This is a genomic window from Bradyrhizobium tropiciagri, from assembly GCF_018130505.1.
Classification (GTDB): domain Bacteria; phylum Pseudomonadota; class Alphaproteobacteria; order Rhizobiales; family Xanthobacteraceae; genus Bradyrhizobium; species Bradyrhizobium tropiciagri_B.
In genome coordinates this window covers 1-115343 of the sequence record NZ_JAFCKH010000015.1, presented here as the reverse complement: position 1 = coordinate 115343, position 115343 = coordinate 1, and the positions used below count along the sequence as shown (strand labels likewise).

At 64.3% G+C, this 115343-nt stretch carries 100 protein-coding genes and 1 pseudogene (1 of these 101 running past the window's edge); 52 read left to right on the top strand and 49 right to left on the bottom strand.

Annotated features, from left to right (window positions below; translation table 11 throughout):
• Positions 1-1685, top strand: partial view of an AAA family ATPase gene (locus JQ633_RS31705; RefSeq protein WP_211989622.1) — the 3' portion only. 1507 nt of this gene lie to the left of the window's left edge; 1685 of the gene's 3192 nt are visible here — the last part of the coding sequence; its start codon lies off the left edge, out of view; its stop codon occupies positions 1683-1685.
• Between the two features lie 101 nt (positions 1686-1786).
• On the opposite strand, the gene JQ633_RS31700 is transcribed toward JQ633_RS31705, so the two are convergent.
• Genes JQ633_RS31700 through JQ633_RS31690 form a run of 3 tightly spaced genes read right to left on the bottom strand, consistent with a single transcriptional unit; the run spans position 1787 to position 6326 of the window.
• Positions 1787-2719, bottom strand: a complete 933-nt coding sequence (locus tag JQ633_RS31700; protein WP_211989620.1) for a polyprenyl synthetase family protein — start codon at positions 2717-2719, stop codon at positions 1787-1789.
• 58 nt (positions 2720-2777) lie between these two features.
• On the bottom strand, positions 2778-4817 hold the full coding sequence (locus JQ633_RS31695; protein ID WP_211989618.1) for an FAD-dependent oxidoreductase: 2040 nt from the start codon (positions 4815-4817) through the stop codon (positions 2778-2780).
• A 27-nt stretch (positions 4818-4844) separates the two neighbouring features.
• Positions 4845-6326, bottom strand: a complete 1482-nt coding sequence (locus JQ633_RS31690; protein ID WP_211989616.1) for an NAD(P)/FAD-dependent oxidoreductase — start codon at positions 6324-6326, stop codon at positions 4845-4847.
• Between the two features lie 353 nt (positions 6327-6679).
• On the opposite strand from JQ633_RS31690, the gene JQ633_RS31685 reads away from it, so the two are divergent.
• Positions 6680-6859, top strand: a complete 180-nt coding sequence (locus JQ633_RS31685; protein WP_211989611.1) for a hypothetical protein — start codon at positions 6680-6682, stop codon at positions 6857-6859.
• Positions 6860-6906: 47 nt separating this feature from the next.
• Positions 6907-7170, top strand: a complete 264-nt coding sequence (locus tag JQ633_RS31680; RefSeq protein ID WP_249159802.1) for a hypothetical protein — start codon at positions 6907-6909, stop codon at positions 7168-7170.
• Between the two features lie 10 nt (positions 7171-7180).
• Here JQ633_RS31680 and JQ633_RS31675 read toward each other — a convergent pair whose 3' ends face one another.
• A complete protein-coding gene (locus tag JQ633_RS31675; RefSeq protein ID WP_211989604.1) occupies positions 7181-7636 on the bottom strand; it encodes a hypothetical protein in 456 nt (151 codons plus the stop codon).
• Positions 7637-7828: 192 nt separating this feature from the next.
• On the opposite strand from JQ633_RS31675, the gene JQ633_RS31670 reads away from it, so the two are divergent.
• Both JQ633_RS31670 and JQ633_RS31665 read left to right on the top strand, forming a co-directional pair.
• On the top strand, positions 7829-8905 hold the full coding sequence (locus tag JQ633_RS31670; RefSeq protein WP_211989602.1) for an AI-2E family transporter: 1077 nt from the start codon (positions 7829-7831) through the stop codon (positions 8903-8905).
• Between the two features lie 3 nt (positions 8906-8908).
• Positions 8909-9346, top strand: coding sequence for a potassium channel family protein (locus tag JQ633_RS31665; protein ID WP_211989600.1), 438 nt, complete (start codon positions 8909-8911; stop codon positions 9344-9346).
• Positions 9347-9361: 15 nt separating this feature from the next.
• On the opposite strand, the gene JQ633_RS31660 is transcribed toward JQ633_RS31665, so the two are convergent.
• The gene (locus JQ633_RS31660; protein WP_211989598.1) at positions 9362-10024 is read right to left on the bottom strand and encodes a helix-turn-helix domain-containing protein; all 663 of its coding nucleotides are present in this window, start codon (positions 10022-10024) and stop codon (positions 9362-9364) included.
• Between the two features lie 266 nt (positions 10025-10290).
• On the opposite strand from JQ633_RS31660, the gene JQ633_RS31655 reads away from it, so the two are divergent.
• The 3 genes from JQ633_RS31655 to JQ633_RS31645 all read left to right on the top strand — a co-directional run bounded on the left by JQ633_RS31655 (position 10291) and on the right by JQ633_RS31645 (position 13506).
• The gene (locus tag JQ633_RS31655; protein WP_211989596.1) at positions 10291-12177 is read left to right on the top strand and encodes a sensor histidine kinase; all 1887 of its coding nucleotides are present in this window, start codon (positions 10291-10293) and stop codon (positions 12175-12177) included.
• Between the two features lie 145 nt (positions 12178-12322).
• A complete protein-coding gene (locus tag JQ633_RS31650) occupies positions 12323-12955 on the top strand; it encodes a response regulator transcription factor (RefSeq protein WP_211989790.1) in 633 nt (210 codons plus the stop codon).
• A 200-nt stretch (positions 12956-13155) separates the two neighbouring features.
• Positions 13156-13506: a response regulator transcription factor gene (locus JQ633_RS31645; RefSeq protein ID WP_349631641.1), complete on the top strand. Its 351-nt coding sequence runs from the start codon at positions 13156-13158 to the stop codon at positions 13504-13506.
• A 16-nt stretch (positions 13507-13522) separates the two neighbouring features.
• Here JQ633_RS31645 and JQ633_RS31640 read toward each other — a convergent pair whose 3' ends face one another.
• Both JQ633_RS31640 and JQ633_RS31635 read right to left on the bottom strand, forming a co-directional pair.
• On the bottom strand, positions 13523-14143 hold the full coding sequence (locus JQ633_RS31640) for an invasion associated locus B family protein (protein WP_211989593.1): 621 nt from the start codon (positions 14141-14143) through the stop codon (positions 13523-13525).
• A gap of 30 nt (positions 14144-14173) precedes the next feature.
• A complete protein-coding gene (locus JQ633_RS31635; RefSeq protein ID WP_211989591.1) occupies positions 14174-15061 on the bottom strand; it encodes an alpha/beta hydrolase family protein in 888 nt (295 codons plus the stop codon).
• Between the two features lie 182 nt (positions 15062-15243).
• Here JQ633_RS31635 and JQ633_RS31630 point away from each other — a divergent pair, with 182 nt between their 5' ends.
• From JQ633_RS31630 to JQ633_RS31615, 4 genes are all read left to right on the top strand, one after another.
• Positions 15244-15873, top strand: coding sequence for a YoaK family protein (locus tag JQ633_RS31630; RefSeq protein WP_349631640.1), 630 nt, complete (start codon positions 15244-15246; stop codon positions 15871-15873).
• A gap of 167 nt (positions 15874-16040) precedes the next feature.
• Complete coding sequence (locus JQ633_RS31625) at positions 16041-18788, top strand: decarboxylase (RefSeq protein WP_211989587.1); 2748 nt, start codon at positions 16041-16043, stop codon at positions 18786-18788.
• Between the two features lie 21 nt (positions 18789-18809).
• The gene (locus JQ633_RS31620; RefSeq protein ID WP_211989585.1) at positions 18810-20510 is read left to right on the top strand and encodes an aspartate:alanine exchanger family transporter; all 1701 of its coding nucleotides are present in this window, start codon (positions 18810-18812) and stop codon (positions 20508-20510) included.
• A gap of 35 nt (positions 20511-20545) precedes the next feature.
• Positions 20546-20977 carry a hypothetical protein gene (locus JQ633_RS31615; protein WP_211989583.1) on the top strand — a complete coding sequence of 144 codons (432 nt, stop codon included), beginning with the start codon at positions 20546-20548 and terminating at the stop codon, positions 20975-20977.
• A gap of 42 nt (positions 20978-21019) precedes the next feature.
• On the opposite strand, the gene ppk2 is transcribed toward JQ633_RS31615, so the two are convergent.
• Both ppk2 and JQ633_RS31605 read right to left on the bottom strand, forming a co-directional pair.
• Positions 21020-21820 (bottom strand): polyphosphate kinase 2, encoded by an 801-nt coding sequence (ppk2, locus tag JQ633_RS31610; protein ID WP_211989581.1) that lies wholly within the window; start codon positions 21818-21820, stop codon positions 21020-21022.
• A gap of 25 nt (positions 21821-21845) precedes the next feature.
• Positions 21846-22301, bottom strand: coding sequence for a hypothetical protein (locus JQ633_RS31605; RefSeq protein ID WP_211989578.1), 456 nt, complete (start codon positions 22299-22301; stop codon positions 21846-21848).
• 158 nt (positions 22302-22459) lie between these two features.
• On the opposite strand from JQ633_RS31605, the gene JQ633_RS31600 reads away from it, so the two are divergent.
• The 8 genes from JQ633_RS31600 to JQ633_RS31565 all read left to right on the top strand — a co-directional run bounded on the left by JQ633_RS31600 (position 22460) and on the right by JQ633_RS31565 (position 30032).
• On the top strand, positions 22460-22903 hold the full coding sequence (locus JQ633_RS31600) for a hypothetical protein (RefSeq protein ID WP_249159792.1): 444 nt from the start codon (positions 22460-22462) through the stop codon (positions 22901-22903).
• Positions 22896-24128 (top strand): HlyD family secretion protein, encoded by a 1233-nt coding sequence (locus tag JQ633_RS31595; protein WP_211989577.1) that lies wholly within the window; start codon positions 22896-22898, stop codon positions 24126-24128. The genes JQ633_RS31600 and JQ633_RS31595 overlap by 8 nt, the downstream gene beginning before the upstream one ends.
• A gap of 24 nt (positions 24129-24152) precedes the next feature.
• On the top strand, positions 24153-24566 hold the full coding sequence (locus JQ633_RS31590; protein ID WP_249159791.1) for a hypothetical protein: 414 nt from the start codon (positions 24153-24155) through the stop codon (positions 24564-24566).
• Positions 24567-24590: 24 nt separating this feature from the next.
• A complete protein-coding gene (locus JQ633_RS31585; protein WP_211989576.1) occupies positions 24591-25916 on the top strand; it encodes a TAXI family TRAP transporter solute-binding subunit in 1326 nt (441 codons plus the stop codon).
• An 85-nt stretch (positions 25917-26001) separates the two neighbouring features.
• On the top strand, positions 26002-27768 hold the full coding sequence (locus JQ633_RS31580; RefSeq protein ID WP_211989575.1) for a DUF3300 domain-containing protein: 1767 nt from the start codon (positions 26002-26004) through the stop codon (positions 27766-27768).
• The gene (locus JQ633_RS31575) at positions 27765-28700 is read left to right on the top strand and encodes a DUF2950 domain-containing protein (RefSeq protein ID WP_211989573.1); all 936 of its coding nucleotides are present in this window, start codon (positions 27765-27767) and stop codon (positions 28698-28700) included. The genes JQ633_RS31580 and JQ633_RS31575 overlap by 4 nt, the downstream gene beginning before the upstream one ends.
• A gap of 18 nt (positions 28701-28718) precedes the next feature.
• Positions 28719-29150 carry a hypothetical protein gene (locus tag JQ633_RS31570; RefSeq protein WP_249159790.1) on the top strand — a complete coding sequence of 144 codons (432 nt, stop codon included), beginning with the start codon at positions 28719-28721 and terminating at the stop codon, positions 29148-29150.
• 153 nt (positions 29151-29303) lie between these two features.
• Positions 29304-30032, top strand: a complete 729-nt coding sequence (locus JQ633_RS31565) for a class II aldolase/adducin family protein (RefSeq protein ID WP_211989572.1) — start codon at positions 29304-29306, stop codon at positions 30030-30032.
• A gap of 96 nt (positions 30033-30128) precedes the next feature.
• On the opposite strand, the gene JQ633_RS31560 is transcribed toward JQ633_RS31565, so the two are convergent.
• A complete protein-coding gene (locus JQ633_RS31560; protein WP_211989571.1) occupies positions 30129-31886 on the bottom strand; it encodes a tachylectin-related carbohydrate-binding protein in 1758 nt (585 codons plus the stop codon).
• A gap of 482 nt (positions 31887-32368) precedes the next feature.
• Positions 32369-33250 carry an IclR family transcriptional regulator gene (locus JQ633_RS31555; protein WP_211989570.1) on the bottom strand — a complete coding sequence of 294 codons (882 nt, stop codon included), beginning with the start codon at positions 33248-33250 and terminating at the stop codon, positions 32369-32371.
• A gap of 100 nt (positions 33251-33350) precedes the next feature.
• Here JQ633_RS31555 and JQ633_RS31550 point away from each other — a divergent pair, with 100 nt between their 5' ends.
• The 6 genes from JQ633_RS31550 (at position 33351) to JQ633_RS31525 (ending at position 40167) form a co-directional block, all read left to right on the top strand.
• Positions 33351-34505 (top strand): acyl-CoA dehydrogenase family protein, encoded by a 1155-nt coding sequence (locus tag JQ633_RS31550; RefSeq protein WP_211989569.1) that lies wholly within the window; start codon positions 33351-33353, stop codon positions 34503-34505.
• Complete coding sequence (locus JQ633_RS31545) at positions 34502-36004, top strand: class I adenylate-forming enzyme family protein (RefSeq protein ID WP_211989568.1); 1503 nt, start codon at positions 34502-34504, stop codon at positions 36002-36004. Before JQ633_RS31550 ends, JQ633_RS31545 begins: the two co-directional genes overlap by 4 nt.
• Positions 36005-36022: 18 nt before the next feature.
• Positions 36023-37237, top strand: coding sequence for an ABC transporter substrate-binding protein (locus JQ633_RS31540; RefSeq protein ID WP_211989567.1), 1215 nt, complete (start codon positions 36023-36025; stop codon positions 37235-37237).
• Entirely contained in the window at positions 37210-38124 is a 915-nt protein-coding gene (locus JQ633_RS31535; RefSeq protein WP_211989566.1) for an NAD(P)-binding domain-containing protein, read from the top strand. The genes JQ633_RS31540 and JQ633_RS31535 overlap by 28 nt, the downstream gene beginning before the upstream one ends.
• A gap of 13 nt (positions 38125-38137) precedes the next feature.
• On the top strand, positions 38138-39268 hold the full coding sequence (locus tag JQ633_RS31530; protein ID WP_211989564.1) for an Ldh family oxidoreductase: 1131 nt from the start codon (positions 38138-38140) through the stop codon (positions 39266-39268).
• Between the two features lie 107 nt (positions 39269-39375).
• Positions 39376-40167, top strand: coding sequence for an amidohydrolase family protein (locus JQ633_RS31525; protein WP_211989561.1), 792 nt, complete (start codon positions 39376-39378; stop codon positions 40165-40167).
• On the opposite strand, the gene JQ633_RS31520 is transcribed toward JQ633_RS31525, so the two are convergent.
• Genes JQ633_RS31520 through JQ633_RS31480 form a run of 9 tightly spaced genes read right to left on the bottom strand, consistent with a single transcriptional unit; the run spans position 40143 to position 49204 of the window.
• Positions 40143-42497, bottom strand: a complete 2355-nt coding sequence (locus JQ633_RS31520) for a xanthine dehydrogenase family protein molybdopterin-binding subunit (RefSeq protein WP_211989560.1) — start codon at positions 42495-42497, stop codon at positions 40143-40145. The two genes, JQ633_RS31525 and JQ633_RS31520, sit on opposite strands and share 25 nt — an antisense overlap.
• Complete coding sequence (locus JQ633_RS31515; protein WP_211989559.1) at positions 42494-42973, bottom strand: (2Fe-2S)-binding protein; 480 nt, start codon at positions 42971-42973, stop codon at positions 42494-42496. The genes JQ633_RS31520 and JQ633_RS31515 overlap by 4 nt, the downstream gene beginning before the upstream one ends.
• Positions 42970-43839 carry an FAD binding domain-containing protein gene (locus JQ633_RS31510; protein WP_211989557.1) on the bottom strand — a complete coding sequence of 290 codons (870 nt, stop codon included), beginning with the start codon at positions 43837-43839 and terminating at the stop codon, positions 42970-42972. The genes JQ633_RS31515 and JQ633_RS31510 overlap by 4 nt, the downstream gene beginning before the upstream one ends.
• A gap of 2 nt (positions 43840-43841) precedes the next feature.
• Positions 43842-44624: an alpha/beta fold hydrolase gene (locus JQ633_RS31505; RefSeq protein ID WP_211989555.1), complete on the bottom strand. Its 783-nt coding sequence runs from the start codon at positions 44622-44624 to the stop codon at positions 43842-43844.
• 11 nt (positions 44625-44635) lie between these two features.
• Positions 44636-45355, bottom strand: a complete 720-nt coding sequence (locus JQ633_RS31500) for an ABC transporter ATP-binding protein (protein ID WP_249159788.1) — start codon at positions 45353-45355, stop codon at positions 44636-44638.
• Complete coding sequence (locus JQ633_RS31495; RefSeq protein WP_211989553.1) at positions 45345-46088, bottom strand: ABC transporter ATP-binding protein; 744 nt, start codon at positions 46086-46088, stop codon at positions 45345-45347. The genes JQ633_RS31500 and JQ633_RS31495 overlap by 11 nt, the downstream gene beginning before the upstream one ends.
• Positions 46085-47086: a branched-chain amino acid ABC transporter permease gene (locus JQ633_RS31490; protein WP_249159787.1), complete on the bottom strand. Its 1002-nt coding sequence runs from the start codon at positions 47084-47086 to the stop codon at positions 46085-46087. Before JQ633_RS31490 ends, JQ633_RS31495 begins: the two co-directional genes overlap by 4 nt.
• The gene (locus tag JQ633_RS31485; RefSeq protein WP_211989551.1) at positions 47083-47943 is read right to left on the bottom strand and encodes a branched-chain amino acid ABC transporter permease; all 861 of its coding nucleotides are present in this window, start codon (positions 47941-47943) and stop codon (positions 47083-47085) included. Before JQ633_RS31485 ends, JQ633_RS31490 begins: the two co-directional genes overlap by 4 nt.
• A gap of 40 nt (positions 47944-47983) precedes the next feature.
• On the bottom strand, positions 47984-49204 hold the full coding sequence (locus JQ633_RS31480; protein ID WP_211989549.1) for an ABC transporter substrate-binding protein: 1221 nt from the start codon (positions 49202-49204) through the stop codon (positions 47984-47986).
• Between the two features lie 230 nt (positions 49205-49434).
• On the opposite strand from JQ633_RS31480, the gene JQ633_RS31475 reads away from it, so the two are divergent.
• Both JQ633_RS31475 and JQ633_RS31470 read left to right on the top strand, forming a co-directional pair.
• Positions 49435-50070 carry a GntR family transcriptional regulator gene (locus tag JQ633_RS31475; RefSeq protein WP_211989547.1) on the top strand — a complete coding sequence of 212 codons (636 nt, stop codon included), beginning with the start codon at positions 49435-49437 and terminating at the stop codon, positions 50068-50070.
• Between the two features lie 32 nt (positions 50071-50102).
• Entirely contained in the window at positions 50103-51176 is a 1074-nt protein-coding gene (locus JQ633_RS31470; RefSeq protein ID WP_211989545.1) for an amidohydrolase family protein, read from the top strand.
• 128 nt (positions 51177-51304) lie between these two features.
• Here the strand turns inward: JQ633_RS31470 and JQ633_RS31465 are convergent, their stop codons facing one another.
• The 6 genes from JQ633_RS31465 to JQ633_RS31440 form a co-directional block, all read right to left on the bottom strand.
• Positions 51305-51826 (bottom strand): ParB N-terminal domain-containing protein, encoded by a 522-nt coding sequence (locus JQ633_RS31465; protein WP_211989543.1) that lies wholly within the window; start codon positions 51824-51826, stop codon positions 51305-51307.
• A gap of 289 nt (positions 51827-52115) precedes the next feature.
• Positions 52116-53483 (bottom strand): NAD(P)H-dependent oxidoreductase, encoded by a 1368-nt coding sequence (locus JQ633_RS31460; protein ID WP_211989542.1) that lies wholly within the window; start codon positions 53481-53483, stop codon positions 52116-52118.
• 49 nt (positions 53484-53532) lie between these two features.
• Entirely contained in the window at positions 53533-54108 is a 576-nt protein-coding gene (gene rfbC, locus JQ633_RS31455) for a dTDP-4-dehydrorhamnose 3,5-epimerase (RefSeq protein ID WP_211989540.1), read from the bottom strand.
• Positions 54109-54121: 13 nt separating this feature from the next.
• The gene (locus JQ633_RS31450; protein WP_211989538.1) at positions 54122-55198 is read right to left on the bottom strand and encodes an NAD-dependent epimerase/dehydratase family protein; all 1077 of its coding nucleotides are present in this window, start codon (positions 55196-55198) and stop codon (positions 54122-54124) included.
• A gap of 15 nt (positions 55199-55213) precedes the next feature.
• Positions 55214-55867, bottom strand: coding sequence for a PIG-L deacetylase family protein (locus JQ633_RS31445; RefSeq protein WP_211989536.1), 654 nt, complete (start codon positions 55865-55867; stop codon positions 55214-55216).
• Positions 55864-56679 carry a sugar phosphate nucleotidyltransferase gene (locus tag JQ633_RS31440; RefSeq protein WP_211989534.1) on the bottom strand — a complete coding sequence of 272 codons (816 nt, stop codon included), beginning with the start codon at positions 56677-56679 and terminating at the stop codon, positions 55864-55866. The genes JQ633_RS31445 and JQ633_RS31440 overlap by 4 nt, the downstream gene beginning before the upstream one ends.
• A gap of 198 nt (positions 56680-56877) precedes the next feature.
• On the opposite strand from JQ633_RS31440, the gene JQ633_RS31435 reads away from it, so the two are divergent.
• Positions 56878-57969 (top strand): Wzz/FepE/Etk N-terminal domain-containing protein, encoded by a 1092-nt coding sequence (locus tag JQ633_RS31435; RefSeq protein WP_211989532.1) that lies wholly within the window; start codon positions 56878-56880, stop codon positions 57967-57969.
• 46 nt (positions 57970-58015) lie between these two features.
• Here the strand turns inward: JQ633_RS31435 and JQ633_RS31430 are convergent, their stop codons facing one another.
• Positions 58016-60106, bottom strand: a complete 2091-nt coding sequence (locus JQ633_RS31430; protein WP_211989531.1) for a right-handed parallel beta-helix repeat-containing protein — start codon at positions 60104-60106, stop codon at positions 58016-58018.
• Positions 60107-60128: 22 nt separating this feature from the next.
• The gene (locus tag JQ633_RS31425) at positions 60129-61322 is read right to left on the bottom strand and encodes an O-antigen ligase family protein (RefSeq protein WP_211989530.1); all 1194 of its coding nucleotides are present in this window, start codon (positions 61320-61322) and stop codon (positions 60129-60131) included.
• A 288-nt stretch (positions 61323-61610) separates the two neighbouring features.
• On the opposite strand from JQ633_RS31425, the gene JQ633_RS31420 reads away from it, so the two are divergent.
• The 4 genes from JQ633_RS31420 to JQ633_RS31405 all read left to right on the top strand — a co-directional run bounded on the left by JQ633_RS31420 (position 61611) and on the right by JQ633_RS31405 (position 66234).
• Entirely contained in the window at positions 61611-62999 is a 1389-nt protein-coding gene (locus tag JQ633_RS31420) for a lipopolysaccharide biosynthesis protein (RefSeq protein ID WP_211989529.1), read from the top strand.
• A complete protein-coding gene (locus JQ633_RS31415; RefSeq protein ID WP_211989528.1) occupies positions 62996-63808 on the top strand; it encodes a glycosyltransferase in 813 nt (270 codons plus the stop codon). The genes JQ633_RS31420 and JQ633_RS31415 overlap by 4 nt, the downstream gene beginning before the upstream one ends.
• Positions 63700-64986, top strand: coding sequence for a glycosyltransferase family 4 protein (locus JQ633_RS31410; RefSeq protein WP_349631638.1), 1287 nt, complete (start codon positions 63700-63702; stop codon positions 64984-64986). The genes JQ633_RS31415 and JQ633_RS31410 overlap by 109 nt, the downstream gene beginning before the upstream one ends.
• A 147-nt stretch (positions 64987-65133) precedes the next feature.
• Positions 65134-66234 (top strand): hypothetical protein, encoded by a 1101-nt coding sequence (locus JQ633_RS31405; RefSeq protein ID WP_211989525.1) that lies wholly within the window; start codon positions 65134-65136, stop codon positions 66232-66234.
• A 9-nt stretch (positions 66235-66243) separates the two neighbouring features.
• Here the strand turns inward: JQ633_RS31405 and JQ633_RS31400 are convergent, their stop codons facing one another.
• Both JQ633_RS31400 and JQ633_RS35280 read right to left on the bottom strand, forming a co-directional pair.
• Entirely contained in the window at positions 66244-67050 is an 807-nt protein-coding gene (locus tag JQ633_RS31400; RefSeq protein WP_349631637.1) for a WecB/TagA/CpsF family glycosyltransferase, read from the bottom strand.
• Positions 67051-67102: 52 nt separating this feature from the next.
• Entirely contained in the window at positions 67103-67927 is an 825-nt protein-coding gene (locus JQ633_RS35280; protein WP_249159786.1) for a response regulator transcription factor, read from the bottom strand.
• Between the two features lie 364 nt (positions 67928-68291).
• Between JQ633_RS35280 and JQ633_RS31390 the strand changes: the two genes are divergently transcribed.
• From JQ633_RS31390 to JQ633_RS31375, 4 genes are all read left to right on the top strand, one after another.
• Positions 68292-69653 (top strand): polysaccharide biosynthesis/export family protein, encoded by a 1362-nt coding sequence (locus JQ633_RS31390; RefSeq protein ID WP_211989523.1) that lies wholly within the window; start codon positions 68292-68294, stop codon positions 69651-69653.
• Positions 69654-70247: 594 nt separating this feature from the next.
• A complete protein-coding gene (locus JQ633_RS31385; RefSeq protein ID WP_211989521.1) occupies positions 70248-71261 on the top strand; it encodes an NAD-dependent epimerase/dehydratase family protein in 1014 nt (337 codons plus the stop codon).
• 177 nt (positions 71262-71438) lie between these two features.
• Positions 71439-72797 (top strand): sugar transferase, encoded by a 1359-nt coding sequence (locus JQ633_RS31380; RefSeq protein ID WP_211989519.1) that lies wholly within the window; start codon positions 71439-71441, stop codon positions 72795-72797.
• A gap of 131 nt (positions 72798-72928) precedes the next feature.
• On the top strand, positions 72929-74038 hold the full coding sequence (locus JQ633_RS31375; RefSeq protein ID WP_211989518.1) for a UDP-glucuronic acid decarboxylase family protein: 1110 nt from the start codon (positions 72929-72931) through the stop codon (positions 74036-74038).
• A 14-nt stretch (positions 74039-74052) separates the two neighbouring features.
• On the opposite strand, the gene JQ633_RS31370 is transcribed toward JQ633_RS31375, so the two are convergent.
• The gene (locus JQ633_RS31370; protein WP_211989517.1) at positions 74053-74925 is read right to left on the bottom strand and encodes a LuxR C-terminal-related transcriptional regulator; all 873 of its coding nucleotides are present in this window, start codon (positions 74923-74925) and stop codon (positions 74053-74055) included.
• Between the two features lie 438 nt (positions 74926-75363).
• On the opposite strand from JQ633_RS31370, the gene JQ633_RS31365 reads away from it, so the two are divergent.
• The gene (locus JQ633_RS31365; protein WP_349631636.1) at positions 75364-76017 is read left to right on the top strand and encodes a response regulator transcription factor; all 654 of its coding nucleotides are present in this window, start codon (positions 75364-75366) and stop codon (positions 76015-76017) included.
• Between the two features lie 80 nt (positions 76018-76097).
• Here JQ633_RS31365 and JQ633_RS31360 read toward each other — a convergent pair whose 3' ends face one another.
• From JQ633_RS31360 to JQ633_RS31345, 4 genes are all read right to left on the bottom strand, one after another.
• Positions 76098-81959: a LamG-like jellyroll fold domain-containing protein gene (locus JQ633_RS31360; RefSeq protein WP_211989514.1), complete on the bottom strand. Its 5862-nt coding sequence runs from the start codon at positions 81957-81959 to the stop codon at positions 76098-76100.
• A 74-nt stretch (positions 81960-82033) separates the two neighbouring features.
• Positions 82034-84055: a preprotein translocase subunit SecA gene (locus JQ633_RS31355; RefSeq protein ID WP_211989512.1), complete on the bottom strand. Its 2022-nt coding sequence runs from the start codon at positions 84053-84055 to the stop codon at positions 82034-82036.
• Between the two features lie 10 nt (positions 84056-84065).
• On the bottom strand, positions 84066-86216 hold the full coding sequence (locus JQ633_RS31350) for a PqqD family peptide modification chaperone (protein ID WP_211989510.1): 2151 nt from the start codon (positions 86214-86216) through the stop codon (positions 84066-84068).
• 10 nt (positions 86217-86226) lie between these two features.
• A complete protein-coding gene (locus JQ633_RS31345) occupies positions 86227-87978 on the bottom strand; it encodes an efflux RND transporter periplasmic adaptor subunit (protein WP_211989505.1) in 1752 nt (583 codons plus the stop codon).
• A 453-nt stretch (positions 87979-88431) separates the two neighbouring features.
• Between JQ633_RS31345 and JQ633_RS31340 the strand changes: the two genes are divergently transcribed.
• A complete protein-coding gene (locus JQ633_RS31340; RefSeq protein ID WP_211989504.1) occupies positions 88432-89319 on the top strand; it encodes an efflux RND transporter periplasmic adaptor subunit in 888 nt (295 codons plus the stop codon).
• 116 nt (positions 89320-89435) lie between these two features.
• On the top strand, positions 89436-90422 hold the full coding sequence (gene dusA, locus JQ633_RS31335) for a tRNA dihydrouridine(20/20a) synthase DusA (protein WP_211989500.1): 987 nt from the start codon (positions 89436-89438) through the stop codon (positions 90420-90422).
• Positions 90423-90442: 20 nt separating this feature from the next.
• Here dusA and JQ633_RS31330 read toward each other — a convergent pair whose 3' ends face one another.
• The 5 genes from JQ633_RS31330 to JQ633_RS31310 form a co-directional block, all read right to left on the bottom strand.
• A complete protein-coding gene (locus JQ633_RS31330; protein WP_211989775.1) occupies positions 90443-91351 on the bottom strand; it encodes a LysR family transcriptional regulator in 909 nt (302 codons plus the stop codon).
• A 154-nt stretch (positions 91352-91505) separates the two neighbouring features.
• The gene (locus JQ633_RS31325) at positions 91506-92717 is read right to left on the bottom strand and encodes a muconate/chloromuconate family cycloisomerase (RefSeq protein WP_249159785.1); all 1212 of its coding nucleotides are present in this window, start codon (positions 92715-92717) and stop codon (positions 91506-91508) included.
• A gap of 65 nt (positions 92718-92782) precedes the next feature.
• Positions 92783-93652, bottom strand: coding sequence for an intradiol ring-cleavage dioxygenase (locus JQ633_RS31320; protein ID WP_211989497.1), 870 nt, complete (start codon positions 93650-93652; stop codon positions 92783-92785).
• Positions 93653-93740: 88 nt separating this feature from the next.
• Positions 93741-94265, bottom strand: a complete 525-nt coding sequence (locus JQ633_RS31315; RefSeq protein ID WP_211989495.1) for a flavin reductase family protein — start codon at positions 94263-94265, stop codon at positions 93741-93743.
• Positions 94262-94876: an FAD synthetase gene (locus JQ633_RS31310; protein WP_211989493.1), complete on the bottom strand. Its 615-nt coding sequence runs from the start codon at positions 94874-94876 to the stop codon at positions 94262-94264. The genes JQ633_RS31315 and JQ633_RS31310 overlap by 4 nt, the downstream gene beginning before the upstream one ends.
• A gap of 258 nt (positions 94877-95134) precedes the next feature.
• On the opposite strand from JQ633_RS31310, the gene JQ633_RS31305 reads away from it, so the two are divergent.
• Both JQ633_RS31305 and catC read left to right on the top strand, forming a co-directional pair.
• Positions 95135-96712 (top strand): 4-hydroxyphenylacetate 3-hydroxylase N-terminal domain-containing protein, encoded by a 1578-nt coding sequence (locus tag JQ633_RS31305; protein ID WP_211989492.1) that lies wholly within the window; start codon positions 95135-95137, stop codon positions 96710-96712.
• A gap of 99 nt (positions 96713-96811) precedes the next feature.
• A complete protein-coding gene (gene catC / locus JQ633_RS31300; RefSeq protein ID WP_211989491.1) occupies positions 96812-97102 on the top strand; it encodes a muconolactone Delta-isomerase in 291 nt (96 codons plus the stop codon).
• Between the two features lie 241 nt (positions 97103-97343).
• Here the strand turns inward: catC and JQ633_RS31295 are convergent, their stop codons facing one another.
• The 4 genes and pseudogenes from JQ633_RS31295 to JQ633_RS31280 all read right to left on the bottom strand — a co-directional run.
• Positions 97344-97949, bottom strand: coding sequence for a TIGR02281 family clan AA aspartic protease (locus JQ633_RS31295; RefSeq protein ID WP_211989489.1), 606 nt, complete (start codon positions 97947-97949; stop codon positions 97344-97346).
• A gap of 25 nt (positions 97950-97974) precedes the next feature.
• Positions 97975-98178 (bottom strand): DUF1289 domain-containing protein, encoded by a 204-nt coding sequence (locus tag JQ633_RS31290; RefSeq protein WP_211989487.1) that lies wholly within the window; start codon positions 98176-98178, stop codon positions 97975-97977.
• Between the two features lie 63 nt (positions 98179-98241).
• Positions 98242-99846 (bottom strand): sensor histidine kinase, encoded by a 1605-nt coding sequence (locus JQ633_RS31285; RefSeq protein ID WP_211989486.1) that lies wholly within the window; start codon positions 99844-99846, stop codon positions 98242-98244.
• Between the two features lie 290 nt (positions 99847-100136).
• A pseudogene (locus tag JQ633_RS31280) lies at positions 100137-101033 on the bottom strand (NAD(P)-dependent oxidoreductase); the annotation flags it as partial.
• A gap of 185 nt (positions 101034-101218) precedes the next feature.
• On the opposite strand from JQ633_RS31280, the gene JQ633_RS31275 reads away from it, so the two are divergent.
• The 7 genes from JQ633_RS31275 to JQ633_RS31245 all read left to right on the top strand — a co-directional run bounded on the left by JQ633_RS31275 (position 101219) and on the right by JQ633_RS31245 (position 108394).
• The gene (locus JQ633_RS31275) at positions 101219-101656 is read left to right on the top strand and encodes a VOC family protein (protein ID WP_211989483.1); all 438 of its coding nucleotides are present in this window, start codon (positions 101219-101221) and stop codon (positions 101654-101656) included.
• 57 nt (positions 101657-101713) lie between these two features.
• Entirely contained in the window at positions 101714-102853 is a 1140-nt protein-coding gene (locus JQ633_RS31270) for an Mrp/NBP35 family ATP-binding protein (protein WP_211989482.1), read from the top strand.
• A gap of 219 nt (positions 102854-103072) precedes the next feature.
• The gene (locus JQ633_RS31265) at positions 103073-103309 is read left to right on the top strand and encodes a hypothetical protein (protein ID WP_211989481.1); all 237 of its coding nucleotides are present in this window, start codon (positions 103073-103075) and stop codon (positions 103307-103309) included.
• A gap of 340 nt (positions 103310-103649) precedes the next feature.
• Positions 103650-104738, top strand: a complete 1089-nt coding sequence (locus JQ633_RS31260) for a TRAP transporter substrate-binding protein (RefSeq protein WP_211989480.1) — start codon at positions 103650-103652, stop codon at positions 104736-104738.
• Between the two features lie 266 nt (positions 104739-105004).
• Complete coding sequence (locus JQ633_RS31255; protein ID WP_211989479.1) at positions 105005-106093, top strand: TRAP transporter substrate-binding protein; 1089 nt, start codon at positions 105005-105007, stop codon at positions 106091-106093.
• 302 nt (positions 106094-106395) lie between these two features.
• A complete protein-coding gene (locus JQ633_RS31250; RefSeq protein WP_211989478.1) occupies positions 106396-107070 on the top strand; it encodes a response regulator in 675 nt (224 codons plus the stop codon).
• 1 nt (position 107071) lies between these two features.
• Positions 107072-108394, top strand: a complete 1323-nt coding sequence (locus tag JQ633_RS31245; protein WP_211989468.1) for a sensor histidine kinase — start codon at positions 107072-107074, stop codon at positions 108392-108394.
• Positions 108395-108400: 6 nt separating this feature from the next.
• Here the strand turns inward: JQ633_RS31245 and JQ633_RS31240 are convergent, their stop codons facing one another.
• The 5 genes from JQ633_RS31240 to JQ633_RS31220 form a co-directional block, all read right to left on the bottom strand.
• Positions 108401-110002 (bottom strand): TRAP transporter large permease, encoded by a 1602-nt coding sequence (locus tag JQ633_RS31240; RefSeq protein WP_211989460.1) that lies wholly within the window; start codon positions 110000-110002, stop codon positions 108401-108403.
• Entirely contained in the window at positions 109999-110538 is a 540-nt protein-coding gene (locus JQ633_RS31235; RefSeq protein WP_211989773.1) for a TRAP transporter small permease subunit, read from the bottom strand. The genes JQ633_RS31240 and JQ633_RS31235 overlap by 4 nt, the downstream gene beginning before the upstream one ends.
• 320 nt (positions 110539-110858) lie before the next feature.
• Positions 110859-111893 carry a GTP 3',8-cyclase MoaA gene (gene moaA / locus JQ633_RS31230; protein ID WP_211989458.1) on the bottom strand — a complete coding sequence of 345 codons (1035 nt, stop codon included), beginning with the start codon at positions 111891-111893 and terminating at the stop codon, positions 110859-110861.
• 257 nt (positions 111894-112150) lie between these two features.
• Positions 112151-112651, bottom strand: coding sequence for a hypothetical protein (locus JQ633_RS31225; protein WP_211989456.1), 501 nt, complete (start codon positions 112649-112651; stop codon positions 112151-112153).
• Positions 112652-112815: 164 nt separating this feature from the next.
• Positions 112816-113496, bottom strand: coding sequence for an HAD-IA family hydrolase (locus tag JQ633_RS31220; RefSeq protein ID WP_211989454.1), 681 nt, complete (start codon positions 113494-113496; stop codon positions 112816-112818).
• A 239-nt stretch (positions 113497-113735) separates the two neighbouring features.
• Here JQ633_RS31220 and rpiA point away from each other — a divergent pair, with 239 nt between their 5' ends.
• From rpiA to JQ633_RS31205, 3 genes are all read left to right on the top strand, one after another.
• Positions 113736-114434 (top strand): ribose-5-phosphate isomerase RpiA, encoded by a 699-nt coding sequence (rpiA, locus tag JQ633_RS31215; protein WP_211989452.1) that lies wholly within the window; start codon positions 113736-113738, stop codon positions 114432-114434.
• A 23-nt stretch (positions 114435-114457) separates the two neighbouring features.
• Positions 114458-114994, top strand: a complete 537-nt coding sequence (locus JQ633_RS31210) for a DUF2059 domain-containing protein (RefSeq protein WP_211989450.1) — start codon at positions 114458-114460, stop codon at positions 114992-114994.
• Positions 114995-115194: 200 nt separating this feature from the next.
• On the top strand, positions 115195-115343 hold a 149-nt coding region (locus tag JQ633_RS31205), incomplete at its 3' end, for an FAD-dependent oxidoreductase (RefSeq protein WP_211989772.1).

Below are 115343 nucleotides of genomic sequence, written 5' to 3'. Positions count from 1 at the left end.
ATCCGCGGGCCAATGACATTCCCGCGACCTTGCTGGATTCACTGACGGCACGTCTGGACCGTCTCGGAGCGGTGCGCCGGGTGGCGCAGGTTGCGGCCGTCCTCGGCCGTACGTTCGACTACTCGCTGCTCAGGGCGGTCGTCTCGGGTTCGGATCACTATGTCCAGTCGGCGCTCGACTCCCTGATCGACGCCGAATTGATCTACATGCAAGGCAAGCCGCCCAAGGCGACGTACCAGTTCAAGCACGCCCTGATCCGTGACGCCGCCTATGAGGGCCTGCTCAAGACCGAACGCCGAGAACTCCATGCCCGCGTTGCGCGCACCTTGAGCGAACAATTTTCCGCATTGGCTGCCGTGCAACCGGCACTGCTGGCGCGTCATTGGACCGAAGCAGGCGAAACCGAGCCCGCCATCGCGGCCTGGAAGAAGGCGGGTCAGGCGGCGCTCGAGCGGTGCGCGTTCATGGAGGCGGAGGGGAGCTATCGCAAGGCGAATGCTCTGCTGAGCAAGCTGCCGCTGTCGCAGTCGCGCGATCGGGTTGAGCTGGACCTTTGCAGCGGGCTGGTGCGCGTGTTGCAAGTGACCAAGGGCTATTCGGCGCCGGAGACGATGGAGCTCGGCGGACGCGCGAGGGTGCTCGCCGAACGGCTCGGTGACCTTCCGCAACTCATTCGTCAGGGCGCCCAGACCTGGGCTTCGATCTTCTTCACCGGTGATTACGAGACCGCGGCGACCCTCGCAGAACAGATCCACGAAATCGCCTTGACGGAGGGCAGTCCAAGTCACCTGTTTTTCGCCCACTATGCGCAGGTGCAGGCACGATTCTACGCGGGCGACGTTGCCGGGGTCGAGGATCACTTTGCAAGGCTCTCCCCGATGCTCGACACCAAGTCGATCGCGGCGGCGTCCTATCTCATGATTCCGATCGGCGTTGCCAGCCACACGGCATGGCAGCAAGGCCATGTCGACGTCGCGCGTGAGCGGATCAGCCGCGCGATGGACTTGGCCAACAAGAGTGGCGACCCCTATGCGCTGGCGATGGCGCTGCATTTCAAGGGCAATCTGAACCTGTGCCTCAATGCGCCGGGGGAGGCCGAGGATGATGCCAATCAGCTGTTGCTGCTGTCGGAGAAGAATGGGCTGAGCTATGCATCCGACCTGGCGCGCGTGATGCTTGGCCGCGCCAGAGCAGAGCTCGGTCATGCCGTTGAAGGTGTCGAACTGATCAACCAGGCGCTGGCCGGCTTTGCCAATGCCGGGGCAAAGGTTGGCATTACCTATTTTCTCACGCTGTTGGCGCAGGCGCAGGCGCTGGCCGGCGATACCGAATTGGCATTGCGCACAGTGGAGAACGCACTGGCGGCAAATCCTCGTGAGTTGATCTGGCGCGCGTACACGCTGACCTGGCGAGGCGAGCTCAGGCTCAAGGCAGGGCAGGCGGCGGGAGCCGAGGATGACTTCCGGAGCGCAATCGAGATGGCGCGATCACTCGGGCACAAGGCCTGGCAAATGCGGGCGGCGACCAACCTTGCACGGTTGCTGCTCAGCCGCGGCGATTATAACGCCGCACGGGAAAGCCTGCTGCCGGTTTGTTCCGGCGTCGGCCATGGTTCTCAGGCGGCCGAGCAACGCGACGCCGACTCGCTGCTGGCGGAGATTTCTCATCTTCTGCCTGCGGGCTGAGCTAGAGCATGATCCGGAAAAGTGTGAAGCGGTTTTCCGATAAGAACCTGCTCAAACAAAGAGCAGAGCGCGATGACGATTCGACCAAAACTCATCGCGCTCTAGCGACGCGACAGCTCCCTGGTATGGTCGACCAGCGCGTAGAGGATCGCCGGGTTGGCGGCGTGAAGATGCGCCTCCCACTTGGCTTCCGCCGCCAGTTGATCGAGCCGCTCCTCGGCGGCCGGCACCGCGGCCTTGACGGCCTGGGCGATCCGCGCCAGCTCGTCCGTCGATCGCGTTTCCTTGCAGAACAGTTCGGCGATCACCGGATCCTTGATCGCAATCGAGGCCGGAAGCGTGAGGATGCCGTCCCTCAGATCCTCCTCGCCGCCGCCGCCGAGGGATTCGAGTCCCTTGACATCGCCCACGTCGTCACAGCCGTGGTACACGGTGCCGAGAAGTCCGCCGAACTTGCGGAGCAGATCGTCTCTCGTGGCGATACATGCGCAGGTCTCGAACATCGATCCGGTGTCTTCGCCGGCGATCCTCAGCCAGTCCTCGACGCCGAGCGGTTGGCGTCGCAGATTCCACTGCAGGCATTCGGCCGCACCAAGACGCTTGATCAGGTCGGCGATCAGCCTTGTATCGATCCGATCTCCGGCCGTCATCCGAAAGCTGTCAGCCACGATATAGCCGGACGCCATCAGGGCCTGCAAAAACCCGAACTGGGTGTGCAGTGTTGGTCTACCGCGGCGACTGTCTGACTCGTCGACGATGTCGTCGATGATCAGCGTCATGTTGTGCACCATCTCGACCACGGCCGCGGAATAGATCAGCCGATTGGGAATCGGCTCGTCCGTCGTGGCGCGATAGACGCTAAATACGGTGAGCGGCCTGAAATATTTTGAGGAGGTGATGAACTGCCACTCGAGAAGCGGCCTGATCTGCTCGTCGACACCGCGAATCCAGCTCTCAATGATCTCCCGAAGCTGCTGGATCTCCTCAGTGAAGCCAAGCTGCGAGATAATGCTTTCCGTTTTTGCCTTTGACACCGTGACGTCCTCAAAATTGCTCAACTATCTGCCTGACACCCGCGCGTACGTCTTCAAGTCAATGCTTCGCGCGATGCCTGCGAACATAGTTGGACCTGGGACGGTAGCGGCCGGAGCCGCGCATCAGCCCGCCGTTGTCTGCGGCCGCGGATGACGGAGCTTGGTCGGCTGCGCGAGCGCGAGCCGTGGAAGCGTCGCTTACGCCTGCAGTCACAGCCTTGAGCAAGGCTGTCAGCAGGGAGCCGACCTCGCGAAGCTTGTCGGATTTCCCGGGAGCAAGATGCGCGCCTGCCGCCAGCATTCCCCGGGCTGCCCGCAGCCCTTCCTGAGCGGCAGCGCCCAGATCGGTTGGTTTGCCGCTGGAGGAACACAAGGCAATTGCCAGGTTTTCGAGGCTCTTCACCCAATCAGCGGCAAATCTCAGGGGTAACACGGCGAGTGTCGTTGCCGGCGTCAGGATTTCCTCCGGCGTGTCGACCCGTCCGTCCGCCAGATCGCGCATTGCAGCGTTCGCGGCCGACCAGGCCATCGCGCCATAGGCAAGGGGAAGCAGCACCAGCTTTGCGGCCGAGAATTGAGCCAGGCTCGGCATGACGCTTTGCTCGATCGCAATGTCGGTCTTATTCTCGACCCTCAGCTGGACGCCGCGGGCAGCGTGGAGACCGCTCAAGACGGCGGCTTCGACCGTCGCCATCTTCACTTCGTTGCGACAGAAGTCGCCGGCGAAGAACACGCTCGGAAGCTCGGGGTAGCTTGGTTCGACCACCAAATGCTCCGAGTTCATGTCGTTCAGGAAAAGGGTGTGGTTAAGGTTGTTCTGCGGAAACGATCTTGCATAATCGATGTTGCTCTGGGCATCTCCCCATCGGCTGCCGGGCCTCACCGCAGGCATGTAGCGCGCCAATTCCTCCAGCATCAGATGCGCCCAATCCTGGTCGTTGCCGGTCGGGTACTGATTGGCATCGGAGGCGGCCAGGATCAGCACGGTGGGCTTGTCCTTGCCGCTCAAACCGGTCCACAGCTGCGAAATGTCGACGTACGTCACGTATCCCCGTGACCCGGACAGTCCGACATTTTCGGGTGGTATGTCCTTGAGCCTTTCCTTGAAGACGACGGTCACGACGAGAATATTGGCGGTTCGCAGCCGTTGTACTTCGGAGACTTGCGGGAGCCGATCGGCAACGCATTGCCTGGCACTCCCCGGCGCGGTGCTGTCAACGGTGACGAGCTTTGCCAGCGCGGGGGCAGGCACGGCCAACACGACATTGTCGTGCGTTGCTGTCCCGTTGTTGTCCAGGGTGAGGTGTATCTTTTCATCACTGCCGATCTCCAGGGCGGTCACGTTGACGCCTGACTTGATGTGGCAGTTGGGACCCAGGCGTTCCCGCCAGGGGGCGATGAGCATCTCCTCGAGACTTCCCCGCAACAGCCAGGCGAAAGGAGGGGCCTTCGAGCCGAGCGAGTGCCTGACGAAGTCCTTGTAGGCCGCGGCAGACGTGTCGTTGCTCGAGATCGACCAGATCTCATTCAGGATCGTGTTGTGCAGATCGGCGCAGTCCTGGGTGGCGTAGGGGCGCGAATACAGAAATCCGTTCACCGTCTGCTGTTCAAGGGTGACCGACCGGTGAAACGGCTGGGAGGCGAGATCCAGCATGGTGAACCCGACGAGGAACATGTCGGGCGGGGGGAGTGTGCCGGACTTGAGATTTTCCAGGATGTTCTGCAGCGAGGTGGGGTTCTTGAGGTCGAAATATTTCGGAGCGTTGCCGCCGTTGACTGGATCAACAAGCTTGACGCCCAGCCGGGGCTCGAAGGCCTTGTCGCGGCTGATCTTGAGATCGTTCTCGACGATGTTCCAGAAATTCACGTACCAGTCGCAGAACAGGTGGGTGTAGACGTCGTGATACAGCTCCTTGTGGAGGACGGAGGAGAGATTGCCTCCCAGCATCTTGTCCTTCTCGTACAGCGTTACCTGGTATCCTCGCTGCGACAGACGCAGCGCGCATGTCAGTCCCGCAATGCCCGCGCCGATGATCGCGATATCGCTCTTGTGCGAGGCTGCTCCGGATTTTTCCGGTTGAGATGCGGTAGACGTCACGCGCGTGCTCCTTGAAGAATCTGCCGCTCAGATCGACAGTCCACGTATCCTGGGGTTTTCCAGCGACAACAATTGTGGGCCGAGTTGCACGGCCCTCCTGAGCAGATCGGACAGCCAGGCCGCGTGCCAGGCCGGGTCGGCGCTCGCGGAGCTTTTCCAGCCGCTCTGCCACACGAGAAAATCACCGAGCATCGCTTCCCGGCCGCTGGAACCCTCGCTTACGAGGTGCCGCAGGGTGCTGATCGTGCCTTCACTGAGGTAGCGCAGGATGCTTGTCCCCAGATGCTGCAGGGCCCCGAGAGGATGTACGTTCACGCCGCCGAACGTCGCCCCCGCGACCCGCGCGAACTCTCCATCGGCCATCGCACGCTCGCAGCCGCGTAGCGAGGACCTCATCCAGAACTCGCGGAAATGCCAGTTGCGCATCACCGCGGCGCAGAAGCCGAGCAGCAGCATGCTGGGGTCGAAATAGCTGCGAAAATCCCGTTCGAAGCTTGCCAGGAAAGCGGCGTCGAACCGTCCTTGCTCCAGCGCCCTCAGCAGGGTCGCAGAGGCGATCAGGGCCGACTCCATGCCTTGGGTAATTCCCTCGCCGGTCATTGGATCGGCGAACGCGCCGGCATCGCCGATCAGGACGCCGCCATCGAAATGGTTCGAACCGGCGCCACCATACATCTTGACGACGCCGCCGATCGGCTTGCTGACCAGCGTGGCCCGCGCGCAGCCGGGATGCCGGATCTTGAGCCGCTCGATCGTCGCCGCGAATGCGGTCGGGACCGAATGGCCCTGCCGGTGGCAGGCTTCACTCAGGATGCCAACGCCGACATTGGCCCTGCCGCCGGACATCGGAAACATCCAGCCATATCCGGGGGCAATGTCCTCGTCGAACCAGACCGCCGACTCGCCGTCCGGGGCTTCGATCCCCTCGACATAGGCGCGTTGCGCAATCGAGATGTGCGCGCGGTCGGCCATTTCGAGGTTGAACGACCGCGCGACGACGGATTCCGCGCCATCCGCACCCACGATCAGTCGGGATTTGAGTGTGAAGTTGGCTTCCGCGCTGTGCACATCGACGTGATTCAAGCCGCCTTCGCGCGCGATCGCGCGCACAGCGCAGCCCGCATAGACTTTGGCGGAGGCACGCTCGGCCTGCTCCAGGAGACGGTGGTCGAGAACATGGCGCGGGATGATGGCGCCATGAGCCGGCAGTCCATGCTCCGGCTTGTAGTAGGGAATCTTGCCGCGGAAGCCGAGACGGGGCCCAAGATAGATCCGCGTGGCCGTGATTGGAGAGGACGTCGAGGCCTCCAGCGCCTCGCCGATTCCCATGGCCTGCAGAATTCGCAAGCCGGCAGGCTCGACGAAATCGCCGCAGACCTTCTCGCGAGGGAAATTGGCGCGCTCGACAACCGCGACACGCACGCCGCGCCTGGCCAGCGACCAGGCCATCGTGGAGCCCGCCGGGCCGCCTCCGACGACAATCACGTCATAAAGCTGTGAATCCGACACTCAAAATACCTTGGTAACATGCGACGAGGATTTCAGAGCGGGCGAGGGTGGTCAAGGCAACCTTCGGGCACGCAAGGACGCGCCATGAGATGGCTTGACCAACCGGTTTGGGCTGGCATAGGACGGTTTAGTCGACGCGAGAGTACAACCTGCCAACGCCCTGCGGAAGAGGCCTGTCCCGCGGCGATGACGAATTCTCCCCGGCCACTGCCGGAAAGTGAGACTAAAGAGGGCCCCAATACCCCCGAGAGATCAGTGACGACGGCCACCGCTGAAAACCGCAGCACGCGTTTCGCCAATCTGCGGCACAAACTGCACTGGCCAAGCCGGTCCGCTGGAGCGGATAATGTTGCATGGCACTCGAAGACGAAAAATCGGCTGCAGGACCGGTGGTAAAGCAGCCGTCCGCCAGGCGTGGCCCGTTGCGCCGCGCCATGGAGGCATCGGGCCGCGACCTTATATTCACGGTCGGCGTCGTGCTCGCCGGCTTGCTTTCGATGGTTGCGCTGGCTCTTAGTATTCTAGAGTTATAAGCCTATCTCACATCACCTCCGGCGCTGAAGAGGGCCGCTTGTTCAGGCTGCACATTCCGGCGTTCGCGGCCCTGGTCCTGCAATGCTGCCTCGTCCATGGCGCGGCCGCGCTGCCGCTCACGCCGTTTCGCTACGAGGCGCAGGCTCAGCGCCATTGTCCCGGCGATACGGTGGTCTGGCTCAATTTCAAAAGCGGGCGCTACTATCTCAAGGGACAGCAGCGCTACGCGATGGGCCTGGATGGCAACTTCGTATGCAGGAGCGAGGCGCGCGACAGCGGCTATCGCCGGTCACTGCTCGGACGCCGCTAACAGCACCTGCCTACCAGCCGTAATAGGCCCGGGAATAGCCGCCGTATGGCGGGCAGTAGGCGTAACCGCCGCCGCCGTAGCCACCATAATAAGGGTATCCGGCATATCCACCGTATCCACCGTAATAGGGGTACCCGCCGCCATAATATGCGGAGCTGGCGATGGCCCCGCCGACGATCGCACCGGCCGCGCCCCAGCCCAAACCGCGATAACCCCAGCCCCCGCGGTAACCGTAGCCGCCGCGGTAACCCCAGCCACCGCGATAACCCCAGCCACCGCGATAACCGTAGCCGCCACGGTAGCCCCAGCCGCCGCCGCGATAGCCCCAACGCACCTGCATGACGTCGTTGCCGGCGATCGCCTTCATCGCGGCGACATTGGTCGGCAACGGAGCCGCTTTGACTGGGCTCAGCCCGAAGCAGGTTGCGAGCACGGCGATGGTCAGACACGTCCTTCCGATACGCATGACGTCCTCCGGTTTCGACGACGGCAACGCTCGATCGTGTGATGAGCCAATGAGCTCGATCGGACTGTGCACATCGCAGCAGCCGAAGCTGTCACCGCGCACCGGTCGGCTCTTGATCTGGATCAAGCCGCCTCGCATGGTGTAGCGGCTAGGCTGCGTAATGCCTGCTGACGTCCAACTGAAGGCGCGCACTTGAGAACCCTTCGCCAGCTCGTGACCGGAGACGAGTTCATCCAGCTCGCAATCCGGCTCACGTTGCTGGCGCTGCTGCTCTACTGGACGTTCGTTCTCGTCGAACCCTTCGTGCCGATCCTGGCCTGGAGCGTGGTGCTCGCGGTCGCGCTTTATCCTGTGTTCACGTGGCTCGCACGCGCGCTCGGCGGCCGGCCCAGAATAGCCTCGGCGCTTCTGACCATCGTTTGTCTTGGTATCGTCATCGGACCGGCGGCGTGGCTCGGCGTCGGCGCCGTGGACGGCGTGAAGGACATCGCCGCGCAGCTCAGCGACGGTACCCTCGCCGTTCCGTCGCCTCCGGCCTGGGTCAAGGATTGGCCGCTGATCGGCGCGCCGCTCTACGAGTTCTGGGACCAGGCCTCGACCAATCTCCGCGCCGTGCTGCGTGACGTCGTGCCGCATTTGAAGCCGCTGGCCGGCACGCTGTTCAGCTTCGCAGGCAATGCCGGCATCGGCACGCTGAAGTTTCTGGCGGCCGTGGCGCTGGCGGGCTTCCTGTTTCCCCACGGGGCGCAGCTGGCGGCGGCCTTCCGGGGCTTCCTGTCCCGGGTGGTACCGCAACAGAGTGAGCATTTCCTGGATCTGGCGGGCGCCACCATCCGCGCGGTCTCCCAGGGCGTGATCGGAATCGCCGTGCTGCAGTCGCTGCTGGCGGGGATCGGCTTCAAGCTGGCAGGGATTCCCAGCGCCGGCCTGCTGGCATTCGTCGTCATGTTGCTCGCCATCATCCAGATCGGAGCTACGGTCGTGATGCTTCCTGTCATCATCTGGCTCTGGTCGACCAAGGATTTTGCGACGGCACTGATCCTGACGCTGTTCTTCCTGGTCGTCGGCCTCCTCGACAACGCGCTCAAGCCGCTGGTGATGGGACGAGGCCTGACCACGCCGACGCCGGTGATCTTCGTCGGCGTGATCGGTGGAACGCTGGCGCACGGCATTCTCGGCCTGTTCATCGGCCCGATCATTCTCGCTGTCGCCTGGGAGCTGGCGACGGCATGGATACGCGACGACAGCGCCCGCCTGGCGGGGACGTAAGCGATGCTGTTTCAGATTCTGATGGGATCGGCGGTGAGCGCGATCAACATCGCGATTCATTCGCTGATCACCGTCGCGGTGATGGGGCTATTGCGAAACGCCGCCCTGAGCGCTGCCGCGCGGCCCGGATTACAGCTCGCCGGCGTGATGATCGTGGCGGCGCTGGTGCTGATGCTGGGCCATACGCTGGAGATCGTTCTCTGGGCGCTGGCCTATTGGCTGCTCCGCGCGGCACCCCCCGGCAGTGACCTGCTGTACTTTGCGTTCGTGAACTACACGACGCTCGGCTATGGCGACGTCATACCGGTCAAGGCCTGGCTGCTGCTTGGGCCGATGGCGGCCATGAACGGCATCCTGATGTTCGGCTGGTCGACCGCCGTGCTGTTCGAGGTGCTGCAGAAGACGGTCGACCGACAGGCGTCGCTGGTAAAGCCCAAATGAAGGGCGAGCCCGGCGTCAGGTATCGAGCATGGCCAGCTGAGCGCGGTCAACCAGCACGATCTCACGCTGGTTGGAGCCGAGAAAATCGAGCGCCCCGCAGGCGTGCAGCTTGGACAGGGCGCGCGACACGGTCTCCAGCGTCAAGCCGAGATAGTCGGCGATGTCGCGCCGGCACATCGGGAGGGCGACGACGCCGACCCCGGTCCGGCGATCCATTTCCAGCAGGAAGGCCGCGACCCGCTCCAGTGCGGTCTTGCGTCCCAGCAGCAGCATGTGATCCTCGGCATGCTGCAAATTGCTTGTTGTCATGACCAGGAGGTGGCGGGCCAGGGCGGGGTCGGTATGCGCGACCCGCTCGAGGCTGAGCCGTCTGATCAGCCGTACCGTGGTGTCCACGACAGCTTCGGCGGTGAAGCGATGAATATCGTTGTTCTCCAGCCCGAAAATATCGCCGACGAGGTGGAAGGCGCCGATCTGGCGGCGCCCGTCGGAGAGCAGCTTGTAGCTGCGGACCGCCCCGGACATGACCTGGTAGACGTACTCTGCCGGCTCCTTCTCGCCGTAGATCTCGGTGCCCTTCCGGTAGTTGAATTCGCTGCTTGAGAATGACGCGTGGCTGGCTGTCAGCCCGAGGATACTGGGAGGACAGGCCGGGCTGGGGCTGATGTGAGCAAACATGGACCTATTCCCCCGGTAAACTGACCGAATGCCGTATGCCGATTTGAGTACGCCGCTGCGGCTCGAATTGCGTGTCCGTGCGGCATGATCTACGATATGCGCGGCTGCCGTCGCTATTGACCTTGAGGTCATTGTCCCAAAGGACAGGACACGGGGACTGCGACAATATCCCGTAATTTTCCGTGGTTACGGCGGCGCATTCGTGGTCCATTCTCCGGATCGCAATGCTAGTATTTCGCGCGACTTTGTCTCCGGCTCCGTGTGCTATGGACAAGGCATTCCGGCTCTGCGGACTGATCATCGTGCTGGCGGCGCTGCTTTGGCCGGCCTCATTGCTGGCGCAACAGGCGCGTCCGCACTCCATCCTGGTGCTGGACCAATCAGATCGGCGCGGCCCCTTCTACTACCAGGTGTTTACAGGGTTGCGGGCGGCGGTGAGCGCGCATTCCCACGCGCCGACCACCGTCTATACCGAGAGCCTTGATCTCAATCGTTTTGGCGGCGCGGCATATCAGGAAGGCCTGCGCCAGTTTCTGGAAGCAAAGTACCGCGACCGCCCGATTGGCGTGGTGGTGGCCATTGGGGCCGCCGCGCTGGAGCTCGTGTTGCGCTGGCACTCGCAACTGTGGCCGGACGCCCCGGTCGTCTTCGCCCTGGTCGAAGAGAGGGACTTTATCCGGTTGCGCCCTCCCGCCGCTTATGTCACCGGCGGCATCGTGCAGCAGAAACTCGACGATGCGATCAAGGCGGCACGCGCCGTCGTGCCCAACCTTTCGACCGTGGCGATTGTGGGTGCGGAATGGGAGCGCCAGGTGCTTTTCCGGAACTGGAAGGAGCAGATTGCTGCCGGGGTCGATGGTATGCACGTCGTCGAGCTTATCGGGCGGCCGATGTCGGAGGTCCTCGAGCGCGTCGCCGCACTGCCGCGTGACAGTGCGATCATCTATTCCGGCATGTATAGCGACGGCAGCGGCAACTATTATCCGCCTTCCGACGCGCTCGCTTTTATCGCGGAAAAGGCGAACCGGCCGATCGTGGTCCCCGCGGAGACATTCCTCGAGCCCGGCGGGATCGGCGGCTACGTTCTGGTCCCGAGCCTGATCGGGGCGGATGCAGCCCGCAGAGCACTTCGAATCCTCGACGGCGAACAGCTGGACGCCGTTCCGGTATCGATCGTGGACGTCGTCAAGCCGGTCTTCAACTGGCGGCAGATGCGGCGCTGGAACGTCAGTGAATCCAGTCTGCCCGCCGGCAGCGAGATCCGCTTTCGCGAACCGACGTTCTTCGAGCGCTATCGTTGGCGGGCGGCGGCCCTTGGCGCGGCGCTGTTGATCCAGGCCGCGCTGATCGCGTTTCTGCTGCACGAGCGGCACATGCGGCGCCACGCGGAGGTCGAGTCGCGCGATCGCATGTCCGAACTCGCACATATCAACCGGCAGGCGACCGCCGGCGAGCTCTCCTCGTCGATCGCCCATGAACTCAATCAGCCGCTCGGCTCGATCCTCACCAATGCGGAATCCGCCGAGCTGATCCTGGCCTCGAAGAACCCCGATCTGGACGAGGTGAAGGAGATCATCTCCGACATCAAGCGCGACGACCTGCGGGCCAGCGAGGTGATCCGCCGGATGCGCAGCCTGCTGAAACGCGCTCCATTTGAGACAAAGGAGATCGATCTCAACCAGATCATGCGCGACGCCTTCGATTTCCTGTCGCTGCAGGCCAGTGCACGCAACGTTGCATTCTACCTGCAGACCTCCCCGGAGGTGCTCCGCGTCAAGGGCGATCCCGTGCAGTTGCAACAGGTCATTCTCAACCTCGTGGTCAACAGCATGGATGCGATGGCCAGGATGCCCTACGGCCGCACGGTGATCGGCCGCACGGAGGTCAATGGCAGCGCGTCGGCCGTGATCTCGATCTCCGATTCAGGTCCGGGAATTCCGCAGGACAAGTTGAACGAAATCTTCGACCCGTTCTTCACCACGAAGGAGCAGGGCATGGGAATCGGATTGTCCATCGCACGGACAATCGTTCTGGCGCACAATGGGCAAATCTGGGCGGAAAACCAGCCGGGCGGCGGGGCGGCCTTCCATCTATCGCTTCCGCTGGTGGCGCAATCAACGCAAAGGTACTTCCATCGCGTCGAGGGCAGTTGATCGGCCGGATGTTCGTCAGGACGAATCATAGCCTCAATGGACTACGACGAACGCAGTATTTCTAGTGGTTGCTCCCATGGTCACAGTTCCAAAGGTTCGATCAACCAATCTCCTAACCTTGCTCTCGAAGACGGAGGAGAGAAAGCTGTCCGGCTGCGTTCATGTGGTTGATGACGATCTGTCGTTTCGAACGGCCATTGAGCGCCGGCTCAAGCTCGCGGGCTACGACGTTGTGACCTATGCATCGGCTCAGGAGCTGCTGGATCGGCTTCCAGGCAATCAGGGGGTGGGCTGTATCCTGCTCGACGTACGGATACCGGGTCTGAGCGGACCGGAGCTGCAGAATCGCCTGATCGAGCTCGGTTCGACGCTGCCGATCGTCTTCCTCACCGGTTTCGCCGACACCGCGACGACGGTGAGGGCGATCAAGGCGGGCGCCGAGGATTTCCTGACCAAGCCGGTCTCGTCGGAGCAATTGATCGATGCCATCGAGCGCGCCATGTCGCGCCAGAAGCTGGTGCTCAGCCAGCGCGGCAAGCTCGACACGTTGCGTGCGCTGGTCTCGACGCTGACGCCGCGCGAGCGCCAGGTGTTCGACCTGATCGTGCGCGGCAAGATCAACAAGCAGATCGCGCATGAGCTGGGGACAGCCGAGCGCACGGTGAAGGCGCATCGCCACCAGGTCATGGAGAAGATGCAGGTTCAGTCGCTTGCCGAACTGGTCTCGATTGCCGAGCGCCTCGGCATGCTCGATCCGGCCAACGACCAGCGCCCTTGAGCTGCCTTGTCCGAAGGGACAATATGAAAGGCTTGTGACGAGACTAATCTCAAAGGTAGCAGTAGGCGACGGGGACCGTCGGCTGGCATTGGAATTCGCCGTGAGCCGCGATCCAGGATCGGCCTCACGGCGGCAGATCAGCGCGTGACCGTAGAACATAGCCGAGGCCGACTGCCTTGCCGACGCGGAATGTCGTTTTCGTGGTGGACGATAATCCCTCGATGCTCAAGAGCATCAAGCGATTGCTGAGGGAGCATGGCCTCGCCTGCGAAATATTCGAGAGAGGGGCGGCTTTGCTCAGGCACGGCGATTTCGACAGCGCCGGTTGCCTCATCATCGACATCAATCTCAGCGACGGGTCCGGCATCGAGCTGCACCATCGCCTGGCGGATATCGGCGTCGATCTTCCCGTCATCTACATCACCGGCAACGACAACCACGCGACCCGCATGGCTGCGATCGCGTCGGGATGCGCGGCTTACCTGACCAAGCCGTTTACGGCACGGTCGCTGATCGAGCCGATCAAGCGCGCCATGGCAATGGCATCATAGCGGGGATGAGGCGCCGCTATTCGTCGATCTTCTGATCGATCGACAGCGCCGCAGGGCCGTGCCGCGCCGGGCCGAAGCGCGCGAGCGGAATCGATGTCGTCACCGACAGGATGTTGGAATCGACCACCTCCAGCGCAAGCACCTGTCCCGACTCCATTTCGGTAACGAGCTTGGAATCCGCGGGCTGCGCCGCGATGCAGCCGTTGGTCACGCACCAGGTATAGGGAATCCGGTACGCTTCATTCTTGTCGACGGAGAGCTTGATGCCGGCTTGCAGATACATCCCGACCGGCACGAACAGCTGCAGCCGCGCATCGCCGTCCTCGCGTTCGATCAGATCGACGCGGACCGCGGTCTGGCCGGTCTCGAAGGTGCCGGTGACCGTGGTGCGGCACAGCGTTTTCGCGCCGCCCGCCTTGAAGCAGAACTTTTGCCAGTCGCCATATTTGATCGGGCGTGGCGGACGTTGCCCGCGCGTCGGGACTTCGGCCGGATCGGCGCCGGCGGTAGTGCCCGGCGGCGGCGCCTGTTGGCTGCGTGCGAGATTGCTATCGGCCGCCAACAGCAGCAGGCCGGCGAGGGCCGCCGCGGCGGCCTGCAAGGCGAGTGACCCTCGCGAGCGATAAAGCGAGCTCATGGTAATGCTCCTCGAGGCTTTGCCGGGCCACTATCGAAGCTTGTCCAGGAACTGTTCGACCAGCGGTGACCAGATCGGAATCGATTCGGCGGAGCCGATGAAGAAGTGTCCATCGCTGCCGAATGGCGGCAGCAAGTGGTATTCCGCCTGGCCGCCGGCCGCGGTGAAGGCTTCGTACATGCGTTTCGACAGCGCCGGGCCGAAGAAGGTGTCGTTCTCGATATAGATCCACAGCATCGGCACGCGCGAGGTGGCGCCGAACAGGGCGGTCGCTTCGACCAGCTTGTCGGGAGCGCAGTTGTTGTTGGGCTTGCCGTCGACGCGGCCGCCGCGGCCCGCCGCGAAGGTGATGATGGCCTTGACTGGCGGCGGATTGAGGCTGGACAGCGCGATCGAGGCCCAGCCGCCCGCGGATTGCCCGACCACGATGACATCCTTCGGGAGCACCCGCTTCTCGGCGATCATGTAGTCGATGATCCAGAGGTCGGCCTGCGCGACCGCGAGCCCGGGATCGAGGAAGTTCGGATTGGTGCATTTGCCGACCTTGGAGAAGAACGGCCCGTAGAGTCCGCGCTCCGGGATGTCGATGGCCGCTGCGCCATATCCGGTGCCGACCGGCGCCACGACGAGGTGGCCGCGCCGCGCGAACCACATCGCGGCATCGCGGAATTCGACCAGCGGGAAGAAGCTGCGATCCCTCGGATTGAGCGACACGCCGTGATTCATGATGACCAGCGGAAACGGCCCGTCGCCAATCGGGCGCACCAGATAGGCGAACATCGGTAGCGGCAGGGGCAGGGCCCAGATTTCCTCCTGGATGCGCTGCACGGGCGCCTGGTCGTCCGCACGTGAGAGCGTCAGCTGGCTCGTCAGAAGCAGGACGATCAGCGCGAGAGACCGCAGACAACTCTGGTGCATGGAGTGGTTGCCTCCATTCCCTTGCGTCCGGTCAGCATCTGCCGGATGGCACGCCGCGGCTTGATCCAGATCAATCCGGATCGAAGTCGACGTGTCCTGTAGATCGCCTGTCCACAATCACAGTACCGGGCGCCATTCCCTTGGATGCTGTCGCCAGCCAGTCGTTTCGTTCGGAGGAAACGGTGCAGGTCGCGCTGCTGCTGGCCTTCGCAGGCGGCTATCTCGACGCCTACACCTGGATCATTCATGGCGTGATGGCGAATGCGCAGACGGCGAACCTCGTCTTGCTCTGGGTGCACGGCACGACGGGCGATTGGCAGCAGGCGCTGCATTTCGTCCCGCCGATGCTCGCATTCGCGGCCGGCATCGTCGCGGTCGCGTGGCTGCGACTGGTCGCCGGAGACCGCGCGAGCGCGATCTGCATCCTGGTCGAGATCGCGCTGCTGGTGACGGTCGCCGTCCTGCACAATCGGCTGCCGGACTTGGCGGGCACGATCGGTATCTCGTTCGTCGCCGCCATGCAGACCGCGATCTTCACGAAAGTTGAGGGCGCCACTTACAGCTCGGTGATGATCACGGGCAATCTGCGGCAAGCGATCGAGGGACTGTTCGCGGCGGCCTCCGCGGTGGGGCAGGCTGGAATGCTGCGCCGCCCGGGCATCTTTGCCAGCGTCTGTGTCGCGTTCGGCACGGGAGCCGCGATCGGGGCGTTTGCCACCAAGGCGATCCCCGACATCGCGCTCGGTGTTCCCGTGACCGCCCTGTTGATCGTTCTGCTGCGGTGCGAAGCGGGGCGGCGAGGTTCGACCTGAAGCAATCCGCGTCGATCGGGCGGGGTCGCGGTTTCGTCACCGCGTTGCGCCGCATGCGCTCGCTGAGCGCACACGCCAAGGGCGTGGCGGCTTGACTTGGATCAAGGCGTGATGCGGCAGGCCGATCGATGATCCTGCCAAACCACCGCCAGATCGGGAGTCCCTCCATGACCAACGCAACGCCGGCACAGCAGCGCATTGATCAATTCTTCTCCGGACCCGGCGGTCGCGCCGACGGCTGGCGCGACCTGGTCGACGCTGCGAAGGCATGGAGCAGGGGCGGAGATCGCGCGAAATACGATGCTGAGTTGTCGACACTTGCCGTGACCGAGGAGTTTCACGGATACCCGGGCCCCCAATTGATGGCGGCGCTGAAGGAAGCCGCGGCGGCCGGCGATGCCGCCGGCTCGTTCGCGCTTGCGACACGGATCGCGCAGGCGCTGATGACCAAGTCGTTCCGCCAGCATGCCGGCGACTGGAGCACGCAGGATGATGGCAATGGCGAGATTCCCGATCTCTTGCCGCCGACGCTCGGACAGGCTGCGGCGCGCCGGCCCTATTTCGAAACCCTGATCGTGACCGGGGTGTCCGCCAGCAACTGGCAAGGGCTTACCGCGGAATGGCGCAAGCTGCGTCGGCCCGCCGACGCCTTCATCTATGAGCCGGTCGTCGTCGGCAGCCTGGAGGACGCGTTCTGTGCGGTCATGCTCAACCCGAACATCGCGGCGGTGGTGATCAACGACGGCTTCGGTCTGCGCTCGCGCCATGACGCGCCGGTGCTGCGGTCGATGACGTCAGCCATGGGGCTCAGCGACGAAGCCGATGCATCCGCGCTTCGGCTCGCCCACATCATCAAGCGGGTCCGTCCCGAGCTCGATCTCTATTTGATGTCCAATCGCGACGTCGAGGAGCTGGCCGGCAACCCCGAAGCCGATGTGGCTCGCCGCGTCTTCTACTCGGTCGAGGATATCCTCGAGCTGCATCTGTCCATCCTGGAAGGCGTGCAGGACCGCTTCGACACGCCGTTCTTCGACAATCTGAAGAAATACGCCCAGCGGCCGATCGGCACCTTCCACGCGCTGCCGATCGCGCGCGGCAAGTCCGTATTCAAATCGGACTGGATCCGCGACATGGGCGAGTTCTATGGGTTGAACCTGTTCCTGGCCGAGAGCAGCGCGACCACCGGCGGCCTCGACAGCATGCTGGAGCCGACCGGCAACATCAAGAAGGCGCAGGAGAAGGCGGCGCGGGCGCTCGGCGCCGACCGCGTCTTCTTCGTCACCAACGGCACCTCGACGTCGAACAAGATGACGGTGCAGGCGCTGCTCGGCCCCGGCGACATCGCGATCGTCGACCGCAATTGCCACAAGTCGCACCATTACGGGATGGTGCTGGCCGGTGCGCAGCCGCTCTATGTCGAAGCGTTCCCGATGACCGAATACTCGATGTATGGCGCAGTGCCGCTGAAGACGATCAAGCAGGCGCTGCTGAACGCCAAGGCCGACGGCCGGCTCGACCGCGTCAAGATGATCGACCTGACCAACTGCACCTTCGACGGTCACATCTACAACACGCGGCGGGTGATGGAGGAATGCCTCGCGATCAAGCCCGACCTGATCTTCCTCTGGGACGAGGCCTGGTTCGGCTTTGCGCGGTTCTCGCCGTTCCTGCGGCGGCGCACCGCGATGGGCGCGGCCAACGAGATCGAGGCGTGGATGCACGATCCGAAATCGGTCGCGGCCCATGAGAAGCAGCGGGCCGAGCTCGGCAAGAACCCGTCCGACGAGCTGCTGCTCAAGACCCGGCTGATCCCCGATCCGCGGCAGATCCGGCTCCGCGTCTACCAGACCAATTCGACGCACAAGTCGATGTCGGCGATTCGGCAAGGCTCGATGCTCTCGGTCAAGGACGTCGAATTCCACACCGTCGAGGCGCAATTCAAGGAAGCCGTGTTCACCCATGCCTCGACCAGTCCGAACCAGCAGCTGATCGCCAGCCTCGATGTCTCGCGGCGGCAGATGGAGCTCGAAGGTTATGGCCTGGTGGCCAACGCGATGGAGATCGCCTTCGCGATCCGCAATGCGGTCAACACCAATCCGCTGATCTCGCGGTATTTCCGCGTCCTCGGCGCCGACGCCATGGTGCCCAAGGAGTATCGCCAGAGCGGGTTCACCGACTATCTGGCGGCCGGCACCAACTGGGCGAGCGCGCTGAAGAGCCTCAACGACGACGAGTTCTGCCTCGACCCGACGCGGATGACGCTGGTCTGCGGCACGGCCGGATATGACGGCACGCAGTTCAAGGGGCTACTCGCCAGCCGCTACAACATCCAGGTCAACAAGACCTCGCGCAACTCGGTGCTGATCCAGTCCAACATCAATAATACGCGGAGCGACGTCGCGCACCTCGTCCGTGTGCTGGCGGAGATCGCAGGCGAGATCGACCGCGGCCTGGCCAAGGGCGGCGCCAACGCCAAGGTCGACTTCGACGCACGGGTCAACAGCCTGATGAAGGACGTGCCCGACCTGCCGAACTTCTCGCACTTCCATCCGAGCTACCGCGGCGATGCCGGGAGCAAGACCAACGAAGGCGACATCCGCAGCGGCTTCTACGCGGCCTATGACGCGGCTGGATGCGAATACATCCGCCTGCGCGATCCCGAGATCGATCGCCGGCTGAAGAGCGGCCCGGATCTCGTCTCGGCGAACTTCGTGATCCCATATCCGCCGGGCTTCCCGATCATGGTGCCGGGACAGGTCATCACCCAGGAGACCATCGACTTCATGCGCAAGCTCGATGTCAAGGAGATCCACGGATACGACGCGACCGAAGGCCTGAAGCTCGTCAAGACCGAGGCGCTCGCCAGGATGGGCAAGCCGAAGGCTGCCGCGGCGAAGCTCAAGGCGGCGTCGTAAGTCGGAAGGGAGGGGACGGTCATGCAGGGCTTTTTCACGTTCCTTCAGCAGAATCCCTATCTGCTGTTGTTCTTCGTCGTCGGCCTCGCGGTGTGGATCGGGCGGGCCAGCATCAAGGGCTACGGGCTCGGCATGGTGGCGGGCGCCATCGTGGTCGGCGCGGGCCTATCGGTTCTGGCCTCGACCTATGGCGTGAAGCTCGAACTCAACAACTTCGCCAAGAGCCTGTTCTACTACCTCTTCATGTACGGGGTCGGCCTGCGGGTCGGGCCGTCCTTCATCAACAGCCTGAGGGGCGATGGGCTGAAGTTCTGCATCCTCGCGGTGGTTTCGAGCGTGATCGGGCTGACCCTTGTCGTGCTCGGGGCGAAGATGTTCGATCTGCCGGTCGGCGCGGCCGGCGGCATGCTGGCAGGCTCGCAGACCATGTCGGCGGCGATCGGCTCGGCCGAGCAGGCAGTCACCTCGGGCGTCGTGAAGCTGCCCGACGGCATGACCGCTGAGCAGGCGTCGGGCATGATCGCGCTGTCCTACGGCATCACCTACATCTGGGGCACGGTCGGCATCATCCTGATCTGCAAATATCTGCCCAGGTGGTGGGGCGTCGACGCCAAGGCGGCGGCGAAGAAGTATGAGGAAGAGTTCGGCGTCAAGGATCTGGAAGGCGGCGGGCTCACCGGCTATCGCCAGTTTGGCCTGCGGGCTTACCGGCTGGAAAATCCGGACTCCGTCGGAAAGAGCATTGCCAACTTCCGCAAGATGAATCCGGAATACCGGATCGTCAACGTCGTGCGCGGCGGCCAGCAGATGGGGGCCGATCCCGATCTCGTGCTGCAGGCGGGTGATGTCATCGCGCTCGGTGGTTCGACCGAGCACCTGACCGCAAAGATGGGCCTGATCGGCCCTGAAGTGGCCGATCAGAAGGCGCTCAACATTCCGCTCGATCAGGCCGATATCCTGGTCACCCAGAAGGATGTCGTCGGACGGACGTTTGAGTCGTTCCGCGGCGAGGCGATGGCTGGCCAGCTGCAGATCACCAAGGTCGAACGCGGCGGCGTTGCGATCCCCGCAGGTCTCAAGACCGAGCTGCAGCGGATGGACATCATCTCGGTGGTCGGCTTGAAGTCCGCCGTCAGCGACCTCGGACAATTGTGGGGACGCATCGCGCGCACCAACACTTCGACCGACCTGCTCACGCTGGCGGTGGGCATGATCATCGGCTTCCTGATCGGCCGGATCGAATTCCCGGCATTCGGCGCCAAGATCGGCCTCGGCAACGCCGGCGGCCTGCTGCTGTCGGGCGTGATCGTGTCCTCGATCGTTTCTCGTCTGCGCTTCTTCGGTAATACGCCGAACGCGGCGCGCAACGTGCTGGAGGATCTCGGTCTCGTCGTGTTCGTCGCCATCGTCGGCGTCAACGCGGGTGCGGGACTGCTGTCGCAGCTGACCGGCGCGATCGCACTCAAGATCTTCATCGTCGGCTTCATCGCCTGCACGATCCCGCCGTTCATCGTCTGGGCGATCGGCTACCACGTCTTCAAGATCAATCCCGCGGTGCTGATGGGCGGCGTCGCCGGCGCGCGGTCGCATTCCGGCCCGTGCCGCGAGGCCGCGGTCGAGATCCAGAGCTCGGTGCCCTGGATCGGATTCCCGGTCGGCTACGCCGTCTCGGGCATCCTGCTCACCATCTTCGGCTATTTCGCGATGCTGCTCGCGCAATAGACGTTGGCGTACTGTTCTCTCTCGAAGGAGGTATCATGAAGAACCGTTTGCTCGTTGCTCTGGTTGCGTTGGTGGTGGGATCGGCGGGCTTCAGCACGCCGTCGCAGGCCGAAACCGGCCGGGTCGCCGTGATCTTCACCAAGGGCGGCTTCGTCGTCGGCGTCGGCGGCGGCGAGGGCGTGCTGACGCTGCGCGGCAAGCATTATCCGTTCACGGTCTCGGGCATGAGCATCGGCTTCACGATCGGCGCCTCGACCACCAAGCTGGTCGGACGGGCCATCAATCTGAAGGGGCCGGCCTCGATCGAGGGCTCCTACACCGTGGCCGGTGCGGGCGGCGCGATCGCCGCCGGCGCGGGCGGCGTGCAGTTGCAGAACGCCAATGGCGTGATCCTGCAGCTCAGCGGCCCCAAGGTCGGCGCCGAAGTGTCGGCGGCCGTGGGCGGCGTCTCGATACGCCTGAAATAGTGGTGCAACGGGCGGGTCGCGGAAAACGCGGCCCGTCCGGATTCAGTATCGCTGGGCGACCGATTTCATTCCGCGCAGGCCGGCCTGGTCGTTGTAGCGGCCTTTGCTCGACCGTTTGGGGAGCTTGATCTTCTCGCGCTTGACGCGTCCGTGCGGTATGGTCTTCAGGATGTGCGAGATGCAGTTGAGGCGCGCCCGCCGCTTGTCGTCGGAGCGGATGATGTACCACGGCGCATGCTTCGAGTTGGTCGCCTTGAACATCAGGTCGCGCGCCCGGGAATAGTCGTACCAGCGGCGGTAGGACTCCGTATCCATCGGGCTCAGCTTCCACTGCCGCAGCGGATCATCGATCCGCGCGTTGAAACGGCGTTCCTGCTCCTCCATGCCGACCTCGAGCCAGAGCTTGATCAGGATGATGCCGCCCTCGATGATATACTGCTCCATCTGCGGGCAGAGCGAGAGGAAGCGCTTGTGCTCCTCCTTGGTGCAGAAACCCATCACGTATTCGACGCCGGCGCGGTTGTACCAGCTACGGTCGAAGATCACGATTTCGCCCGCCGCCGGAAATTGCTGCATGTAGCGCTGGATGAAGAGCTGCGACTTCTCGCGATCGGAGGGAGCGGGTAGGGCGACCACGCGGAACACGCGGGGGCTGACCTTCTCGGTGAGCGCCTTGATGGTGCCGCCCTTGCCGGCGGCATCGCGGCCCTCGAACAGGATGATCACCCGCTGTCCGTTTGCCTTCACCCATTCCTGCAGGTGACAGAGCTGGACCTGCAGCTTTTGCATCTCCTTCTCGTAGTCCTTGCGCTTCATCTTCTCCGCAGGATCGTCCTTGGCCATTTGCGAGGCTCCATCTCTACGAACGCTAGTCGCCCCAGCTGATTGCGATGCCGATGTCGCCGGGCACACCGCCGGGGAAATCGATGATCTGATAGCGGATGCGATAGCCGCGGGGCTGCAGGTAGTCGGCCCAGAGCTGGTAGATCTCCTTGGGGATGCCGGTCAGGGTCCTTTCCCAGCCTGCTTCCATCTGGTTGATGGCGCGCCCCCTGTCGGTGCAGAGCGTGTTGGGGAAGCGGTAGACCTGAACCTCGGTCAGCCCGTTGCGCACGGCACGCTGGATCACGGTCGAGGCGAGCTTGACCTTTTCGTCCTCGGTCAGCCCCGACGGCTTGCTCAGCCGTTCGATCAACGCAGCTTTTTCGGCCTCGGCTGCGGCGGCGCGCTTGGCGTATTCGTCGGCCTTCTCAGCTTCCTTCAGCGCAGCCTGCTTCTGAATATCACTTGCTTTCGGAATCAAATCGTCGATCTTGTCTGGCATGGCCTGCGCCTCCTCGGACGGATTCATCGCCTTGCCCGTCGAGGCTAGGACCGGAGGGCCGCGTTCCGTTGATCCAAATCAAGCGAGCCGTGCGGCAGGACGGCACGGTGCGAGGCACGGCTGCGAAGTGCCCGGGGCACCTGGACGGGAGATGAGATTTGAGCGAACAGATGCATTCGGCAGCCCCCCATCATTTGCCGTTCTTCGTTCCCGGCGCCGACGGGTCCGACCCCCTGATGGTGGTCATGGGCATTTTTCTGGTCGGCACGGTCCTGTGGGTCGGCACCCTCTACTGGAGACTGCACAGCCTGCCGGAGCGCATGGCGCACAAGTCGCAGAAGCTGCAGTTCGAGATCGTCGCTGTTCTCGGCCTGATCTCGCTCTTCACGCACATGCATATCTTCTGGGTCGCCGGCCTGCTGCTGGCGATGATCGATCTGCCGGATTTTGGCACACCGATGCGCAGCATTGCCGATTCCGTCGAGCGCATTGCCGATGCCACGCCCGGCGCCCCCGCCGCCGAACCCGAAGTTGAAGCCGCACCCGGCGGCAAATCCGGCGTCCAGGCACCGGCGAAGGAAGGGGTGCACAACCATGCTTGAGCTCATGCTCTGCTCGCTGGTCACGATTTTGCCGGACTACCTCTACCGCCGCTATCGGCAGGGTAAGCGGCTCGGCAAGGAGATCACGTTCTTCTCCGTCTGGTACGAACTGAGGTGGGGCATCACCGGCTGCCTGATGCTGACGATTTCGCTGATCACGATGATCTTCTACTATCATCCCTCGACCACTTCCGCGGCGATCTACTTCAGGACCGTGCCGATCCTGCCCGAAGGCTCCGGCCGCGTCGTCGAGGTCAATGTCGGATTCACTGAAGCTGTGAAGAAGGGCGACGTTCTGTTCCGGCTCGACAGCTCGCGGCAGGACGCCGCGCTGGAGACCGCGAAGCGGAAGATCGCCGAGGTGGACGCCTCGATGGTCTCGGCGCGGGCCGATGTCGTCAAGGCGGACGCCCAGATCGGGGAGGCCAAGGCTTCCCTGCAGCAGGCCGTGGACGAACTCAACGTGAAGAGCGATTTGCAACGCCGCAATCCGGGCATCGTACCGCAGCGCGATATCGACAAGCTGCAGGTCTTGGTCGATCAGCGGCAGTCGGGCGTCGATGCCGCCAACGCGGTCAAGGAATCGGCGACGTTGCGCGTCTCCACGCTGCTGCCGGCCGAGAAGGCGAGCGCCGAGGCCGCGGTGGCTCAGGCGCAGGTGGATGTCGACAAGACCATCGTCCGCGCCGGCGTCGATGGCCGCGTCGAGCAATTCCTCGTCCGCCCCGGCGACCTCGTCGCGCAGATCATGCGGCCGGCCGGAATCCTGATCCCCGACGAAGCCGGCCGGAACAGGTTGCAGGCCGGGTTCGGTCAGATCGAGGCTCAGGTGATGAAACCCGGCATGGTCGCTGAAGCCACCTGCATCTCGAAGCCGTGGGTGATCATTCCGCTGGTCGTCACCACCGTGCAGGATTTCATCGCCGCCGGCCAGTTCCGGGCCAGCGAGGTATTGATCGACCCGCAGAACCTGCAAAAGCCAGGCTCGATTCTGGTGTACCTGGAGCCGCTCTACAAGAACGGCCTTGATGGCGTGACGCCGGGCAGCACTTGCATCGTCAATGCCTACACCAGCAACCACGATGTGATTGACGATCCGAAAACCGGCACGATGAAGGGAATTGCCCTGCACGTCGTCGACGCGACAGGTCTCGTGCATGCGCTGCTGCTGCGGATCCAGGCCCTGCTGCTGCCGATCAAGACACTGGTGCTGGCCGGTCACTGATCGGGCGAACCAAGGAGAGACCGGATGAAACCGCATCGCAGGCTCGGCACGGTCGTCGTGGCGAGCATGATCCTTGCCTTGCCCGATTGCGCGCACGCCTTCGAACTCACCGGCGCCTGGGCTAGCGACGCCGCCCAATGCGGCAAGGTGTTCGCCCGAAAGGGCCGGGCGAACCAGGTCGCCTTCACCAATTTCTCCGGGGTCTACGGCAAAGGCTTCATCGTGGAGCCTGACCGGCTAAGGGGCAAATTCGAGAATTGCCTGATCAAGTCGCGCAAGGACGCCGATCAGATCATCAATATCGTCGTCAGTTGCGCTTCGGGAATCATGCTGTCCAATGTACAGTTCTTCCTCAAGACCGTCGACGACGACACCGTCGTCCGGCAATTTCCGGGCGTCGAGGGAATGGACGTCACCTATCACCGCTGCAAGATCTAGACGGACGCGAACTGCAGTCCCGCCATGGATACGATCAAATTGCCGGCTTGGTTGCGGATCACCCTGGTCGCCGGGGCGGTCCTCCTCATCGGCGGCGCCAGCCTCTTCGCGTATCGGTGGTACACCAAGCCGACCACGTTGACGGTCGCCGTCGGCTCGTTCGACGGCGAGGCGATCAAGCTGGTGTCGGCGATCGCCGGCAAGCTTACCCAGTCGGGCGCGCCGGTGCGGCTCAGCATGGTCCAGACCGCCGGTCCGGTGGAGTCCGCGGAGCAGTTTGCCTCCGGAAAGGTCGACCTCGCGGTGGTGCGCGGCGACGTCGGCGATCTCTCGCAGGCCCAGGCCGTCATGGTACTGGCACATGCCGTTGCGCTCCTGGTGGCGCCGCCGGGCACATCGGTGACGGATCTGATCGAGCTGAAGCGGGCTGCGATCGGCGTCATCGGCGGCGAAACCAACCGCAAGCTCATCAAGGTTTTGACCGACGAATACGATCTGGCGCGGGCCGGCGTGACGTTCAAGGACCTCGTCCCGGCCGACGCGCGGCGTGCGCTCGAGGCCAAGGAGGTCCGGGCGATCCTGGTCGTGATGCCGCTCACGGAAAAATATCTTTCGCTGCTGCGTGGCCTGTTTCCGCAGAATCCGCGATCCGGCCCCGTGATGATCGCCATCGAGTCCGCGGGCGCCATCGCTGAGAAAGAGCGCGCCTATGAAAGCTTCGACGTGCCGAAGGGGACGGTGCGGGGCGCACCGCCAATTCCGCCCGACGATCTGACCACGGTACGCAGCTCGTACTACCTCGTGGCCCAGAAGAAGCTCGACGCCGATCTGATCGGCGATCTGACGGAATCGGTGATGAAGGCCCGCAGGGATCTGCTGGCGGAGTTGCCGATACTGGCGCAGGTCACGGCGCCCGACAGCGAAGCCGACGCCTATCTGCCCAGGCATCCGGGAGCGGCCGCGTTCTACGACGGCACGCGGGAGAGTTTCCTCGACAAATGGGGCAACGCCATCTTCCTCGCGCCGATGATCGCCGGTGCGCTGGTCTCGGTGCTCGCGGCGACCTGGAAATTCCTTCGGCCGGTCGAGCTCAAGACCAGGCAGGAGGCGCTCGATGCGCTCTACGCATTGGGGCCGCGGATCCGGGAAGCTCTGCAGGGATCGGAGCTCGATGAGATCGAGCACGAAATCGATCGGGTGCTACGCAGCCAGCGAAGCAATGCCGTTGAGGGCGACAACGGCGAGCGCGATGCGACGGCCGTGAACGTCGCCGCCCATCGGCTGGAAAACCTGATCCACGATCGCCGCATCTTTCTTGCGTCGCACCAAGCCGGCAGTTTCGGCGCCTGAGCCAGCCGCCTTTCCTTGATCTCGATCAATGGACTGTGACGGCTGTATCCGATGCTGGCCGCCATCGAATTCGATGGAGATTGCAATGTTCCGTTCGGGCAGGATTCTGCTTGCGCTCGCGCTGTTGTCGGCGATGCCTGTCGCGGCGGTGGCGCAAACCGCCGACAAGCCGTCGGCCGAGACGGTACAGCCGCAACCGAGCCAGACCCAACCGAACCCGCCGCAAGCGAGCCCGCCGCCGGCGAGCCAACAGCAAGCGAGCCAAGCGCAGCCGACCGATCAACTGTTGAAGCCCGAGCAACTCGAGGCGTTGGTGGCGCCGATCGCGCTCTATCCCGACGCGCTGCTGGCGAACGTGCTGGCGGCCTCGACCTATCCGCTCGAAGTGGTGCAGGCCGACCGCTGGCTGAGCACGCGCAAGAACCTGAAGGGTGACGCGCTCAAGACCGAGGTCGAGAAGCAATCCTGGGACGACAGCGTGAAGGCGCTGGCGAGCACCGGCGCGGTGCTTTCGATGATGAGCGACAAGATCGACTGGACCAAGAACCTCGGCGACGCCGTGCTGGCGCAGCAGGCAGACGTGATGGATGCGATCCAGCGGTTGCGCGCCAAGGCGCAGGCCAACAACAAGCTGGTGACGACCAAGCAGCAGAAAGTCAGCACCCAGACCCAGGAGAACAAGCAGGTCATCGTGATCGAGCAGACTGATCCCAACACGATGTACGTGCCGTATTACGAACCGGCGGCCGTGTATGGCGCGTGGCCTTACGCGGACTATCCGCCGTACTACTTCGGCTATCCGTCCTATATCGGCGCCGGCGTGGTCGCGGCGGGCCTCGCCTTCGGTACCGCCTGGGCGATCGGGCGATGGGGCAATTACTGGGGTGGCGGCTGCAACTGGGGCAACCGCAACGTCTACGTCAATCACCGGACCACCAACATCGCAAATGGCTGGCAGCACAATTCGGTGCACCGCCAGGGGGTCCGCTACAACAACGTCAATGTGCAGCAGCGCTTCGGCAACACCAACATCAAGGCCGGCGCCGCGAACCGGATGGATTTCCGCGGCCGCGACGGACAGCAGGTGCTGCGCCCCGACCAGGGTCGACCCGGCGGCGATCGCGCCGGCGCGGGCGATCGGGCGGGAGACCGGGCTGGCGATCGTGCAGGTGATCGTGCAGGTGACCGGGCGGGTGATCGCGGTGGAGATCGTGCCGGCTCTCGCGACCGGCCCGGCGGCGGCGATCGTGCCGGCGCTGGTGACCGTGCCAAGGGCGGCGACCGCGCCAAGGCCGCCAACCGTGGCGGCGCCGGAACGGCCAACCGCAGCGCTGGCAAGGGCGGCGGCGGAGGCAATCGCGGCGGCGCCATGAACGTGTCGTCCGGCCGGGCGGCCTCCGCGGCATCGGCGCGCGGCAGGTCGAGCATGGCCAGCATGCCGCGTGGCGGCGGTGGCGTTCCGGGTGGCGGCGCCGGGTTCGCGGGCCGCGGCGGCGGTGGATTCCAAGGCGGCGGAGGCGGCTTCCGTGGCGGAGGCGGCGGTGGTGGCGGTTTCCGCGGTGGTGGTGGCGGCGGCCGGCGTTCGGACATCGCGCTGAAGCACGACATCGAGCTGCTCGGCTACCTCGCCAACGGTCTCGGCTATTATCGCTTCAGCTATCTCGGCAGCAGCAAGGCCTATGTCGGCGTGATGGCGCAGGACGTTGCCCTGGTGATGCCGCAGGCGGTGACGCGCGGCAGTGATGGCTATCTGCGGGTCTATTACGAGAAGCTCGGCCTCAAGCTGCAGACCTATCGCGATTGGTTCGCTGCGGGCGCGCATATCCCGGCTGGATCGGAGGTGCCGCGATGACCGGTTTTCCAGTGCTTCGATCGCGCCGTATCGTATCCGCCGGCCTCGCTGCCGTGGCATCCCTGGCGTTACTCATCTCCTCTGTGAAAGCGCAGCAGGCCTATCCAAATCCGGAAGAGGCCGCAGCCGCGCTGGCCGCCGCGGTGAAGGATGGCGGGCGGCGTGCGATTCTGAAGGTGCTCGGGCCGAGCGCCGACGACATCATCGCGTCCGGCGACGACGTCGCCGATGCCGAGATGCGCCGGACGTTCCTCTCGGCCTACGACGCGAGGCATTCCATCAAGGCGGACGGCAACAAGAAGGCGACGCTGATCCTGGGCACGGATGATTTCGCGTTCCCGATCCCGCTGGTCAACTACAGGGACGGCTGGGAGTTCGATACTGCCGCGGGCCGCCGCGAGATCCTCTACCGCCGCATCGGCCGCAACGAGCTCGCCGCGATCCAGACCTGCCTTGCCTACGTCGATGCGCAGAACGAATATGCCGACAAGGACCGCACCGGCGAGGGAGCAGGCGTCTACGCACAGCGCATCGTCTCCAGCCCCGGCAAGAAGGACGGCCTGTTCTGGCGCGACGATCGCGATCCGAGCCCGCTCGGTGAACGCGCGGCGCAGGCGGCGCAGGAAGGCTACAAGGTCGGTGCGGAGAACATGCCGTACCACGGCTACTACTATCGAATCCTGCGCGCACAGGGATCGGATGCGCCCGGCGGCGCGCTGAACTATGTCGTGAAGGGAAAGATGATCGGCGGCTTCGCACTGGTTGCCTACCCTGCGGAGTACGGCAATTCGGGCGTGATGACCTTTTTGGTCAACCACGCCGGCACCGTCTACCAGAAGGATCTCGGCTCGCGCACCGACTTCGTCGGCAAGCGCATGATCGTGTTCGATCCCGATCACACCTGGAAGAAGGTCGATCCGGGCAATCCCTGACAGGAAAGAGCAGCCACAATGTTCATGTCCGCGCTACGCCTTCTGATGCTTCCGCTCGTCGTCTCGGCGCTGTCCTCCCCGGCGTTTGCGCAGGCGACCGGACACGTCCAGGTCAAGTTCGTGAAGGCGGCGCTGGTCGTCGGCGGCGGCGGCGGTCGCGGCGTGCTCTCCTTCAGGGGGCGCAACTATCGCTTCGTCGCGTCCGGCGTCAGCCTCGGCGTATCCGCGGGCGCATCGGCGAACTGGCTGGAAGGTACCGCTTCGGGCATCAAGGACGTCAACGACTTCGCCGGCAATTACGCCGTCGTCGGCGCCGGTGGCGCGTGGGCCGCGGGTGCCGGCGGGGTGACCCTGCGTAATGAAAATGGCGTCGTGCTCCAGCTCAAGGGCCCACGGGCCGGGCTGGAATTTGCCGCCAATCTCGGCAAGCTCACCATTGCGCTGAGGTGAAACGCGAAGCCGCGACGCCGAACCGTTCCCGCACGCTTGGGGGTTGACGCCTCCTTCAGCCTCTGCCTGTTATCTGCTCGGCACCCATCTCGGCGCCGGGCGCCTCCGGCTGGCAGCGCACATCGCCGGCGCTGAACAGGAGAGATATTCCGTATGACCCGTGAGGAACGTCAATTGCGCGAGGCGATCATTGCCAAGTGCCGGTGGATGAACGCGTCGGGCCTCAACCAGGGGACATCGGGCAATATTTCCGCGCGCTACAAGGACCGCATGCTGATCACGCCGTCGGCGACGCCCTACGATGCGATGAAGCCGGAGATGATCGCCTCGATGCCGCTGGAAGGCGGCTATGGCACGTGGGAAGGGCCGCTGCAGCCGTCCACCGAATGGCGCTTCCATCTCGACATCACGCGCGCCCGGCCGGATGTCGGCGCCATCGTCCATACCCATTCGACCTATGCGACCGTGCTCGCAATCGCGCGCAAGCCGATTCCCGCCTGCCACTACATGATCGCGGCGTTCGGCGGCACCGATATCCGCTGCGCCGGCTATGCGTGCTACGGCACCAAGGAGCTTTCGGATCATGCGATCGTCGCGCTCGAAGGCCGCAATGGCTGCCTGCTCGCCAATCACGGCATGATCGCGCTCGGCGCCAATCTCGACAAGGCGATGTGGCTTGCGGTCGAACTCGAGACCATCGCGCGGCAGTACTATCTCTCGCTCGCGCTCGACACCCGCGTCATCCTGACCGACGACGAGATCGCGGACGCCGCGAAGGGGTTTTCCAGCTATGGCCTGCAGGAGCCGAAGCCGGCCAAGGCCCGCGCGACGGCAAAGGAGGCGCCGCGCCGCGCCGCGAAACGGCGCAGCAGCAAGCGGTGATGGGCACCGCGCCGGTTGCCGGCGGGGGTTACGCGCCGACCGCGAACGCGAAGCATCGTATCTCCGCGAGAAGGAACGAGCCGGCAGGACGGCTCGCTATTCCTGGATGCAGTTCCAGCCGCCGCTCGTGCCCTCGATGAACATGCATTCCCACTTCTGCAGTTTCGCCCACTGGCCGACGCGGCCGATGACGTCCTGCTGCGAGATGCCGATGACGGGCAGCCGCGAGCAAATGCCCGGATTGACGCCGTAGGGTGCGTTCTCGAGCGGAATGTTCGCCAGCCCGACGCCGTCGCCCCCGCATGGACCGAACGCCTTGTACTGGGTCGCGTACAGAACGCACATGTCCTTGAGGGCGTAGGCGATGTACATCGCGGCTTCGTACTCATAGCCCATCTGCTGGTACGAGACGCCAGCCGGCGTTGCGATCGCGTTCTGCAGAATCTGATTGGCTTTCTGCACCTTGCCCCAGTCGGACTGCAATCCGCTGTAGAGCGCGGAGACCTGGTCGAGCAGCCCGGTGACCGTGTTGCCCAGGTTCATCTCGCTGAATTTGCCGCTCATCACGGTGTCGCCGGACGCCTGGATCAGCGCCGCGATCAGCCCCGCCATTTGGCAGAAGAACCCGCTCTCCGGGACTTCCGGAATCGCCAGATACGACAGCACGCTCAGCACATCCATCGTGAGGTCCGCTTTGCCGTCGATGCAGCCGGCCGCGATCTGATAGCTGCTCAGATAGGTGATCGCGAGCGCGGACGCATTGGTGCGCGCATCGGTCTGATAGGCATAGATCGCATTCAGCTGCGCCGTTTCGGCTTCGAGCTGCGATTGCACCGCGGTCCAGTCGGAAGCCGTTTCCCCCTGCGACGGCTTGGCGGCCGTCACCAGCGCCAGCAGTCCGCTGGGCGGATACGCATCCGGGTTTGCGTAGGCCGACCGGAGGTCGAAGTTGGTTGCGCTGTAGGCTTTTCCGACCTGCGCGTTGACGTCCTGGTAGCAGGTCAGTTGATCGCCCGTGAACACGGGGTAGGCGATGTTGGAGCCGGTTTTTTCGTTGCAGAGGTTCACGATGCCGCATCCCACATTGGTGGGAGTGACGGGGGAAACGGCGCTCACCGCGGCCGCCGTCCACTGCGGCCCCGGCGTGGTCGCCACCGAGGGGATGCCGTCGACGCTGATCGCGAGTTGCTGCGATTGCAGCGTTTGCCCCGAGAGCGAGTAGATGGTCCCGTTCTCGCCGGCCCACACCGGCAGCATGCCGCTCGCGAGCGGCGTGACCGTGAGGCCGGAGGCGATGACGAGGCCCGAGTTCGGATCGTGCGAGACCGTGCCGTTGTTCGCGGCGTCGCGGAACCAGTGCAGATTGCCGGCGCTGTCGAGCACGTAGAGCACGCCGTCGCCGCCCGGGATCAGGCTTCGGTAGGAGGACTGCCAGAAGCCGGGCCAGATGTTGCTCGCCGATTTCGCGGCGCTCCAGGCCGGCGTCGTGCCGTTGTCGGTCCAGTTCTTGAACCAGAAGAGGTTGTTGCTCTTGTCGATGGCGTACATGACGCCGTCGCCACCCAGCACCACTTGGGCGTATTGCGGCAGTTCGACTGTCCCGATCACGTTGCCCGAATTCGGGTCCCAGCCCGAGGTGCCGTTGTTCGCGACGTCGCGGTACCACAGGATCTGCCCCGACGGCGTGAGCACATAGAGCACGCCGTCCGATCCCGCGAACAACTGTCCTGAGGGCACTCCCTTGAGGATCACCGCGCCCGAGTTCGGTGCCCAGGCCGCACCGTTCATCTGCCACCAGGACAAATTCCCGGCGTCATCCAGCGTGTACACAACACCTTGAAATGGATCCGTCACGTTCGTTCTCCCCAACGATTTCGCGATGATTCTGCGGGTGGGCGGCGTCTGTAGGCGTCGATTCATCCGCGGCTGATCAGGACTGCACGGCTTCTCTTCGTCCTCTCGCCGGAGTGCGTTCGGGCGGAGAAAGCAGGCGCGGGGTCCAATCCGGAGATGTCGATCAACAGGAGAGCCGAGTCATCCGGACGTTGCAAGTGGTCCAGATCACTACACGGATGATTTTGAGCTCAGAGCTCGCAACTCTGCGACCCGCCCCCTGAGAGCGTGTGAATCTGTTGGCGGCGGCGGGACTAACAGCGGGGAGTGCGACAGTCACCCACAGCGTCGTCCCGGCGAAGGCCGGGACCCATAACCACCGGAGGTCATTGTTGTGCAGCGCTGGGGCCAAAGCTTGCTTCAACGACCTGACCCTGTGGTTATGGGTCCCGGCCTTCGCCGGGACGACGCGTGGTGGCGTCTCGTTTAGGAGCGGTTCACCGCTACTTCCGTACGCGCCGGGTCTTGTCCCGCTCCGATGCCCGCGTCGCCTCGCTGGGCAATTTCAGCGCGATGCCCAACTCGCCGGCCGCGCTGCGCACGATCGACAGGATCTGCTGGGCGTCGCGCGAGATCAGTTCGGACAGACCGCCGATGCCAAGTCCGATGGGCTGCTCCAGCGGGCCGCGCGGCAGTGCGACGCAGACGATGCCGGCGCCGAGCGAAATTCGTCCGAGCGAAATCGCAAACCCGCTTCTGCGGATCTGCTTCAGCTCGTCCATGATGTCGGGCAGCGGTGACACGAATGGACTGGCATTCCACAGGTTGGAGACGTCGGACGGCCGGATGCCTTGCGCGCCTTCGTCCTTGACCCGGCGTTTGGTCTGTTGCCAGAGTTCCTCCACCGTCTCATCGGGCATCTCAGAGAGCAGCAGACGCCCCATGCCGGCCTCCATCAATGGCAGCCGCGATCCGACCGGGATGTCGAGGCGCATGGCGTGCCGGCCGGGGATCACGTCGATGTAGCGCACGCACAGGTCGGCAGGAACACCGAGCAGGATCGTCTGGTTGGTCCGCTCTGCGACCGCGACCATCAGCGATCTGATATCCGCGCGCGAGATGCTGGGCTCGACCCAACTGCCCAATGCCGCGACCCGGCTGCTTGGCAGGATGCGCCGGCCGTCGTGATCGACGACGAGATAGCCGGCGTTGATCATGCTCTGCACCAGCGTCGACGTGCTCGACTGCGGGAAGGCGAGACTTGCCGACAGCTCTGCGATGGTCACGGCGCGCTGCTTGGAATCGATGTACTCGAGAATCTGCAGCGTGCGCAGCGATGACTTGACGCTAATTCCCAACGACTTGCCGGATCGTGATGGCGGCATGCTGTCCCCTCTATCATCAGATAGATGATATTAAATATCTCATTGACGATCAAGCCAATCTGCGGTGTTGTCCGGGCCAAGACAAAAGCGAGGAAATGCGATGGATGGATTGCCGAACGCCATGTGGCAGCCGGCGGTCGAGGCCGGGTTCGTGGACGAGGTGCGCCGGTTCGTGAAGCAGCGCATCGTTCCGCTGGCCCACGAGATCGACGCCAAGGACCTGTACCCGGCGGAGCTCGTCCGCGATCTGGCGAAGCTCGGCTGCAACGCGATCTCGCTGCCGAAGACATTCGGCGGCCGCGAGCTGGGCTACGCCCACAGCGTCGCCGCCTGCGAAGAGATCGGCTACGGGAGCGCCGCCGTCGCGATCTGCCTGATCACGATATTCCAGGCGCAGACCATGCTGAACACGTTCGGCTCGGACAGCCTCAAACAGCGATATCTGCCGCAATTCGCGCAAGGGCTGATTGCTTCCTACGCCCTCACTGAAGCCTCGCACGGCAGCGATATCCGCAAGCTCGATACCAAGGCATGCAGGGACGGCGATGGCTGGCTGCTGAACGGCGAGAAGTCGTTCATCACGTCCGGCTCGCGTGCCGAACTGTTCGTGATCCTGGCGCAGACCGATGTCGGCGTGTCGGTCTTCGTCGTGCCCCGTGAGACCGCCGGCGTTTCGACCTATATCGGCGAGAACTCCGCGACCTTCGGCCTGCGCAACGGCCCGCATGTCAACGTTCGGCTGCAGGACGTGCGCCTTCCGTTCGATCACCTGATCGGGCAGGAGGGCAAGGGCGTTCGCCAGGCGGTGACGACGCTCGATTATTCGCGAACCGTGGCTGCCGGCATATCGGTCGGAATTGCGCGGGCGGCGTTCGATGCGGCGCTGGCGTTCGCGCGCGACCGCACCGCGTTCGACCAGAAGGTGGTCAATTTTCAGGGCATCCAGTGGTACTTCGCCGACATGCTGGCGAAGATCGATGCCGCGCGTCTGCTGGTCTACGATGCCGCGCGGGCGCTCGACACGCACGACGACGTCATTCGCCGCGCCAGCGCCGCGAAGCTGATGGCATCGGAGGTGGCGACCGAGGTCGCGGCGCGCTGCGTCCAGATCTGCGGCGCCTACGGCACCATGGTGAACGCGCCGTTCGGCCGCTTCATGCGCGATGCGAAGACCTACGAGATCGGCGGCGGCTCATCCGAAGTGCTGAAGAATGCCCTCGCAAAACGCGTCGTCAGCTACGCGGCCGAGCTATGATCCTGGAGCGCCTGTCCCACTGGGCATCGGTCACGCCACAGAGGCCATTCGTCGTTACGGCCGAGCGGTCGTACTCCTTTGCGGAGATCCATTCGCTGTCGCTCCGGTGTGCGACGCTGTTGCGCGCGCGCGGCATCGGGAAGGGCGATCACGTCGCGCTGATCTCGGGCAATTCCGCCGCCTTCCTGATCACGTGGTTCGGCGTCAACGCGGCCGGTGCCGTCGCAGTGTGCCTGAACGACCAGCTGAAGGGCGACAGCATCGATTATCTGGTCACGCAGTCCGATTCCAGGCTGATCATGGCCGACAGGGACTGGCTTGAGTCGAGGCGCGGCGATCTTCGCGCCGCCGCCGCCGAACTTCCTTTCATCCTGATCGATGACGAGGCGTTTCTTCGGGAGCTTGCCGGTTTTCCCGAAGGCGAGACCGCGGCCATCGCGCCGCATGATGTCTGCACGATCCTCTACACGTCGGGAACGACCGGGCGGCCGAAGGGCGTGATGTGCGCGCATGGCGGTTACGCGGCGACCGGCGTGCAGTCCGCCCGCATCCTCGAGCTGACCGCGGACGATCGCATCTTCGTCTATCTGCCGCTCTATCACACCAATCCGCAGACCTATGCCGTGATGTCGGCACTGACCGTAGGGGCGTCGCTCGGCCTGCGGCGGCGGTTCTCGGCGACCTCTTTCTTCGAGGATGCGAAGGCGCTGCAGGCGACCGGCTGCACCTTCGTCGGCACGGTGCTGGCGATCCTTGCGGCACGCTATGCCGAGCCGATGCGCGATCACGCGATGCGGTTCACGATCGGTGGCGGCACGACGGCAGAGCTCGCTCGCACCGTCGAGGAGCGCTTCGGTGTCAAGGTTCACGAACTCTACGGCATGACCGAGGTCGGAGGCTGGGTTTCCGGCAGCACGGCCGGTGACCACAAGCTCGGCGCCAATGGCCGCGTACGGCCGGACATGCAGGTCCGGATCGTCGACCCCGACGACAATCCGCTGCCGGTCGGCGAGCGCGGCGAAATCGTCGTTCGGCCGCTGCAGCCGAACCGCATCCTGCTGGGCTACTACAACAAGCCGGACGAACTCGCGAAGGCGAGCCGGAACTTCTGGTTCCACACCGGCGATGTCGGCAGCTTCGATTCCGACGGCTACCTTTATTTCCATGGCCGCACCAAGGAGCTCATCCGCCGCGGCGGCGAGATGATCTCGCCGCAGGAGCTCGAGGGGCGTCTGCTGAAGCTGCCCGGCGTCAGGGATTGCGCGATCGTCGGCGTTGCCGACCCCATCATGGGGGAGGAGGTCAAGGCGGTCGTCGTGACCGACGACGATTTCGATCTTCGCGACGTGCGGGGCGGGCTTGCCGATCAGGTGCCGAACTACATGCTGCCGCGATTTGTCGAGCGGGTGCCTGCGATCCCGCGCACCCAGACCGAGAAGATCCTGCGCCGCGAACTGCAATACATCGACGATCGGGTCACCGATCTCACCAATAAATGAAAACGGGAGGAATTTGAAATGAGAGGATTTGCGAGGCTATTGAGTGTGCTCGCCTGCTGCCTGGCGACCAGTGCCTGGGCCGGAGACAAATCGGGCACGGTCAAGATCGGCGTCCTGACCGACATGACCGGAGTGTTCTCCGACTTGACCGGCAATGGATCGGTCGAGGCGGCGAAGATGGCGATCGAGAAGTTCGGCGGCAAGGTCAACGGCCGCCCGATCGAGCTCGTATTTGCCGATCACCAGAACAAGGCCGACGTCGGCCTCGGCATCCTGCGCCGCTGGTATCAGGTCGACGATGTCGATGCGGTATTCGACTTCGCCAATTCGGCGGTCGCGCTCGGCGCTGTCGAGATCACCAAGGAGTTCAACCGGGTGATGATCCCGTCCGGCGTCGGCGCGACCGACCTGACCGGCTCCAAGTGCTCGCCCAACACCATCCACTGGACGTGGGACTCCTATGGAAACGCCAACGCGTTGGTCAAGAGCGTGATGAACCGGGGCGGCAAGAAGTGGTTTTTCGTCACGGTCGACTATGCGTTCGGGCATAGCCTGGAGGACAACGTCACCAAGTTCGTCAAGGCGGCTGGTGGGACCGTGCTGGGTTCGGTGCGCCATCCGCTCAACACATCGGACTTCAGCTCCTATCTTCTGACCGCGCAGTCGTCCGGTGCAGATGTCATCGTGCTGGCCAGCGGCGGCGCGGATCTGTCGAACGCGATCAAGCAGGCCCGCGAATTCGGTATCACGTCGGACAAGTACAAGATCGTCGCGCCGCAGTTCAATCTCGCCGTCGTGCATGCGGCCGGCCTCGATGCGACGCAGGGCCTGCTCGCGGCCGGCAGCATGAACTGGACCAAGGACGCGACGACCCGCGCCTTCGCGACCGAGCTAGCCAAGCGCAACAAGGGAATTCACCCCGATGCGCTGCAGGGCGGGGTTTACTCCTCGGTGCTGGCCTATCTCGGCGCCGTCGAGAAGGTCGGCAGCACCGATGGCCGCAAGGTGGTGGAATATCTCAAGTCGGTTCCGATCAAGGATCCGCTGCTCGGCGACGGCGTGGTGCGCGCCGACGGGCGCATGACGCATCCGGTGCAGATCTTCCAGGTCAAGGCGCCCAAGGAATCCAAGGAGCCGTGGGACTACTTCAAGACCATCGATGAAATCCCCGGCGACCAGGCGTTCCGTCCGCTGAACGAAAGCGAATGCCCGCTGGTCAAAGCGTCGCGATGAACGGCACTCCCTCGATCGCACTCGTCGGCCTCGGCGAGGTCGGCACCAGCTTTGCGAGCGCATTGCTCGATCGCGGTGTCGAGCTGAAGGTCGCGTCGCGGGCTTCGCCGCGCGCGGCCGCCTCGGCGAAGCGGCTCGGCATCGACGTCGACGAGGATGTTGCGCGTGCGGCGAGCGCGGCCGACGTCGTGCTGCTGACGATCACCGGCGACGGGCTGCGCGACGTTGTCGCAAGGATCGCGCCGGTGCTGCGGGAGCGGGCGATCCTGGCCGACCTGACCGCCGCCGATCCGCCGCAGGTGATTGCTGCTGCCGATATGCTCGGTGCGAACCGCGCGCGGTTCGTCGATGTGGCGATCATGGGCGCCGTCAGCCTGCACGGCATCCGCACCCCGCTGCTGGCGTCGGGGGAGATGGCGACGGACTTCGCGCAGACGATGAATGCGCTCGGCTTTTCCGTATCGGCGCGCGAGGGGTCGGCGGTCGGCGATGCATCGAGCCTGAAGCTGTTGCGAAGCCTGTTTGCCAAGGGCCTCGACGCGCTGGTCGTGGAGTCGATGCTGGCCGCTGAGGCGCTCGGCTTGCGTGAGGAGTTGATCGAGCTGCTCGGCGATTTCGATCAACGACCGCTGCGTGACCATATCGACATGTATCTGAGGACGCATCCGCCTCATGCCGGCCGGCGGCTGGTGGAGATGGAGCTGGCGGAAGCGCAGTTGACGTCGCTCGGGCTGAAGAGCCTGACGACGCGCGCGACGATCGATCGTTATCGCCACACCACGGATTTGTTGCGGCGGGAGAGCGCGCCGCCGCCGGCGGATGCTGCCGTGGCCGTGCAATGGCTTCTGGCGGCCGAACGGGCCGCTGCAGACAAGAACAAGAGCTGAAGGACATTCGCCGATGGCTTCGAACGAGATGCACGCGCGGGAGCGGCTGGTCTACGTCGCGCCCGCTGTTCTCAAGAGACAGATCGAACTCGTGTTGTCCGCGTGGGGCATGACGCCGGATAAGATCGAGGTGATCGCGGATCTCCTGGTCGAGACCGATCTTCGCGGCATCGAATCGCACGGTGCATCGATGCTCCCGCTCTATGACAGGATGCGGCGTGCCGGCGGCCTCAATATGACGCCGCGGCCGCGGATCGTGAAGGAAAACGCCGCCACGGCCCTGATGGATGGCGATGCAGGCCTTGGCCATCCGGTTGCGGTCGAGGCGATGAACCTCGCGGTGGCGAAATGCAAGCTGATCGGCATCGGTGCTGTCTCGGTGGTCAATTCGCATCACTTCGGGGCGACCGGACTCTATGCCGAGATGGCGGCGCGCAAGGGCGTCATCGCGTTCGTTACGTCGTCGGCGCGGACCGTCGCGGTGCTCCCGACCGGCGGCACGACGCCGGTGCTCGGCACCAATCCGATTGCGTTCGCAGCGCCGGCGAGCAGGGGGGATCCTTTCCTGCTCGACATGTCGACGTCGGCGGTCGCCGCCAACAAGGTCAAGGTCTACGCCTATCACCAGACGCCGCTTCCGGTGGGCTGGGTGGTCGATGGCGCCGGAAAGCCGGTCACCGACCCCGGCGAAGGCTTTCGGACCTGCATGGAGAGCGACGTCGGCGGCTTGATGCCGATGGGCGGCACCCGTGAGACCGGCACCCACAAGGGCTACGGTCTTGCCGTCATGGCGCAGTTGCTCGGCAGCACGCTGGCGGGCGGCTCGTTCTCGCCGTTCCGCAGCCGGGAGGCGAAGCCGGGCGCGCCGGACAATATCGGTCATTTCTTCCTTGCGCTCGATCCGGACTTCTTCCGCGCCTCCGGCTCGTTCGAGGACGATGTCAGCGACATCCTGGATCACCTGCGCGCGACGCCCGCCGTCGATCCCGACAACCCGGTGATCGTCGCCGGCGAGCCGGAATTCGCGCGCAGGGCCGAGCGGCTGAAGACCGGCATCCCGCTCAACGATGCATTTCTCGATGAAGTGAAGACCGTCGCAGCGAGTGCGGGCGTCGACTTCATCCTCGATTCAAAGGTGCAGTGACGATGCTTCACTTCGACGGTGTCATTAAGGATTGTCTGCCTCCGCGGCCGGCTTCACCTCCGACAAAGATCAAGGTTCCGCGGGGCGCGTGGGAAACCCATGCCCATGTGATCGGCCCGGCAGCCGACTATCCGTTCGTACCCGGCCGCCACTTCAATCCGCCGCCGGCGTCACCTGCCGATTTCGTCGCGATGCTCGACAAGGTCGGCCTGCAATATGGCGTCGTCGTGCAGGTGTCGGTGCACGGCACCGACAACCGGCTGTTGGTGAAGGCATTGCAGGACTATCCGGACAGGCTGTGCGGCGTCGCCGTGATCGATCCTGAGATCACCGACAGGGAAGTCGCCGTGCTCAAGGACGCCGGCGTCCGCGGCATCCGCATTCTCGATATCGTCGGCGGCGGCGTCGGCTTGCAGAACCTCGAGGTGCTGGCGGATCGTTGCGCGGAAATCGGCTGGCACGTTCAGGTCGCGACCCGCGGCGAAACCTACCCTGCGATCATCGATCGGCTGCTTCGGCTGCGCGCATCGTTCATCATCGATCACATGGGGTGGTGTGCTGCCGCCAACGGCGCCGACAGTCCCGAATTCCAGGCGGTGCTGCACATCGTCAGAAACTCGAACTGCTATGTAAAACTGTCTGGCGGCTTCCGGCTTTCGGCACAAGCCTATCCGTTCCGCGACGTCGTTCCGTTTGCCGAAGCGCTGATCGATGCCGCCCCCGACCGGATGGTCTGGGGCAGCGACTGGCCCCATGTCGGTCTTTACGATGCCGCAGCCGTCCCCGACGCCGGAGAGATTCTCGATGGGCTCGCGAGCTACGCCACCGACGTCGAGCAGCAGCACAAGATCCTGGTGTCCAACCCGGCGCGGTTCTACGGCGTTCCCGCCACTTCTTGAGACTGCGATCCGCTCGCCTCGATCCATTTCATCACCTGTTGCGGCGAAATCGGGTGGAGGTGGATGAACGGCGCATCCGCGCCCAGCGCATCCTCGACGGCCGAGATCACGCAGGCCGCGGCCGGAATCGTGCCGCCTTCGCCGGCGCCCTTGACGCCGATCGGATTGCGCGGAGACGGCGTCTCGATGTGATGGACTTCGATCGACGGCATCTCGGACGCGAGCGGCAGGAAGTAGTCCGCGTAAGTGGTGGTCAGCGGCTGGCCGGCCTCGTCGTGGATCATGCGCTCGAACAGCGCGTTGCCGATGCCGTGAACGACTCCGCCGCGAATCTGGCCGTCGACGATCAGCGGATTGATCAGCTTGCCGCAGTCGTGCACCACGACGTAGCGGACGACCCGCACATCACCGGTCTCGGGATCGATCTCGACTTCGCATGCGTTCGCGCCGTAAGCGAATGTCAGCGCCGTCGAGTTGAAATAGGCCGTCGCCGCGAGGTCCGGGTCCATGCCGCCGGGCAGCCCCATGCCGGCATTGCCGGCCAGCGTGCGCGCAATCTCCGACAGGCTGACGTTCAGTCCGGCAACGCCCTTGACGCGGACCGCACCGCCTTCGAGCTCGAGATCCTCCTCGCTGACCTCCAGCTTGTGCGAGGCGAAGGCGATCGCCTTGGCACGCACCTTCTGTGCGGCGAGTTCGACGGACGAGCCAGCCGTCACCGCGATCCGGCTCGCGATGGTGGATATGCCGAGCGGAAATTTCGCTGTATCAGCGGTCTCGACCGTCACGTCGTTCAGTTCGACGCCGAGCGCGTCGGCGGCGATCTGCGCGAACGCCGTACGATGGCCCTGACCCTGGCTCGATGCGCCGGTGCTGACGATGACCTTTCCGGCCGGCGTGACCCGAACCGATGCGCCCTCGAACGGGCCGAGGCCGGTGTCCTCGACACAGGATGCGATGCCGAGGCCGAGCAGCTTGCCGCGCTCCGCGGCGGCGGCGCGGCGCGCCTCAAAGCCGGCGGCATCGACCTTGTCGAGCACGAGATCCAGCGCGGCGATGTAGTCGCCGCTGTCATAGGAGATCGGCGAGCCGTCGCGGGCCTTCATCCCGGTCAAGTACGGCATCTGCTCGGCACGAACGAAGCTGCGCCGGCGCACCTCGTCGCGATCGATGCCGAGATGGCGCGCGATACGGTCGGCCAGTCTTTCCAGCACGAACGCGGCATTCGGCCGGCATGCACCGCGCACGGGAGACGTCGGCACCAAATTGGTCAGCACGACATCGACCGTGAGATCGAGCGCCTCGAGCGCATAGGGGCCCGGAAAGCTGGCGAGCGCCGTTGCCGGCAGGATCAGGCCGTAGGGCGCGTAGGCGCCGTTGTCGTGAACGCAATGACCGCGGATCGCGCGCATCCGCCCGTCATTGTCGAAGGCGACATCGAGCGTCCAGACCTGTCCGCGCTGCTGCGTCGTGGCGACGAAGTGCTCCTGGCGGTCCTCGATCCATTTCACCGGCCGCCCGGTCTTGAGCGCGGCGAGCGCAACCGCGAACTCCTCCGGATAGACATTGGCCTTCGGGCCGAAGCCGCCGCCGACATCCGGCGTCATTACATGGAGCTGGCTCTCATCGCGGTTGAGATAGCTCGCAAGGTGCCGCCGCACCATGTAGGGCGATTGCGAGGACGTGGAAAGCGTCAGGACGTCGGAATGCGGATCGACGCTGGCGACCACGCCGCGGCACTCCATGGAATGGCAGCCGCCGCGATGAATGTCGAAGGACTCGGTCAGGACATGGTCGGCGTTCGCGAACACCGCGCCGCAATCGGCGAAGCCGGCTTTCATGGTGGCGGCGATGTTGCTCGGCCGCCTGCTGTCAGCTCGGGGCGCTCCCGCCTTCGCAGCAAGGACGGCGTCGGCGACGGCCGGCAGTTCCTCGATGTCGAGCATCACGGCAGCCGCGGCATCTTCTGCCCTTGCGCGGTCGGCGGCCAGCACGATCGCGATCGCCTCGCCGACGTGACGCACTTCCTCGACGGCCAGAGGGTGATAGGTGATCGGCGTCGGCAGCAGCGGGTGCGGGGCCATCGGCGGCATCGGGCCCTGCGCAATGGAGGCAAAATCCGCCATCGTGTAGATCGCGACGACGCCGGGCATGCCACGCGCGTCGCTGGTGTCGACGCTGCGGATGCGGCCGTGGGCGACATTCGCGCGGACGAACGCGGCATGCAGCAGGCCCGGGAATTCCATGTCGTCGACATAGCGTCCGCGTCCCGTCAGCAGGCGGGGATCCTCGACGCGGGTGACCGCGGCCCCGAAATAACGCGCGCTCATGGGCGGCTACCCTTTGCTGCGGTGGTTGTCAGGGCTGCTTCGACGATTCCCTGGTAGCCGGTACAGCGGCAGGTGTTGCCGGAGATCGCTATCCTGACGTCCTGCTCGGTCGGAGAGGGCGTGACGCGCAGAAAGGCTTCCAGCGTCATCAGCATGCCCGGCGTACAGAACCCGCATTGCAGGCCGTGGTGATTGGCGAAGGCCTGCTGTAGCGGAGAAAGCTCGCCGCCCTTGGCGAGGCCCTCGACGGTTTCAACCGTGCAGCCGTCGACCTGGACCGCCAGCATCAGGCACGATCGGACCGGCGCACCATCGACGATGACCGTGCAGGCGCCGCAAACGCCGTGCTCGCATCCGACATGTGTTCCGGTCAGCCCCAGGCCGTGACGCAGGAAATCGGCGAGGTGCATCCGTGGATCGGCGTTGGCCTCGCGCCGTTCGCCATTGAGCGTGAAGCTGAGATGTCGTTCGCTCATTGGCGCTGCTCCCGGCTGACGCAGGCCTCGCGCACGGCACGGCCGAGCAGGGTGCCGGCGAGATGGCGGCGATAGTCCGCCGTCACCTGCACATCCTCCATCGGATGGAGTGCGCGGGCCGCATCAAGGATCGGCGCGAGCGCAATCTCGCCGATGTTCTGGCCGACGAGCGCCGCTTCGGCTTCGGAAAGACGCCGTGGCGCCTCTTCGACGCCGAACACCAGCAGCGCCGCACGCGTAATGCTGCCCCCGCCGTCGGCCTCAAGCAGCGCAGCCGCACCTGATATCGCAAAGTCACCATGCCGCCGCGCATATTCGGCGAAGCCGTAGCCGTGCCCCTTCGCCCACGGCTTGAAGCGCACCGCCTCGAGGAATTCCAGATCGTCGAGCGCTGATTGCAACATGCCCTGAAACCAGTCGGCGGCCGCGATCACGCGGCGCCCCTTTGGTCCGATCGCGACAAATTCGGCATCGAGCGCGGCGCAGATCGCCGGCTGCTCGGCGGATGGATCGAGATGGCAGCAACTGCCGCCGATGGTTCCGCGGGACCGGGTCTGGATATGGCCGACATGTTCGAGCGCGCGTGCAAGCAGCGGCAGGCGATCGCGGATGATCGGCGAGGCGAGAATATCCGCCTGACGCGTCATGGCGCCGATCTCGATGCCATCAGTGGTTTCCCGAATGCCCGCCAGCTCCGGAATGCGATTGATGTCGATCAGGTGATCGGGCGCGACCACGCGCAGGTTCAGCATCGGCATCAGCGACTGGCCGCCGGCCAGGATTTTCACGTTGTCGAGGTTGGCCAAGAGCGCGCCGAGCTCCTCGCGGGTCTGGGGACGGTGATATTGGAACGGCGGTGGTTTCATGATCAGGTCAATTCGAGGAAGCCCGAGATCGTCTTGATGAAAGCCTCGGGCGCCTGCGCCATCGGCGCGTGACCGCAGCCGGGGATTTCGATCAGCTCGGCCTTGGGAAGTGCACGGGCGAGGGCACGTGCCATCTCGGGCGGTGTCGCGGCGTCGAGCTCGCCGACCACGACCAGCGTTGGATTGCGAATGGTCGCAATGCCGGATGTAAGGTCAAGCGCGGCGAGCGCAAGGCAGGCTTCGGCGAAGAACTCCGGATTGGTCTTGAGCAGGGCATTGCGCCGCTCGGCGAAGACGTCCGGATGCGCCGCGATGTAGTCCTCGGGAAACAGCCGCTTCATCGCGACATCGATGATGGCTGCCATGCCGGCCTGACGAACCCGTTCGGCCATGGAGTAGAACGACTGCTTGCCCTCCGGCGAGAAGGTCAGTCCGGTGTCGGCCAGCACGAGGCGGTCGAACTTGCCGCCGTGGCGGATCGCCAGGGTGCTCGCGACAAAGCCGCCGAAGCCATTGCCGAGCACGTCGGCGCCGGTGCCGAGATCCAGCGCATCGAACAGCCCGGAAATGCGGTCCGCGATGCCCTCGATCGTGGAGCCCGCGGATGACGAGCCGCCGAAGCCGGGCAGATCGGGCACGATCACGCGCCGGGTCCGCGCCAGCATCGGCACGATCCGGTCGAAGATGGAGCGATCCGCAAGCAGCGAGTGCAGAAGCACAACGGGCTTCCCGGCTCCGGATTCCGCGATGTCGAGAACGCCATCGCGTACGGAAATCGACGTCATGCCTTGACCTTTCAATAGATACCAAGAAGTTGCTGGATCCGCGCGCCATCGGCGCGAAGCGCTTCCGCCCCGCCCGTATGCGCGACATAACCCGTATTCAGGACCACGACATCGTCGGCGATTTCGAGCGCGAGCCTGATGTTCTGTTCGACCAGGACGATCGAGAGGCCGCTCTCGCGCAGGCGCCTCAGAACTGCCGCGACCTCCGTGACGATCTGCGGCGCCAGGCCCTCCGACGGTTCGTCGAACAGGATCAGCCGCGGATTGGTCATCAAGGCGCGCGAGATCGCGAGCATCTGTTGTTCGCCGCCCGACAGCGATCCGGCGAGCTGCTGTTTCCGCTCCGCCAGCCGCGGGAAAGCCTCGTAGACATCGTTCAGCGTCCACTGTGAGCGCTGGCCTGCGCGGCCGCGGCGCGCGGCGACGGTGAGATTCTCGATTACGGTGAGTGATGGGAATATTCTGCGGCCCTGCGGAACGAGACCGATGCCGTTCAGCGAGATCGCCTCCGGCGACAGGCCGGCGATGGATTGGCCGAACAGCTCGAGGCGCGCCGTTTTGGCGCGGACCAGGCCGACGATGGCGCTGATGCAGGTGGTCTTGCCGGCGCCGTTGCGGCCGAGCAGGCCGAGAACCTGTCCCTGCTTCACCGTGAACGACACATCATGCAGAACATGGCTATCGCCGTAGAACGCATTGAGTCCGCTGATCACCAGCGCGTCAGTGCCCAAGATACACCTCCCGCGTCTTCGGATCGGCGACCACTTCGGCGCGATTTCCTTCCACGACGATCTGGCCGTGCTGCATCACCGTGATGACATCGGCAAAGGCGAGCGCGACGTCCATGTCATGCTCGATCATGATGATCGTGACGTCGCGCGGGATCGTCTGCAGCAGGCGTTCGACATCCCGCCGCTCATCGGCCGAGAGGCCAGCCAAGGGCTCGTCCAGCAACAGCAGTTTCGGCTTCTGGGCGAGGGCCATGGCGATCTCGAGGCGGCGCTTCTCGCCATAGCTGGTATCCGCCACCGTTCTCTCGGCAAGGTGCTCCAGGCCGACGAGGGCCAGGATCGACCGCGCTTCGTCCCACAGCGCCGTGTGCTTCCTGATGTCCGATAGCGGATTGAAGCGGAGCTTGAGCAGGCCCAGCAGCGAGATGACGACGTTGTGGACCAGGGTGTTCTTCGGAAACAGGGTGATGATCTGGTAGGTGCGCGCCATCCCGAGATGCGTGCGCTGGTCTGCGGTCTTTCCGGTGACGTTCTCGCCGAAGATGCGGATCTCGCCGCGCGATGCCGGAAAGTCGCCCGCGATCAGATTGAACAGCGTGGTCTTGCCGGCGCCGTTCGGCCCGAGCAGCAGGCGCCGTTCGCCGACCGGCACCCGCATCGAGACGTCGCGCACGGCGGGCAGGCCGCCGAAGAAGCGATGAAGTCCGGTCACTTCCAGAGCGGGCGCGGTCATGTCGTCCGCTCCTCGGCAGCGGGCAGGGACGCCTCAGCGGACGAAGCCGGGCGCATCTTCATCGTCTCGCGCAGCCGGCGCAGGCCGGGCACGATGCCCTCCGGCATGAACAGCACGATCGCCACGAAGACGACGCCGAGCAGCATCAGCCAACGCGTGATGTAGGCGCTGACGACGTTCTTCAGGATGACGACGAGCGCTGCGCCCACCACCGGTCCGAACAGGGTGCCGGTTCCGCCGGCCACGACCATCAGCAGCGTTTCGGCCGAGGTCGTCAAATGCAGCGCCTGCGGACTGACGAACTGGTGGTAATAGGCGTAGAGCATCCCGGCGATTGCGCCCCAAAATCCAGCGAACACGAAACTCAGCCACTGGATCAGCCACACATTGTAGCCGAGCGCGCGCATGCGCCGCGGCTGGTCGCGCGCGCCTTGCAGGCTTTGTCCGAGCCCCGACTGGACGAAGCGCGAGATCAGCCACACCGCCAGCACCAGGAAAATCAGGGTGAAGTAGAAGAATGCGGTCGGGTTCATCAGGTCGATCCCGAACGGCCGTGGTCGGATCGGGCCGCCGAGCCCGTTGTCGCCGCCGGTGAGGCTCGCCCATCGATAGGCGATGCCCCACAGGATCTGGCCGAGCGCCAGCGTGATCATGAGGAAGCCCAGCCCGGACGCGCGCAGCGCAAGATAGCCGAACAGCATGGCGAGCAGCGTTGTCGCGCCGATCGCGATCAGCGCGCTGCCGAGCGCTCCCACGCCGGCATGCGTGCTGAGATAGATCGTGAGATACGCGGCGACGCCGAGATAGGACGCATGGCCGAGCGAGATCATTCCGCCGAACCCGACCAGCACGTTGAGGCTCATCGCCAGGATCGCGGCAATCACGATTTGGGTCGCGATGTTGATGTAATAGTCCGATGTCACCAGCCACGGCATCGCCAGCAGCGCGGCGATGGCGACGAGGGCGAGGACCGCCTGTTGACGCGAAGCGCGGATCAAATCGCTTGCCTCCCGAACAGGCCGGTGGGGCGCAAGGTCAGGACCAGCACCATCGGCAGGAACAGGATCATGTAGGCGAGATCCGGAAACAGCGCCTGGCCGTAGCTGTAGATGAAGCCGATGATCAGGCTGCCGATGAACGCACCGAGCAGGCTGCCGACCCCGCCAAGGATCACGACGACGAGGGCCAGCGGCAGCATGTCGGTGTCGAGGCCGGGATAGACCGAGAGGATGGGCCCCGCCAGCACGCCGCCGGCGCCGGCAAGCGCCGAGCCGAGACAGAACACCACCGGGAATAGAACAGATGTGCGGATGCCCATGGCGCGCGCCATGTTGAGATCGTCGACGCCGGCGCGGATCATCGCACCAAGCCGGGTACGCTCGAGCAGGAACCACAACGCGGCAGCCAGCGTGAACGCCACGCCGATGACAAACAGGCGATAGATCGGAAACGCCAGCTGATGGATGCGGAACGCGCCGGCGAGTTCCCGCGGCATCGGCACCGGGCGCGGATCGCCGGTCCAGATCCAGACGCAGGCGTCCGCGATGATGAACGCGATGCCGAGCGTCACCAGCACCTGTGCCAGCGGCTGCCCGGTCAGGCGACGCAAGATCAGCCGCTCGATCACCGCGCCCAGCACGGCGATCGCGACGCCGCCGATCAGGATGGCTGTCCAGAAGCTGGCACCGGCGGCCATCGCCGAAATCCCGACATAGGCCCCCAGCATGAAATACGCACCATGGGACAGGTTCACGATGCGCATCAGGCCGAAGATCAGCGAGAATCCGGACGCAAGAATGAAGAGGAGAGACCCGAAGGCCAGGCCGTTCAAACCTTGAATGACCCAGAAATTCATGCGGATCTCTCTTCGCTCAGCCGAATGACCTGAACCGAACTTACTTGGCCGGCGTCCAGTCGCGCGAATAGACCGGGCTCTTCAGAAACTCGTCGGGCCCATAGGTCCAGAACTGGCTGACCGCCGGATAGGTCTTGATGACGGTGTTCTGCAGCTTGCCGTCCTTCTTCTCGACCTTCCGGATCGTGATGTCGAGGATCGGCTGGCCGTATTGGTCGAGCTTGACCTGCCCGTAGGGGCTTTCGGGCATGTTGACGCTGCGCAGTGCCTTCATGAAGGCCGCCTTGTCGGAAATATCGCCCTTCACCTGTTCGAGCGCGTTGTTGAGGAATTCGCACGCCATGTACGCGCCCACCGTGTAGTAGCCGGGGTCGGCGCTGTAGGCCTTTTGCACGGCCGCAACGAATTTCTTGTTGGCGGGCGTATCGATCGCCGCGCTGTACCAGCCGGCGGAGATCACGCCGAGCGCCTCATCTCCCATCCGCTTGAGGATGCCTTCGTCGACGGTCGTCATTGCGCCGAGCACGGGCTTCTGCATGCCGTAGTTCTTGTACTCGCCGAGAAACTTGATGCCGTTGCCGCCCGCGAAGCCGGCAAACACCGCATCCGCGGTGGGATCGATCTGGGTGATGTAGGTGCCGTATTCGGCCGCATTCAGCGGCGACCACAGCTTCTGGATCACCTTGCCGCCGTTCTGCTCGAACGTGCGCTGGAATCCTGCGGAGAGTTCGTGGCCGAAGGCAAAGTCGTCGGCGATGATCACGATGCGCTTGTACTTCAATTCCTTGGCGGCGTATTCGCCAAGCGCGTGATGGGCCTGCGCCGAGGTGCCGACTGCGCGCACGAACCATGGGTTGGGCTTGCGCTGCGTCAGGTCTTCCGCCGCCGCCGACGGGGAGATGATCGGAGTCTTGGTCTGGCGGATGTAGTCGTCGATGGCGAGCGCCTCGAACGCCGCCAGCGGCCCGATCAGAACCTGTGCGCCGTCGCGCTCAACCAGCTCCTGCGCCTTGGTCTTGGTAACGGCCGGCTGACCGGCTGTGTCGGCGGTGATGATCTGGATCTTGCGGCCGGCCATCTCGCCCTTGTGCGCATCGATGCACAGCTGGAGGCCTTCCTCCATCTGCCGCCCGCCCGCGGCCAGCGCGCCTGACCTCACGGTCATGAACCCGACCTTGAGCGGCTCTGCCGCTTCCGCAGCACCCGCCAGGGCCCAACCGATCAGGAACGTGGTCGAAAACAGGGCGCCGATCCGCCGCATATGCCTACCTCCTTGGAAACAGATATTGATACATCTGATGTTGTTATTTGTTTGTCTTCTGAGATGTCACGAGATCGCGAGGAGAGTCAAGAAGGTCATCGGAATGGGCCGAATTCCGCGAAATTGATAGCGCAATCAGGTGGTGCAGGGTATCTTGGTGTCGGATATCAATGGTTGGGGCAACGCCGTGATATCTCACGAATGAGCCCGACGGAGCATTTTCGGCCGCGATGCAAAGCAAACGGATCTACGGGCTGCTGCGGCAGCAAATTCTGACCTGCCAGTTGCCGCCGGGCCGTGAGCTGCGCGAGCAGGAGCTCGCCCAGGAGTTCGATGTCAGCAAGTCCCCGGTGCGCGAGGCGCTGCAGCAGCTCGTCAGCGAAGGCCTCATCATCGTCATTCCGCGCCAGGGCTACCGCGTGGCTCCGGTGTCGCTGCGGGATGCCAACGAAGTCTTCAGCTTTCGCCTCGCGATGGAGCTCGCCTGCCTTGCCGAGGCGGTGAAGAACGCGTCCGACGAAGAACTCAAATCGCTCGACCGGTTTCGCGAATTCGACGGCGACTATGAGCGCGAGTTCATCACGTATAATCAGGATTTCCACTGCACGCTGGCGCGCTGCTCGGGCAATGCGCGGATGGCACGAACCGCGTGCGACCTGATCGAGGAGACCGAACGGCTGGTCCGGATGAGCGTCGCGGCCGTGCGCGGGCCGAATGCGCACAAGTTCGTCGAAGAGCACAACGCCATCATCACGGCGCTGCAGGCGCGCGACTCGCGCCGCGCGGTCAGCCTGTTGCGCGCGCATGTGGCGGCCGCGGTCAAGCGCTTCAGCACGGCGCTTGAATGGACGGTCATGCAGGCGTAACCCCAATCCCACTGGCCAGAACGGATTTCCCAATGATCGATCGCAAGAATCGCTATGGTTTGACGGCTGCGCGCATCCAGGATGCGGACGGGCGCGCACGCCGGCCCTCGTCGCCGACCATCGACATCCATGCCCACATCGTCGTTCCCGAGGCAGCCAAGGTTGCGCGGCCGCACGTCGATATCAGCAGGATTCCGCTGGCCCATTTCGCGGATGCCGCGAGCAAGGAGATCAACGCCGGGCAGGAGGAAGACCTCCGGGAGGTCATGACGACGATCGACCGGCGGCTGCGAGATCTCGACCGGATGGGCATCGACGTCCAGGTCGTCGCGCCCGCGCCGGGGCAGTGTTATTATTCGGTGGATCCCAAGATCGCGGAATCGGCGCATCGGATCGCAAATGACGGCGTCGCCGAATTCTGCGCGCGCAAGCCCGATCGCTTCCTCGGGCTGGGCGGGGTCACGCTGCAGCAGCCGGAGCTTGCGGTGCGCGAGCTCGACTACGTGATGTCCGAGCTGAAGCTGAAGGGCGTTCAGATCCTCACCAATGTCGACGGCAAGGAATTGTCGGACCCCGAGTACCGGCCGTTCTTTGCGCGCGCCGAGCAACTCGGCGCGTTGATCATGCTGCATCCGAACGGCTTCACCCAAGGCGAGCGCTTCACGCGCTACTACTTCAACAACGTCATCGGCAATCCGCTGGAGACCACGCTGGCGCTGCATAATCTGATCTTCAGCGGCACGCTGGCGCGGTTTCCCGATCTCAAGCTGCTCGCGGTGCATGGCGGCGGGTATCTGCCGGCCTATTCGGGGCGGATCGACCACGCGTGGGGCGCGCGACGGGATTCGCACGCCGATCTGCCGCTACCGCCGACGACCTACCTGCGTCAGGTCTATCTCGATACGGTGGTCTTCACCTATCACCAGCTCGCTTACCTGCTCGACGTCTTCGGACCGGATCGCATCCTGATGGGGACCGACTATCCGTTCGACATGGCGGAGTTCAACCCGATCGGCCACATCGCCGGCGTTCCCGGAATGGACGAGGCGACGTTGGCGCAGCTTGCGGGCGGAAACGCCATCCGCCTGCTGGGTCTCGATCTCTAGAGCGCGATCATCGCGCTCTAGCTCTTTGTTTGAGCATGATCTGTTCGGAAAACCGCTTCAAACTTTTCCGGATCATGCTCTGGCGCAGCTGGTCCATTGGCATTTCAAGCCAAGCCTCGAGCCGGCAATCAATAACGGCCGCCGTCGTTTTTTTGCCGGGTGATCCAGTCCGACAGGGTCTTCGGTCGCGAATCCGACGTCCGGCCTGGCAACGCCTTGGCATCGCCACGCCCGCTCTTCGCCGGACGGGTTCGCTGAAATTGCGCGTCCGTTTCCCTGGCGCCCGTCGAGGCGGCAGTCGATCGTTCCGCGGCTTCCTTCTCGAGGCGCATCTTCTTCAGCCGCGCCATCTTGTCGCGCTCGGCCTCGGCCTCGGGGCTTTCGGACAAGACCGTCTTGTGTTGCGCGAACTCGGCCGAGACCACGATCCCGAGGATCGTTTCCTCCCCGAGTGCCTTGCAGGCCTCGAGCCGATGCAGTCCGTCGACCAGCACGAAGCGGTCCTCATCGGGCCGCACCAGAATCGGCGCCTGCTGTCCGCTTTCCAGGATGCTTCCCGCGATTTCCTCGACGACTTCGGGCCTGACCGACTTCTTCCTTTTCACGGGAACGTAGATCTTCTCGATCGGGAAGCTTTCCGGTTTGGCCATGGCTTCAACTCCGTTTCACAGGCCCGTCGGAACCCACGCCCGGGGGGCGGGACTTTAGGGGTGAAGCGCTCGACCGCAAAGCTAATTTCGATTTGGCTCCGCGCCGGAGCCAGCGGATCTTTGATGGCGGCCACTTTGCATGGGGTTGTTTTCGACATTTTGGGGCGCGCACCTTCGAAGGAGAGTTCCTTCGCTGGTGCAGGACGGAACCACCCGCCCGAGACGGTCAGGGCGCGCCGCGTCGCTGCCGATCGACGCGTTCAGCGAGTAAACAGATAGCCTGATCCTGCTATGAAACTGGGATCGGGGCCTCGGATGAATTGCGTTCGGATGCGGTCGAGGCCGTCAACAGCTCCTCGAGCCAGGTTTCGCCCCGGAAGCTGCGATATTGCTCGGCGCGCAACCGGTCGGCGAGGCGCCCGCTCGGAAGCACGACGTCGTCGTACGTCATCACGGCGTCCTTGGCGATATCGCGCTTCAACCGGCAACCCTCCACCAGGCCTTCCGGCAAGTAGCGCCGGGCGCACATCTCCTCGCTGTTCACCGCCTCGCCATACGTCATGTACATGCCGTAGTCGTCGAGCACCTCGCCGGCCTTGAGGTCGCGCTTGGCGACGGCGCAGACTTCGACGACGGGACCGCCGAGCGGCGTGGTGGTCGGATCCCTGAACAGCACAGCCCGCGCGATGGCGTTCGGTGCTTCGAAGTGCACCAGATGATAGGGGATGAAGAACGAATAGAGCGGCCCCGTTCCCATCTTGTACAGATTGAGGTAGTGCTGCTGCTTCGGATCGCGATGCTCGGCCAGGCAATAGACCTTGGTCAGCGGCGTTCCCACCACATAGTCGATCGCGCCGCCGAGGTTGCGGAGCTCCTCGATGTCGTACAGCTCGCCGATCTTGAGCACGTCGCCCGTGTACTCCAGTCCGCGCGACATGCCGCGCGAGCGCACCTTGAAGCCGGTCGCGTTGGCGACGATGCTCTGCTCGAAGCTGATCTTGGTGCCGTCGGCGAAGCTGGTCACCATCGCGGGGTTCTGTCCCCAACGGTCGGCAAAGCCCTTCTGCGTGGTCGGGTTGCGATAGGGATCCTGGAGCCCTTTCACATTGCCCATCAGGCGCGGCGTGAGGCCGAGGCCCTTGACCCATCGATAGAGGTTCATCTGGACGCCCGGCTCGTCGCCCTCGCAGCCGGTGAGGATGACGCCGTATTGTTTGGCGTACGTGTGGAGAATAGGACCGATCGTCCCGTCGAGCTCGGCGTTCATCAGGACGACGTCCTTGCCGTGCTTGAACGCCTCGAGCGTAACGCGCGCTCCGTACTCGACCGAGCCGGTGACGTCGACAAGCACGTCGATGTGCGGCGATCGCGCCAGCAGCATCGCGTCAGCGGTGGCTACCGGCCGCTTGCGCTCGGCGGCCTGGTCGAATTTGGCTTGCGACTCGGCAACGGCAATGTCCTCGCAGCCGGCATATTCGAACACTGCCACGGCCCGCTCGGGACGGCGGTTGGAGATCGCGACGACCCGCATGCCGGGCACGCTGTTGACGATCTGGTTGGTCAGGCCCTGGCACATGAAGCCGGCGCCGATGATGCCGACCCGGATTGGCCGCTTGTGATCCGCGCATGCCTTCAACGCCGTATCGAGTATCCACATGCCCGTTGCTCCATCGCCGGAATTTCACGCGCAAGGCGCAGGCGCGGCGTCAGGCCGCCATCGCGACCGACATCCTGTGCTTCACCTCGTTCTCGATCTCGCTGAGTGGCCGGAAGGCCTGGTCCTTCGGCGAGATCACCGTCACCGGAAGCGGCCATTCCAGCCCAAGCCGCGGATCGTCGTGTCGAAGCCCGCCCTCGGCGTCCGGCGTGTAGAACTCGCCGACCTGATAGCTGGTGTCCGTGTTGTCGCGCAGCGCCTGATAGCCGTGGGCGAAGCGCTCCGGCACGTAGAGCGAGGTCATGTTGTCCTCGTTCAGCTCGACGGAGATGTGCTGAAGATAGGTCGGGCTCTCGGGCCGCAGGTCGACGATGATGTCGAGAATGGCGCCGCGCGTGCATCGAACCAGCTTGCTCTCCGCCGCCGGCGGATACTGGAAGTGCATGCCGCGCAGCGTTCCCTTGCGAGCGTTCGAGGCGAGGTTTGCCTGGGCGATGATCGGCTTCAGCCCATGGTCGCGGAACTCCTTGCGGCAGAACGCCCGCGCAAAGAAGCCGCGCTCGTCGGTCTTGCGGTCGAGATCGATGATGTAGGCGCCCTTCAGCTTCGTCTCGGTGAAGATCATCGGTTGCCTCCCTCTATCCGCCGGCCGCAGCCAGCTTGCGCTCGGTTTCCCGGCCGGTTGCCTGCCGGTGCCGCAAATCGTCCGAGATGACGCCGTCGGCGATCAGCTTCTGGATATGGCTGATGCGCTGGTAGCGCGGTCCCTCGAACTCCTCGAGCGTCAGGCTAGACCGGCGATAGGCATCGTAGAGCTGCTCGGCACCGCGGCGCGCGTCCCATTGCGGCTTGAAGGCAGGCAGCACGCGGGCGATCTTGTCGAAGCTCACACGGTAGGATCGCGTGTCCGCGCTTGCGTCAGGGGCCATCTCCAGCCGGGAGCCGGGAACCACGTCGGCGACGATCGCGGCAATGTCGCGAACGCGATAATTGTGGGCGGTCTGGCCGACGTTGAATGCCTGATTGAAGACGAGGTCGCGCGGCGCTTCCATTGCCGCGATGAAGGCGCGCGAGATATCCTCGATATGGACGATCGGGCGCCAGGGCGACCCGTCGGACTTCAAGTAGATCAGTTGCTTCGTGACGGCCCAGGCCACCAGATTGTTGAGCACGATGTCGAAGCGAATGCGCGGCGAGGCGCCGTACGCGGTCGCCGGGCGCAGGTAGGTCGGACAGAAGCTGTCGTCCGCGAGCGGGGAGATCCCTCGCTCTGCGCGCACCTTCGATTCACCATAGGCGGTGACCGGGTTCAGGTCTCCGGTCTCGTCGAGCATCGCTTCGCCGGCCCGGCCGTAATTGCTGCACGAGGACGCCAGCAGGAAGCGGCCGACGCCGGCCTGCTTGGCAGCCATCGCGAGCCGGACGCTGCCATGGTGATTGATGTCGTAGGTGAGGTCAGGGCACAGATTTCCGAGCGGGTCGTTGGACAGCGCGGCCAGGTGAATGACGGCATCGATGCCCTCGAGATCGCCGCTGACGACGTCACGGACATCCTTGCGGATATGCGGCACGGAGGCGATGCGGCCGCCGGCCTCGAAGGTGCAGTTGGCATAGAGATCGCTGTCGAGGCCGATCACGTCGTGACCGGAGCGCAACAGCAGAGGAACCATCACGGTTCCGATGTATCCCAGATGGCCGGTTACCAGTACCTTCATGATCTCTTGTCCTCGTCACTGCACCAAGATCTTCCGCGCATGGAAGGCTTCCGCGAATCCGTCCGGCGCGCGGCACTCGGCGCCGCGAAGCCGCGCCAGCCCCATGAACGTCTGCGCGTCGAACCAGTCCTTCGAACGCTGCGTGCCGAAATGCTCATGAAGCAGCCTTGCCTTGCGCTCCATCAGCGCCTTGCCGGCCGGGATGAACAGATTGGGCTGGCCCAGATCGCCGTCCCATTTCGGAATCTCGTATTCGAGGATGACGTGATCGCGAAAACTGTTCCAGGTCAGCGCGGACACTTCCCGATGATCCTGATGCGCATCGCCGCGCCAATGGCACAGGATCACGTCGGGCGACGCGCGCGTTTTCAGCTCCTCGAACCAGTTCTTGATGGCGGCGCCCTGGTAGGGAAAATAGCCGTCGCGGAATTCCGCCAGCTCGATCGTCGATCGCGCCGCGCCCGCAAGGAACGCGTGGGCCGATGCGCGTGCTTCGTCGGCTCGCGGCCCGGCGGCGCTGAGCACGACCCAGTGCACGTCCAGGCGGACGCCTCGCTCGATCCATCCGAGAATTGTCGCGCCGGCGCCGATCTCGATATCGTCCGAATGAGCGCCGATGCAGAGCAGCGAAAGACGCTGGCCCGGCTCGGCAAGTACGACCGGCTTCATCCGGCTTTCCTTTCGGCCTCGAATTCAGCGCCGCGCGGGATCTGATGGAGCAGCCAGGGCATCGTGCCCTTCTCGACGAGGTCGTCGAGCACGTGCTTGTCCTTCAGCGTATCCATCGGCCGCCAAAAGCCTTCATGCTGGAAAGCCATCAGCTGGTCGGCTTCGATCAGCCGCCTGAAGGGCGCCTCGACGAGTTCGTCGCCTTCCGCCATGTAGTCGAATATCTCCTGGCGGAAGATGAAGAAGCCTCCGTTGATCCAGAGGTTGGCATCCTGGCTGGCCCGCATCCGTTCAACCTTGCCGTCGGGCCGCATGTCGACCAGATGCAGGCTGAACGACGGCCGTACCGCAGTAAAGCACGCGACCTTGCCGCTGGCGCGGAACAGCCGGGTCATTTCGGTGAGATCGATATCGGAAAGACCGTCGCTGTAATTGGCGTAGAACATCTCCTCGCCGGCGACATGCTGGCGCACGGCCCACAGGCGTTCTCCGATGTTTCGCCAGATGCCGGTGTCGATCATGGCGACGCGCCAGTCCTGCTGCGGATCGCCGAGGATCTCGACCTGGCTGCCGAAGCCCTTGACGACGCAGTCGGCATAGGTCTGCGGCTTGTAGTTCAGGAAGAATTCCTTGATGACGTGCGCCTTGTGACCGAGGCAGAGCACGAAGTCGTTGTGCCCGAACTGGCTGTAGTAGTGCATCAGGTGCCAGAGGATCGGCTTGTCCCCGATCGGAATCATCGGCTTGGGGATGCTTTCGGATACATCCCGGATCCGAGTCCCGAGCCCGCCGCAGAACAGAACTGTCTTCATCTCGGCAGCCCTTCTTCGTGTCGCGTGATGGGGTTCAGTCGCGGACAACCCGAACCTTGCCCCGCCGATACTTCCTGCGGCGCCGTGCTTCATCAGCTGCGATTGTGAGGGGTCAGCTCACCCTGACATTCGGTCAAAGCGTGTCGGGGGCGGTCCATAGTGTCAACGAACCGTCGGGGGTAACCCCGGGACGCTGCGATGCGGCAGAGGCCGGCCCGTCTCGTTGGAGGTAGTCCCTTTGCCGCGCAGATGTCGCCCGAAGTGCTTGCCCGTCGTGCTGCGCGATCCGCTAAGAACTCCACGATGACCGCGCCAATAAAGCCAAATCGCGAGAAGCGGCTGGATTTCCAGCTCGATCCTTCGGAATATCGTGTCCATTATGACGACATGGCCGCGAGCATCATTCCGTGGATCACCCGGCACGGCTGGCTGATCGCGGTATTCGTCGCGCTCGCACTGGTGATCGCGTGCATTCTCATACCGCTGTTGCCGCGCAAATATTCGGCGGAGGCGCTGATCTATCCCAATCTGGTGTCCCGCGAGCAATCGAAAGTCGTAGCGCTGGGGAACACCGATGGAGCGTCCATCGTCAATGGCGAGGCTCTCCTGATCCGCTCCGAGGCGCTGCTGCGGGCAGTCGCAAAACGTCTGGGACAGGATCCGAACGTCTCCGGTTCGTGGTTGAAGATGCACCTGGACCGGTTCCGGGCCGCGTGGTTGCCGGAAACCCGGAGCTACTCGCCGTTCGATCGCACGGTCGCGGCGTTGCGCAAGAGAATTGTCGTCACCAATGAGACACGTTCATACCTGATCTCGATTTCGTTCACGGCCTCGTCCGCGGAGGAGGCTGCGAGGGTCGTCAACGCCGTCGTTGCCGAATATCTGCGCGACAAGGTCAGGCAGCGGCGGCAGAACAAGGTCGTCGCCGCGGAAGCCGAGCTGCGCGAGCGTCTGGCGCTCTACGGCGAAAAGCATCCGAAGACCTTGCAGGCGGTCGACGAACTTGAAGCCGATCGGACGTCACTGGAAGCTGCGATGAATTCGCAGGATGACGATCAACTCGAGGTCGCCGATAACCAGAGCGTCAGGCTGGCCGTTCCGAACTACACGCCGACCAGCCCCAAGGGAATCATGATCTTCGGACTGTCTATTCTGTTTGGCTTACTGGCTGGGGTCGGCTTCGCGTTCTGGCGTGATCGCAGGGCGCCGGTACGCGCGGTCGATGATCAGCCACTTGGCAAGGATACCGACCGGAAACGGACGCTGGTGTACCATCCGCATTCGCGGTAGTGCGGAAAGCGACATCGCGGTCGAGAATTCGCTCCACCTGTTCAGCCTAGGAAAAGCCCGGCGGGACGCCTGGCAGGTTCGCGCTCAGCAAGGCTGGCTCCTGCCGGCCGGCCTGCGTTGCATCGAAGGGTTGGAAGCCAGTCTGCAGCGCCGGCGAATTGGCCTTCAGGCGGAAGTCTGATTTCTCAGCATCCACGAACAGCGGATCGGCGAACAACGCTTGCTCGTCCTGGGTTCCCTCGCGCCACAGATTCAGCAGGAAGCTACCCGGGAAAACAGGCCGCTTGGCGACGGTGTTCCAATAGATGTTGCGATCGAACTTGATGTTGACATTGCACGGCGGCGAAGCCGCGGGACACCCTCCGATCAACGGTTTGCTATTGCTCCAATAGACGATGTTGCGTTCGAAATAGAACGAAATGTGCGGTTCGGATTTGGTCACCTCCAGCGGAAACTCGCCAGCGTAGGCAAAAATGTTGTTCCGGATACGGTTCTCCCTGCCGAAATGCTGGTGAAAGCCGGCGCTCTTGGTGTGGTGCACCAGGTTGTTCTCCATGACGATCTCGCTGGATCCTTCGTCCGTGTACAAACCCCACCCGGCATCGAGGAACGACCGGACATCGTGGATGTGGTTGTTGCGCACGACCGTGCCGGGCTGCACGCCCAAGGTATAGATCGCGCCCATGTCCGAGGTCACGCCCTGGCCGATCCTGTACACGTGGTTGAAGGCGATATCGTTGTGGTGCGCGTCGCTGCGCGTGTACCCCCAGGTCCAGCCGACCGAAATCCCGATCTGGTAGAAGTCGAAGACATCATTGTGTTCGACGGTGTTGTACGAGGATTGCCCGATCCAGATGCCGTTGGCCGCCGGGTGCAGGCGGCCGCCATGCGCGACCAGGCAGTTGCGGATGACGTGGTGGGACACGTGCATCTCGGGATCGTTCGCGGGTTGCCTGATGCTGTCCCAGGTCCCGCTGCCGGCGTGTCCGATCTTCACGCCGCCGCCTCCGAGGTCGATCAGCTCGCAGCTCTCTAGGCGATTGTTGCGTGATCCGGCGCCGAAAGCGATGCCGCAGGCGCCGACGTGCCGGATGGCACAGCGTTCGAAGGCGATATCGCGGGCACCAAATGCTTCGATCGCCGCCCGCAGCCCTATTTCGGCCTGCGGGAAGTCCTGGCCGGTGCTCGGCAACGTCCAATTGCTGTGGGCGAAGGTGAGGCCGCGAAACTGCAGGTTCGTGACCCAACGTTTGCCTGGCAGGTCACCCCGAAACGCGACCAGCTGTTCGAGCCGGGGGGCGATCACCACGGCCTTGTCAGGCTGTTCTCCGGCCTTTGGAATGTAGGTGAGTTGCCCGAGCGACCTGTCGAGATACCACTGGCCGGGCTGGCGCAACGCGTCCCGCACATTGTCCACCAGGTACCGGTTGCCCTTGTCGAAAGCTCTCCAACTCTGATTGGTGAATACCACCCGATGCTCAGCCGCGACGACGGACCTGATCCGCATGCGCGGCGCCGACCACACATGAAATGCCACTACCTCCACGTCTTTCAGATCGGCCCAGTCGGTGCGGATGTCGCCGTCGGCGAAGCCAAATTGCCCGCGGCCGAGTTGCTCCGCAATCTGATAGTAACCCCGCTCGGGCAGACGCGGACGGTAGCGCCGCTGATCGTCCACGAACAGTTGGGCAAACGACCACTGGCCGGAGCGCACCTCATCCAGCGTCGTCCGCCAATGTCCTTCGTCGGTGATTTGCCAACCCGTGATCCGTACGCCGCCGCTCAGCACGGGGGTTTCATTTGAGAAAGCCTCAAAGATGGTCGGGGAGTTTTCCGTGCCCGAGTCTTCCGGGCCAAATGTGAGCGGCTCGCTCAGATAGTAGGTGCCGCCGCGAATGGAGACGATGATGGGTCGTTCGCGGCCGGGCTCGCGCAGGCGCAGTTCGGCAACACGCCGCTTCGCCTGCTCGATCGATGCGACCGGTCCATCGGTCCCGTCTTGCCGTGGCTCCGGGAGGCGCCCGGACCACTGCTCCTTTCCGGACGTCGATACGTAGATGTCGGCCTGAGCTGCTGCCGATCTGCCCGACAGCACCGACACGAGAACGCCGCCCAAAAGCATCCGTCTGGTCAGCATGGCAGCGGGCTCCCGCAGGCAGTCACCACGGCGTCCTGCGCGCGGCAGGCTCCTGCACCTGAGAATAGGCGACCATCAGAGCTGCCGGAAACCAGTAGAAGAGGTAGATGAGGACGTTGTCCGTAGACATGATGATAGCGGTCGTAATCGCGATCACGGCCGCGGTCGCGGATGTCGAAAACAGCAGGGCCATGAACGTGGTCATCACGATCGATCCTGCAATCCCGTAGTCGTGAAGGATCTTCATCCAGTCATTGTGCGGCTGCGTCAGCACTCCGCTCGAGACGATCGAGGCCAGGGTATCGGCACCGCCCGGCCCGGATCCGAAAAGCGACTCGACGAAGGGCCGCGTGTCCATCATGCGGTTCAACTCGATGGCAATCGCATAGCGCCCGAGCATGACTTCATCGAAACTGACGGTAATGCTGGCGCTGTGGAATACGTATTCGGAGATGGTGTCGAGGTTTGTGGCCACAATGTTGATGGTCGCCAACGCGGCCAACAGGGCGAAGAAGCAGTTGCGCCTCTGCTTGAGCGCCGGGACGTATCGAAACAGCATTGCAGCACACACGCCAACGACAATCGCGAGGATGGCGACGCGTTTTCCCGCCACGATGCTCATGATCAAGGCAAGCAGGAACTGAAGCTTCGCGCCGATCGCGAAAAAGAACGCCGCGTACAACGGCCCGACGACGCCCCCGCCGTCATTGCTGTCGTAGCCCTCCACAACGGCAGTGCCGGTGCCGTTGTTCAGCATCTGCAGAAGACGAATCTCGCCGCGTTCGGCGCCCCAATAGTCCATGAACAGATAGACCAGCGAACATAGAAAGATGAAGCGGATTTGTGCCGCGTTGACCTCGACGACCGGCATGAAGCAGAGGATGGCGCAGGCGATGATGACGAAGTTGCGTGAGGCGAATGCGACGTCGCGCGTTCCAGTCAGGTAGCTGACGACAGCCAACGCCACATAGGCGAAAAGGAAGGCCGCGGCTGGCCGGCTCCAACTCGAAACGCGATCCTGCATCGACGACGCGATGAGGAGCAGCGGCAAGGCATAGATCAGGTATCGAAGGGCTTCGAACGGGCCGGACAAATGGTAGCCCGCATAGCCCACGGCGTACACGCCGCATGCAATCGACACTATCGATCGGGCGCGCGAATGGCTTCCAACGCCCGCAATACCCGTCCCGGTCAGGGTCTCGATACCGACGCGCAAATCAGGGCCCCTCCAACCAGTCGCGGTGCGGACGGAACGACCGCATTCCATGCAAACCCTTGCGCGACCTCGCTTCTGCAGCCGCTTCGGCGGTTTTACGAATGCAGGGTAGCGCCTGCCACACGCGAGGGACTTGCGAACATTCTGGCTATCAGTTCGAGCATTGTGAGTACCCCTTTCGATTTCCCCACCGATGTCCCATAGCGGGCGGAATTGGATATCCTAGAATCCGATCGCAAAACCTCCGGTACTCAACCGCTCATTTCATCGCATCGGACGCGACGTCTAATGGCACTTATCGAGCCGAGCAACCGGAGCTCCGACGACGCTCTGGCGACTGCGCCAACCGCCTCGCCGTCGGTCGCGACGCTGGCCCGGCCTGGCCCCTCGGGCCCGGCAATCGCCGCCCGGCTGTGGCAACGTTTCAATGGCGGGTTCTGGACGCTGCTGGATCAAGGCGTCATCAGCCTTGGGACCTTTCTGGTTAACGTCCAGCTCGCGCGCCAACTCGGTGCACCCGAGTACGGCACGTTCGCGCTGCTGTTCGGCGGCTTCTTCCTGTTCCAGCATTTCAATGCATCGCTGATCTACTATCCGCTGATGCTGAAGCTCGCGACCGGCAAGCAGGAGCGCCCATCGGACCTGGTTTTCGTATCGTTGGCCCTGACGGCGCTTTCCACCGGCGCGTTCGCGCTGGTCGTTACCACATGCCTCATCGTCTTCGGCCGTTCGGATATCGCGTTGGCGGCCGCTTTGTATCTGGTGCTGTGGCAGATGCAGGATGCCCTGCGACGCGCGCTGCTGGCGGAGTTCAGGCATCGAACGGCCGCGATCGGCGACAGCATCACCTACATCGGCGCGGCCGCCGGCATCGCCTTGCTCGGCAGTTTTCACAGCCCCGGCGTGTCGAATGCGCTGTTTGTGATGGCCGTCCCATGTGCCCTCGCCATCGCCGTCCAGGTCTTTCAGCGACCTCCTTCGTTTCCCCGCGGCGGCAACACGCGCGAGTTGCTGCACGGCTTCTGGACGCACGGAAGGTGGGCCTTCGTGAACGGCGTGATCCTGATTGTCACCGTGCAGGCATTTCCATGGGCGCTGGCAACGTCGGACGGCCTGGCAACCGCCGCGGCCTTCCAGGCCGTCCTGAACGTCGTCAATCTCGCCAACCCGATTGTCTTCGGCCTGTCCAACATCATTTTGCCCACGGTGACGCAGGCTCATGTAGCGGGCGGCTTGCGGAACGCCTGGAGAGCGGCGCGGCCCTACATCATCATTGGCGGGACGCTGCTTCTGTTCTGCGTCATCCCGGTGACGCTGATGACTCACACCGTGCTCGTCCTGTTCTACGGGCCCAACTCACCCTACGCCCACCTGGAGCACGCCGTCGATCTGATGATGGTGGCGGTCGCCATGAATGCGGTTGCCGAACTGATCAGCACATACCTTCATGGCGTCGGATCGGCCAAGCGTGCCGTGTGGATGAATGGAATAAGCTTTGCGGTCGTCGCGCTGTGCGTTCCGCTGGTCGGGTTGCACACGGTGGCGGGTTGCGCACTGGTCCTCTGCGTCGCGCGGGTCGTTCGGCTGATCGCAGGTTGCTGGACGGTTGCCCGGATGCTGTCGTCCGATGATCAAGGCTCGCACGGGCACATCGAGGGCACGGGGAGGGGACGATGATTATCAGCATCGTCACACCGGTGCTGAATGGCGGAGACGATCTGCGCGCGTGCATCGAGTCGGTCAAGGCCCAGACGCCGCGCGGCGCCCTGGTCGAGCACCTGATCATCGATGGCGGGAGCACGGACGGTTCGGCCGAGCTTGCTGCCGCTCTCGGCGCGCGCGTGCTGCGGGAGCCAACGGTCGGCCTGACCGGCCGAATGAACATCGGCTATCGCGCGGCGATGGGCGAGCTGATCGGCTTCCTGGGAGCCGACGACATGCTGCTGCCCGGCGCCGTGGAGGCCGTTGTCGCGGCGTACCGGCGGAGCGGGCGGCGATGGGTGATCGGCGGACTTCGCTGGATAACTCCGGATGGTCACAGTCTGGGCGAGTTTCGCGCGCCGCCGCAATGGATGCCTGTGGCCGCTCACGTCGCGCTGGACTGGAACGTGATTTCTCCGTTGGCGACCTATATCAGCCGGGACTTCTTCGCGCAGCTCGGCGGGTATGACGAGCACTACGACGTGTCTGCCGACTTCGAGCTGTTCGCCCGTGCGCTTCAACAGGAGCCGTTCGAGCGGGTCGCCCAGCCGCTTGCCTGCTGGCGCCGGCACCGGCGGAACCACAGCGTCCTTCACACCGACGCTGCCGCGCGCGAGGCGGATGCGATCCGGCAGTCGCTGGGCCTGAGCGACGATCCCGGCCAGTTGCTGCGGCGATGCGCGATGAAACTCTGGTTCAATCTGCGCAATCCGGACTGGTGCGGACACAAGTTCATCGAGCGGGCGCGCCTGCAGCTGGAGACGGCGCGACAGGCCCGGGCATGAGGGTCCTGCTTGTCCACAATCGCTACAAGTTCGCCGGCGGTGAGGATGTCGTGGTCGCGGCCGAAAAAGCCATGCTCGAGGATCACGGTCATGAGGTCTCGCTGCTCGATGCGGACAATGCGGAGATCTCGGGCGCACTGAGCAAGGCTGTCGCCGGCTTCACCGCGATCTATTCTCCGGCCGCGAAACGGCGGGTGGCGGACGAGGTCGCGCGCTTCCGCCCGGGCATCATGCACGTCCACAACTTCTTCCCTCTGTTATCGCCGTCGGTGTATTGCGCGGCGCATGAGGCGGGGGTGCCGGTGGTGCAGACGCTGCACAATTACCGGCTGGTCTGTCCCGGTTCGCAGCTCCTTCGCAACGGTAGCATCTGCGAGCAATGCCTCGGAAAGACGGCTGCGATACACGGCGTGGTTCACGGCTGCTATCGGGGCAGCCGGGCGGCAACCGCGTCGGTCGCCAGCATGCTGGCGGTGCATCGTGCGTTGGGAACGTGGGGGATGGTGGATGCCTACATCGCTCTCACCAGGTTCGGCCGCGAGACGTTCATTCGAGGCGGGCTTCCGCCCGACCGCCTCTTTGTAAAGCCGAACTTTGCACACTCGGCTGCGGCGACCGGGCAGGGCGACGGCGGCTTCGCGCTCTTCGTCGGACGGCTGTCGGTAGAGAAAGGCATCCGCCCTCTGCTTGGCGCGTGGAAGCGGCCTGGCGTCGACCTTCCCCTGAAGATCGCCGGCGACGGGCCCTTGATGGCCGAAGTGCAAGCGGCGGCGCGAGGCATGGCGAACGTCGAGTTGCTCGGGCAGGTCAGCAAGGACCGCGTGGCGGATATGCTGCGGCGCGCCCAAATGCTGATCATTCCTTCGATCTGGTACGAGGGGTTCCCGATGGTCGTGGTCGAGGCGTTTGCCGCCGGTGTGCCGGTGATCGCCAGCAATATCGGAGCGCTCGGTGAGTTGATCGACCACGGCCGGACCGGATTGCACGCGCGGCCCGGCGACGCCGAAGATCTCGCCAGGCAGGTCGAGTTCCTCGCGTCGGATGAAGCACAGCGGCAGCGGATGCGGCACGCTGTCCGGCGCGAGTTCGAACTCCATTATACTGCGGAGCGCAATTGCGAGATGCTGCTCGCGATCTACGAGCAAGCCCGCGCGCGGCTGATGCCGAGCCAGCTCTGACCGACCGGGCTGCGGAGCGCGCAGTCAAGCACCACCATGGTTCCGCGTTCGACCGGAAGGGGTGGCGGGGTTACCCCCAAAATCCCACGCCAACTTGTCGCAGCCGATCTATTCTCTTGCAAGGTCAATGGCATGGGAGCGCGCTCGATGAGTTGGCGGGCAGGCGATTGGGTCGAGGTTCGTAGCCGTGAGGAGATCCTGAGAACGCTCGACGAGAGCGGGCGGCTCGAAGGCCTGCCGTTCATGCCGCAAATGCTCGAGTATTGCGGCAGGAGGTTCCAGGTCTACAAGCGCGCGCACAAGACTTGCGATGCTCCGGGCACCCTCGGCGGGCTCAAGCTCCCACATGGCATTCATCTCGACCTCCGCTGCGACGGGAAAGCGTATGGCGGCTGCCAGGCGGGCTGCCTGCTGTTCTGGAAGGAAGCGTGGCTGAGGCCGGTCGACGCGGAAGCCAGGGCAGAGGCCGACGAGGAATTCGTCGCTCAGTTCCCGCCCGCCGGTGGCTGCAGCGAGAGCGATGTCTGGCGCGCGACCAAGCAACCGGAGCAGCCGACGCGGTATTCCTGCCAGGCGACGGAGGTGCTCGATTTCGCTCGCCCCCTGAAGTGGTGGGATGCGCGCCAATATGCGGAGGATTATCTTTCGGGCAACACGCCCGTCAGCACGATCCTGACCGGATTCATCTACCAGACCTACTATTACGGCTCCGGCGCATTCAACAGGAAGTGGGGCGAACCCGCCCGCTGGCTTTATGATCGTTTCCAGTCGCTCTGGGGAGGGGTGCCGTTCCCGCGCCGCAGAGGGAAGATTCCGGCGGGATCGCAGACGCCACTCGGCGAAAGCTGCATCCGTGCCGGTGATCTCGTTCGTGTGCGGCCCCTGGAGCAGATCCTCGCTACACTGGATACGGCCGGCAATAACCGGGGAATGCATTTCGATGCTGAACTGGTGCCGTATTGCGGCAAGGTGTTCCGTGTCAGAACGGTGGTTGAACGCTTCGTCGACGAGAAGACGGGCGTCATGAGGACGATGAAGACGCCGGCGGTCATTCTGGAGGGCGTGTGGTGCCGCTCGCACTATAGTTCGAGCAAGATGTTCTGCCCGCGCAGCATCTATTCCTGGTGGCGCGAGATCTGGCTCGAGCGCGTTATCGAGACGCCCTCGCTCGAGGCCGAGGATGTCACGCCGGCGGATGTCGTGCCCACGCAGGAGCCGTACCCTGCATTGATGCGCAACGCGCGATGAGGTGCTGCTTCAGCGCGCAATCTCACGCTTCTCGCTTCCGGTGGTCACCGCCCTGCGGACGAGGGCGCCGGAGGCAAGAAACATGAAGCGCGGCACGATATAGGCGTAACGCCGCCACAAGCGCCGAGGCTCCGAGCACAGCCGAAACAGCCATTCGAGCGCATGACGCTGCATCCACTTCGGCGCCTGGCGTTTCGTTCCCGCGAGGAAATCGAACGCTGCGCCGACGCCGATCATGACGGGCGCTTCGATACGCCCGAGATGTGCTGCCATCCAGCGCTCCTGTTTCGGGGTGCTCAACCCGACCCAGACGATGTCTGGCCGCGCGGCGTTGATCGCGTCGACGGTGGCGCGATCCTCTTCCGGCGTCATTTCCCGGAATGGCGGGCACAAGGTGCCTGCCACCTGCAGTCCGGGGACCGACTTGACCAGGGTTTCCTCGAGTTTCTCGGCAAGCCCGACGTCGCCGCCGTAGAAGAATTGCCGGTAGCCGCGCCGGGCGGAAACCGCCATCATTTCCCGCATCAAGTCAGGTCCATAAACCCGTTGCGTCTTCGTCTTGCCGATCAGGCGCAGGAAATAGACGAGTGGAACGCCGTCCGGCGTCACCATGCCTGCCTGATTGTGGATCTGACGCAGCGACGGGTCACGACGGCATTCCATCACGCCGTGGACGCCGGTGATGCAGACATACTCGCGGCACTCCTCGCGTATCCAGTGCTCGATCGCGGCGACCGCGTCGTCAATGGTGATGGCGCACACATTGACGCCGAGAACGTCTCCGCGCTCAATGCGCAAGTCGGTAGCAGGGTTCACTGCTCACCCCCCAATCTTCACAAGCTGCAAATCGAAGGCCGTCCTGACTGAGTCAGCACGCATCCTTGATCTGGTGAACGGAGTGGCCGTGCTCCAGCGCCCAAACGGCTGCTTGCGTCCGGTTCGCGACCTGGATCTTTCGCAGGATCGATTTCATGTGGACCTTGACGGTCGCTTCGGTGATTTCGCATGTCCGAGCAATGACCTTGTTGGCGTGCCCTTGCACCAGGCCGTCGAGGATCTGGGCCTCGCGCTCCGACAGCTTGGGGCCATTTTGCGTGGATCCCACTGCCTGCAGAGAGCCCGCGTGACCGGCCGCTTGCATCGGCCCGTAGCCGTTCATGGTCGGTTTCGCGGACATGCTGACGACGTTCACCGAGCCGGCATCGTGTTCACCATGACTCGAGGGGGCGGACTCGCCATTGCCACCTTGCGGCTCGCGCGCCTTGCTCGTCGGAGTTGGCCGTGTGGCGGGGCTTCTCATGTTGGCCGTCACCACCACGCGGGCGTCTTCGATGTTGACGAGGTCCAGGGTCCTGATCAGCGTCTCGGGAGATGCGAACAGAGGGACGCAGCCGTCGACATCCGAGGTCAGGAGCTTCTGGAAATCCGCGATGGTTGCCTGCTCGAACAGCACCACGATCTTGGTGCCGGACCACCGCTTGCGAATGCTGACGGCTTCCGCAATTGCATCGTCGATGCAGTCTCCGCCCAGGATGACGAGCTTCGGATCGTCAGGTGCGGTCGCATCGTCGAGATCGGCGGCAGATCCGACGCTGCACACGACCCGGTAGGAGTAGTTTTTGATTAGCGACTCAAGCGCCTCGCGAACCAGCAAATGCGGTTCAATGACTACTGTAATGGTCTTCTTTGCCATAATGATCCCTCGAGTACTGCCGAAATTGCAGTGGGGGCCCTTGATGGGCAGGGAAATACGCGATAGCTAAGTTGCTTGTCCCTCCGTTGTTGGCCCAATCATCCTGTTCGAGAACGATTGGGGTAGAGTGTCCGTGGTAGCCGTTCCGCGTGTGCCGGATCTTGTTCCTGGTCTTGACGGCGGCCCGATTTCAACGCGGATTTTCGGCGTGGACTTGCAGCATAGGATTGGCTGTCCCCGCCTATGCACTGAGATTTCGGGGGTGGTCTGTCTAAGAAGGATTACCCACTAAGGGTCCGGCATGGCCTGCCGGCTTTGCCTATGTTGGCTCTGGCCCATTAGCAGCCCGACCCGGTTGGCAAGAATGATCGCAGTGTTGCGCAAGTGGCAGCGTAAGCAGGGAACATGCGTCGCGATCGCTTGTGCTTGCGCGCTCCTGATATTCGCCCTTCAGATTTTGTCGATTGATGTTGCCGCAGCACAGCCGGCTGCTCCGAAAGCGTATCGGATCAGCACCGGCGACAAGATCATGGTGACGGTGTTCGGTCAGCCCGATCTGTCGGGCGAGGCGACCGTCGACCAGAGCGGTCATATCCGTCTCCCGCTGATCGGTGATGTGCAGGCCGTCAACCTTACGCTCACCGAGCTCGAGGGCGGCATCGTGAAGGCCCTTACCCCGGATTATGTGCGCAATCCGACGGTGAGCGCGAGGATAGCGGAATACAGCCCCATCTATGTCCTGGGCCTCGTCCGCACGCCCGGCCTGTATCCCTATCGGGAGGGCTTGTCGGTCCTCGCGGCGATCGCGCGGGCAGGAGGCATCGGCACGTCCGAAGCGCAGCAGGGCGCCGCGCTTGGATCGCTGTTGCAGGCGGAGGAGCGCGTTCGCCTGCTCGAGACGAACCGCGTCGTGTTCCTCGCAAAGCGCGCGCGGCTGACTGCCTTGCAAAACGACCAGGACAAGATCGATTTCAGCGACATGTCCGGAATTGCGTTCGATCCCGCCCGCATTTCCCAGATTCAGGAGAGTGAACAGTTGGCATTCGCTGCCGAGCGGCAAGCAGTTCAGCAGGAGACGGAGGCCCTCGAGCAGCAATTCCCGAGACTGGAAGCGGAGATCGCATCGCTCAAACGGCAGTCTAATCTCGAACTGACGCAGCGTGGCTTGAATCGCGAACTGATCACCGACTACGAGCAGTTGGCGAAGAGCGGCCTGGCGCGGAAGTCGACCTACATCGAGGTCAGGCGCGAGGAAGCGCGCATCGATGGAAATATCGGACGCCTGGAATCCGACGCGCTGAAGGCTGAGCTTCTGGTGGGCGAGGTGCGCTTCAGGATCGCCGAGCTGCGCAATGTCTACCACCGCCGGGTATCGACCGAGCTTCGGGAGACCGAGCGATCGCTTCTCGAGCTGAGCGTGAGCCTTCCGGCCGCGCATCGACTGCGCGCGGCCTATGCCCGCCAGGTCGGATATCTGACCACGGATCAGACGCAGGCGGCGATCACGGTGATCCGCACCAATGGCACGACGAATGTGAGGTATGAGGCCGCCGTCGACTTCCAGCTTCGGCCGGGAGACATCGTGCAGATTGGCCCGCTTTTCCCGACGATGTCCGAACCGGCCGGGGACCGGTCCGCAGAAAAGGGGGCTGAGATCGCCCCCCATTCGCGGCAGGGAAGCGCTGCCGCCGGAGTTGCCTCTCCCCCTGCCGCGACGATCAACTGAGCCGCTGAAGGTCTTGGCCGCTAAAGGTCTTGGCCGCTGAAGGTCCCGCCGGCCGAGCAGTCAGATCAATCGCTGCCTGGCGCGACTGCGGGCTATGGTCTTGGCGGCGTTCCTCTCCGGCGTGCGGTCGTCAGCGTCAGCGATCCTTTGCAGAGCATCCATCGACAGACCGTATTCCGTGCCTAGTGCTTCCAATGAAGCGCCTTGAGCCCGGCGGATGCAGATCGCCCTGTTGAGCTCCAACAGGATCGCCTCGCGCAGTGGGTCATACGGTAGGTACATGTGCAGAGCGCCTCTCGCTAGTTGCCATGCTCGTCGGCAACAATTCCAAACATTCGTTTACCCGCGATGAAGAATCACGGCGGCAACGAAATCAACGCGGGATTCCATTGTACTGACGATTGCTAGGATTTTGAGCACCCCGCTGCAATAAGCAGCGCATCAACCTGTTACCATAGACCCAACAGCAATTCCATATACATAGGACAGTGCCTGTTGGGGTTACTCCTCCTTGGCGCTTGAGCACGCAGCTACTCGCCGTAACGTCGCCTGCGAGGATCGCTGTGAACCCGAGCGCCAACGATGGAGGAGAGAATGTCAGGATCGCTGAAGCCCTGGGCGCTGGTGACGGGAGCAGGCGGCTTCATCGGCCATCATCTGGTGACGTATCTCAAGGCGGCGGGCTATCGTGTGCGCGGCGTCGACATCAAGGAGCCTGAATATGGTCGGACGGATGCCGACGAATTCATGGTGCTCGATCTTCGCGAGCTGAAGAACTGCCAGATGTCGACCGCGGGAATGTCGCTGGTCTACAATCTTGCGGCCGACATGGGCGGCATCGGATACATCACCGCGTCGCGCGCTGCGATCGCTCACAACAACTCGCTGATCAATCTGTTCATGCTCGAGGCGGCGCGCGCCAGCAATGTCGAGCGCTTCCTGTTCTCGTCATCCGCCTGCGTCTACCCGCACGGCCTGCAAGTCTCTCCGGACGTGGCACCTCTGCGCGAGGAGGATGCATTCCCGGCCCAGCCCGAGGAGGGCTACGGCTTCGAAAAGCTCTACGCGGAGAAGCTTTGCCAGTACTACACCGAGGATTATGGCCTGCTCACGCGGGTGGTGCGCTTCCACAACGTCTACGGCCCGCTGGGCACCTATGACGGCGGGCGCGAGAAGGCGCCGGCGGCGATGTGCCGCAAGGTTGCACGCGCTTCCGATCGCGGGCAGATCGAAGTGTGGGGCGATGGCAAGCAGACCCGCTCGTTCATGTATGTCGACGATTGCGTGGAAGGCATTCATCGGATCATGCGGTCCGACTACGCAATGCCGCTCAACCTCGGAACCGACGAGCTGGTAACCGTCGACGAGCTGGCCGACCTCGTGATCGATATTTCGAAGAAGCGGATCGCGCTGGTGCACGATCTCAGCAAGCCACAGGGCGTTCGTGGTCGCAACAGCGACAATACGCGGCTCCGGAGCGTGTTGCAGTGGGAGCCGCGCATAACCCTGCGCGAAGGACTTGTTCCGACCTACAACTGGATTGCAGAGCAGGTCGCGCTGGAGGATGGGGCCAAAAGAATGCCTGGCGCGGCGGTCGCGGCTGAATAAGCGGCTAGCTCGTCGAACGATTGGCGGCTCATGTCAAACGCCGATGCACGCCTGGTCCGCACCTTGCCGCCACCCCGCGGCAAGCCATTCGAGGGTGGCCGACAAACACGTCGATCTGAGCCACGGCTGCCTCCGCTCGGTGCCATCCTGGCTGCCTGCGACCTGGCATCCGGCTCGATGTCCATCCTTGTGGCCACGGTCGGCGTCGCCGTGGCGAGCGGCGATGCCGGAGCGGCCGGCCAGATGCACGCGCACCCCGCAGTGCTCCTCCTGCTGTTGCTCGCCATCAACTGTTCGCTCGGCCTGTACCGATCCAGTATCGGTAATCCGATCGAGCGGTTTCGCCTGCGTGTGACCGGAGCGGGGCTGTTCATCTTCGCGGGGCTGCTGATCTGGATTCATGCAGCAACAGCGGCGGACCTGGTCGTGGTGGCGATCATCGGCCTGGTTGCGCCGGTGATCGGATTGTGGACCGAGCATCTGGTCCGCATGCTGCTCGCGAAGCATCCGGCCTACAGCACGCCGGTTGCCATTCTGGGCACCGGCGCGGAGAGCCGGGCCGTCGCGTGCCTGCTCCTCAAGCGTCCGGGCTGCGGGCTTCGGCCGACAGGATATATCGACGATGGCGCCGCTGCCGACGCCGCTGCCGAGGCGGGGCCTCCGCTGGAGCAGTTCGCCGGCATGGCAGCCGCGTTGCCGGTGGTCGGCGCGCTCGATGGCTGGCACGCCGAGGACGGGGCCGAGGTGATCGTCGTGCCGGATTGCGGCCGCTTCCAGCAGAGCCTCGTCACGCGCAGCCGCCTGGCGACCCGGCAAGTGCTGGTCATCACCCGGCTGGGCGACTTTCCAATGTTCAACTCCCGGCTCCGCAAGACGGACAGCTTCGTTGCGCTCGAGTTGAACGGAGCACCCGGCGGCTACAGCAAGACGTTGAAGCGCGCCATCGACGTCGTGGTCGCGCCGCTGCTTCTGCTTGTCGCCGCCCCGATCATCGCGTTGCTCGCGCTGGCGATCAAGCTCGCCGATCCCGGTCCTGCCTTCTATGGCCAATGGCGCATCGGCCAGTTCGGCAAGCCGATCCGGGTCCTGAAGCTGCGCACGATGTACAGGGATGCCGAGCTTCGGCTCCAGCGTGTGCTCGCGAGCGATCCTGGTCTGCGCGCGGATTGGGAACGCAATTTCAAGCTGACCGAGGATCCGCGTATCCTGCCGCGGCTCGGCAATCTGATGCGCAAGGCCAGCCTCGATGAGTTGCCGCAGCTCTGGAACGTCGTTCGCGGTGACATGAGCCTGGTCGGACCGCGACCGTTTCCCGCCTATCACATGAACGCCTTCGATCCCGAATTCCGGGCGCTCAGGACGACCGTGCCGCCGGGATTGACCGGCCTGTGGCAGATCTCCTCGCGCAGCAATGGTGATCTCGACACGCAGCGCGCGGAGGACAGCTTCTATATCCAGAATCGTTCGCTGCTGCTCGACCTCTACATTCTGGTCGCGACAGTGCCCGCCGTGCTCGGCGCCACCGGCGCAAGGTGACGGCAGGCATTACCCCTTCTGCGCCACGAGCGCACGATGGGGAAACACATATGATCCGGCGGCAGCAAGGATTTGCGACCGCTTCAGCGTTCTGTGCCGGGGTGCATAACCCGTTTTTGGAGTAGAAGCTCATGGACAATTCATTTGCCTCCGAGCAGGCCGTTGCGGCGACCACCACATCGCGTGCGGTTGCGATACGGCCTCCACGCCGCGTGCTGGTGACGGGCGGTGCGGGATTCATCGGCTCGCATCTCTGCGAACGCCTGCTTGAAGAAGGCTGCGAGGTGCTCTGCGTCGACAATTTCTTCACCGGCACCAGGCGCAACGTCGAGCACCTGCACGACCATCGGCGCTTCGAATTGCTGCGTCATGACGTGACGTTTCCGCTCTATGTAGAGGTCGACGAGATCTACAATCTCGCCTGTCCGGCTTCGCCGATCCACTATCAGTGGGATCCGGTGCAGACCACCAAGACCAGCGTGCTTGGTGCGATCAACATGCTCGGCCTCGCCAAGCGTCTGCGGGGCAAGATCCTCCAGGCGTCGACGTCGGAGATCTACGGCGACCCCGAGGTCCATCCGCAGCAGGAATCCTACTGGGGCCACGTCAATCCGATCGGCCCGCGGTCCTGTTATGACGAAGGCAAGCGCTGCGCCGAAACGCTGTTCTTCGACTATGGCCGCCAGCACAATTTGCGCATCAAGGTCCTGCGGATCTTCAATACCTACGGGCCGCGCATGCAGCCGAATGACGGCCGCGTGGTTTCGAACTTCATCATTCAGGCCCTCAACAACGAGCCCATCACCATCTACGGCGACGGCCTGCAGACGCGTTCGTTCTGTTTCGTCGACGATACGATCCGCGGAATGATGGCGCTGATGAACGCGCCGGACGACGTCACCGGGCCGGTCAACTGTGGCAATCCCAATGAGTTCACGATCCGCGAACTGGCCGACAAGGTGATCGCCATGACCGGGTCTCGCTCACGGATCGTGCATCGTCCGCTGCCGCAGGACGATCCGAGGCAGCGACGTCCGGACATCAGCGCGGCACAGGAACTGCTGAACTGGCAGCCGACGATCATGCTCGAGCAAGGCCTGCAGCGAACGATCGCGTATTTCGAGGACCTGTATTCGAAGGGAAGCAAGCGCGCACGGGAGCGGCGGCAGGTTTCGCGCACCCGCGCTGTTGCCAAGCCGAAGGCCCGCGAGTTGATCAGGAACCAGGCCGCCGCCTCCTGACGGAGAATCCCCGGCTAGGATTGCTTGCCCAATCGTACCGGGCCGGCAATCCTTTCGTTCTTGCGGTTCAGAGGCTGGATGCGCGACGCGTCGATCAGAGCCAGTGGCGGCGGCTCGAGTTGCTTGACTTCGGAGACCGCCTTGACACGAGTTGTAAGTGCCCTGCCGGCGTTCGGAAGCGATAGTTGGCCCGGGATGCGATTGTTCATGCCCCAGATCGCGGCCTGCGTCCGGTTCTGAACCCGGATCTTGCGCAGGATCGCCTTGACGTGGACTTTCACGGTCGCCTCGGCGATGTCCAGCTTGCGCGCGATGCACTTGTTGGAGTCGCCCTCGATGAGGCAGTTCAGGATCAGTTTCTCGCGCGGGGAAAACGGCGGAGCAGTCGCGTCATCCACCTCGAGCAGAACGGCTTCTCCGGTTGGATCGCCGCGATGATCACTGTTCGCGAGCTCGCCCGGACCGGCGTCGAGCAGGAACGACAGGCATGCCGACGGGAAGATCGTTTCGCCCAGCATCACGAGCTCGAGGGATTTGACGAACTTTTCGCGGCTGACGACGTTGACGAAGTATCCGTTTGCGCCCAGGCGCAGTGCAGAGACCAGATCGTTCAGGCGGTACTGACTGACGACCACGGCAATGCGGCCGTTCGCGTAACGGCGCCTGCAAAACTCGATCTGCTCGAGTGCGGTGTCAAAGGTCTCGTCGGTGTGCACGATCAGAAAGAGCGACGGATGATGCGTGAGTATGCCGGGATGCAGATCGACGGCAGATGAGACCGACGACAAGATCCTGAAACGTGCAGTCCGCAGTATCCTGGCAAGGCCTTCCCTGAGAAGTATACTTTTTCCTGCAATGACGACCGGCAATAATCGGTGTCTGCGCATGGTGATGCTCCATCCTGGGGCGCAATAATGCCCTTGGCCGCAGCAACTGCGACCATCTCAATTAGCGCTTGGCGACTTGGACGAGCCGTGGACGAAAAGTTATTAGATGATGCAAATGTCGTATCAAAAAGGGACGTGAGACGAGCGGCTCCTACAATATTTGTCGCTTAGAACTGGGCAGATTAGTTTCAAATTTTCAATATCCCTATATATCATTGGTTATATGGGTGCCGTCTAGGGCAAATGACGATTGTTGCCATTTGCCGCATGCAAAATTGCCCGTGCAGACGCCATTTGCCGCGGAAAATCTCGCTGAGATTGTGCGTCGCAAACGCCACAAAGTTTAATTGAAAATCGGCAGAACCCGGCGAGACAGTACTAGTACTGGCTCAATTGAGACGAAAATCGAGCGGATTATGTTAATGTGCGCGGGTGTCTATGTCGGCGGACAGAGGAACACTTATGCGTCGTACGCGATTGTTAATCGCAGATCGGCATCCTGTCGTTTTGGAGGGTTTGGCATCGGCCTTGGCGGCAGCGCACGACTTCGAGATTGTTGCGTCGTGTAGCGATGGGGCGAGTTGCGTCGAGGCGATCAGAACCTCCGGTTCCGATATAGCGCTCCTTGAGGGAGCGTTTCCGGATGTGAGCCGCGCCGAGATCCTCGCCGTGATCGACGGCGAGCGGCTTGCCACCCGCGTGGTGTTCTTTGCCGCAGAGGATGGCGATCTCGACCAGCCGATTGCTGCCGGCGCCTGCAGCGTGATCTCGAAATCCGCCAGCCTCGAGACGTTGGTGCACTCCCTTAGAGTAGTCGCGGACGGCGGCAGCCTGCCGCCGGGACCGGCGCCGGACGCGGTGCCGGCCGGCAAGGAGGCGAATGGTATCGCCGTCGATAATTTGCTGGCGGTGCTGACCGAGCGGGAGCGCGAGATCATGCGCCTCGTGTCCGAGGGATTGTCGAACAAGGGCGTCGCGCGGCGGCTGAACCTCTCCCAGGGGACCATCAAGGTCCACCTCCATCACATCTTCCGCAAGCTCGAGATCAACAACCGGACGGTCCTCGCGGCGCTCGCGGTGTCCCAACGCTAGGCGGCGGAGCTCGTCCGTGCCTACGAGATGAGGGGCGATCATCTCCGCCCCTTCGACATGGACCCGTGCCACCAGCCCGATCAGCCGATCGCCTTGAAGGTCGCGACCTGCATCACCCATGCCGCGGAGCCTGCGAGCGATGCGGTGCCGCTGTAGCTTCCTGCCGCGGTGACGAAGCGGTCTTCGGCAATGTCGGCATCCGGCGAGGTGATGATGCGCGTGGTAAATCCACTTCCCGCATTGTTGAACGCACCGGTCGTCATGCCGGCGGCGAACACCAGTTCGTGCGCGGTCGTGGTCGTGACTGCGCCGCTGTTGGCCGTAGTGCCGGTCCCTGACGCCGAAGTGCCGACGTCGAACGGATTGGCGAGATCGAGACCGCTGTACTCCAGCGCGCGCAGATCGACGAATTGCGTGGAAGCGCTGAAAGTCACCGTCACCGTGTTGGTGCCCGCGGGCGCGGATTTGATGTTCTTGGCGTAGTAGATCGCCTGGCTGATGCCGCTGCCGCGCGCGGTCGGGACCGCGAGCTGGTAGACATTGCCCGCTGAATCGGTGACCGAGGTCACGTTCGAGGTGGTGTTGTTCCAGCCCACGACGAGGATGTTCAGGTCTCCAACCGTCTGAACCGCGGAATAGGTCACCGCGACCTGGGTCTGGTTGGTCTGCGGCGTTGCCGCATTCACCTGCACGAACGCCAGCGGCGCCTGCGTCGTGACGGCATTGTAGGTTGCGGTATAGGTTGTGCCCAGGTCCGGGACGGTGATCACGTGATCCTGCGCGCCGCCGTCCGACCAGGAGACGAAGGTGTAGGTCGTCGTTCCAACCGTTGCGTTGCGTGCCTCGATCTCGTGGTGGAAGCCGATCAGCGTGTCGTAGGTGAAGGGGGCGGTATGCGCGATACCGTCCAGGTACAGCGTGACGCCGGCAGGCAGCGTGTTGAACTGGAGGTTGACCTTGTCGGGGAAGATGGTGACCGATTGTTGCGATTGGAGGCCACTCGAGTCCGTGACCGTCAACGTGATCCGATACCGGGTGAAGCCGCTGAAGTCGTGACCGGTGGTCGGGATGGTGAACGTGCCGCTGGTCACGCCGGTGATCGGTGTACCCGGATGAACGTGACCCTCATGGAGGAAGTCGATATTCCAGGTATACGCACTGGCGGGCAGTGTGCCGTCCTCGACGTCAGTCGCACTGCCGCTGAACGTGATGACATCGCCCGCCCTGAAGATCGCGCCATTGGTCGGCGAAAGAATGTTGATCTGCGGCGCATTGCCGACGCTGATCGCAATCGGTGTCGAGAGCGTCGAATTGACCCCGTCGGAAACCGTGAGCCGTGCCTGATAGGGGCCGCTGACCGAATAAGTGTGCGACGGGTTGGCCTGCGTCGAGGTGACGCCATCGCCGAAATTCCAAAGGTAGGACAGCGGCTTGCCTTCCGGATCGGATGATCCGCTGCTGGAGAAGTTGACGGTGAGCGGCGCCTGGCCTTGAGCGGGCGTCGCCGAAGCCGCGGCCACCGGAGGCAGATCGGAATTGATGAAGTCGATGCGGCGAATCTTGCTGACGCCGTACGTGCCGCTGATATCGGAGTAGCCGAGGTCGACGTAATAGAGGGCACCTTCGGGGCCTTCGGTCATATAGACGATGTCGCCGTAGGGGCCGTCGACCGAGCCGTCGGCCGGCTCGAAGTTGAACACGCCGTTGACCTTGCCGTTGGCGTCGAACGTCAGTCGCTTGATCCAGTTTTGGGTGTAGTCGGCAAAGAAGTAGCTGCCTTGATAGGTGCTCGGGAACTGGGTGCCGTGATACACGAACCCGCCGGTGATCGCCGCATCGCGTCCATTGTGCGCATAGTAGTAGGCCGGTGCCGTGTAGGCGGGATTGCCGTTCGGCGCTTCGACATTCGGCCAGCCGTAATTGGCGCCCCGCGCACCAATGTCGACTTCCTCGATCGCGGTCGAATAGTCGTTGCCGCCCACGTCGCCGATGATGAGGCGCCCGGTCGGTGCGTCGTAATAGGCACGGTAGGGATTGCGCAGGCCGAGTGCCCAGATCGCATCGAAGTTAGGGCCGGTGCCGTCGTAGAACGGATTGTCCGTCGGGATGGTGCCGTCCATGTTGTAGCGCAGGATCTTGCCGCGCGGCTTGGTGAGATCCTGGGCCTCGCCGGCGTTGAAATGCTCGCCGGTCGTCAGCAGGATCTTTCCGTCGTTGCTGAAGTTGATCGCGCCGCCGTGATGCTCGGCGTTGGCGATCTCGCTGTCCTGATAGATCACGAACTCGCTGCCTGCGATTGTTCCGGTCAGCGTTGCATTGGCGGTGAAACGCGAGAAGCGATCGACGTTCGGCGTCCCAAGCGTGTAGAAGATATAGTAGTAGTGATTGGTGGCGAAGTTGGGATCGAGCGCGATGTCGTAGATCCCCTGTTGCACGCCTGCCGAGCCGATGTTGGTGAGTTGCAGGAAAAGCGTCGGGTCGGGCGTCGTGTAGGGCGGCGGCAATACCTTGATCTTGCCGGCAAGTTCCACCACCAGCATGCGGCCGTCGGGGAGGAATTTGATCGCGGTCGGCAGATTGAATCCGGTGGCCAGCACCGTGTTCTGGAAGAAGCTGCTGTTCGCGACGTTGACGGTGACCGGCGCCGACAGCGTCGAGTGACCGTCGATGTCGGTCGCGAGCGCCGTAAGCGTATGCGCGCCGTTGCTCATGGCGCGCGTATCCCATGCGAGTGCATAGGGATCGGCGGTGTCCGGAGCGCCTACCGCGACGTTGTCGACGAAGAACTGGACATTGGCGATGCCGGTGTCGTCGGTCGCGTCGGCCGTCACGTTGACGATACCGCCAACCTGGGCCCCGTTGGCGGGGAAGTCGATCAGAACCTGTGGCGCTCCGACGATCGGTCCGCCGACCGGTATCGCCATGTCCGACTGGACCTGCGGCTGTGTGAGCACGCGGTTGTAGATGCGCAGGTCATCGACCATTCCCTTGTAGAACTGGCCCGTCGAGGCATCCGCGCCGACGCTCATGGAGTTGCCGCGAGCCGTAATGGTTGCCGACAGGGCCTGCGTGTTGACCAGGGTGCCGTTGACATAGGTCCTGACCTGCGCGCCATCGAAGGTGATCGCAAGATAGCTCCACTGGTTGAACGGCAGGGTCGTGCCTCCGGTGGCGACGCGCGCTCCGCCCGTCGTCCCCACGTAGAAGTCGGTCCTGTTGCCGCCGCCCAGCTCCAGTCCGTACTGGTAATAGGGCGACGACATCGTGGTGTTCCAGAACTTGCCGATGACGACGGAATCTCCGCCCGCGGTGGCCTGCGGGTTGATCCACATCGATATGGTGAGCGCATTGCCGGAAATGTTGGTCGAGGCGGAGTTCGGAATCGAGATGAAGTCGTTCACGCCGTCGAAGCTCGCGGCCAGGCTGCCGTTCCTGCCGGGGACCCGGGCAACGCCGTTGTTGAGCGTCGCCGTATTGCCCTGGCCCGATTGATCGATGGCGGCTCCGCTCGCTTCATCGAACGAGTAGGCCGCGACCAGGCCCGCCTGCTGGGTATTGTTTACGGTGATGCTGACGGGCAGGGAATCGCCGGTGTTGCCCGACGTATCGCGTGCACGAGCGACGATCGTGTGGACGCCATTCGCTACCGAGGTCGTGTTCCAGCTGACGCTGTAGGGCGACGTCGTGTCTTCGCCGCCGCCGACCACGACGCTATCCACCAGGAAGGTGACGCCGCTCACTCCGACATTGTCAGACGCATTGGCGCTGATCGTGATCGTCCCGGAAACCGGCGCGGATCCCGTCGGGGCGGTGATCGTTGCCGTCGGCAGCGTCGTGTCGGGCGTGAGAGTCGTGGTGCTGGCGGGCTGGGATTGTGTAGACGGATTCCCGGCTGCGTCCACCGCGCGGACCGTATAGCTGTACGTCGTGTTCGGCGACAGGCCGGTGTTATTGAAGGTCGTCGTCGTCGAGGTGCCGATCTGCGATCCGGCGCGGAAGATCTGATAGCCGGTCACCGCAACATTGTCCGTGGACGCGGTCCACGACAGGTTGATCTGCGTCGACGAGACCGCGGTGGCCGTGAGGCCCGTCGGGGCCGATGGCGGTGTGGTGTCGGCCACTGCGGCCGTCGCGAACGTTCCGTTGGTGCCGATCCGTTCATTTCCCGCGGCGTCGATCGAGCGGACCCGATAGTTGTACGTGGTATTGGGGGCAAGGCCGCTCAGCGCGACGCTGTGCGCCGTCACCAGGGCCGGATCAAGCGTCGTCGACGATCCGTAACTCGTCGTCAATCCGTATTCGACGCGCGACGTCGCAGCCTCATTGGTGGTCCAATTGATCTGCGCGGTGCTGCCGGTCAGGTTGGTGGCCGACTGTGCGGATATCGTCGGCGCGGTCTGGTCGATGGTGATGGTGTCGGTGAAGGCTGCCGACCAGTTGCCCGCTGCATCCATGAACTGGACAGAAACGGTCTTGGTGCCGGCGCCGTTGGACAGCGTCCATGCCTTGGTTGGTGCAAAGGCTTCCGCCGTCGAATAGGACGAGCCGTTGTTGGAGAAGCGCATTTGCGTGACGGAGGTCACCGCATCGCTCGCGCTGAGCGTGAGCGTGACGGCGGTGGTGTTGGTTGCGGCCGCGCCTCCGTTGATGACGACCGTACCGGTCGGCGCTTGATTGTCGACGGTGACCACCACCGGCGTCGAGGTCGTAACGTTGCTCGCAGCATCGCGCGCCTGCGCCGTGAGCGAATGCGCGCCGTTCGATGCCGTCGTTGTGTTCCAGGAGACCCCGTAAGGAGACGTCGTGTCTTCGACGCCGATCAGGGTGTTGCCGTCCAGCAGGAACTTGACGCCGGCAACACCGACGTTATCGGAGGCAGTTGCCGCGAGGTTCACCGTGCCCGCCACGATCGCTGCCGGCGGCGTGAGCGAAACGCTCGGCGGCGTCGTATCGGATGGCGGCGCGGTCCCGCCAAGCGACGTGACCATATCGGTAGCGACCTGGTCCTGCGTCAGGGCGTGATCGGCGATACGCACGTCGTCGATGCGGCCCGGGAATTCGTAGCCTGTCGCGCCTGCGCGACGGCCGATGTTCACATTGGCCGTAGAATTCTGCTGCGAATTGGTCACCGTGCCCAGCAGCTGGCCGTTATCGAGCACGCCGTTGAGATAGACGTTCAGCGTCTGGTTTGCAGCGTTGTAGACCCCGGCGATGTGATACCAGGTATTGGTCTGCAACGCCGTGGCGCCGTAGCGGAACATCGCTCCGCCGGAACTGTTGGTCAGCTTGAAGCCGATGGTGCGCACACCGGTGTCCGCGGTCAGATCAAGCTGGTATCCGGACTCCGTTCCGGCGCGCTTGGACACGACCGCCGCATCATCCCCCGGAAACGAACTGGCGAACACCCAGGCGCTGATGCTCATGCTGCCGGTGAATTGCAGCGCGGTGGGATTGCCGAGATTGACGAAATCGTTGCTGCCATCGAGGGCGATTGCATTGCCGTATTTTCCGGCCGCGAAGGTCGGACCGTTGGTGAGTGTGCCGACGATGCCGTGCCCCGATGCATCCGCCGTGGTCGGTCCCGAGATCTCGTTGAACGCATAGCCTGCCGTGATGCCGAGCGGGTCCGCGGCGAGCAACAGGCGCGGCTCGAGAGTCTCAAACAGGATTTGCGAGGGGCGATTGGCGGCGTTGCCGTCGTCGCCGGGCTTCCGGTCGGGTTCGCCGGTGCGATGGGTAAGTCGTCGCGTCAATCGGCTGACAATGTCCCGAGGCATCGACATTGTACCCTCCCAGCACGAGGCGTGGACGATCGTATGACGCAGCGTTTCAAACCCTGTCAGGGAGTGGGCGCATTGCCATGTTGAGTAATCTTGGTCCGACCTAATGGATGATCGAATTTGCTTCGCGTTGGGGGCGAATGATAATTGCGCCCGCGACATTCGGTTGCACGCATAAGGATTACCTCCCTGGCGTCCCGTTTGTATTCATCCGGAGTTCCAACACGTTAGCCGGGTCATTCCGTGCCGGCGAAACCAAGGATCTTGTTGACGCGCAGATCTTCCGCCAGCGCGGCTCGACGGGCTCGGCTGTGCAGGCGCTCGGCCGCGTGCTGGCTATAGCCGCGTAGCGTCCGTCCGCTCAAAGCCGGCAGCGGCTGGTCCGATTTCGATCCCTTGCCGACCAATCGCAACAGCGGGCCGTTCACGAAGCGTCGGAATAACTCGTCATCCAGCGCCACGACCGACTCGTAGCTGCCGGGATCGCCCTGACGGCCGGCACGCCCGAACAGCTGGCGGTCGATGCGGCGGGACTCGTGGTATTCCGTCAGGATGACATGCAGGCCGCCGGCTTCGCGCACGGCCGGATGCAACTGAATGTCCGTGCCGCGGCCCGCCATGTTGGTGGCGACCGTGATGCGTCCCGGTTGACCGGCCAACTCGACGATCTGGGCTTCCGTGCGATCCTGCCGCGCGTTGAGCACCACGGGCTCGAGCTGCGAGCGGCGCAGCAGCTCCGCGATGTGCTCGGAAGCCTCGACCGACCGCGTGCCGACGAGCACGGCCCGGCCGGCCCGCACCATGTCGGAAGCGGATTCGACCACCGCGTTCCATTTGAGCTCCGCGGTCCGAAGCACGCGGGTGCCGGAATTCGTCCGCCGTAGCGGCTTGTTCGTCGGGATGCGCACGACGCGCAGGCCATAGGTGCCGTAGAGTTCGCCCGCCGGCTCGGTCGCCGTTCCGGTCATGCCGCAGAGATGCACGTAGCGCCGGAAGAACCGCTGGTAGGTGATCTGCGCAAGCGTGTTGCGGCGTTCCGTGATGGTGCAATGCTCCTTGGCTTCGATCAGCTGATGAATTCCGCTTTCCCAGGAACGGTCGGGCATGACCCGCCCGGTATATTCGTCGACGATCTGCACCTTGCCGTCGGCAACGATGTATTGGACATCGCGCCGGTAAAGGTGAAGGGCGGCGAGCGCGTTCTGCACGATCTCCTCGCGTGCGCGCCGGATCGCCCATAGGCCGGGCAATCCGGCGGCGAGCAGGGCGATCCGGGCGTTGCCGCGCGCGTTCAGCCGGATCGACTTCTCGTTCGCGCGCAGGGTGAACTCCTCGCCGGGCGTGAGGCGCCTCGCGATATCGAGCGCGGTCTCATAGAGGCCGTCGGCGTTTTCGGTACCTTCCTGCGATCCGGCGAGGATCAGCGGCACGCGCGCTTCGTCGATCAGCACACTGTCGGCTTCGTCCACGAGCGCGAAATGCAGCCCGCGCAGCAGCGGCTGGCGGTGGCCGACAAGCCTGCTGTTGAATATGTCGTCGACGGAGAGTCGTGCGCGGGCGCGACGCGGGCCCAGCGCAAGCCGGTCGCGCAGATAGTCGAACACGAGCTCCTTGTTGGTGCAGTAGGTCACGTCGCTTGCGTAGGCGCGTTGCCGCTCCTGGGCCTGCTGACCATGCTCGACAAGTCCAACCGTGAGACCCAGGGCATTGTAGACGGGGGCGAGCTGCTCGGCGTCGCGGCGCGCGAGATAGTCGTTCACGGTGATGATGTGGACCGGGCGGCCCATCAGCACGGCGGTGATCGCCGGCAGCAGGGCGGTCAAGGTCTTGCCTTCACCGGTTTCCATTTCCGCTAGGGCGCCGCTCATCATGGCGGCACCGCCGAGCAACTGCACCGGAAAGTGGCGCATTCCGACGTGCCTGCGGGCCGCCTCGCGCGCGAGTGCGAACGAGGTGGCCATCTCCTGCGAGTAGAGGCGCGCCGAAAGCATCCGCGGCCGCCACTCGTCGACGAAGTCGCGCAGTCGGCGGTCCGTCAGCGTGACCAACTGCGGTTCCAGTTCCTCCACCTGCCGCGCAAAGCGCCACAACCGGCTACGCGAGAGTGCCGGCAGCAATTGGGGGGAGATCCGCCCCCAGGCGCCGAGCAGTGCGGCATCGAGGCTGCCTTCCTTGAAAGTAGGCCGCTCCGCATAGGGAGCGTCCGCCGACACGGGACAGAAACCGTTGATCTGTCGTGGCCGGAGCGAGAGCGACATGGGCACGACCTCAGATCTGCAGTTGCGAGAGCAGCAGCTGCTGCAGTCGTCGCAGGATTTGCCGGCCGGCCGGTTCCCAGTCGTAGTCGAACCTGACATAGGCACGGCTGCCGAACGCAGATGCTGCAGCGTCGCCGGGCAGGGCGATGTCGACCTGGAAGACGCGCTGAAGCGTCTTCGTGCCGTGCGGGTCCGAGGGATTGACGGCGACGGGGCCACCGCCGCCGCTGCCCAGCGCCTTGCTGGGCAGGTCGTCACGTCCTGCCGGCACCTCGCGCACGATCTCCGCCGGCACGGGCGCATCAAGTCGCTCGGCAAGGAAAACCGAGGCTCTGCGTAACCTGTGACGAACCAGATCGATGTCGGCTTGCGATATCGTGGCGCGCACGATGCAGGAGCCCGTCGCGAGAACGTAGCCGATCTGCTGGCCTTCGCGCAGATAGCGTCCGGCCAGGTCCTCCGCCTTCATCACGGCGAAGGTACCGTTGCTGCGGCTGCGCACGATCAGGCGATCAGCGCGATCGGCCGCGGTCGCGAGTTCGGCGCGGGCCTGTTCCAGTTCCGTGGTCGTGATCTCGGCGCGCACACGGTCGGTGAAGCGCTCGCTGGCGAGCTTCGCCTCCAGCTCGGTGACGCGCGCGCGCAGGATCTCGACCCCGGTCGCGAGCGCGGGATCCTCGCTTTCGACCAGTGTGTCTCCCGAGGTCACGCTGCTGCCCGGCGCGATCGTCAGTGCGCGTACGAAGCCGTCGGCTCCGGCGCGCACGATCGCGTTCTCCGGCAGCCACACCACGCCTTCGGTCGTGGTGTACGAGGGCACCGGGACCCAGAACAGCACAAGCGTGGTGGCGAGGAGCGCGGCGCACGTCGTCCCGACGGCGCGGGCGCGGTTGCGCTGCAGGCGCGGGCTCGCGAGCACGAACCACAATGCCTTGCCGATCGGCCGTACCACACCCGTCAGCAGGCTCCAGACCGCGATCGCGATGCCGACCGCGAGATATTGCGAGGCGACGAACACCGCGATCGTGAGCATCACGAACTGGCGATACACGAAGGCCGCCGGCGCGTAGAGCAGGAGCCACGCCTTCTCGGCGCCGGTTGCGACGAAATCCCTCGATCCCTCCGTGCGGAACACGTAGCGGTCGACCAGATCGCCCCAATACTTCGTGGCCCGCTGTGCGAGGTTCGGGATTTCCAGCAGATCGGCGAGAATATAATAGCCGTCGTAGCGCAGCAGCGGGTTGCCGTTGAAGATCACCGTCGAGACGCCGGCGATCACCATGGCGTCGAACGCCAGGGCGCGAACCAGCCCGCCCTCGACCGCAAGCCATACATAAAGTGCCAGCGCGGCGAAGAACACTTCGACGATCATCCCGGCCGCACCGACCAGCGCACGCTGCCATTTGCTGCGGAATCCCGCCGCGGCCGAGGCATCGACATAGGGCAGCGGCGCGAACACCAGGATCATCAGCCCAAGCTCGTGGACCGCTCCACCGAATGCCTTGACCGCGAACCCGTGCCCGAATTCATGCAAGACCTTGAGCACGACGTAGATCAGGGCGAGCGGGACGAGGTTATCGGCCGCCAGGATGCGATAGGAGGCGTCGGCGCCGAGCTCCTGCCAATGCTGCGCCGCCAGCACCAGCGCCGGCAGCACCACGACGAGCCACAGCAGGGTGCCCGGCACGCCGAACAGCCAGCGTGCGAGCGGCTGGATGCGCTCGAAGAACCTGTCCGGATGCCAAAGCGGAACGCGTATCGCCAACGGGTAAAGCGCATTGGCGAGCCATCCGGTCCGTCCGGCCCGGGCCGCGCGCTCTTCCAGCGCATTTGGATCCGGCGTCGCATCGGTCTGCAGCAGGTCGTGAGCGTTGAGCTGGGCCAGCAGCTGGATGACATCGCCCTGGCTCGGCGCCTCCTCCTCGAGCGTGGAGCATGCTTCCAGCCAGAGCCGATCGACGGTCCGGACGCCGTCCATTGCGGCAACGATCAGGTAGCCCGCCGGCGACAGCCGGTGCACGCGTCCGGTCGCGTGATCCTGAATGATATACCAGGCACTGCCGCGATAGCGGTGCCGGCAGACCGAGGTATGCTCGCGAAGCTTGGGTTTGCGCCGCGCAACGCGATACCACGACGGGCTCAGGAACGGGCCGGCGGTCATCTCGGCGACCTCACGGCAGATACCTCCACGCCGCGAGGCGCAGCCAATCGACGACGGGATGCATCCAGATCCACACGATCGAGCGTTGGCCGGCCTTGACCTTGGCGACGCCCTCCATGCCGGTTCGCAGCTGCAGTCCCGATCCCGACAAGCGCGCCTCGACGCGGTACGAATTACGTCCCTCGTCGGCGACCGTGACCGGCGTGATCTTGTTCAGCGTGATCGGCACCGGATCGCCCGGCCGTCCAGCGAACGCGACGGTGCCGTTCTGGCCGACCGAGACATAGCGAACGTCGCGTTCGTCGACCTGAACGATAAGGCGATAGGAATCGAGCGGCGCGATCTCGAACAGCACCTTGCCTTTCTCGATCGGCGATCCAAGCATCTGGCTCAGGTCTCCGGAGACGACGATGCCGTCGAACGGAGCGACGATGCGGGCGCGCGCGAGCTTCTCCTCGGCCAGCGCGAGCTGCGATTCAGCTTGCCGGATCTGCGGCTCGAGAACGGCGAGGCTGCTGCGGTCGTGCTTGCCGAGCGCCTCGCGATGACGTTGCAGCAGTTTGTCGCGTTCGGCGCGCCATTTCAGACGGTCGAGAACGAGATCGCGATCATCGAGCGCGGCGAGGAGATCGCCGCCTTGCACGATGTCGCCGGCGCGAACCGCCGCGGACCGCACGAACCCGTCGAACGGCGCGACCGCCGCGCGCTGCACCTCGGCTTCGAGCACCGACTTTGCGGTGACGCGATGCTCGCCCTCGGCGAAGACCAGGCCCAGCGCCAATGCAACGACGGCGAGGGCACAGAGCTTGAGCACCGGACGCCGTGCGCCGAACAGCGCCTGATATCCGTCGCCGATACGGTCGGCCAGCCGCCCGGCCACCAGGCGGTTGGCCCGCAGCAGCAGGCCGAGTTGCGGACCCAGCAGCGAGGCGATGGCCTCGGCCAGTTTCAATGTTTCCGCCGTAAAGGGCTCGTTGCGGTGGCGTTCGAAGGTGAGGGCGCCGATCGGCTTGCCGCGACCGTCGACCAGCACGGTGCTCATCGCGGTCGCGCCGGGGGCCTTTGCGCTCTCGGCCAGCGCCCGATGGGCAATCGTCACGGCACGGTCCATCGCCGGCAGCGGAGGATGGGCGACGGCGCCGCGCTGCTCGATCGCCTCATCCATCGCATCCTCGATGGCATCCGCGAGGCGGTTCTCGCGCCTGAAGCCGGCGGAGTGCGAGACCGCGCGCAGGCGAACCGCACCACTGCGCCGAACGATGCCCAAGGACACGCGATCGCACGACAGGCGGGCGGCGAGCTCGTTCGCGACGACGATCGCCATTCCGCGCAGCCGCGGCTGCGCTCCGATCGCGGCGAGAAAATCAAGGCACGCGGCTGCCCGCGTCACGTCGGATGAAAGATCCCGGACGTGTCGTGCCCACGGCAGCGTTTCGAGCCAACCCGCTTCCCAGCGCAATCGATCGGCGACGACTTCCGGAGCGATCGCGGGCTTGCCTGCCGTCGTCGCGAGCGCGATGGCTACCGCCGCAAAGGGACCCTTCGCGAGGCCAAGCGGCATTGCCACGACCGAAGCCACGGGGTGGGCCGCGCTGCTATCCGGGCCGACGCGGCCGGGCCCGACCACCATGCGACGTTCGGCATACGCGGTTTCCGCAAATCGCGACAGATCGCTCGCATCGAGGTCGCGCGGCGGCCATGTCACCGTCAGATGCGGTGCGGCTGCCTCGGCCTGCCGGATCAGCAACAGGCCGCCGGCCACGCCGGGCAAGCGGCTGCATTGCAGCGCCAGCCATGCGGAACCGAAAGCGGCTTCGTCCCTTGCGTCCAGCAATCCACGCCAATGCGGTGACGTGGCCGGATCGACGGGGACGCTTCGCAGTTGCAGGCCGAGGCCTTCATTCGCCGATCGGCTCGCGTCCGGCTCAGACATATGCTGCCTACCAAACCGGCCGACAGATGACCTTGCCGCTGCGCCACTCGCGATTTCGACAAGAGATAGAGAGTGGCCGCGATGCCCTGTCGCCGGGCGGGAGCTTCATCGCATCGCGCCGCAAAAAATACTCTCCTCCGGAGGTACCCCCTCCGCACGGTCGCACTCGCGAGAGACCATCGCCCGCGAATGCCGGACAGGTTAGCTTGGGAGCAAGGTGCGAAACCCGTCGGAGGCCGAACGGTGCTTTCAACGACCAGGGCATTCCGAAAGACAAAGCGCATGGCCGGCCTCGCCTCGTGCGCGATTTTCACGTTGGGCAGTGTCCTTGTCGCGTCTGCCGCGATGGCGCAGACCCGAACGGCCGCGGACAAGGGCGAGTTCGATTGCGTCATCGAGCCGCAACAGGTGGTCAAGCTCGCGAGTTCGGCGGTCGGGATGATTGCGCGGCTTGACGTCGACCGGGGCGACGTCGTTCGGCAGGGCCAGGTTGTCGGCAATATCGAGGATGGCGTCGAGGCGGCAACTCTGGCGCTTGCGCGCGCGAGGGCGACCAATGATTCACAGGTGAAGTCGGCTGAGGCGCGTGTCCAGTTTCTTCGGCTCAAACACGAGCGGCTGGCGCAGCTCCATGCCAGATCCGTCAGCCCGCTGGCATCGCTCCAGGAGGCCGAAGCGGAGGTTCAGGTCGCCGAACAGCAGCTCAAGGAGGCGCAACTCACCAAGGAGATCGCGCGCCTCGAGGTCGTTCATGCCGAAGAGATCGTGAAGCAGCGCGGGATACGAAGCCCGATCGATGGCGTGGTGGTCGAGCGGCTGCTCGTGCCAGGTGAGTATCGAAACGATCAGAGCCCGGTCCTTACGCTGGCGCAGATCAATCCGCTGCGGGTCGAGGTCTTCGTGCCGACAGCCTATTTCGGGCAGATCCGGATCGGCAGCAGCGCCGAAGTGCGGCCGGAACAGCCGGTCGGCGGCGTCCATCTCGCCACCGTCACGGTCGTCGACCGCGTGCACGATGCCGCCAGCGGCACGTTCGGTGTCCGCCTGGCCTTGCCGAATCCGCGCCTTGCGCTCCCGGGCGGAATTCGATGCCGGGTCACATTTGCGATGCATCCGGCCGACGATGGCCCGGCCGTCGTCGTGGGCGATGCTCCGAGAGCCCAGGACTAGGCGGACGGCTCAGGAGGCCCCGCGATAGCGCGGCTGGCTGGGCCGGCATGTTCCATCGACCGGCAGCCTCGAAACATCGTGTTGCATTGAACCAATGTTGCAGTTAAGCAACTGAGATGGAATGGAAATTTTCCGTCGCCCCGATGATGGACTGGACCGATAGGCATTGCCGGGTCTTCCATCGGCTGATGTCGCGGCGGGCGCGGCTTTATACCGAGATGCTGACCACCGGCGCCGTGATCCACGGCGATCGGGCGCGGCTGCTCGGCTTCGATGCGAGCGAGCATCCGGTGGCGCTGCAGCTTGGCGGATCGGATCCGCGTGACCTCGCCACCGCCGCCAAGGTCGGCGAGGACTTCGGCTACGACGAGATCAACCTCAATGTCGGCTGCCCCTCGGACCGGGTGAAGGACGGCCGCTTCGGCGCCTGCCTGATGGCGGAGCCCGCGCTGGTCGCCGAGGGCGTCGCGGCGATGAAGCGCGCGGTCAGGATTCCGGTCACGGTGAAATGCCGGATCGGCATCGACGACCAGGATCCGGAGGTCGCGCTCGACGTGCTGGCGCGCGGCGTGATCGCCGCGGGCGCGGATGCGCTGATCGTGCACGCGCGCAAGGCCTGGCTCAACGGATTGTCGCCGAAGGAGAACCGCGACATCCCGCCGCTCGATTACGACCGCGTCTATCGTCTGAAGGCGGCGCTGCCCGACGTCCCGGTCATCATCAATGGCGGCATCGCCAGCATCGCCGAGGCGCGGCAGCATCTGGCGCATGTCGACGGCGTGATGCTGGGGCGGGCGGCCTATCAGGACCCTTGGCGGCTGCTTGCGGTGGATTCCGAACTGTTCGGCGAGGCGGCGCCGCATGCGGCGATGAAGGCCGCGTTCGCAGCGATGCTGCCCTATATCGAGCGGCAGCTGGCCCAGGGCACGCGGCTGCATGCGATGACGCGCCATTTCGTCGGCGCCTTCCACGGCGTCCCCGGCGCGCGCGCCTTCCGCCGGCACCTGGCGGAGAACGGCGTGCGTGGAGGTGCAGGCGCGGACGTGCTGCGCGATGCGATCGCGCTGGTCGACGATCGCGCGCCGGCGTCAATGGCGGCTTGAAGCCGCCCGTTTCCAACGCGCTACTCGTCGGGCGGCTGCTTGCGCTGGCGCCGCGTGACCTCCTGCGCGATCTTCAGGAAGTTGAACAGGTGAGGCATCCGGTTGTCGCGCCGGTAGTTCAGTGACAGCGCGGTGCCGGGGTTATGTCCCGCATAGGCGCGGTAGGCGACGCCGGGCCGCTCCGACTGCGAGACCGATTTCGGCACCAGCGCGATGCCGACCCCGACCGACACCAGGCTGATCGCGGTCTGATAGTCCTGCGCCAGCACCTGCGACTTCGGAATGAAGCCTTCTTCCAGGCAGATGTTGAGGATGTGGTCGGCGAAGCTCGGCCGCGGCTTGCGCGGATAGAGGATGAAGGTCTCCGCCTTCAGCGCCGACAGAACCGGGACGGGCCGCTCGAGCAGCGGCGAGGTGTCGGGCACGGCGAGGATCAGCGGCTCCTGCAGCAGCGGCTCCGACTTCAGCTCCTCATCCTCCAGCGAGGGGCGGGCGACGGCGATATCGATCTCGCGCTGGATCACGGCGCGCTTCAGCTCGGCATTGTTCATCGCCGACAGCGCGAGCTCGACGTCGGGATAGGCCGAGCGAAACGCCTTGATGACGTTGGGCAGCACGCCATAGGTGCCCGATCCGACGAAGGCGACGCGCAGGTGACCGGAGAAGCCTTCGCCGATCCGCTTGATCTCGCGCTGCGTGCGGTCGAGCCGCTCCAGCACGTCGCGCGCACGTTCCAGCAGCACGCTGCCGGCTTGCGTCAGCCGGATCTGGCTCCGGCTCCGGTCGATCAGCGTGACACCGAGATCGCTCTCCAGCTGTGCGATCTGCCGGCTGAGCGGCGGCTGGGCGATCGCGAGCCGCGATGCGGCGCGGCCGAAATGCAGCTCCTCGGCGACGGCGACGAAATAGGCCAGCCGCCTGAGGTCCATGACATCGTCGCGACCGCTCACGGGGCCGCCGGACATTCGCGCGCTTCCGGGGAAACTGCGGGAAGAGCTTGCCGGATTTCGTGCAAGGCGGACATCGGTGCAGGATCGGGATGACGGGTTCAATGGCAAAGACTGAGCGGGTGGTCCTGGTTTGTCAATTGTGCGCGGACGCGCCGCCACCCGCCTGATCCTTGCGGGCGAAGGCGCGGATCTTGTCCTCGTCGATGACGACGCCGAGGCCCGGGCCGTCGGGGACGCAGATCTCGAACTCGTCGAACTCGATCGGGTTGACGACGAGATCCTCGACCAGAATGCGCGGACCGAAATGTTCGGTGCCCCATTCGAGCTTCGGCAGGGTCGCGAAGGCGGCGAGGTGCGCGGCGGCGCCGATGCTGCTTTCGAGCAGGCAGCCGCCATACAGTTCGAGGCCATGCGCCGCCGCGACCGCCGCGGCGCGCTTCACTTCGAACAGGCCGCCGCTCTTCACGAGCTTCAGCGAATAGACGCTGCCGCAGCCCATCGTGCCGGCGCGGGCAATCTCTTCCTTGGTGAAAGCCGCCTCGTCGACCAGCAGCGGGATCGGGCTGCGCGCGGCAACGCGGGCCATCGCTTCGAGTTGCAACGCCGGCACCGGCTGCTCGACGAGGGCGACGTCGAGCTCCGCCAGTGCGGGCATGAAACGGATGCAGTCGGCCTCGCTCCAGCCCTGGTTGATGTCGACGATCAGACGTACGTCGTCGCCAAGCCCGGCGCGCAGCGTTTCGAGCCGCTTCAGGTCGGTCTGCGGCCGGTTGAAGCCGAACTTGATCTTGAACTGCCGGTGTTCGCGGCGCTGCAGCTTCTCCTTGGCTTCCTCCAGCTCCTGGGCGCTGTCGCCCGACGCCAGCGCCCAGATCACCTCCATCCGCTCGCGCACCGCGCCACCGAGCAGCGCGCTGGCCGGCAGGCCGAGCGTCTTGCCGGCCGCGTCGAGCAGCGCCGATTCGATGGCGGCCTTGGCGGCGAAATTGCGGGTGGCGGCCTTGCTCATCCTGACTGCGTTGGCCTCGAAGGCGAGCGCGGGCTGGCCGAGCAGCGCCGGCGCGAGATATCTCATCACCGCAGCCTGGATCGACTCCACGCTCTCCTCGGCCCAGCGCGGACCGCCCAGCGTCGAGGCTTCGCCGATCCCCGATACGCCATTGTCGAGCAGGACCCGCACCAGCACGTAGCCCTGATGCGTGACCTCCGTGTTGGAGAGCTTGTGCCGCCGCCGCGTCGGCGCGTCCACGATCGTGGCGCGGATGCTGCGGATCGTGGTGTCCTTGGCGAGAGCCGGTGCCACCTGCACGGGCTCTGCGATATCGATCAGGGCGCGCCCCATCATTCCTCACCTGTCAGTTAGAAGAGAAGCCCTGCCAGGCGTGCGATGCCGGGCAGGGCGTATTGGCTTTACTCGGCCGCGGCGAGCCGCTCGACCGCCGCCTTCTTGAGCTTGAAGTCGAAGTCGAGCACGAGGTCGGTGTTGGCGCCGGTCGGCGCCTTCTTGAACTGGCCGATCAGGCTCTGCTTCACGGCGAACACCGAGTCGTTGTCGAGATACTTGGTCTCGGAGTCGTAGATCTGCGAGATCAGCGACTGATAGCCATCCTTCGAGAGCATGAAGTGGATATGGCCGGGACGCCAGGGATGGTGGCCCATGTAGTTCAACAGCTCGCCGCCGGCGCCGTCATAGGGGATCGGATAGGGCTCGGGGCGCAGCGCCACGAACGCATATTCGCCGTCGGCGTCGGTCATGAAGCGTCCGCGCAGATTGTAGGCCGGCTGCTCCGGATCCTGCAGATCGTAAAGGCCGTTCGGTGCGTCCTCCCAGACGTCGATGGTGACGCCCTCGATCGGCCGTCCGGCGGTGTCGACGATGCGGCCGGAGACCATGACGGTCTTCGCGTTGTCGAAGGTCTTCTTGATGATCGAGGCGCCCTTGGGCAGTACCGGCGGGTTTTCCCGGTAGAACGGCCCGAGCACGGTGGATTCGCTCTCACCGTCGGTGACCTTGTGGTCGAGCATGTCGACCAGCACCTCGACGCCGAGAATGTCCGAGATCAGAATGAACTCGTTGCGCTTCTCGTCCGAGATGTCGCCGGCGCGGCGCAGGAATTCGCACGCCGCGAGCCACTCGGCAAAGCTCAGGTCGACCTCCCGGCAGAAATCGTGCATGTGCCGGATCAGGCTGGTCAGGATCTGCCGGTTGCGCGGCGCGATATCCTTGTCGAGCGCCGCGATCACGAGATCGGTGATGGTGTCCTTGTTGACGTTCAGCATGGTCGTTCCTCCTTTTGTTGCAGTTGTTGTTGCAGTCGTCGTTGCAGTCGTCGTTTGATTGGTGAGATCGCGGGCGTTGCCCGCGCGCTCACCAGATGAACTCGTAGCCGGCATTCTCCAGCATCGCCGGCGCAGGATGCGGGTCGGCAAGACCACCGAAGCGGCCGCCGAAGAACAGCAGCGGCTTCCTCTCGTGCTGCAGCGACATCTCGCGGACGTGGCCGAGGAAGATGGTGTGGTCTCCGGCGTCGATCTCGGTGGCGAGATCGGTGACGAAATACGCCACCGCGTTGGCGATGACCGGCAGGTCGTTGCGCCGTTCGAAGACGTCGCAGAGATCGCCCTTCGGCTTGCCGGCGAAATGCCAGGCCAGATCCTCCATGTCGTCAGCGAGGACGCTGACGGCAAAGCGGCCGGTCTTCTTGATGTTGGGCAGCATCTTCGCGCCCCGGGCGATCGAGATCGCCACCAGCGGCGGATCGAGCGAGACCGACATGAAGGCATTGGCCGTCATGCCGTGATCGCGTTCCTCGCAGCGCGTCGTGATGATGGTGACGCCGGTGCCGAACTGGCCGCAGGCATTGCGCAGTGCGCGTGGGTCGATCGCGGTCATGGGTTGGCCACCTGCAGTTGGGGCTGACGTGACCGGCCGGCCGGCGGCGCCGTCAGGGCGTTCCAGTTTTCCAGCGCCGCGGCGGCGGCGAGCAGGCCGGATCGGCGCAAGGCGCGGATGCGGCTGCTCGACACGATCTCGCCGTTGCCGCAGCGCACCGGCTGGACAATGCGGGTGTTGAAATGTTGCCGCAACAGCTGCGTGGTGCCGCCCTTGCAGGACCCGAAGCGGAAATCCTCGCCGACGATCACCTCGTGCGGATGCAGCCGCGTCAGCTCGTCGATGAAGTCGGCCGCGCTGCGGCGCGCATAAGCTCGGCTGAAATTCGCGACGATCACGTGGTCGGGACCGAATGTTGCGATGCGCTCGAGCTTCTCGGCGAGCGGGATCAGCGGCTCGGCATGCCCGAAACAGACCTTCGGCGGCGGATCGAAGGTGTAGACCACGGCGGGAAGGCCGCGCTGCTGCGCCGCCGCAATGGTCTGCCGGAGCAGCTCCTGATGGCCGCGATGCACGCCGTCGAGCGCGCCGATCGTCACCACGCTGGCGCCGAGGTCAAGTTCCCCGTCGCGATGGTAAGCCGCAGCCGAGCTGTCGAAATGCTTGCCCATGGTTCGCTCCCTTGCCGTGCTGCAGATGCGTTGTCCGCGGTCGGCGTTGCGTCGGTCGAAGGGTCGTCGCCTCCGGTCCGTGCCGACGAGTCATAGCGCGGGCCGCAGCGGTCTGCCCGGTATTGTGTGATACCTTCCGCCGGCTCCGATCATGCGCGTAGCTTCGCGCCGACGTCACGCCGAGCAAGAGCGTGACGAGATGGTCTCGGACCGGCTGCAGCCACGCTTGCCCGTCCGACGCACGGAGGAGATACGTCCATGACTACTGCAGCTGCCCTGCGGGCCGATGCGCCCGCGTCGACGACCAGCGTCTATACCGGCGCGGAATTCCTGGACAGCATCCAGGACGGGCGAGAAATCTACATCTACGGGGAGCGCGTCAAGAACGTCACCCAACATCCGGCGTTTCGCAATTCGGCGCGGATGGTGGCGCGCTGGTACGACCGCTTCCACGAGCGGAAGGAGCAGATCGGCGTCCCCACCGATAACGGGTCGGGACAGCTGACCCATCCGTTCTTCCTGGGGTCACGGACGGCCGAGGATCTCATCAAAAGCCGCGACGCGATCGCCGATCTGCAGAAGGTCGCGTTCGGCTGGATGGGCCGCTCGCCGGATTACAAGGCATCGTTCCTTGGCACGCTCGGTGCCAATTCGGGCTTCTACGGCGAGTACGCCAGCAATGCCAAGAAGTGGTATGCCCGCACGCAGGAGCGGCTCGACTTCTGGAACCATGCGATCGTCAACCCGCCGATCGATCGCGGCAGCGCGATCGAGGACGTGCGCGACGTCTTCATGCATGTCGAGAAGGAAACCGACGCCGGTGTGATCGTCTCGGGCGCCAAGGTGGTCGCGACCGGTTCGGCGCTGACGCACTACAATTTCATTGCGCATTACGGCATCCCGATCAAGGACAAGTCGTTCGCGCTGATCTTCACGGCGCCGATGGATGCCAAGGGCATCAAGCTGATCGCGCGCTCGTCCTACGAATTCACCGCGGCGGCGACCGGCTCGCCGTTCGATTATCCCTTGTCGAGCCGCTTCGACGAGAACGACTCCATCCTCGTGTTCGACAAGGTGCTGGTGCCCTGGGAGAACATCTTCATCTATGGCGATGTCGAGAAGATCAACCAGTTCTTCCCGGCGTCGGGATTCATCCCGCGCTTCACCTTGCACGGCGTGACGCGCTTTGCGGTCAAGCTCGACTTCATCGCCGGGCTGTTCTCGATGGCAGTCGATGCCACGGGGTCGAAGGATTTCCGCGGCGTGCAGACTGCGGTGGGTGAGGTGATCGCCTGGCGCAATCTGTTCCATGCCATGGCGGACGCGATGGTGAAATCGCCGATCCCCTGGCAGGGCACCGATGGCTTCAACCTGCCCAACCTGAACTATGGGCTGGCCTACCGCGTGTTTGCACCGATGGCCTATCCGCGCATCAAGGAGCTGATCGAGCGCCATGTCGCGAGCGGACTGATCTACCTGCCGTCGAGCTCGGCCGACCTCGAGAGCGAGGCCATCAGGCCCTATCTCGACCGCTTCGTGCGCGGCTCCAACGGCTATGCCGCGATCGACCGCATCAAGCTGCTCAAGCTGCTGTGGGATGCGGTCGGATCGGAGTTCGGCGGACGCCATGAGCTCTACGAGCGCAACTACGCCGGCAATTACGAGAACCTGCGGGTCGAGACGCTGATGGCCGCCGGTGCAACGGGCGACCTCGGCGCGATGCAGGACTTCGTGCGCAACTGCATGAGCGACTACGACGTGTCGGGCTGGACGGCCAAGGATCTCATCAATCCCGATGACATCAACCTCGTCAGCCGCGGCCTCGTACAGGGCTGACAGCTGGACGGCTGACAGTTGGACGATTAACTAGCGAATGCCGGAGCCGTCACGCTAGCGTGGCGGCTTCGGTCCATTGGATGGAAGGAGTTCAACATCATGCTGTTCCACGTCGAGATGGAGGTGCGGATTCCGCACGATCTTCCTTCCGAAAAAGTCGATGCCCTGAAGCTGGCCGAACGCAGCAGAGCCATGGAGTTGCAACGCAGCGGCGCCTGGCGCCACCTTTGGCGGGTCGCCGGCCGCTATGCCAATGTCAGCATCTTCGATGTGTCGGGCGCGCAGGAGCTGCACGACATGCTGTCCGGGCTACCGCTGTTCCCATTCATGGAGATCCGCGTCACGCCGCTGTGCCGGCATCCATCGTCGATCCACGACGACGACCGTTAGGGGACGCCGGGCTATCGGCCGCGTCCTAATCGCCCGGCCATGACGACGTGACGTACGTCAGTTGCAGATGTCCGCAAGTGCCATATGCGGTAGCTGCAGGCGTTTTCATAATTTCGGAATATTGGAAGAATGCCCCTGAGTTGCCCGACGTGTCAAGTCGCCGTGCCCAAATGCCGTCAGCCGCCGGCTACTTTGCATGGGGTTGTTTTTCACATTTTGGCGGTGCGCGGGCGACGGCAGGCTATCGCGTACCCGATTTCATGATGTCCTGATCGATCGCCGTGCGCGGGCGGTGGCGACGGCCAGAGGTGCTGATGCTGCCGGTGACGTCGGGATAGCCGGTCAGCGACAGCGTGTCGGCGCGCACGCCCCAGCTTTCGAGCCGGTCGAGGAAGCTCATGCCGAGCAGGTTGGTCTTCATCTGACCGCGCTGCACGACCAGCGCCGGCACCGATTTCTCGACCAGCTTGCCGACCGCGAGGCGGTCGAGCGTCAGCCGCGCCGCCTTGGTGTGGCCGCCGGCGGTCTCCAGGTCGACATTGTATTCGAGCATCTCGATCGGCAGCCCGATCGCCTTGGCGGTTTCCCAGGTCAGCACCACCGAGGTGGCGCCGGTGTCGATCACCATCGGCGCGCTGACGCCGTTGATCTTGGCGCGGAAGGCGAACTCGCCGCCCTGGCTGCGCGCGATCTGCACCGCGGGGGCGGGGGCCGGCGTTGCGGTGATGCTGCCGAAGATCTGCGCGATGTTGACCCGGGCGCGCGCGATCTGATCGGGATCGCCATAGGCGACCACGGCGCCGGCGGTTGCCATCAGCATCAGGAGGATGAGGAGGACGCGGCTCACGGCGCATCTCCCGCCGCAGCGCCGGTCAGGCGCGCTTCGGCTGCGGCGCCAGTGGTTCGAGCCCGGCCTCCGCCATGCGCGCGGGCAGGGACGCCATCACGTCGAGCCGCTCGGCGCTGTCCATCTTGTGCCAGCGCGCGATCTCCGGAAGCGTGCGGCCGCATCCGAAGCAGAGCTTCGTCCTGGGGTCCATCATGCAGACTGCGATACACGGCGTCTCTGGTCTCATTCTTCAACTGTTGAACGGTTTCAGCGGCTCACGCAAGCCGGCAGAAAGCGTCCACACCGCCGGCTACAACCCGGTGCCGGCACTCATGATCGCCTTGCGGCGCACCCGCTTGCGGTCGGCGGCCGGCGCGGTTTCCACCGGCTCCGGCTGCATCGGCGGCGATTCTTCGGCCATTGGCGCCAGCGCGCTCATCACGCGCTCCGGCGGGAAGGTGACGATCACCTCGGTGCCGATGCGCAGCTTGGACTTCAGCGTGAAGGTGCCGCCATGCATGTCGATCAGGCTCTTGGCGATCGGCAGCCCGAGGCCCGCGCCCTGTTCCGCCGACTTGATCGAGTTGGAGCCCTGGCCGAACGAGGCCAGCACCACCGGGATCTCGTCCTCGGCGATGCCGCTGCCGGTGTCCTTGACGCTGAGATACTGCCCGCCCGACGCGGTCCAGCCGACCTTGAGCCAGATCTCGCCGCCTTGCGGGGTGAACTTGATCGAGTTCGACAGCAGATTGAGCACGACCTGGCGCACCGCGCGCTCGTCGCCCCAGATCCGGGGCATGCCGTGCTCGAACACCTCATGGATGGTGATGCCGCGGCTGGAGGCGCGCAGCTTGAGCAGATGGTGGCAGTCGGCGACGACATGGACCAGCGCGACAGCCTCTTCGTTCAGCTCGTAGCGGCCGGCCTCGATCCGCGACAGGTCGAGGATCTCGTTGATCAGGTTGAGCAGGTGCACGCCGGAATTATGGATGTCGGCGGAATATTCCTTGTACACCGCCACCGCATGCGCGCCGAAGATCTCGCTCTTCATCACCTCGGAGAAGCCGAGGATCGCGTTCAGCGGCGTGCGCAGTTCGTGGCTCATCTGGGCGAGGAAGCGCGACTTGGCGACGTTGGCGGATTCGGCGCGGTGCCGCGCCTCGTCGGAGATTGCCTTGGCCTGCTCGAGCTCGCCGATCAGCGCGTCCTTCTCGGCGCGGGCCTCCAGCGTCGCCAGCGTGGTCGAGTGCAGGCGGTGCGCCAGCAGCGCGAAATAGCCTTCGGCGGCCAGCGCCAGCAGTGCCAGCACGTAATTGTCGAACGTGCCGTTCAGCACCAGGTCGAGCGCGATCGCCACCGTCACCGGCACGGTGGCCGCGAGCGCCGCGATCGGCAGGCTTGCCGCCAGCATGCTGGAAACCGCGATCACCAGCAGCATCAGGAACATCATCAGCGTGTTGGAGGCGAGATCGCGCCCGGCGGGGTGGATCAGGATCGCGGTCCAGCACAGGCCGTAGAGCAGGTCGAGCAGCACGAAGCGCGTGCGCCATCTCTTGGTCAGCGCGACCGAGGGCTGTTCGGCGAGGAAGCGCGCGCAGCTGCGGATGATCGCAGCATGGACGCAGAGCATGCCGACGGTCCAGGCCGCCGCGATGATCGGCTGCATCCACAGGCCAAACAGGATTCCGGTTGCCACCACGAGCAGCATGACGACGTAGGACGCCGACATCCTGGTCTGGGCATATTGACGGAGCAGCTCGACGTCGAAGGCCGGACGGGTTCCACTCGACGACGTTAACCGATCGCGCGCCTCGCGCACCCGCTGAGCGGCGGCGCGCCGGCTGTTCACCGGCGCCGCCACCTGAGGTCCTGCCGGAAGCGCGACAACTTCAGGCTTTTCTGCGGGATCACTCATAAACAACACAAATCCTGCCCGCGAACCGCGCGGGCTTTTTGCATTGTCTATCTGTGCTCTCAAATCCTTAAGCGATGACTTAAAGAGCTAAAGAAAACCCTTAACGGGGAGTTAAATTAACGATTTCAGCGCCGCTCCGCTTGCGGCTAAGCGAATGTCAGGTGAGGGACTCTTTAAGCGCGGTGCTCTTTCTTCACCTCGCCCCGCTTGCGGGGAGAGGTCGGATCGCATCGTCAGATGCGATCCGGGTGGGGGTACAGGGCTATCGCATCGTACCCCCTGGCAGAGAGTCAGCGCTGCAGCCGGGCCAGCAGGCTCGACGTATCCCAGCGCTTGCCGCCCATCTTCTCGACCTCGGCGTAGAACTGGTCGACCAGCGCGGTGACCGGCAGCGTCGCGCCGTTGCGGCGGGCTTCGGCCAGCGAGATCGAGAGGTCCTTGCGCATCCATTCGACCGCGAAGCCGAAATCGTACTTGTCCTCGTTCATGGTCTTGTAGCGGTTCTCCATCTGCCAGGACTGCGCCGCGCCCTTGGAGATGGTCTCGATCACCGCGGCGACGTCGAGGCCGCTCTTCTTGGCGAAGTGGATGCCCTCGGAGAGGCCCTGCACCAGGCCGGCGATGCAGATCTGGTTGACCATCTTGGTCAGCTGGCCGGCCCCGGCGGGCCCGAGCCGCTTGCACATCCGCGCATAGGCGCTGTTGATGATCGGCTCGGCGCCGGCATAGGCGTCTTCAGTGCCGCCGCACATCACCGTCAGCACGCCGTTCTCGGCGCCGGCCTGGCCGCCGGACACCGGCGCGTCGACGAACTTGAAGCCGGCCTTGGTGGCGGCGGCATCGAGCTCGCGGGCGACCTCGGCGGAGGCGGTGGTATGGTCGACGAAGGTCGCGCCCTTCTTCATGCCGGCGAAGGCGCCGTCGGCGCCGATCGTCACCGCGCGCAGATCGTTGTCATTGCCGACGCAGCACATCACGAAGTCCTGGCCCTCGGCGGCGGCCTTCGGGGTTGCCGCGGTCTTGCCGCCGAACTTGTCGGCCCATTCCTTCGCCTTCGCCGCGGTCCGGTTGTACACGGTGACCTCATGGCCGCCCTTTTTCACGAGGTGTCCCGCCATCGGGAAACCCATCACGCCGAGACCGAGAAAAGCGACTTTAGCCATGTCTGTTACCTTGTGATTTGCCTTGGTGAGCGCCCAAGTCCTGCCAACAAACGCGGGGCAGGCAGGGCATTTCTTCCACGGAGAGAGCCGCACCATACCCCCTGTGCAGCGGAGGGCAACGGCTTCGTGGGATGCCAGCTCCCGGTTTTGTGCTAGGATCGACGCACCGAAGAGCTGCAAAGAGCCTTACAAAAAAGGGAGTGTTTGGTATGGGCATGAGCGTGGGTGTGCTCGATCATTTCAATATCCGGACCCGGAATCTCGCCGATACGGTGCGGTTCTATGAAGACGTTCTCGGTCTGGAGAAGGGCGCGCGGCCGAACTTCGCGTTCCCCGGCGCGTGGATGTACAGCGAGGGCAAGGCGGTCGTGCATCTGGTCGATATTTCGAAGACCGACGAGGCACAAAAGCCCGACTCCGGCGTCGTCCACCATGTCGCCTTCGCCAGCCTGGGCTTTGACGGGATGAAGCAGCGGCTGGAGTCCAAGGGCATGGCGTATGACTCGCGCCAGGTTCCCGGCGGCGATCTCTGGCAGATCTTCGTCAATGACCCGAACGGGGTCATGATCGAGCTGAACTACGAGGCCGCCAAGGAAGGCGGCGCCGCCGCGCCGGTCGAGCGGCGGGACGACGTCGGAGCGAGGTAGCCTTTTGCGCTGCGACGCTCTAATGGGTGCTCTCTTGATGTTTCCAGGAGATCCGCCGTGAGCGTGACGCAGCAACAGGTCCTCGATAGCCTTGCCAGGGTGATGTCGCCACGCGGCGTCGCCCTGACCAGCGCCAATGTGCTGTCGGCGATCACGGTCACCGACGGCAAGGTGTTCTTCTCGATCAATGTCGATGCCGCCGAGGCCCGCGCCTGGGAGGGCGTCCGCGCGCAGGCCGAGCAAGCCGTGCGTGCCATTCCCGGTGTCAGCGTCGCGATGATCGCGCTCACCGCCGAGCGTAAGGCGGGCGGCGCCGCGGCCGCAGCCGCGCCAGCGCGTCCGGCCGGCGGCGTGCAGCCTGCCGCCGCGCACCGGCATCCGCATCCGCCCGGCGCGGCCTCGCCGATGGCGCGGCAGGCCGAGATTCCCGGCGTCTCCGCGGTCATCGCGGTCGCCTCCGGCAAGGGCGGGGTCGGCAAGTCGACCACCGCGCTCAATCTCGCGCTCGGCCTGCGCGACCTCGGCCTGCGCGTCGGGCTGCTCGATGCCGACATCTACGGACCGTCGGTGCCGCGGCTGACCGGCATCAGCGACAAGCCGCAGCTCAACGACGACAAGAAGATGATCCCGATTCAGCGCTTCGGCCTGTCGATCATGTCGATCGGCTTCCTGGTCGAGGAGGAGACCGCGATGATCTGGCGCGGGCCGATGGTGATGTCGGCGATTACCCAGATGCTGCGCGACGTCGCCTGGGGCACGCTCGACGTGCTGGTCGTCGACATGCCGCCCGGCACCGGCGACGCCCAGCTGACGCTGGCGCAGAACGTGCCGCTGAAGGGCGCCATCATCATCTCGACCCCGCAGGACCTCTCGCTGATCGACGCGCGGCGCGGCCTTGCGATGTTCAAGAAGGTCAACGTGCCGGTGCTCGGCATCGTCGAGAACATGAGCTACTTCCAGTGCCCGCACTGCGGCACCCGCTCGGACATCTTCGGCCATGGCGGCGCCCGCCACGAGGCCGAGCGGCTCGGCGTGCCGTTCCTCGGCGAAATCCCCCTGCATATGGCAATCCGCACCACGTCCGATTCCGGACATCCGGTGGTCGAGAGCGAGCCGGACGGGCCGCACGCGGCAATCTACCGCGCCATCGGCGCCAAGGTCCGCGAGCAGCTCAAGGGCGCGATCGCCGCGGCCTGAGCCTGCCGCCGCCGCGTTCCGCACGGCTGTGCGGGGAGGACGCCGCCGGCCTTTGTTCACAGGACCGTCGCGCTGAATGATTGCCGGATCGCATTCGGCCTGTATGTTTACCGGGATAGCCGAGTCGCATCACCCGGGCCTGCCGGCTTGACTGCCGCGCACGGGTGAAGCCGGGACTGTGGGCAAGATTGCGCGAAGGGCTGTGAGGCGACGATCAACATGGCAGCGTCACGCGAAGTCAAGAAGGACGGCCGCAAGCATCTGACGCGGGAGAAGCGCGAAGAGGCGTCCCGGGCGGCGTTCAACCTCGCGAAGAAATCCGACTCGATCGGCGAGGCGGCAAAGGTGATCGCGAAGACCTATGGCGTCAGCCACACCACGGCGCAGGGCTGGATCCGGCGCGGGCGCTATTTGGTCGAGAAGGCAAAGAAATCAAGGGAAGCGGCGCGGCGCTGACGAGGCTCCGCTGCGTGCCAGCCGTCAGGCCGACCGCCTCAGCCCGCTCTGCGAAACCGACAGCGAACCGGAATACGCACGCGGCGATTCATCGCGCGATCGGAGCAACCTCAGTGCGCAACCTCAGGCTGCAATCGCCGCGGCCTGAACCGGCTTTTCCCGCCGGATTTCCTTGCACCATCAGACTTTCGTTTAAATGGCGGGGTCATGCCATTGTCGCGTTTCCGTCAGCCGGCATCCGTGTTAAAGGGCCGATCAGAGCGCCCCGATAGCGTCTGGATAGCTGCCGGAGGAGATGCTTGCGGTCAGTGGGAAACGTCCCTCAAGGAGAAGCCTTACGATGAAGCGTCGTGATTTTTTGAAAGTGTCTGCGGCCGGTGCTGCCGCGACGGCGGTTGCCTCACCGGCGATCGCGCAGTCCTCCCCCGAAATCAAGTGGCGCCTGACCTCGAGCTTCCCGAAGTCGCTTGACACCATCTATGGCGGTGCCGTCGAGCTGTCGAAGTACGTCGCCGAGATGACCGACAACAAGTTCCAGATCCAGGTGTTCGCAGCCGGCGAAATCGTGCCCGGCCTGCAGGCGCTGGATGCGACCTCCAACGGCACCGTCGAGATGTGCCACACCGTGTCCTACTATTATGTCGGCAAGGACCCGACCTTCGCGATCTACGCGTCGGTGCCGTTCGGCCTCAACGCGCGCATGCAGAACTCCTGGTGGTACCAGGGCGGCGGCCAGGAGCTCGGCAACGAGTTCTTCAAGAAGTTCGGCGTGATCGGCTTCCCCTGCGGCAACACCGGCACCCAGATGGGTGGTTGGTTCCGCAAGGAGATCAAGACCGTCGCCGACATGTCCGGCCTCAAGATGCGCATCGGCGGCATCGCCGGTCAGGTGCTGCAGAAGGTCGGCGTGGTGCCGCAGCAGCTCGCCGGCGGCGACATCTATCCGGCGCTGGAGAAAGGCACCATCGACGCGGCCGAGTGGGTTGGTCCGTATGACGACGAGAAGCTCGGCTTCCAGAAGGTCGCCAAGTACTACTACTATCCGGGCTTCTGGGAAGGCGGCCCGACCGTGCACGCCTACACCAACCTGGAAAAGTGGAACGCGCTGCCGAAGAACTATCAGGCGATCCTGACCAACGCTGCCGCCAACGCCAACAGCTGGATGGCTGCGCGCTACGACATGCAGAACCCGACGGCGCTGAAGCGGCTGGTGGCCGGCGGCACCCAGCTGCGTCCGTTCACCAACGAGGTGCTCGAGGCCTGCCTCAAGGCGACCAACGAGCTGTGGGCCGAAATCTCCGGCAAGAACCCCGACTTCAAGAAGTCGATCGAGGCGATGCAGGCGTACCGTTCCGACCAGTATCTGTGGTGGCAGGTTGCCGAATACACCTTCGACAGCTTCATGATCCGCTCGCGCACCCGCGGCTGATCAGCACAGCGAAGCGGACCAGCGTTCGCCTGAGGAGAACGCATCCGAGGTCTTCGACTTAAGTAGCCCGGCCTTCGCGAGAAGGCCGGGTTTTTTGCGTCTGGCGTTCGGCAGGGGGATGTTCCATGCTCGCGCCCAAGCCTCGGCACAGAGGCGCATGCGCGATCGGTGACCGATCGCGCCGGCCAAGAAAAGCGAGCGCGACGGCAATGAATGACCTTCGCCGCTTCAACAGCACAACCAACAAAAGGGCAGGAAATCAGAAAATGAAACGTAGAGACTTCATCAAGGTCACCGGTCTCGGTGTCGCAGGTGCGGCAACGGTGGCAGCGCCGGCAATCGCGCAGTCGATGCCCGAACTGAAGTGGCGCATGACGACGAGCTGGCCGAAGACGCTCGATACCATCCATGGCGGCGCCGAGATGATGGCCAAGGCGGTCGGCGAGGCGACCGACGGCAAATTCCAGATCCAGACCTTTGCCGCCGGCGAGATCGTGCCCGGCCTGCAGGTGCTCGACGCCGTGCAGAACGGCACCGTCGAGATGGGCCACACCGCCTCGTACTATTACTTCGGCAAGGACCCGACGTTCACCTTCGGCTCCGCGATTCCGTTCGGTCCCAACGCGCGCCTCAACCAGGCCTGGTACATGCTGGGCGGCGGCAAGGAGCTGCTCAACGATTTCTACAAGAGCTACAACGTCACCTCGCTGCTCGCCGGCAACACCACTTGTCAGATGGGCGGCTGGTTTCGCAAGGAGATCAACACCGTCGACGATCTCAAGGGCCTGAAATTCCGCATCGGCGGCTTTGCCGGGCGCGTGATGCAGAAGCTCGGCTGCGTGCCGCAGCAGCTCGCCGGCGGGGACATCTATCCGGCGCTGGAAAAGGGCACCATCGATGCTGCCGAATGGGTCGGCCCCTATGACGACGAGAAGCTCGGCCTCTACAAGGTCGCGCCGCACTATTACTATCCCGGCTGGTGGGAAGGCGGCCCGATGCTGCTGGCGATGATCAACCTCGAGAAGTGGAATTCGCTGCCGAAGTACTATCAGAACATTCTCGAGCAGGCCGGTCATCTCGCCAACAACTGGATGATGGCGAAGTACGACACGGTCAATCCGATGGGCTTGAAGAAACTGATCGCCGGCGGCGCCAAGCTGCATGCGTTCTCGCCGCCGATCATGGAAGCGAGCTTCAAGGCGGCGAAGGAGCTGCACGCCGAAGTCGCGGCGGGCAATGCCAACTTCAAGAAGCTGCTGGAGTCGCTGACGTCCTATTCCAGCAACGGCTACCAGTGGTTTCAGGTCGCCGAGGTCGGCTACGACAACTTCATGGCGCGCCATCCGCAGGGCTGAGCTACGGCGGAATCGCACCTCGCTACGACCCTCTCCTCGCATGTCGGGGAGAGGGAAGCTTACACGAACCTTACATTGCTTCGCGCTCCGCCGCCGGCCGCGACCGATATCAACGCGCTCAGCCATTTTGCATGAGTGCCGGGTGACGTCGGCCATCAAAAAAACATAGCATCTTCCGTCTATCCGCCGCGCCACCGACCGCTATCGTCGACACGGCGTGATAGCGTCGATTGACGCCGCCGCCGATCTATTGCGGCGACTGCGCCGATAGCTGACCGATCGGACAAGGACAGAATTTCTTGATGCGGCTTCTGATCGTCGAGGACAATGCAGAGCTGTCGCGTCTGCTCGCCACCGGGCTACTGGCGGCGGGATATGCGGCCGATATCGTCGGCAACGTTGCCGAGGCGCGCGATGCGCTGCGCAGCGTCACCTATGCGGCGATGATCCTCGATCTCGGCCTGCCCGATGGCGATGGACTAACCGTGCTGTCGGAGTTGCGCCGCAAGATGGATCCGCTGCCGGTTCTGGTATTGACCGCGCGTGGCGGCCTGCAGGACCGGGTCAGCGGCCTGCGCAGCGGCGCCGATGATTATCTGGCAAAGCCGTTTGCGCTGGAGGAACTGGTGGCGCGGCTCGAAGCGATCCTGCGCCGGCCCGGCCAGTTGCTCGGCTCCTCGCTCAACCTCGCCAATCTCGTCTACGACACCGAAAGCCGCCAGATCTTCATCGATGGCGCGCCGCACGTGTTCTCCTCGCGCGAGACCTCGGTGCTGGAAATCCTGCTGCGGCGGCAGGGACGGGTGGTGCCGAAGAAGAACGTCGAGGACCACATCTTCGGGCTGTCGGGCGAGGTCGCTTCGAACGCGGTCGAGGTTTACGTCTCGCGGCTGCGCAAGCTGCTCGCCGAGCACAACGCCAGGATCATGATCCACACCATCCGCGGCGTCGGCTACATGATGGCCGAGGCGAAGTAGCATGCTCCCCTTCAAGTCGCTGACCTCGCGGATCGTGTTCCTGCACATCCTCGCGGTCGCGCTCGCCGCGATCTTTCTGCCGCTGCTGCTGCTGTGGCTGCTCAACTCGGAGATATCGGCGCTGCATCGCGAGGCGATGCGCGACCAGGCCGACGTGCTCGGCGAGCGGCTTGCCGTCGATGCGGCCGGCAAGGTGGCTCTCGACCTGCCCGAGAGCCTCAGGGGCCTCTATTCCGATGCCTATGGCCGCTACCGCTACGACGTCTACGACGGCAAGGGCGAGCTGCTGTTCTCCTCGCATCACGACGGTTCGCGGCAACGCACCGCCACCCTCGGCACCATCTCCGGCGCGAGCGTGACCAGGGAGATCGGCGGCCAGACCGTGCGCATCCATGTCGCCGAGGACCTGTCGCATCGCGACGTTATCATCGACGACATTGTCAGCAATTTCTTCCGGCGGGTCGGCTGGATCACGATCCCGACGCTGCTGGTGCTGCTCGCCATCGACATCGTGATCTTCCGCCGCGCCGTGATTCCGCTGCTGCAGGCATCGGAGGAGGCGAGGAATATCGGGCCGGCGCGCACCGACATCAGGCTGCCGACGGAACGGATTCCGAGCGAGATCCTGCCGTTGGTGACGGCGGTCAACCAGGCCTTCGACCGGCTCGAAGACGGCTTCCGGGTGCAGCGCCAGTTCACCGCCGATGCGGCGCACCAGCTGCGCACGCCGCTCGCCATCCTCAAGACCCGGATCGAGACGCTGCAGGCGGGCGAGGGCGTCGGCGAGCTGCATGCCGACATCGAAAGCATGAGCCGCATCGTCAGCCAGCTGCTCGAGATCGCCGAGCTCGACATGCTCGAGCTCGGTCCCGGCGAGACCGCGGATCTGCGCGCGGTCTGTGCCGAGGTGGTCGGCTCGATCGCGCCCTATGCGCTGGCGCAGGGCAAGGACATCGCGCTGCGCGGCACCGATGATCCTGTGCCGGTGCGGGGCAATGCGCAGATGCTGCAGCGGGCGATCTTCAATCTGGCGGAGAACGCCATCAAATACACTGCCGACAAAACCTGCGTCGACGTCGAGGTGTGCGAGGACGGCTCGGTGCGGGTGCGCGACTGCGGCCCGGGCATTCCGCTCGCCGAGCAGGGCGTGATCTTCCAGCGCTTCTGGCGCGGCGATCGCCGGCGCACCGATGGCGCCGGGCTCGGGCTGTCGATCGTACGCAGCGTCGCGAGCGACCACGAAGCGACGGTCGAGGTGGAGAACCTGCCGTCCGGTGGCGCCCAGTTCACGCTGGGCTTCCGCCTCGCCGACGCCGCGCCGTGATCCCAGCTACTGTTTCGGCTGGCCGAAATCGAGCGGCGGCAGCTCGATCTGCGGCACTTCGATCTTGACCTTGTTGAGGTCGACGTCGAGCGGCTTGTCGAGCAGGCCGGTGACGACGACCGGGAAGGCGATGACCAGCGCCACCATGATCGCCTGCAGGCCGATCCACGGCATCGCGCCCCAGTAGATGTCGGAGCTCTTCACCTCGCGCGGCGCGACGCCGCGGAGGTAGAACAGCGCGAAGCCGAACGGCGGGTGCAGGAACGAGGTCTGCATGTTGACGCAGAGCATCACGCCGAACCAGATCAGCGCCGCGTCGGCACCGACCACCGGCGCCAGGATCTTCTGCGCGATCGGCGCGATCATCGGCAGGATGATGAACGCGATCTCGAAGAAGTCGAGGAAGAACGCCAGGAAGAAGATGAACAGGTTGATGAAGATCAGGAAGCCCCAGACGCCGCCGGGCAGCGAGGTCAGATGATGCTCCAGCCAGGTGCCGCCTGACACGCCGAGGAACACCACCGAGAAGCAGGTCGAGCCGATCAGGATGAAGGTGACCATGCAGGTGATGCGCATGGTGGTCTCGTAGCCCTGCTTGATCAGGTCGCGCAGGTCCGGGATCCTCACCGCCTCGAGGCAGATCCAGACCACGGCGAGGTAGGTGATCGCGAAGGCGAGCTTGAAGATCAGGTTCTCGCTGTAGAGCATCGCGATGATGGTGCCGATGCCGGCAGCGATCACGCCGACGATCAGCACCTTGTGGCCGGCCGCGCTGAAATCCTTGTGGTGGATGGCGGCGAGCACGATGGCGCCGACCGCGCCCATGGCGCCGGCCTCTGTCGGGGTCGCAAGGCCCATCATCATGGTGCCGAGCACGACGAAGATCAGCACCGCGGAGGGGATGATGCCGAGCAGGCACTTCTTCCACAGCGCCCAGCCGGTCAGCGTGCGCGCTTCCAGCGGCACCGCCGGCACATGGCTCGGCTTGATCAGGCCGAGGAAGAAGGTGTAGCCGGCGAACAGCACGATCTGGAACACCGACGGGCCCCAGGCGCCGAGATACATGTCGCCGACCGACTTGCCGAGCTGGTCGGCGAGCACGATCAGCACCAGCGACGGCGGCACCAGCTGGGTGATGGTGCCGGACGCGGCCAGCACGCCGGTGATGTAGCGGATGTTGTAGCCGTAGCGGATCATCACTGGCATCGAGATCAGCGCCATGGCGATGACCTGCGCCGCCACCGTGCCGGTGATGGCGCCGAGGATGAAGCCGACGATGATCACGGAATAGCCGAGGCCGCCGCGGATCGGGCCGAACAGCTGGCCCATCGAATCCAGCATGTCCTCGGCGAGCCCGCATCTTTCCAATATCGCGCCCATGAAGGTGAAGAACGGGATCGCCAGCAGCAGCTCGTTGGAGAGCACGCTGCCGAAGATGCGGCCCGGGATCGCCTGCAGGAAGTTGAGGTCGAAGAAGCCGAGATAGATCGAGAGAAACCCGAACGACAGGCCGACCGCGGCGAGCGTGAACGCCACCGGATAGCCGATCAGCATCGCGACGATCAGGCCGCCGAACATCAGGGGCGGCATCATCTCCAGCGTGATCATTGCGTCGGCCTCTCATACTTGGCGTCGATCGTGACGTAACCCTGCAGTGCGGCGATCCGCTTGATCACCTCGGAGACGCCTTGCAGCGCCAGCATCACGAAGCCGGACGGAATCACGAACTTGATCGGCCAGCGCAGCAGGCCGCCGGCATTGCCGCTCATCTCACCGACCGCGTAGGCCTGGTAGAAGAACGGCCAGGACAGATAGGCGAGCAGCAGGCAGGCCGGGATCAGGAAGAACAGCGTGCCGATCATGTCGAGCCAGAGCTGGCCGCGCTCGGACAGCATCAGATACATGATCTCGACGCGGACATGCTCGTTGCGCTTGAAGGTGTAGGAGGCGCCGAACATCACCAGGATCGCGAACATGTACCACTGCGCCTCGAGCCAGCCGTTCGACGAGTAGCTGAATGCGTAGCGGATCATCGCGTTGCCGGCGCTGACGAGGCAGGCGAGCAGGACGAGCAGATTGCAGATGTAGCCGATCTTCTCGTTGAGACGGTCGATCGCCGTACTGAGTGCCAACAAAGGGCGCATCATGATCTCCGCGGCTGCGCCGCCGGCGCACCGAATATCTCTTCAAGCATCATCTGGCCGCCGCGCGCATGCGCACGGAGCCACGGCTCACTTTCAGGAGCAGTTGCAACGATCGTCCTCCCCCGAAAACTGCTTCCGCCGTTCTTGGCTGCCAGTGTGGGCAGCGGCCTATCCGGCCGGGCTCGTGTAGGAAGCTGCGGGCACCAAACCAGCGCCGTGAAACGCCGTCAATCGGAAAATGGGTAAATTGACGTGCGAGCAAATCGCTGTCCCCGCTTGGTAAATCGGGGGCGCAATCGGAGTCCGGGAAGTTACGGAGATTAGCCTCCGGTCACGCTCATGTGGCGGCTGACGCTCGGGCGGTTGTGGCGGCGGTCGATGATGAAATCGTGGCCCTTCGGCTTCAGCCCGATGGCGCGGTCGATCGCGGCCGACAGCAGGTCGTTGTCGCCGGAGGCGCGCAGCGGCCGGCGCAGGTCGGAGGCGTCCTCATGACCGAGGCAGGTGTGCAGCGTGCCAGTGCAGGTGATCCGCACCCGGTTGCAGGATTCGCAGAAATTGTGGGTCATCGGCGTGATGAAGCCGAGCTTGCCGCCGGTCTCGGCGACGCGGACATAGCGGGCGGGGCCGCCGGTGTCGTCGTCGAGATCGGTCAGCGTGTAGTGCTTCTCCAGCCGCGCGCGCAGAAGCGACAGCGGTACGTACTGATCGATCCGGCCTTCGCCAATGTCGCCCATCGGCATCACCTCGATCAGGGTCAGGCCCATGCCCTTGCCGTGCGCCCACTCCATCAGCGCGGGAATCTCGTCCTCATTCAGGTTCTTCAGCGCGACCGCATTGATCTTGACCGCGAGCCCGGCGGCGCGCGCCGCCTCGATGCCGGCCAGCACCTTGTCGATGTCGCCCCAGCGGGTGATGGCGCGGAATTTGGCCGGGTCCAGCGTGTCGAGCGAGACGTTGACGCGACGCACGCCGCAATCGGCCAGCTCCTGGGCGAAGCGGGCGAGCTGCGAGCCGTTGGTGGTCAGCGTCAATTCATCCAGCGCGCCGGTCGAAAGATGCCGCGACAGCGAGCGCACCAGGCCCATCACGTTGCGGCGGACCAGCGGCTCGCCGCCGGTGAGGCGGATCTTGCGCACGCCCTTGGCGATGAACGCCGAGCAGAGGCGGTCGAGTTCTTCCAGCGTCAGGAGGTCCGCCTTCGGCAGGAAGGTCATGTCTTCCGACATGCAGTAGAAGCAGCGCAGATCGCAGCGGTCGGTGACCGAGACGCGCAGATAGCGGATCGTGCGGCCGAACGGATCGGTCATCGGACGAAACAGCGTGTCGGAATGCGCCTGCGTGGATCCGCTCATTCTACTCGGGCCTTCGACTGTTCTTGCGATTGTTCCCCGTGCGCCGGCGCCATTGCTGGCATCGACAGTGACAATCTATGCATGTTGGCGCGATGTCACAATGCGTCCCAAAGCATGATCCGCAACATGCAAAACCCGGCTCGCACGATAGGCGAGGCGCATCGCGCGATGCGAGAACATGATCGGCGAAGTGCTTCAACGGAAACGTAAGAGCCCGGCGTCAGGCCGGGCTCTTGTGCAGTGCAATCGAATGATCGTCAGCGCGACGGCGCGGCTGCGGGAGCTGCGGCGGGCGGCGGCGCGCTCGGATCGGGGAACGCCGAGGCGGGGGCCGCGGCGGCAGCAGGGGCCGCGGCGACCGGCTTCGGCTTCTTCTTTTTCGGCCGCATCGGTTTGTGCGCCGCGCGCGGCGGCGGCCCGGCCGGCTGCAGTTCCGCGACCACCGGGCTCGGATCGAGCGTGGTCGTAGCCGGGCTCGTGAAGTCGCCCGGCACGCGGGTCACCGTTACCGGCACCGTCGCCGGCTGGTACTTCGGCAGATTGAAGGTCACGGAGAAATTGGTCTCCGGCGTCGGGATCGACACCGTGCAGGGCGTCTTGCAGCCCGGCCCGAGCGAGGTCACGGCGTCGGCGCCGGGCGGCGCCGAATCGAGCTGGACCTGCATCGGCGGCGGCGCCGACTTGAACGAATCCATGGAAAAGGAAGAGCAGCCGGCCAGACTCAGTCCGGCGGCTGCAATCGCGATGACACGATGCATGATTTCACACTCACCTGCGGCTATCAGCCACAATCCCCGCGGCGACCATAGGGGCCTCGAAACAGGGGTGCAACAGGGGGAGCCCTGCTCGTTAAAGGATGGTTAACAGAATATTCGCATGGCTAAATATTTCCAAGCAATATCAATTGCTTGGAAATAAGACTTTAAGCCGATGCAAGGCTCGCGACGGCGTCGGGCAGGTCGCGCATGTGGCTGATCAGGCGGTCCGGTTTCAGCTCCGCCATGGGCACATCCGTGTAACCAAAATCGACGCCGATGACGGGCACCTGGGCCCGCCGCGCCACCCCGACATCGGTTCCGGCATCGCCGACCATGATCACGCCGGGCAGGCGTCCGCCGGCCCGCACCGCCGTCTCGCGCAGGAACGCCGGATCGGGCTTCGCGACGCCAAAGGTGTCGGCGCCGCAGATCGCGGCAAAGCGCGGCGTCAGGCCGAGCCGGTCGAGCAGCAGCTTCGACAGCCATTCCAGCTTGTTGGTGCAGACCGCGAAGCGGTGGCCGCGTGTGGCGAGGGTGTCGAGCGCGGCTTCCAGCCCCTCGAACGGGCGCGAGCCGTCGGCGATGTGCTCGGCGTAATAGTCGACGAAGTCCTTGGTCAGGCGGTCGAGGTCAGCGAGGCTGACCACGCGTCCCTCCACCTCCAGCCCGCGCTCGAGCAGCTTGCGTGCGCCGGCGCCGATCATGTTGCGCGCGGCCGCCAGCGGCACGGGCCGCAGGCCCTCGCGGTCCAGCACGTAATTCAGCGCGCTGATCAGGTCGGGCGCGGTGTCGACCAGCGTGCCGTCGAGATCGAATACGACAATGGGGGGAGAAGAGGCGGACATGATCTCCTTCGCTATCGGTGATGGGGGCCGCTGGCAAGAGGCTTCCGCACGGTTCCGGACGGCATTTCATTTCCGGCGGCCAGTGCGGCCCATGAGGCTGGAAAAAGGTCTGAATCATCGCCCTCATAGCCTCGATTCATGCCTGTTCCTGCCCGCAAAACGACGCTAGATATGCGCCCGCCCGGGCGGCCGATCGCCAGCCCGGAACGGCGCGGAACCTTGAGGGGCTTGGTCGGCACGTGGACATGGACGCATTGAAACGCCAGGCGGCGGCGCGCGCGCTCGAAGAGGTGCGCGACGGCATGAAGCTCGGGCTCGGCACCGGCTCCACCGCCAAGCACTTCGTCGAATTGCTCGGCGAGAAGGTCAAGGCGGGCATCAAGGTGATCGGGGTGCCGACCTCGGAAGCCACCAAAGCGGACGCGATCCGCTGCGGCGTTCCGCTGACAACGCTCGACGAGGTCGACCATCTCGACCTGACGATCGACGGCGCCGACGAGATCGATCCGGCGCTCAATTTGATCAAGGGCGGCGGCGGCGCGCTGCTGCGCGAGAAAATCGTCGCCGCGGCGAGCGATCGCATGATCGTGATCGCCGATGACAGCAAATGGGTCGAGACGCTCGGCCGCTTCCCGTTGCCGGTCGAGGTGATCCCGTTCGGGCTCGGCGCGACGCAGGCTGCGATGGTGAAGGCGTTCGCGCAAGCCGGCGTCTCCGGGCAAATGGTCATTCGCAAGGGCAAGGACGGTCACGCTTTTGTCACCGATGGCGGCCACTGGATCGTCGATGCCCATCTGGGCCGGATCGGCGATCCGCCGCGGCTGGCGGGGTTGCTCAGCGTGATCCCGGGCGTGGTCGAGCACGGCCTGTTCATCGGGCTTGGCAGCGTCGCCGTTCTGGCCGGCGCACAGGGAATTCGGGTTGTTGAACGGCGATGACGCCGCAAGCAAGGAGACTTGGAATGAAGCGCTTCTCGGGAGTTTTGTCGGTTGTGGCCCTCGCGGCAGGACTGGCGTTCGCCGCCGCACCGGCGATGGCGCAGCAGGCGCAATTGCCCCCCATGCCAAAGGTCAAGCAATCGAGCCCCGCGGCGATTGCGGCGGCCAAGGAAATCCTGACGATGAAGAACGTGGCGGTGATGTATGCCGGCGCCGTTCCGGGCATCATCGAGAAGACCAAGACTGGTTTGCTGCAGCAGTATCTCAACTACCAGAAGGATCTCGACGAGTGCGCGGTCGTCATCGCCAAGCAGTTCGGCGGCAGCGAGAAGGAAATCGGCGACGGCATGGCGCAGATCTACGCCTCCGAGTTCACCGAACAGGAGTTGAAGGATCTCGTGACCTTCTACAAGACCCCGCTCGGTCAGAAGCTCTTGACCGCGGAGCCCCAGGCGATCAACGGATCGCTGCAATATATGCAGCAGTGGGCGCAGCAGTTCGGCGTCATCGTCAACGCCCAGTTCAAGGCCGAGATGAAGAAGCGCGGCAAGGACATCTGATCTGATCACGTCGCCCGGATTGCGCTGCGCCTCATCCGGGCTACGCCGTAACAAAAGCGGCGCCGCTGCGAAACTTCGGCGGTGCACCGGGTGAAACGGCATCGCCGCGAGATCATCTCGCGGAGACGCCGACACCCCAACCCTCCGAGGGCGGGCCTGGTTCGTCCCGTCACCGAGCGAGGGAAAAGAGAGAGGTTGCCATGGCCGAGTATGACGTCGACCTGTTTGTCATCGGTGGCGGTTCGGGCGGTGTTCGTGCCGCGCGCATCGCAGCCGGCTATGGCGCGAGGGTCATGGTCGCCGAAGAGTACCGGATGGGCGGCACCTGTGTGATTCGCGGCTGCGTGCC

Bases quoted from the DNA above. Each gene is read 5' to 3' on its own strand.
- JQ633_RS31685 (WP_211989611.1), top strand. From the start codon at position 6,680: ATGGCACTCGAAGACGAAAAATCGGCTGCAGGACCGGTGGTAAAGCAG.
- JQ633_RS31675 (WP_211989604.1), bottom strand. From the start codon at position 7,636: ATGCGTATCGGAAGGACGTGTCTGACCATCGCCGTGCTCGCAACCTGC.
- JQ633_RS31665 (WP_211989600.1), top strand. From the start codon at position 8,909: ATGCTGTTTCAGATTCTGATGGGATCGGCGGTGAGCGCGATCAACATC.
- JQ633_RS31660 (WP_211989598.1), bottom strand. From the start codon at position 10,024: ATGTTTGCTCACATCAGCCCCAGCCCGGCCTGTCCTCCCAGTATCCTC.
- JQ633_RS31655 (WP_211989596.1), top strand. From the start codon at position 10,291: ATGGACAAGGCATTCCGGCTCTGCGGACTGATCATCGTGCTGGCGGCG.
- JQ633_RS31640 (WP_211989593.1), bottom strand. From the start codon at position 14,143: ATGAGCTCGCTTTATCGCTCGCGAGGGTCACTCGCCTTGCAGGCCGCC.
- JQ633_RS31635 (WP_211989591.1), bottom strand. From the start codon at position 15,061: ATGCACCAGAGTTGTCTGCGGTCTCTCGCGCTGATCGTCCTGCTTCTG.
- JQ633_RS31625 (WP_211989587.1), top strand. From the start codon at position 16,041: ATGACCAACGCAACGCCGGCACAGCAGCGCATTGATCAATTCTTCTCC.
- JQ633_RS31620 (WP_211989585.1), top strand. From the start codon at position 18,810: ATGCAGGGCTTTTTCACGTTCCTTCAGCAGAATCCCTATCTGCTGTTG.
- JQ633_RS31615 (WP_211989583.1), top strand. From the start codon at position 20,546: ATGAAGAACCGTTTGCTCGTTGCTCTGGTTGCGTTGGTGGTGGGATCG.
- ppk2 (WP_211989581.1), bottom strand. From the start codon at position 21,820: ATGGCCAAGGACGATCCTGCGGAGAAGATGAAGCGCAAGGACTACGAG.
- JQ633_RS31605 (WP_211989578.1), bottom strand. From the start codon at position 22,301: ATGCCAGACAAGATCGACGATTTGATTCCGAAAGCAAGTGATATTCAG.
- JQ633_RS31595 (WP_211989577.1), top strand. From the start codon at position 22,896: ATGCTTGAGCTCATGCTCTGCTCGCTGGTCACGATTTTGCCGGACTAC.
- JQ633_RS31590 (WP_249159791.1), top strand. From the start codon at position 24,153: ATGAAACCGCATCGCAGGCTCGGCACGGTCGTCGTGGCGAGCATGATC.
- JQ633_RS31585 (WP_211989576.1), top strand. From the start codon at position 24,591: ATGGATACGATCAAATTGCCGGCTTGGTTGCGGATCACCCTGGTCGCC.
- JQ633_RS31580 (WP_211989575.1), top strand. From the start codon at position 26,002: ATGTTCCGTTCGGGCAGGATTCTGCTTGCGCTCGCGCTGTTGTCGGCG.
- JQ633_RS31575 (WP_211989573.1), top strand. From the start codon at position 27,765: ATGACCGGTTTTCCAGTGCTTCGATCGCGCCGTATCGTATCCGCCGGC.
- JQ633_RS31570 (WP_249159790.1), top strand. From the start codon at position 28,719: ATGTTCATGTCCGCGCTACGCCTTCTGATGCTTCCGCTCGTCGTCTCG.
- JQ633_RS31565 (WP_211989572.1), top strand. From the start codon at position 29,304: ATGACCCGTGAGGAACGTCAATTGCGCGAGGCGATCATTGCCAAGTGC.
- JQ633_RS31555 (WP_211989570.1), bottom strand. From the start codon at position 33,250: ATGCCGCCATCACGATCCGGCAAGTCGTTGGGAATTAGCGTCAAGTCA.
- JQ633_RS31550 (WP_211989569.1), top strand. From the start codon at position 33,351: ATGGATGGATTGCCGAACGCCATGTGGCAGCCGGCGGTCGAGGCCGGG.
- JQ633_RS31545 (WP_211989568.1), top strand. From the start codon at position 34,502: ATGATCCTGGAGCGCCTGTCCCACTGGGCATCGGTCACGCCACAGAGG.
- JQ633_RS31540 (WP_211989567.1), top strand. From the start codon at position 36,023: ATGAGAGGATTTGCGAGGCTATTGAGTGTGCTCGCCTGCTGCCTGGCG.
- JQ633_RS31535 (WP_211989566.1), top strand. From the start codon at position 37,210: ATGCCCGCTGGTCAAAGCGTCGCGATGAACGGCACTCCCTCGATCGCA.
- JQ633_RS31530 (WP_211989564.1), top strand. From the start codon at position 38,138: ATGGCTTCGAACGAGATGCACGCGCGGGAGCGGCTGGTCTACGTCGCG.
- JQ633_RS31520 (WP_211989560.1), bottom strand. From the start codon at position 42,497: ATGAGCGCGCGTTATTTCGGGGCCGCGGTCACCCGCGTCGAGGATCCC.
- JQ633_RS31515 (WP_211989559.1), bottom strand. From the start codon at position 42,973: ATGAGCGAACGACATCTCAGCTTCACGCTCAATGGCGAACGGCGCGAG.
- JQ633_RS31510 (WP_211989557.1), bottom strand. From the start codon at position 43,839: ATGAAACCACCGCCGTTCCAATATCACCGTCCCCAGACCCGCGAGGAG.
- JQ633_RS31505 (WP_211989555.1), bottom strand. From the start codon at position 44,624: ATGACGTCGATTTCCGTACGCGATGGCGTTCTCGACATCGCGGAATCC.
- JQ633_RS31495 (WP_211989553.1), bottom strand. From the start codon at position 46,088: ATGACCGCGCCCGCTCTGGAAGTGACCGGACTTCATCGCTTCTTCGGC.
- JQ633_RS31485 (WP_211989551.1), bottom strand. From the start codon at position 47,943: ATGAATTTCTGGGTCATTCAAGGTTTGAACGGCCTGGCCTTCGGGTCT.
- JQ633_RS31480 (WP_211989549.1), bottom strand. From the start codon at position 49,204: ATGCGGCGGATCGGCGCCCTGTTTTCGACCACGTTCCTGATCGGTTGG.
- JQ633_RS31475 (WP_211989547.1), top strand. From the start codon at position 49,435: ATGCAAAGCAAACGGATCTACGGGCTGCTGCGGCAGCAAATTCTGACC.
- JQ633_RS31470 (WP_211989545.1), top strand. From the start codon at position 50,103: ATGATCGATCGCAAGAATCGCTATGGTTTGACGGCTGCGCGCATCCAG.
- JQ633_RS31465 (WP_211989543.1), bottom strand. From the start codon at position 51,826: ATGGCCAAACCGGAAAGCTTCCCGATCGAGAAGATCTACGTTCCCGTG.
- JQ633_RS31460 (WP_211989542.1), bottom strand. From the start codon at position 53,483: ATGTGGATACTCGATACGGCGTTGAAGGCATGCGCGGATCACAAGCGG.
- rfbC (WP_211989540.1), bottom strand. From the start codon at position 54,108: ATGATCTTCACCGAGACGAAGCTGAAGGGCGCCTACATCATCGATCTC.
- JQ633_RS31450 (WP_211989538.1), bottom strand. From the start codon at position 55,198: ATGAAGGTACTGGTAACCGGCCATCTGGGATACATCGGAACCGTGATG.
- JQ633_RS31445 (WP_211989536.1), bottom strand. From the start codon at position 55,867: ATGAAGCCGGTCGTACTTGCCGAGCCGGGCCAGCGTCTTTCGCTGCTC.
- JQ633_RS31440 (WP_211989534.1), bottom strand. From the start codon at position 56,679: ATGAAGACAGTTCTGTTCTGCGGCGGGCTCGGGACTCGGATCCGGGAT.
- JQ633_RS31435 (WP_211989532.1), top strand. From the start codon at position 56,878: ATGCGGCAGAGGCCGGCCCGTCTCGTTGGAGGTAGTCCCTTTGCCGCG.
- JQ633_RS31430 (WP_211989531.1), bottom strand. From the start codon at position 60,106: ATGCTGACCAGACGGATGCTTTTGGGCGGCGTTCTCGTGTCGGTGCTG.
- JQ633_RS31420 (WP_211989529.1), top strand. From the start codon at position 61,611: ATGGCACTTATCGAGCCGAGCAACCGGAGCTCCGACGACGCTCTGGCG.
- JQ633_RS31415 (WP_211989528.1), top strand. From the start codon at position 62,996: ATGATTATCAGCATCGTCACACCGGTGCTGAATGGCGGAGACGATCTG.
- JQ633_RS31410 (WP_349631638.1), top strand. From the start codon at position 63,700: ATGCGCGATGAAACTCTGGTTCAATCTGCGCAATCCGGACTGGTGCGG.
- JQ633_RS31405 (WP_211989525.1), top strand. From the start codon at position 65,134: ATGAGTTGGCGGGCAGGCGATTGGGTCGAGGTTCGTAGCCGTGAGGAG.
- JQ633_RS35280 (WP_249159786.1), bottom strand. From the start codon at position 67,927: ATGGCAAAGAAGACCATTACAGTAGTCATTGAACCGCATTTGCTGGTT.
- JQ633_RS31390 (WP_211989523.1), top strand. From the start codon at position 68,292: ATGATCGCAGTGTTGCGCAAGTGGCAGCGTAAGCAGGGAACATGCGTC.
- JQ633_RS31385 (WP_211989521.1), top strand. From the start codon at position 70,248: ATGTCAGGATCGCTGAAGCCCTGGGCGCTGGTGACGGGAGCAGGCGGC.
- JQ633_RS31380 (WP_211989519.1), top strand. From the start codon at position 71,439: ATGTCCATCCTTGTGGCCACGGTCGGCGTCGCCGTGGCGAGCGGCGAT.
- JQ633_RS31375 (WP_211989518.1), top strand. From the start codon at position 72,929: ATGGACAATTCATTTGCCTCCGAGCAGGCCGTTGCGGCGACCACCACA.
- JQ633_RS31370 (WP_211989517.1), bottom strand. From the start codon at position 74,925: ATGCGCAGACACCGATTATTGCCGGTCGTCATTGCAGGAAAAAGTATA.
- JQ633_RS31365 (WP_349631636.1), top strand. From the start codon at position 75,364: ATGTCGGCGGACAGAGGAACACTTATGCGTCGTACGCGATTGTTAATC.
- JQ633_RS31360 (WP_211989514.1), bottom strand. From the start codon at position 81,959: ATGTCGCGGGCGCAATTATCATTCGCCCCCAACGCGAAGCAAATTCGA.
- JQ633_RS31355 (WP_211989512.1), bottom strand. From the start codon at position 84,055: ATGTCGCTCTCGCTCCGGCCACGACAGATCAACGGTTTCTGTCCCGTG.
- JQ633_RS31350 (WP_211989510.1), bottom strand. From the start codon at position 86,216: ATGACCGCCGGCCCGTTCCTGAGCCCGTCGTGGTATCGCGTTGCGCGG.
- JQ633_RS31340 (WP_211989504.1), top strand. From the start codon at position 88,432: ATGGCCGGCCTCGCCTCGTGCGCGATTTTCACGTTGGGCAGTGTCCTT.
- dusA (WP_211989500.1), top strand. From the start codon at position 89,436: ATGGAATGGAAATTTTCCGTCGCCCCGATGATGGACTGGACCGATAGG.
- JQ633_RS31330 (WP_211989775.1), bottom strand. From the start codon at position 91,351: ATGGACCTCAGGCGGCTGGCCTATTTCGTCGCCGTCGCCGAGGAGCTG.
- JQ633_RS31325 (WP_249159785.1), bottom strand. From the start codon at position 92,717: ATGATGGGGCGCGCCCTGATCGATATCGCAGAGCCCGTGCAGGTGGCA.
- JQ633_RS31320 (WP_211989497.1), bottom strand. From the start codon at position 93,652: ATGCTGAACGTCAACAAGGACACCATCACCGATCTCGTGATCGCGGCG.
- JQ633_RS31315 (WP_211989495.1), bottom strand. From the start codon at position 94,265: ATGACCGCGATCGACCCACGCGCACTGCGCAATGCCTGCGGCCAGTTC.
- JQ633_RS31310 (WP_211989493.1), bottom strand. From the start codon at position 94,876: ATGGGCAAGCATTTCGACAGCTCGGCTGCGGCTTACCATCGCGACGGG.
- JQ633_RS31305 (WP_211989492.1), top strand. From the start codon at position 95,135: ATGACTACTGCAGCTGCCCTGCGGGCCGATGCGCCCGCGTCGACGACC.
- catC (WP_211989491.1), top strand. From the start codon at position 96,812: ATGCTGTTCCACGTCGAGATGGAGGTGCGGATTCCGCACGATCTTCCT.
- JQ633_RS31290 (WP_211989487.1), bottom strand. From the start codon at position 98,178: ATGAGACCAGAGACGCCGTGTATCGCAGTCTGCATGATGGACCCCAGG.
- JQ633_RS31285 (WP_211989486.1), bottom strand. From the start codon at position 99,846: ATGAGTGATCCCGCAGAAAAGCCTGAAGTTGTCGCGCTTCCGGCAGGA.
- JQ633_RS31275 (WP_211989483.1), top strand. From the start codon at position 101,219: ATGGGCATGAGCGTGGGTGTGCTCGATCATTTCAATATCCGGACCCGG.
- JQ633_RS31265 (WP_211989481.1), top strand. From the start codon at position 103,073: ATGGCAGCGTCACGCGAAGTCAAGAAGGACGGCCGCAAGCATCTGACG.
- JQ633_RS31260 (WP_211989480.1), top strand. From the start codon at position 103,650: ATGAAGCGTCGTGATTTTTTGAAAGTGTCTGCGGCCGGTGCTGCCGCG.
- JQ633_RS31255 (WP_211989479.1), top strand. From the start codon at position 105,005: ATGAAACGTAGAGACTTCATCAAGGTCACCGGTCTCGGTGTCGCAGGT.
- JQ633_RS31250 (WP_211989478.1), top strand. From the start codon at position 106,396: ATGCGGCTTCTGATCGTCGAGGACAATGCAGAGCTGTCGCGTCTGCTC.
- JQ633_RS31245 (WP_211989468.1), top strand. From the start codon at position 107,072: ATGCTCCCCTTCAAGTCGCTGACCTCGCGGATCGTGTTCCTGCACATC.
- JQ633_RS31240 (WP_211989460.1), bottom strand. From the start codon at position 110,002: ATGATCACGCTGGAGATGATGCCGCCCCTGATGTTCGGCGGCCTGATC.
- JQ633_RS31235 (WP_211989773.1), bottom strand. From the start codon at position 110,538: ATGCGCCCTTTGTTGGCACTCAGTACGGCGATCGACCGTCTCAACGAG.
- moaA (WP_211989458.1), bottom strand. From the start codon at position 111,893: ATGAGCGGATCCACGCAGGCGCATTCCGACACGCTGTTTCGTCCGATG.
- JQ633_RS31225 (WP_211989456.1), bottom strand. From the start codon at position 112,651: ATGCATCGTGTCATCGCGATTGCAGCCGCCGGACTGAGTCTGGCCGGC.
- JQ633_RS31220 (WP_211989454.1), bottom strand. From the start codon at position 113,496: ATGTCCGCCTCTTCTCCCCCCATTGTCGTATTCGATCTCGACGGCACG.
- JQ633_RS31210 (WP_211989450.1), top strand. From the start codon at position 114,458: ATGAAGCGCTTCTCGGGAGTTTTGTCGGTTGTGGCCCTCGCGGCAGGA.